At 70.2% G+C, this 109405-nt stretch carries 126 protein-coding genes and 4 tRNA genes (2 of these 130 running past the window's edge); 45 read left to right on the top strand and 85 right to left on the bottom strand.

Features of this window, described 5'->3' with window-relative positions; translation table 11 throughout:
* The 5 genes from JAO84_RS22305 to JAO84_RS22285 all read left to right on the top strand — a co-directional run.
* Nucleotides 1–1149: the 3' portion of an ABC transporter substrate-binding protein gene (locus JAO84_RS22305; protein WP_370414441.1), read on the top strand. 162 nt of this gene lie to the left of the window's left edge; 1149 of the gene's 1311 nt are visible here — the last part of the coding sequence; the start codon falls outside the window, past its left edge; its stop codon occupies nucleotides 1147–1149.
* 4 nt (nucleotides 1150–1153) lie between these two features.
* On the top strand, nucleotides 1154–2044 hold the full coding sequence (locus JAO84_RS22300) for a carbohydrate ABC transporter permease (protein ID WP_265867519.1): 891 nt from the start codon (nucleotides 1154–1156) through the stop codon (nucleotides 2042–2044).
* Nucleotides 2041–2907, top strand: coding sequence for a carbohydrate ABC transporter permease (locus JAO84_RS22295; RefSeq protein ID WP_370414440.1), 867 nt, complete (start codon nucleotides 2041–2043; stop codon nucleotides 2905–2907). Before JAO84_RS22300 ends, JAO84_RS22295 begins: the two co-directional genes overlap by 4 nt.
* A 17-nt stretch (nucleotides 2908–2924) precedes the next feature.
* Nucleotides 2925–3944, top strand: a complete 1020-nt coding sequence (locus JAO84_RS22290) for a hydroxyacid dehydrogenase (RefSeq protein WP_265867517.1) — start codon at nucleotides 2925–2927, stop codon at nucleotides 3942–3944.
* A gap of 93 nt (nucleotides 3945–4037) precedes the next feature.
* Complete coding sequence (locus tag JAO84_RS22285; protein WP_265867516.1) at nucleotides 4038–4736, top strand: ester cyclase; 699 nt, start codon at nucleotides 4038–4040, stop codon at nucleotides 4734–4736.
* A gap of 100 nt (nucleotides 4737–4836) precedes the next feature.
* Here the strand turns inward: JAO84_RS22285 and groL are convergent, their stop codons facing one another.
* The 4 genes from groL to JAO84_RS22265 all read right to left on the bottom strand — a co-directional run bounded on the left by groL (nucleotide 4837) and on the right by JAO84_RS22265 (nucleotide 8212).
* On the bottom strand, nucleotides 4837–6465 hold the full coding sequence (groL, locus tag JAO84_RS22280; protein ID WP_265867515.1) for a chaperonin GroEL: 1629 nt from the start codon (nucleotides 6463–6465) through the stop codon (nucleotides 4837–4839).
* Between the two features lie 119 nt (nucleotides 6466–6584).
* Nucleotides 6585–6893 (bottom strand): co-chaperone GroES, encoded by a 309-nt coding sequence (gene groES, locus JAO84_RS22275; protein ID WP_004955293.1) that lies wholly within the window; start codon nucleotides 6891–6893, stop codon nucleotides 6585–6587.
* Between the two features lie 174 nt (nucleotides 6894–7067).
* Nucleotides 7068–7277, bottom strand: a complete 210-nt coding sequence (locus tag JAO84_RS22270; protein ID WP_370414439.1) for a hypothetical protein — start codon at nucleotides 7275–7277, stop codon at nucleotides 7068–7070.
* On the bottom strand, nucleotides 7274–8212 hold the full coding sequence (locus tag JAO84_RS22265; RefSeq protein ID WP_370414438.1) for a polysaccharide deacetylase family protein: 939 nt from the start codon (nucleotides 8210–8212) through the stop codon (nucleotides 7274–7276). The genes JAO84_RS22270 and JAO84_RS22265 overlap by 4 nt, the downstream gene beginning before the upstream one ends.
* 133 nt (nucleotides 8213–8345) lie before the next feature.
* Between JAO84_RS22265 and JAO84_RS22260 the strand changes: the two genes are divergently transcribed.
* Nucleotides 8346–9551 carry a methyltransferase domain-containing protein gene (locus JAO84_RS22260; RefSeq protein WP_370414437.1) on the top strand — a complete coding sequence of 402 codons (1206 nt, stop codon included), beginning with the start codon at nucleotides 8346–8348 and terminating at the stop codon, nucleotides 9549–9551.
* Here the strand turns inward: JAO84_RS22260 and JAO84_RS22255 are convergent.
* Nucleotides 9496–10182 carry a hypothetical protein gene (locus JAO84_RS22255; RefSeq protein ID WP_370414436.1) on the bottom strand — a complete coding sequence of 229 codons (687 nt, stop codon included), beginning with the start codon at nucleotides 10180–10182 and terminating at the stop codon, nucleotides 9496–9498. The genes JAO84_RS22260 and JAO84_RS22255 overlap by 56 nt on opposite strands.
* A 43-nt stretch (nucleotides 10183–10225) precedes the next feature.
* Between JAO84_RS22255 and JAO84_RS22250 the strand changes: the two genes are divergently transcribed.
* Entirely contained in the window at nucleotides 10226–10930 is a 705-nt protein-coding gene (locus tag JAO84_RS22250; protein ID WP_370414435.1) for a hypothetical protein, read from the top strand.
* Here the strand turns inward: JAO84_RS22250 and JAO84_RS22245 are convergent.
* The 7 genes from JAO84_RS22245 to tsaB all read right to left on the bottom strand — a co-directional run bounded on the left by JAO84_RS22245 (nucleotide 10918) and on the right by tsaB (nucleotide 16150).
* Nucleotides 10918–12132: an RNA polymerase sigma factor gene (locus tag JAO84_RS22245; RefSeq protein ID WP_370416835.1), complete on the bottom strand. Its 1215-nt coding sequence runs from the start codon at nucleotides 12130–12132 to the stop codon at nucleotides 10918–10920. The genes JAO84_RS22250 and JAO84_RS22245 overlap by 13 nt on opposite strands.
* Nucleotides 12133–12214: 82 nt before the next feature.
* Complete coding sequence (locus JAO84_RS22240) at nucleotides 12215–12580, bottom strand: YciI family protein (RefSeq protein ID WP_370414434.1); 366 nt, start codon at nucleotides 12578–12580, stop codon at nucleotides 12215–12217.
* A gap of 136 nt (nucleotides 12581–12716) precedes the next feature.
* Nucleotides 12717–13583, bottom strand: a complete 867-nt coding sequence (locus JAO84_RS22235) for a polysaccharide deacetylase family protein (RefSeq protein WP_370414433.1) — start codon at nucleotides 13581–13583, stop codon at nucleotides 12717–12719.
* 36 nt (nucleotides 13584–13619) lie between these two features.
* Nucleotides 13620–13898, bottom strand: coding sequence for a hypothetical protein (locus JAO84_RS22230; protein WP_370414432.1), 279 nt, complete (start codon nucleotides 13896–13898; stop codon nucleotides 13620–13622).
* Nucleotides 13895–15010 (bottom strand): tRNA (adenosine(37)-N6)-threonylcarbamoyltransferase complex transferase subunit TsaD, encoded by a 1116-nt coding sequence (tsaD, locus tag JAO84_RS22225; protein ID WP_370414431.1) that lies wholly within the window; start codon nucleotides 15008–15010, stop codon nucleotides 13895–13897. The genes JAO84_RS22230 and tsaD overlap by 4 nt, the downstream gene beginning before the upstream one ends.
* Nucleotides 15000–15470, bottom strand: coding sequence for a ribosomal protein S18-alanine N-acetyltransferase (gene rimI, locus JAO84_RS22220; RefSeq protein WP_370416834.1), 471 nt, complete (start codon nucleotides 15468–15470; stop codon nucleotides 15000–15002). The genes tsaD and rimI overlap by 11 nt, the downstream gene beginning before the upstream one ends.
* 20 nt (nucleotides 15471–15490) lie before the next feature.
* Nucleotides 15491–16150 carry a tRNA (adenosine(37)-N6)-threonylcarbamoyltransferase complex dimerization subunit type 1 TsaB gene (tsaB, locus tag JAO84_RS22215; protein WP_370414430.1) on the bottom strand — a complete coding sequence of 220 codons (660 nt, stop codon included), beginning with the start codon at nucleotides 16148–16150 and terminating at the stop codon, nucleotides 15491–15493.
* Between the two features lie 118 nt (nucleotides 16151–16268).
* Between tsaB and JAO84_RS22210 the strand changes: the two genes are divergently transcribed.
* Nucleotides 16269–16838: a hypothetical protein gene (locus JAO84_RS22210; protein WP_370414429.1), complete on the top strand. Its 570-nt coding sequence runs from the start codon at nucleotides 16269–16271 to the stop codon at nucleotides 16836–16838.
* A 43-nt stretch (nucleotides 16839–16881) separates the two neighbouring features.
* On the opposite strand, the gene JAO84_RS22205 is transcribed toward JAO84_RS22210, so the two are convergent.
* The 8 genes from JAO84_RS22205 to JAO84_RS22170 form a co-directional block, all read right to left on the bottom strand.
* Entirely contained in the window at nucleotides 16882–17055 is a 174-nt protein-coding gene (locus tag JAO84_RS22205) for a hypothetical protein (protein ID WP_370414428.1), read from the bottom strand.
* A 124-nt stretch (nucleotides 17056–17179) separates the two neighbouring features.
* Nucleotides 17180–17701: a tRNA (adenosine(37)-N6)-threonylcarbamoyltransferase complex ATPase subunit type 1 TsaE gene (gene tsaE / locus JAO84_RS22200; RefSeq protein ID WP_370414427.1), complete on the bottom strand. Its 522-nt coding sequence runs from the start codon at nucleotides 17699–17701 to the stop codon at nucleotides 17180–17182.
* 14 nt (nucleotides 17702–17715) lie between these two features.
* Entirely contained in the window at nucleotides 17716–18855 is a 1140-nt protein-coding gene (locus JAO84_RS22195) for an alpha/beta fold hydrolase (RefSeq protein ID WP_370414426.1), read from the bottom strand.
* 13 nt (nucleotides 18856–18868) lie between these two features.
* A complete protein-coding gene (gene alr / locus JAO84_RS22190) occupies nucleotides 18869–20017 on the bottom strand; it encodes an alanine racemase (protein WP_370414425.1) in 1149 nt (382 codons plus the stop codon).
* Between the two features lie 231 nt (nucleotides 20018–20248).
* On the bottom strand, nucleotides 20249–21706 hold the full coding sequence (locus tag JAO84_RS22185; RefSeq protein ID WP_370414424.1) for an NAD(P)H-hydrate dehydratase: 1458 nt from the start codon (nucleotides 21704–21706) through the stop codon (nucleotides 20249–20251).
* Between the two features lie 4 nt (nucleotides 21707–21710).
* The gene (locus JAO84_RS22180) at nucleotides 21711–22079 is read right to left on the bottom strand and encodes a holo-ACP synthase (RefSeq protein ID WP_265867493.1); all 369 of its coding nucleotides are present in this window, start codon (nucleotides 22077–22079) and stop codon (nucleotides 21711–21713) included.
* A 37-nt stretch (nucleotides 22080–22116) separates the two neighbouring features.
* Nucleotides 22117–23964 (bottom strand): glutamine--fructose-6-phosphate transaminase (isomerizing), encoded by a 1848-nt coding sequence (gene glmS, locus JAO84_RS22175; protein ID WP_370414423.1) that lies wholly within the window; start codon nucleotides 23962–23964, stop codon nucleotides 22117–22119.
* Between the two features lie 88 nt (nucleotides 23965–24052).
* The gene (locus JAO84_RS22170; RefSeq protein ID WP_370414422.1) at nucleotides 24053–24808 is read right to left on the bottom strand and encodes a hypothetical protein; all 756 of its coding nucleotides are present in this window, start codon (nucleotides 24806–24808) and stop codon (nucleotides 24053–24055) included.
* Between the two features lie 297 nt (nucleotides 24809–25105).
* Here JAO84_RS22170 and JAO84_RS22165 point away from each other — a divergent pair, with 297 nt between their 5' ends.
* The 3 genes from JAO84_RS22165 to JAO84_RS22155 are packed head-to-tail and all read left to right on the top strand — an operon-like array spanning nucleotide 25106 to nucleotide 28340.
* A complete protein-coding gene (locus JAO84_RS22165) occupies nucleotides 25106–26302 on the top strand; it encodes an acyltransferase family protein (protein ID WP_370416833.1) in 1197 nt (398 codons plus the stop codon).
* 57 nt (nucleotides 26303–26359) lie between these two features.
* The gene (gene coaA / locus JAO84_RS22160) at nucleotides 26360–27355 is read left to right on the top strand and encodes a type I pantothenate kinase (protein WP_370414421.1); all 996 of its coding nucleotides are present in this window, start codon (nucleotides 26360–26362) and stop codon (nucleotides 27353–27355) included.
* 19 nt (nucleotides 27356–27374) lie between these two features.
* Entirely contained in the window at nucleotides 27375–28340 is a 966-nt protein-coding gene (locus tag JAO84_RS22155; protein WP_370414420.1) for a DUF389 domain-containing protein, read from the top strand.
* 92 nt (nucleotides 28341–28432) lie between these two features.
* On the opposite strand, the gene glmM is transcribed toward JAO84_RS22155, so the two are convergent.
* The 4 genes from glmM to JAO84_RS22135 all read right to left on the bottom strand — a co-directional run bounded on the left by glmM (nucleotide 28433) and on the right by JAO84_RS22135 (nucleotide 32848).
* The gene (glmM, locus tag JAO84_RS22150) at nucleotides 28433–29791 is read right to left on the bottom strand and encodes a phosphoglucosamine mutase (protein WP_370414419.1); all 1359 of its coding nucleotides are present in this window, start codon (nucleotides 29789–29791) and stop codon (nucleotides 28433–28435) included.
* A gap of 200 nt (nucleotides 29792–29991) precedes the next feature.
* Nucleotides 29992–30504, bottom strand: coding sequence for a 30S ribosomal protein S9 (rpsI, locus tag JAO84_RS22145; RefSeq protein ID WP_265867485.1), 513 nt, complete (start codon nucleotides 30502–30504; stop codon nucleotides 29992–29994).
* Between the two features lie 42 nt (nucleotides 30505–30546).
* Nucleotides 30547–30990: a 50S ribosomal protein L13 gene (gene rplM, locus JAO84_RS22140; protein ID WP_265867484.1), complete on the bottom strand. Its 444-nt coding sequence runs from the start codon at nucleotides 30988–30990 to the stop codon at nucleotides 30547–30549.
* 235 nt (nucleotides 30991–31225) lie between these two features.
* Nucleotides 31226–32848 carry an ABC-F family ATP-binding cassette domain-containing protein gene (locus JAO84_RS22135; protein ID WP_370414418.1) on the bottom strand — a complete coding sequence of 541 codons (1623 nt, stop codon included), beginning with the start codon at nucleotides 32846–32848 and terminating at the stop codon, nucleotides 31226–31228.
* A 56-nt stretch (nucleotides 32849–32904) separates the two neighbouring features.
* Between JAO84_RS22135 and JAO84_RS22130 the strand changes: the two genes are divergently transcribed.
* On the top strand, nucleotides 32905–33903 hold the full coding sequence (locus tag JAO84_RS22130) for a hypothetical protein (RefSeq protein WP_370414417.1): 999 nt from the start codon (nucleotides 32905–32907) through the stop codon (nucleotides 33901–33903).
* On the opposite strand, the gene truA is transcribed toward JAO84_RS22130, so the two are convergent.
* The 33 genes from truA to JAO84_RS21965 form a co-directional block, all read right to left on the bottom strand.
* Nucleotides 33874–34731, bottom strand: coding sequence for a tRNA pseudouridine(38-40) synthase TruA (gene truA, locus JAO84_RS22125; RefSeq protein ID WP_370414416.1), 858 nt, complete (start codon nucleotides 34729–34731; stop codon nucleotides 33874–33876). The genes JAO84_RS22130 and truA overlap by 30 nt on opposite strands.
* Before the next feature lie 82 nt (nucleotides 34732–34813).
* Nucleotides 34814–35284, bottom strand: a complete 471-nt coding sequence (gene rplQ, locus JAO84_RS22120; RefSeq protein ID WP_370414415.1) for a 50S ribosomal protein L17 — start codon at nucleotides 35282–35284, stop codon at nucleotides 34814–34816.
* Between the two features lie 79 nt (nucleotides 35285–35363).
* Entirely contained in the window at nucleotides 35364–36386 is a 1023-nt protein-coding gene (locus JAO84_RS22115) for a DNA-directed RNA polymerase subunit alpha (protein WP_265864056.1), read from the bottom strand.
* 142 nt (nucleotides 36387–36528) lie between these two features.
* The gene (gene rpsK, locus JAO84_RS22110; protein ID WP_003956432.1) at nucleotides 36529–36933 is read right to left on the bottom strand and encodes a 30S ribosomal protein S11; all 405 of its coding nucleotides are present in this window, start codon (nucleotides 36931–36933) and stop codon (nucleotides 36529–36531) included.
* A 66-nt stretch (nucleotides 36934–36999) separates the two neighbouring features.
* A complete protein-coding gene (gene rpsM, locus JAO84_RS22105; protein WP_015035595.1) occupies nucleotides 37000–37380 on the bottom strand; it encodes a 30S ribosomal protein S13 in 381 nt (126 codons plus the stop codon).
* A 189-nt stretch (nucleotides 37381–37569) separates the two neighbouring features.
* Nucleotides 37570–37683, bottom strand: coding sequence for a 50S ribosomal protein L36 (rpmJ, locus tag JAO84_RS22100; RefSeq protein ID WP_003956441.1), 114 nt, complete (start codon nucleotides 37681–37683; stop codon nucleotides 37570–37572).
* A gap of 63 nt (nucleotides 37684–37746) precedes the next feature.
* On the bottom strand, nucleotides 37747–37968 hold the full coding sequence (gene infA / locus JAO84_RS22095) for a translation initiation factor IF-1 (RefSeq protein ID WP_003956442.1): 222 nt from the start codon (nucleotides 37966–37968) through the stop codon (nucleotides 37747–37749).
* A gap of 167 nt (nucleotides 37969–38135) precedes the next feature.
* Nucleotides 38136–38987 (bottom strand): type I methionyl aminopeptidase, encoded by an 852-nt coding sequence (gene map / locus JAO84_RS22090; RefSeq protein ID WP_370414414.1) that lies wholly within the window; start codon nucleotides 38985–38987, stop codon nucleotides 38136–38138.
* Between the two features lie 128 nt (nucleotides 38988–39115).
* Nucleotides 39116–39763 carry an adenylate kinase gene (locus JAO84_RS22085; protein WP_265864053.1) on the bottom strand — a complete coding sequence of 216 codons (648 nt, stop codon included), beginning with the start codon at nucleotides 39761–39763 and terminating at the stop codon, nucleotides 39116–39118.
* A complete protein-coding gene (secY, locus tag JAO84_RS22080) occupies nucleotides 39763–41082 on the bottom strand; it encodes a preprotein translocase subunit SecY (protein ID WP_265864052.1) in 1320 nt (439 codons plus the stop codon). The genes JAO84_RS22085 and secY overlap by 1 nt, the downstream gene beginning before the upstream one ends.
* 167 nt (nucleotides 41083–41249) lie before the next feature.
* On the bottom strand, nucleotides 41250–41705 hold the full coding sequence (gene rplO / locus JAO84_RS22075; protein ID WP_265864051.1) for a 50S ribosomal protein L15: 456 nt from the start codon (nucleotides 41703–41705) through the stop codon (nucleotides 41250–41252).
* A 1-nt stretch (nucleotide 41706) separates the two neighbouring features.
* Nucleotides 41707–41889: a 50S ribosomal protein L30 gene (rpmD, locus tag JAO84_RS22070; protein WP_005313525.1), complete on the bottom strand. Its 183-nt coding sequence runs from the start codon at nucleotides 41887–41889 to the stop codon at nucleotides 41707–41709.
* Complete coding sequence (gene rpsE, locus JAO84_RS22065; RefSeq protein WP_030201551.1) at nucleotides 41889–42494, bottom strand: 30S ribosomal protein S5; 606 nt, start codon at nucleotides 42492–42494, stop codon at nucleotides 41889–41891. The genes rpmD and rpsE overlap by 1 nt, the downstream gene beginning before the upstream one ends.
* Nucleotides 42495–42539: 45 nt before the next feature.
* Complete coding sequence (rplR, locus tag JAO84_RS22060; protein WP_169088486.1) at nucleotides 42540–42923, bottom strand: 50S ribosomal protein L18; 384 nt, start codon at nucleotides 42921–42923, stop codon at nucleotides 42540–42542.
* 3 nt (nucleotides 42924–42926) lie between these two features.
* The gene (gene rplF, locus JAO84_RS22055; RefSeq protein ID WP_265864050.1) at nucleotides 42927–43466 is read right to left on the bottom strand and encodes a 50S ribosomal protein L6; all 540 of its coding nucleotides are present in this window, start codon (nucleotides 43464–43466) and stop codon (nucleotides 42927–42929) included.
* A gap of 20 nt (nucleotides 43467–43486) precedes the next feature.
* Nucleotides 43487–43885, bottom strand: a complete 399-nt coding sequence (rpsH, locus tag JAO84_RS22050; protein WP_041130779.1) for a 30S ribosomal protein S8 — start codon at nucleotides 43883–43885, stop codon at nucleotides 43487–43489.
* Between the two features lie 222 nt (nucleotides 43886–44107).
* Entirely contained in the window at nucleotides 44108–44293 is a 186-nt protein-coding gene (locus tag JAO84_RS22045) for a type Z 30S ribosomal protein S14 (protein WP_003956452.1), read from the bottom strand.
* A 5-nt stretch (nucleotides 44294–44298) separates the two neighbouring features.
* Nucleotides 44299–44856, bottom strand: coding sequence for a 50S ribosomal protein L5 (rplE, locus tag JAO84_RS22040; protein WP_265864084.1), 558 nt, complete (start codon nucleotides 44854–44856; stop codon nucleotides 44299–44301).
* Complete coding sequence (rplX, locus tag JAO84_RS22035; protein WP_030494259.1) at nucleotides 44853–45164, bottom strand: 50S ribosomal protein L24; 312 nt, start codon at nucleotides 45162–45164, stop codon at nucleotides 44853–44855. The genes rplE and rplX overlap by 4 nt, the downstream gene beginning before the upstream one ends.
* A 2-nt stretch (nucleotides 45165–45166) precedes the next feature.
* Nucleotides 45167–45535 carry a 50S ribosomal protein L14 gene (gene rplN, locus JAO84_RS22030; RefSeq protein WP_003956455.1) on the bottom strand — a complete coding sequence of 123 codons (369 nt, stop codon included), beginning with the start codon at nucleotides 45533–45535 and terminating at the stop codon, nucleotides 45167–45169.
* A 108-nt stretch (nucleotides 45536–45643) separates the two neighbouring features.
* Nucleotides 45644–45919, bottom strand: a complete 276-nt coding sequence (gene rpsQ / locus JAO84_RS22025) for a 30S ribosomal protein S17 (protein ID WP_265864048.1) — start codon at nucleotides 45917–45919, stop codon at nucleotides 45644–45646.
* Nucleotides 45919–46143, bottom strand: coding sequence for a 50S ribosomal protein L29 (rpmC, locus tag JAO84_RS22020; RefSeq protein ID WP_265864047.1), 225 nt, complete (start codon nucleotides 46141–46143; stop codon nucleotides 45919–45921). The genes rpsQ and rpmC overlap by 1 nt, the downstream gene beginning before the upstream one ends.
* A complete protein-coding gene (gene rplP, locus JAO84_RS22015; RefSeq protein ID WP_030494257.1) occupies nucleotides 46143–46562 on the bottom strand; it encodes a 50S ribosomal protein L16 in 420 nt (139 codons plus the stop codon). The genes rpmC and rplP overlap by 1 nt, the downstream gene beginning before the upstream one ends.
* 5 nt (nucleotides 46563–46567) lie before the next feature.
* A complete protein-coding gene (gene rpsC / locus JAO84_RS22010; RefSeq protein ID WP_362523674.1) occupies nucleotides 46568–47401 on the bottom strand; it encodes a 30S ribosomal protein S3 in 834 nt (277 codons plus the stop codon).
* Entirely contained in the window at nucleotides 47401–47748 is a 348-nt protein-coding gene (gene rplV, locus JAO84_RS22005; RefSeq protein ID WP_030359020.1) for a 50S ribosomal protein L22, read from the bottom strand. Before rplV ends, rpsC begins: the two co-directional genes overlap by 1 nt.
* A gap of 44 nt (nucleotides 47749–47792) precedes the next feature.
* Nucleotides 47793–48074, bottom strand: a complete 282-nt coding sequence (rpsS, locus tag JAO84_RS22000; protein ID WP_175407581.1) for a 30S ribosomal protein S19 — start codon at nucleotides 48072–48074, stop codon at nucleotides 47793–47795.
* 12 nt (nucleotides 48075–48086) lie between these two features.
* A complete protein-coding gene (gene rplB / locus JAO84_RS21995; RefSeq protein ID WP_030494254.1) occupies nucleotides 48087–48923 on the bottom strand; it encodes a 50S ribosomal protein L2 in 837 nt (278 codons plus the stop codon).
* Between the two features lie 39 nt (nucleotides 48924–48962).
* Nucleotides 48963–49286 (bottom strand): 50S ribosomal protein L23, encoded by a 324-nt coding sequence (gene rplW / locus JAO84_RS21990; protein WP_265864044.1) that lies wholly within the window; start codon nucleotides 49284–49286, stop codon nucleotides 48963–48965.
* A complete protein-coding gene (rplD, locus tag JAO84_RS21985; protein WP_370414413.1) occupies nucleotides 49286–49936 on the bottom strand; it encodes a 50S ribosomal protein L4 in 651 nt (216 codons plus the stop codon). Before rplD ends, rplW begins: the two co-directional genes overlap by 1 nt.
* Nucleotides 49937–49940: 4 nt before the next feature.
* The gene (gene rplC / locus JAO84_RS21980) at nucleotides 49941–50585 is read right to left on the bottom strand and encodes a 50S ribosomal protein L3 (protein WP_265864042.1); all 645 of its coding nucleotides are present in this window, start codon (nucleotides 50583–50585) and stop codon (nucleotides 49941–49943) included.
* Nucleotides 50586–50598: 13 nt separating this feature from the next.
* On the bottom strand, nucleotides 50599–50907 hold the full coding sequence (gene rpsJ, locus JAO84_RS21975; RefSeq protein WP_003948644.1) for a 30S ribosomal protein S10: 309 nt from the start codon (nucleotides 50905–50907) through the stop codon (nucleotides 50599–50601).
* Nucleotides 50908–51377: 470 nt separating this feature from the next.
* The gene (locus JAO84_RS21970) at nucleotides 51378–52331 is read right to left on the bottom strand and encodes a hypothetical protein (RefSeq protein WP_370414412.1); all 954 of its coding nucleotides are present in this window, start codon (nucleotides 52329–52331) and stop codon (nucleotides 51378–51380) included.
* Nucleotides 52332–52357: 26 nt separating this feature from the next.
* Nucleotides 52358–53512, bottom strand: a complete 1155-nt coding sequence (locus JAO84_RS21965) for a hypothetical protein (protein ID WP_370414411.1) — start codon at nucleotides 53510–53512, stop codon at nucleotides 52358–52360.
* A gap of 140 nt (nucleotides 53513–53652) precedes the next feature.
* Between JAO84_RS21965 and JAO84_RS21960 the strand changes: the two genes are divergently transcribed.
* Both JAO84_RS21960 and JAO84_RS21955 read left to right on the top strand, forming a co-directional pair.
* Nucleotides 53653–54450, top strand: a complete 798-nt coding sequence (locus JAO84_RS21960; RefSeq protein ID WP_370414410.1) for an RNA repair domain-containing protein — start codon at nucleotides 53653–53655, stop codon at nucleotides 54448–54450.
* Nucleotides 54451–54517: 67 nt separating this feature from the next.
* A complete protein-coding gene (locus JAO84_RS21955; protein ID WP_370414409.1) occupies nucleotides 54518–56518 on the top strand; it encodes a PIG-L family deacetylase in 2001 nt (666 codons plus the stop codon).
* Nucleotides 56519–56601: 83 nt separating this feature from the next.
* On the opposite strand, the gene JAO84_RS21950 is transcribed toward JAO84_RS21955, so the two are convergent.
* The 7 genes from JAO84_RS21950 to JAO84_RS21920 all read right to left on the bottom strand — a co-directional run bounded on the left by JAO84_RS21950 (nucleotide 56602) and on the right by JAO84_RS21920 (nucleotide 65599).
* Nucleotides 56602–59286, bottom strand: a complete 2685-nt coding sequence (locus JAO84_RS21950; protein ID WP_370414408.1) for a peptidoglycan recognition protein — start codon at nucleotides 59284–59286, stop codon at nucleotides 56602–56604.
* A gap of 132 nt (nucleotides 59287–59418) precedes the next feature.
* Nucleotides 59419–60222 carry an NshR/TsnR family 23S rRNA methyltransferase gene (nshR, locus tag JAO84_RS21945; protein WP_370414407.1) on the bottom strand — a complete coding sequence of 268 codons (804 nt, stop codon included), beginning with the start codon at nucleotides 60220–60222 and terminating at the stop codon, nucleotides 59419–59421.
* Between the two features lie 205 nt (nucleotides 60223–60427).
* The gene (gene tuf, locus JAO84_RS21940) at nucleotides 60428–61621 is read right to left on the bottom strand and encodes an elongation factor Tu (RefSeq protein ID WP_265864022.1); all 1194 of its coding nucleotides are present in this window, start codon (nucleotides 61619–61621) and stop codon (nucleotides 60428–60430) included.
* Between the two features lie 148 nt (nucleotides 61622–61769).
* Nucleotides 61770–63896 (bottom strand): elongation factor G, encoded by a 2127-nt coding sequence (gene fusA, locus JAO84_RS21935; RefSeq protein ID WP_265864021.1) that lies wholly within the window; start codon nucleotides 63894–63896, stop codon nucleotides 61770–61772.
* Between the two features lie 39 nt (nucleotides 63897–63935).
* A complete protein-coding gene (rpsG, locus tag JAO84_RS21930; protein ID WP_128985143.1) occupies nucleotides 63936–64406 on the bottom strand; it encodes a 30S ribosomal protein S7 in 471 nt (156 codons plus the stop codon).
* A 2-nt stretch (nucleotides 64407–64408) separates the two neighbouring features.
* Nucleotides 64409–64780, bottom strand: a complete 372-nt coding sequence (rpsL, locus tag JAO84_RS21925) for a 30S ribosomal protein S12 (protein ID WP_003948652.1) — start codon at nucleotides 64778–64780, stop codon at nucleotides 64409–64411.
* A gap of 369 nt (nucleotides 64781–65149) precedes the next feature.
* A complete protein-coding gene (locus JAO84_RS21920) occupies nucleotides 65150–65599 on the bottom strand; it encodes a helix-turn-helix transcriptional regulator (protein WP_265864020.1) in 450 nt (149 codons plus the stop codon).
* A 244-nt stretch (nucleotides 65600–65843) separates the two neighbouring features.
* Between JAO84_RS21920 and JAO84_RS21915 the strand changes: the two genes are divergently transcribed.
* Genes JAO84_RS21915 through JAO84_RS21905 form a run of 3 tightly spaced genes read left to right on the top strand, consistent with a single transcriptional unit; the run spans nucleotide 65844 to nucleotide 67160 of the window.
* Nucleotides 65844–66185 (top strand): WhiB family transcriptional regulator, encoded by a 342-nt coding sequence (locus tag JAO84_RS21915; protein WP_370414406.1) that lies wholly within the window; start codon nucleotides 65844–65846, stop codon nucleotides 66183–66185.
* Nucleotides 66178–66951: a hypothetical protein gene (locus JAO84_RS21910; RefSeq protein ID WP_370414405.1), complete on the top strand. Its 774-nt coding sequence runs from the start codon at nucleotides 66178–66180 to the stop codon at nucleotides 66949–66951. Before JAO84_RS21915 ends, JAO84_RS21910 begins: the two co-directional genes overlap by 8 nt.
* On the top strand, nucleotides 66945–67160 hold the full coding sequence (locus JAO84_RS21905) for a hypothetical protein (protein ID WP_265864017.1): 216 nt from the start codon (nucleotides 66945–66947) through the stop codon (nucleotides 67158–67160). The genes JAO84_RS21910 and JAO84_RS21905 overlap by 7 nt, the downstream gene beginning before the upstream one ends.
* A gap of 75 nt (nucleotides 67161–67235) precedes the next feature.
* On the opposite strand, the gene JAO84_RS21900 is transcribed toward JAO84_RS21905, so the two are convergent.
* Nucleotides 67236–68090 (bottom strand): hypothetical protein, encoded by an 855-nt coding sequence (locus JAO84_RS21900; protein WP_370414404.1) that lies wholly within the window; start codon nucleotides 68088–68090, stop codon nucleotides 67236–67238.
* Nucleotides 68091–68427: 337 nt separating this feature from the next.
* Here JAO84_RS21900 and JAO84_RS21895 point away from each other — a divergent pair, with 337 nt between their 5' ends.
* From JAO84_RS21895 to JAO84_RS21880, 4 genes are all read left to right on the top strand, one after another.
* On the top strand, nucleotides 68428–68838 hold the full coding sequence (locus tag JAO84_RS21895; protein WP_265864015.1) for a hypothetical protein: 411 nt from the start codon (nucleotides 68428–68430) through the stop codon (nucleotides 68836–68838).
* Nucleotides 68839–69041: 203 nt separating this feature from the next.
* Complete coding sequence (locus tag JAO84_RS21890) at nucleotides 69042–69650, top strand: phage tail protein (protein ID WP_370414403.1); 609 nt, start codon at nucleotides 69042–69044, stop codon at nucleotides 69648–69650.
* 85 nt (nucleotides 69651–69735) lie between these two features.
* Nucleotides 69736–70026, top strand: coding sequence for a hypothetical protein (locus JAO84_RS21885; protein WP_030687847.1), 291 nt, complete (start codon nucleotides 69736–69738; stop codon nucleotides 70024–70026).
* Between the two features lie 113 nt (nucleotides 70027–70139).
* Nucleotides 70140–70451, top strand: coding sequence for a hypothetical protein (locus tag JAO84_RS21880; RefSeq protein WP_370414402.1), 312 nt, complete (start codon nucleotides 70140–70142; stop codon nucleotides 70449–70451).
* Nucleotides 70452–70498: 47 nt separating this feature from the next.
* Here the strand turns inward: JAO84_RS21880 and JAO84_RS21875 are convergent, their stop codons facing one another.
* On the bottom strand, nucleotides 70499–71308 hold the full coding sequence (locus tag JAO84_RS21875) for a hypothetical protein (protein ID WP_370414401.1): 810 nt from the start codon (nucleotides 71306–71308) through the stop codon (nucleotides 70499–70501).
* 307 nt (nucleotides 71309–71615) lie between these two features.
* On the opposite strand from JAO84_RS21875, the gene JAO84_RS21870 reads away from it, so the two are divergent.
* The 14 genes from JAO84_RS21870 (at nucleotide 71616) to JAO84_RS21805 (ending at nucleotide 83790) form a co-directional block, all read left to right on the top strand.
* Nucleotides 71616–71828 (top strand): hypothetical protein, encoded by a 213-nt coding sequence (locus JAO84_RS21870; RefSeq protein ID WP_370414400.1) that lies wholly within the window; start codon nucleotides 71616–71618, stop codon nucleotides 71826–71828.
* A gap of 102 nt (nucleotides 71829–71930) precedes the next feature.
* On the top strand, nucleotides 71931–72920 hold the full coding sequence (locus JAO84_RS21865; RefSeq protein WP_370414399.1) for a hypothetical protein: 990 nt from the start codon (nucleotides 71931–71933) through the stop codon (nucleotides 72918–72920).
* Between the two features lie 30 nt (nucleotides 72921–72950).
* A complete protein-coding gene (locus JAO84_RS21860) occupies nucleotides 72951–74153 on the top strand; it encodes a phage tail protein (protein WP_370414398.1) in 1203 nt (400 codons plus the stop codon).
* Complete coding sequence (locus tag JAO84_RS21855) at nucleotides 74150–75397, top strand: tape-measure protein (RefSeq protein WP_370414397.1); 1248 nt, start codon at nucleotides 74150–74152, stop codon at nucleotides 75395–75397. The genes JAO84_RS21860 and JAO84_RS21855 overlap by 4 nt, the downstream gene beginning before the upstream one ends.
* Before the next feature lie 59 nt (nucleotides 75398–75456).
* On the top strand, nucleotides 75457–76380 hold the full coding sequence (locus tag JAO84_RS21850) for a phage tail domain-containing protein (protein WP_265864006.1): 924 nt from the start codon (nucleotides 75457–75459) through the stop codon (nucleotides 76378–76380).
* Nucleotides 76381–76457: 77 nt separating this feature from the next.
* Nucleotides 76458–77660 carry a hypothetical protein gene (locus JAO84_RS21845; RefSeq protein ID WP_370414396.1) on the top strand — a complete coding sequence of 401 codons (1203 nt, stop codon included), beginning with the start codon at nucleotides 76458–76460 and terminating at the stop codon, nucleotides 77658–77660.
* A 63-nt stretch (nucleotides 77661–77723) separates the two neighbouring features.
* Nucleotides 77724–78911, top strand: a complete 1188-nt coding sequence (locus JAO84_RS21840) for a hypothetical protein (RefSeq protein WP_370414395.1) — start codon at nucleotides 77724–77726, stop codon at nucleotides 78909–78911.
* A gap of 31 nt (nucleotides 78912–78942) precedes the next feature.
* Complete coding sequence (locus JAO84_RS21835) at nucleotides 78943–80073, top strand: hypothetical protein (protein ID WP_370414394.1); 1131 nt, start codon at nucleotides 78943–78945, stop codon at nucleotides 80071–80073.
* Nucleotides 80074–80084: 11 nt separating this feature from the next.
* Nucleotides 80085–81236 (top strand): hypothetical protein, encoded by a 1152-nt coding sequence (locus JAO84_RS21830; RefSeq protein WP_370414393.1) that lies wholly within the window; start codon nucleotides 80085–80087, stop codon nucleotides 81234–81236.
* Nucleotides 81236–81814 (top strand): hypothetical protein, encoded by a 579-nt coding sequence (locus tag JAO84_RS21825; RefSeq protein ID WP_370414392.1) that lies wholly within the window; start codon nucleotides 81236–81238, stop codon nucleotides 81812–81814. The genes JAO84_RS21830 and JAO84_RS21825 overlap by 1 nt, the downstream gene beginning before the upstream one ends.
* A 38-nt stretch (nucleotides 81815–81852) precedes the next feature.
* A complete protein-coding gene (locus JAO84_RS21820; RefSeq protein WP_370414391.1) occupies nucleotides 81853–82257 on the top strand; it encodes an ATP-binding protein in 405 nt (134 codons plus the stop codon).
* A 105-nt stretch (nucleotides 82258–82362) separates the two neighbouring features.
* Nucleotides 82363–83274, top strand: a complete 912-nt coding sequence (locus JAO84_RS21815) for a peptidoglycan-binding protein (protein WP_370414390.1) — start codon at nucleotides 82363–82365, stop codon at nucleotides 83272–83274.
* A gap of 29 nt (nucleotides 83275–83303) precedes the next feature.
* Nucleotides 83304–83540 (top strand): hypothetical protein, encoded by a 237-nt coding sequence (locus JAO84_RS21810; RefSeq protein WP_265863997.1) that lies wholly within the window; start codon nucleotides 83304–83306, stop codon nucleotides 83538–83540.
* Entirely contained in the window at nucleotides 83527–83790 is a 264-nt protein-coding gene (locus JAO84_RS21805; protein WP_265863996.1) for a hypothetical protein, read from the top strand. Before JAO84_RS21810 ends, JAO84_RS21805 begins: the two co-directional genes overlap by 14 nt.
* Nucleotides 83791–83844: 54 nt before the next feature.
* Here the strand turns inward: JAO84_RS21805 and JAO84_RS21800 are convergent, their stop codons facing one another.
* The 9 genes from JAO84_RS21800 to JAO84_RS21760 form a co-directional block, all read right to left on the bottom strand.
* The gene (locus JAO84_RS21800; RefSeq protein WP_370414389.1) at nucleotides 83845–87768 is read right to left on the bottom strand and encodes a DNA-directed RNA polymerase subunit beta'; all 3924 of its coding nucleotides are present in this window, start codon (nucleotides 87766–87768) and stop codon (nucleotides 83845–83847) included.
* 108 nt (nucleotides 87769–87876) lie between these two features.
* Nucleotides 87877–91359, bottom strand: coding sequence for a DNA-directed RNA polymerase subunit beta (gene rpoB, locus JAO84_RS21795; protein WP_370414388.1), 3483 nt, complete (start codon nucleotides 91357–91359; stop codon nucleotides 87877–87879).
* A gap of 545 nt (nucleotides 91360–91904) precedes the next feature.
* Nucleotides 91905–92288, bottom strand: a complete 384-nt coding sequence (gene rplL, locus JAO84_RS21790; RefSeq protein WP_370414387.1) for a 50S ribosomal protein L7/L12 — start codon at nucleotides 92286–92288, stop codon at nucleotides 91905–91907.
* A 119-nt stretch (nucleotides 92289–92407) separates the two neighbouring features.
* Nucleotides 92408–92938 carry a 50S ribosomal protein L10 gene (gene rplJ / locus JAO84_RS21785; protein ID WP_265863992.1) on the bottom strand — a complete coding sequence of 177 codons (531 nt, stop codon included), beginning with the start codon at nucleotides 92936–92938 and terminating at the stop codon, nucleotides 92408–92410.
* Between the two features lie 317 nt (nucleotides 92939–93255).
* Nucleotides 93256–93984 carry a 50S ribosomal protein L1 gene (gene rplA, locus JAO84_RS21780; protein WP_265863991.1) on the bottom strand — a complete coding sequence of 243 codons (729 nt, stop codon included), beginning with the start codon at nucleotides 93982–93984 and terminating at the stop codon, nucleotides 93256–93258.
* A gap of 81 nt (nucleotides 93985–94065) precedes the next feature.
* A complete protein-coding gene (gene rplK, locus JAO84_RS21775) occupies nucleotides 94066–94500 on the bottom strand; it encodes a 50S ribosomal protein L11 (protein ID WP_030494213.1) in 435 nt (144 codons plus the stop codon).
* Nucleotides 94501–94659: 159 nt separating this feature from the next.
* On the bottom strand, nucleotides 94660–95553 hold the full coding sequence (nusG, locus tag JAO84_RS21770; RefSeq protein ID WP_370414386.1) for a transcription termination/antitermination protein NusG: 894 nt from the start codon (nucleotides 95551–95553) through the stop codon (nucleotides 94660–94662).
* A gap of 44 nt (nucleotides 95554–95597) precedes the next feature.
* Entirely contained in the window at nucleotides 95598–95882 is a 285-nt protein-coding gene (gene secE, locus JAO84_RS21765) for a preprotein translocase subunit SecE (RefSeq protein ID WP_265863989.1), read from the bottom strand.
* 106 nt (nucleotides 95883–95988) lie between these two features.
* Nucleotides 95989–96061, bottom strand: a tRNA-Trp gene (locus tag JAO84_RS21760).
* A gap of 224 nt (nucleotides 96062–96285) precedes the next feature.
* On the opposite strand from JAO84_RS21760, the gene JAO84_RS21755 reads away from it, so the two are divergent.
* Together JAO84_RS21755 and JAO84_RS21750 are read left to right on the top strand one after the other, a co-directional pair.
* The gene (locus JAO84_RS21755; RefSeq protein WP_370414385.1) at nucleotides 96286–97512 is read left to right on the top strand and encodes a pyridoxal phosphate-dependent aminotransferase; all 1227 of its coding nucleotides are present in this window, start codon (nucleotides 96286–96288) and stop codon (nucleotides 97510–97512) included.
* A 126-nt stretch (nucleotides 97513–97638) separates the two neighbouring features.
* Nucleotides 97639–98673 carry an adenosine deaminase gene (locus JAO84_RS21750; RefSeq protein WP_370414384.1) on the top strand — a complete coding sequence of 345 codons (1035 nt, stop codon included), beginning with the start codon at nucleotides 97639–97641 and terminating at the stop codon, nucleotides 98671–98673.
* A gap of 44 nt (nucleotides 98674–98717) precedes the next feature.
* Here JAO84_RS21750 and JAO84_RS21745 read toward each other — a convergent pair whose 3' ends face one another.
* A complete protein-coding gene (locus JAO84_RS21745) occupies nucleotides 98718–99323 on the bottom strand; it encodes a TetR/AcrR family transcriptional regulator (RefSeq protein ID WP_370414383.1) in 606 nt (201 codons plus the stop codon).
* Between the two features lie 94 nt (nucleotides 99324–99417).
* On the opposite strand from JAO84_RS21745, the gene JAO84_RS21740 reads away from it, so the two are divergent.
* Nucleotides 99418–100056: an NAD(P)-dependent oxidoreductase gene (locus JAO84_RS21740; RefSeq protein WP_370414382.1), complete on the top strand. Its 639-nt coding sequence runs from the start codon at nucleotides 99418–99420 to the stop codon at nucleotides 100054–100056.
* A 6-nt stretch (nucleotides 100057–100062) separates the two neighbouring features.
* Here JAO84_RS21740 and JAO84_RS21735 read toward each other — a convergent pair whose 3' ends face one another.
* The 6 genes from JAO84_RS21735 to JAO84_RS21710 form a co-directional block, all read right to left on the bottom strand.
* Nucleotides 100063–101121, bottom strand: a complete 1059-nt coding sequence (locus JAO84_RS21735; RefSeq protein ID WP_370414381.1) for a UDP-N-acetylmuramate dehydrogenase — start codon at nucleotides 101119–101121, stop codon at nucleotides 100063–100065.
* Nucleotides 101122–101184: 63 nt separating this feature from the next.
* On the bottom strand, nucleotides 101185–101613 hold the full coding sequence (locus tag JAO84_RS21730; RefSeq protein ID WP_265863983.1) for a MaoC family dehydratase: 429 nt from the start codon (nucleotides 101611–101613) through the stop codon (nucleotides 101185–101187).
* 2 nt (nucleotides 101614–101615) lie between these two features.
* Nucleotides 101616–102068, bottom strand: a complete 453-nt coding sequence (locus JAO84_RS21725) for a MaoC family dehydratase N-terminal domain-containing protein (RefSeq protein WP_365754528.1) — start codon at nucleotides 102066–102068, stop codon at nucleotides 101616–101618.
* Between the two features lie 98 nt (nucleotides 102069–102166).
* Entirely contained in the window at nucleotides 102167–102331 is a 165-nt protein-coding gene (rpmG, locus tag JAO84_RS21720) for a 50S ribosomal protein L33 (protein WP_003956487.1), read from the bottom strand.
* A gap of 88 nt (nucleotides 102332–102419) precedes the next feature.
* Nucleotides 102420–102492 (bottom strand) — tRNA-Met (locus tag JAO84_RS21715).
* A 44-nt stretch (nucleotides 102493–102536) separates the two neighbouring features.
* Nucleotides 102537–102609, bottom strand: a tRNA-Thr gene (locus JAO84_RS21710).
* Nucleotides 102610–102874: 265 nt separating this feature from the next.
* Here JAO84_RS21710 and JAO84_RS21705 point away from each other — a divergent pair.
* Both JAO84_RS21705 and JAO84_RS21700 read left to right on the top strand, forming a co-directional pair.
* On the top strand, nucleotides 102875–104158 hold the full coding sequence (locus JAO84_RS21705) for an amidohydrolase family protein (RefSeq protein WP_370414380.1): 1284 nt from the start codon (nucleotides 102875–102877) through the stop codon (nucleotides 104156–104158).
* A 2-nt stretch (nucleotides 104159–104160) separates the two neighbouring features.
* The gene (locus JAO84_RS21700) at nucleotides 104161–104817 is read left to right on the top strand and encodes an SDR family oxidoreductase (RefSeq protein ID WP_370414379.1); all 657 of its coding nucleotides are present in this window, start codon (nucleotides 104161–104163) and stop codon (nucleotides 104815–104817) included.
* An 80-nt stretch (nucleotides 104818–104897) separates the two neighbouring features.
* On the opposite strand, the gene JAO84_RS21695 is transcribed toward JAO84_RS21700, so the two are convergent.
* A tRNA-Tyr gene (locus tag JAO84_RS21695) sits at nucleotides 104898–104979 on the bottom strand.
* Nucleotides 104980–105148: 169 nt separating this feature from the next.
* Between JAO84_RS21695 and JAO84_RS21690 the strand changes: the two genes are divergently transcribed.
* The 4 genes from JAO84_RS21690 to JAO84_RS21675 all read left to right on the top strand — a co-directional run bounded on the left by JAO84_RS21690 (nucleotide 105149) and on the right by JAO84_RS21675 (nucleotide 107724).
* Nucleotides 105149–105640: a YajQ family cyclic di-GMP-binding protein gene (locus JAO84_RS21690; protein WP_370414378.1), complete on the top strand. Its 492-nt coding sequence runs from the start codon at nucleotides 105149–105151 to the stop codon at nucleotides 105638–105640.
* A 111-nt stretch (nucleotides 105641–105751) separates the two neighbouring features.
* Nucleotides 105752–106516: an HNH endonuclease gene (locus JAO84_RS21685; RefSeq protein WP_370414377.1), complete on the top strand. Its 765-nt coding sequence runs from the start codon at nucleotides 105752–105754 to the stop codon at nucleotides 106514–106516.
* A 91-nt stretch (nucleotides 106517–106607) separates the two neighbouring features.
* The gene (locus JAO84_RS21680) at nucleotides 106608–107102 is read left to right on the top strand and encodes a methylated-DNA--[protein]-cysteine S-methyltransferase (RefSeq protein ID WP_370414376.1); all 495 of its coding nucleotides are present in this window, start codon (nucleotides 106608–106610) and stop codon (nucleotides 107100–107102) included.
* Nucleotides 107095–107724, top strand: a complete 630-nt coding sequence (locus JAO84_RS21675; RefSeq protein WP_370414375.1) for an alpha-ketoglutarate-dependent dioxygenase AlkB — start codon at nucleotides 107095–107097, stop codon at nucleotides 107722–107724. Before JAO84_RS21680 ends, JAO84_RS21675 begins: the two co-directional genes overlap by 8 nt.
* Here the strand turns inward: JAO84_RS21675 and JAO84_RS21670 are convergent.
* Complete coding sequence (locus tag JAO84_RS21670; protein WP_265863974.1) at nucleotides 107721–107990, bottom strand: GlsB/YeaQ/YmgE family stress response membrane protein; 270 nt, start codon at nucleotides 107988–107990, stop codon at nucleotides 107721–107723. The genes JAO84_RS21675 and JAO84_RS21670 overlap by 4 nt on opposite strands.
* 57 nt (nucleotides 107991–108047) lie before the next feature.
* On the opposite strand from JAO84_RS21670, the gene JAO84_RS21665 reads away from it, so the two are divergent.
* Nucleotides 108048–109280 carry an APC family permease gene (locus JAO84_RS21665; protein ID WP_370414374.1) on the top strand — a complete coding sequence of 411 codons (1233 nt, stop codon included), beginning with the start codon at nucleotides 108048–108050 and terminating at the stop codon, nucleotides 109278–109280.
* A gap of 4 nt (nucleotides 109281–109284) precedes the next feature.
* Here JAO84_RS21665 and JAO84_RS21660 read toward each other — a convergent pair whose 3' ends face one another.
* A protein-coding gene (locus tag JAO84_RS21660) for a YccF domain-containing protein (RefSeq protein ID WP_370414373.1) crosses the window boundary here: on the bottom strand, nucleotides 109285–109405 show its 3' end. Its footprint extends 287 nt past the window's final position; 121 of the gene's 408 nt are visible here — the last part of the coding sequence; its start codon lies beyond the right edge, outside the window; the stop codon is at nucleotides 109285–109287.

The raw sequence follows: 109405 nt of genomic DNA, 5'->3' as shown, positions 1-109405 counted from the left end.
GACGCGTTCAACGCCTCCCACAAGAACATGCAGGTCACGTTCGAGGAGATCCCCTCCGGCACCGCCGGCGGCTACGCCAAGATCTCCAACGCCGTGAAGGCGGGCAACGCCCCCGACCTCGTCTCCATCGAGTACTCCTCGCTCCCCGAGTTCGTCTCCTCCGGCGCGCTCCAGGACATCGGCGACCAGTTCACCGAGCAGGACCGCGGCAAGCTGCTGCCGCAGGCCGTGGAGCTCACCACGCTCGGCGGCAAGAGCTGGGCGGTGCCCTTCGACGCCGCCCCGCAGGCCTTCTTCTACCGCAAGGACCTGTTCGCGAAGTACCAGGTCGACGTGCCCAAGACCTGGGACGAGTTCAAGGCCGCCGCCGAGAAGGTCAAGAAGGCCGACGCCAAGGCCCGGATCGCCACCTTCTTCCCGGACGACCCCACCACCTTCGAGGCCATGGCCTGGCAGGCCGGCGCCCAGTGGTTCAAGGCCGAGAACGACACCTGGAAGATCGACACCACCGACCCGGCCACCACCAAGGTCGCCGGCTACTGGCAGGGCCTGCTCGACGCCGACCTCGTCCACAAGGACGCCTCCTTCAGCCCCGAGTGGACCGGCTCCCTCAAGAACGGCACCACCATCGGCTACCTCGGCGCCTCCTGGGGCGCCGGCGTCCTCAAGGGCACCCTGCCCGAGCAGAGCGGCAAGTGGGCCGTCGCCCCCATGCCGAACTGGGGCACCCCCGCCAGCGGCATGCTCGGCGGCACCTCCTTCGCCGTCACCAAGGACAGCAAGAAGAAGGCCGCGGCCGTCGAGTTCGCCGAGTGGATGTCCACCACCGAGGCCGGCGTGAAGGCCCGCATCGCCTCCGGCACCTCCAGCGCCTTCCCCGCCGCCACCGCACTGCGCCCGGTCGCCAAGTCGGTCTTCGACGCCGGCTACTACGGCGGCCAGGACATCTACGCCCTGTTCGAGGAGGCCGGCGCCTCCATCGACGGCACGTGGGCCTGGGGGCCGACCACCGGCACCACCAACACCACCATCAAGGACCAGTTCGGCAAGCTCGCCCCGGGCGGCCCGCGCATCACCGACGCCGTCAAGGCCGGCCACGACGCCACCGTCGCCGAGCTCACCAAGCGCGGACTGAAGGTCGAGGGCTGATCCCGTGAAGGCCCGCACCCGCGCGGCGGCGACCCTGCTGACCCCGTTCTTCCTGCTCTTCACCGCGGTGATGGTGATCCCGATCGGCTACGCGGTCTGGCTCAGCCTCTTCACCGAGAAGCAGTCGGGACTGGGCTTCGGCGGCGCCGAGACCGTCTTCAGCGGACTCGACAACTACACCGCGGCGCTGGGTGACCGGGCCTTCCGCGAGGGCTTCGGCGTGCTGCTCGGATACTGCCTGTTCTACATCCCGCTGCTGCTCGCCGGGGCCCTCGGCCTCGCCCTGCTGCTCGACTCGACGCTGGCCCGCGCCCGCCGCTTCTTCCAGCTCGCGCTGTTCCTGCCGCACGCCGTCCCCGGCATCATCGCCGCGCTGATCTGGGTCTACCTCTACACCCCGCAGCTCAGCCCGGTCGTGCGGGCCATGGAGTCCGGCGGCATCGGCTTCGACTTCTTCTCCCCCGAAGGCACCCTCCCCTCCGTCGTCAACATCGCGCTGTGGGAATGGCTCGGCTACAACATGGTGATCTTCTACGCGGCCCTGCAGGCCATCGACCGCTCCGTCCTGGAGGCCGCCACCGTCGACGGCGCCGGCGCCTGGCGGATCGCCCTCGCCATCAAACTCCCGCTGATCCGGGCCTCCCTGGTGATGGTGGCCCTGTTCACCCTCATCGGCTCGCTCCAGCTCTTCACCGAGCCGCTCATCCTCAACAAGGGCACCGGCTCCGCCGTCACCTCCACCTGGACGCCCAACATGTACGCGTACACCGCCGCCTTCGACCGCAACGACTACGGGCTCGCCGCGGCCGCCTCCGTACTCCTCGCCCTGACGGCCGCCCTGCTCTCCTTCGCCGTGACCCGGCTGACCGGACGCAAGAAGGGGAGGGCAGCATGAGCCGCACCGCCACGGGCCACCGCCGGCCCTCCGTCTGGCTGTCGAAGACCGCCGTCAACGGCGCCCTGCTGCTCGCCGTCGGCTACATGCTCTTCCCGCTGGTCTGGCTGCTGACCGCCGCCACCAAGAACACCGGCGACCTGCTCGCCGGAGACGCCTTCTCCTTCGAGGGCTTCGACCTCGGCGGCAACCTGAGCCGGCTCGCCGCGTACAACGACGGCGTCTACTTCCACTGGTACCTCAACAGCCTGCTGTACGCGGGCGTCGGCGCGCTGGCCTGCTCGCTGATCAGCGTCGCCGCGGGCTACGCCTTCGACAAGTACGACTTCCCCGGCAAGGAGAAGCTGTTCGGCGTCGTGCTACTCGGCGTGCTCGTGCCCACCACCGCGCTCGCCCTGCCCATGTATCTGCTCGCCAGCGAGATCGGCATCGTCAACACCTACTGGGCCGTGCTCGTCCCCGTCCTCGTGAACCCCTTCGGCGTCTACCTCGCCCGGGTGTTCAGCGCCGGCTACATCCCCGACGAGGCCCTCGAAGCCGCCCGTATCGACGGGGCCGGCGAACTGCGCGCCTTCTGGTCCATCGGACTGCGCATGGTCATGCCCGGCTTCGTGACCGTCTTCCTCTTCCAGTTCACCGCGATCTGGAACAACTTCTTCCTCCCCCTGGTGATGCTCTCGGACCAGAAGCTCTTCCCGCTGAGCCTCGGCCTCTACGCGTGGAACAGCAACGCCCACGCCGAACCCGACTACTACCCCCTCGTCGTCACCGGATCCCTGCTCGCCGTCGTCCCCCTCGTGGTCGCCTTCGTCTCCCTGCAGCGCCACTGGAAGGCGGGACTGACCGCCGGCAGCGTCAAGTGAGGAACACAGATCCCACGATGCACCCCACCACTGACCATCGCCCCCGGCTCCTCCTCGCCATGGGCCCCGGCGTCGCCGAACGCCTGCTCACCGAGGACCACCGGACCCGGCTCGCCGCGCTCACCCGCACCGACCCGCAGCTCGTCGCCCACGACCTCACCGCACCGGAAGGCCCGGCCGCCGAAGCCCTCGCCGAGGCCGAACTCCTGCTCACCTGCTGGGGCGCCACCCCGCTCACCCCCGAGGTGCTCGCCCGCGCCCCGCGCCTCAAGGCGGTCGTCCACGCGGCCGGCTCGGTCAAGCACCACATCACCGACGCCTGCTGGCAGCGCGGCATCACGGTCACCTCGGCCGCCGCCGCCAACGCCCTGCCGGTCGCCGAATACACCCTCGCCGCCATCCTCTTCGCCGGGAAGCGGGTGCTGCGCTCCGCCCAGCAGTACGCCGAACTCCGCACCGACCAGGCCTGGCTCGCCGAGTCCACGACCTGGGGCAACTACCGCAGGACCGTCGGCATCGTCGGCGCCTCGCGCATCGGCCGCCGGGTCCTCGACCTGCTGCGCCCCTTCGACCTCGACGTGCTGCTCCACGACCCGTACGTCACCGAGGCCCCGCCCGGAGTCGAACTCGTCGGCCTGGACGAACTGTGCGCCCGCGCCACGGTCGTCTCCGTGCACGCGCCCCAACTCCCCGCCACGTACCGCATGATCGGAGCCCGCCAGCTCGCCGCGATGCCCGACGGCGCGACCCTGATCAACACCGCCCGCGGCTCCCTCGTCGACGAGGACGCGCTCCTCCCCCACCTCGTCGCGGGCCGGCTGCACGCGGTCCTCGACGTCACCGACCCCGAGCTCCCGCCCCCGGACTCCCCGCTCTACACCCTCCCCAACGTGCTGCTCACGCCGCACGTCGCCGGCTCCCTCGGCAACGAACTGCACCGGATGGCCGACCAGGCGCTCGCGGAGGTGGCGCGGTACGCGGCCGGGGAGCCGTTCGCGGAGGAGGTACGGGCGGCGGACCTGACGCGCTCGGCGTAACAGGCGCACCGTCGGCGTAAAGGGCGCACCTGGAGGGGGCGGACCTAGACTGGAGAGGTCCTACCCCGCCCTCGGACGTCTCCGGGAGGCGTCATGAGTTTCGTACAGATCATCGACTGCAAGACCAGCCGGATCGACGACCTGAACCGGCTGATGGACCAGTGGGTCGAGCAGACCAAGGGCAAGCGGACCGCCACCCACAGCATCGTCGGCAAGGACCGCTCCGACGCCTCCCACGTGGTGGAGATCGTCGAGTTCCCCTCGTACGACGTGGCCATGCGGAACTCGCAGCTCCCCGAGACCGACCGGATCTTCCGGGAGATGGTCGCGCTCTGTGACGAGATGCCGACCTTCACCGACCTGGACGTGGTGCGCGACGAGGCGCTCTACAAGGCGAACGCCCGGCGGCTCCTGGACATGTTCGCGAACGAACCGGAGCTGGCGCTGCTCGACGAGGTCCTCGCCGAGGGCTACCACGACCACGATCCGACCAACGAGCAGGACGTCATCGGGATGGACGCGGTCCAGCGCGAGGTCGCGATGTGGCGGGGCGGCTTCGACTTCGCCTTCACCGTGGACGACCAGATCGCCGAGGGCGACCGGGTCTGCACCCGGTGGACCTGGCGGGGCAGCCACACCGGGGACTTCATGGGGCTCCAGCCGACCGGCATGGAGGTGTCGATGACCGGCACCGTCATCCACCGCTGCCGGGACGACGGCAAGATCGTGGAGGGCTGGTGGCAGTACGACCTGCTCGGTCTGATGGGGCAGCTCGGCGCCGTGGAGGCCTAGATCGGAACAGCACCGAGGCCCGGTGCTCCCGCGACGGGAGCACCGGGCCTCGGTCTTACGCGTCAGGCGTCAGGCGTCAGTGCCTCAGTGCCTCAGTGCCTCAGTGGGAGTGGCCGTGACCGTGGCCGTGACCCGCGTCCGCCGGCTCCTCCTCCTTCTTCTCCACCACGAGGGTCTCGGTGGTGAGAAGCAGGGAGGCGATCGACGCGGCGTTCTCCAGGGCGGAGCGCGTGACCTTCACCGGGTCGATGACGCCGGCCTTGACCAGGTCGCCGTACTCGCCGGTGGCGGCGTTGAAGCCCTGGCCCTTGTCGAGCTCGGCGACCTTGGAGGTGATGACGTAACCCTCGAGACCGGCGTTCTCGGCGATCCAGCGCAGCGGCTCGACCGCGGCGCGGCGGACCACGGCGACACCGGTGGCCTCGTCGCCGTCCTTGCCGAGGTTGCCCTCGAGCACCTTGACGGCGTGGACCAGAGCGGAGCCACCACCGGAGACGATGCCCTCCTCGACCGCGGCGCGGGTCGCGGAGATGGCGTCCTCCAGACGGTGCTTCTTCTCCTTCAGCTCCACCTCGGTGGCGGCGCCGACCTTGATCACGCACACGCCGCCGGCCAGCTTCGCGAGGCGCTCCTGGAGCTTCTCGCGGTCCCAGTCGGAGTCCGTGGCCTCGATCTCGGCCTTGATCTGGTTGACGCGGCCGAGGACGTCCTCGGAGGTGCCGGCGCCGTCCACGATCGTGGTGTCGTCCTTGGTGACGGTCACGCGGCGGGCGGTGCCGAGCACGTCGAGACCGGCCTGGTCGAGCTTGAGGCCGACCTCCTCGGAGATGACGGTGGCACCGGTGAGGGTGGCCATGTCCTGGAGCATCGCCTTGCGGCGGTCACCGAAGCCGGGCGCCTTGACGGCGACGGCGTTGAAGGTGCCGCGGATCTTGTTGACGACGAGGGTGGAGAGGGCCTCGCCCTCGACGTCCTCGGCGATGATCAGCAGCGGCTTGGAGCCACCGGACTGGATGACCTTCTCGAGCAGCGGCAGGAGGTCCTGGATGGAGGAGATCTTGCCCTGGTTGATCAGGATGTACGGGTCGTCGAGGACGGCCTCCATACGCTCCTGGTCGGACACCATGTACGGGGAGAGGTAGCCCTTGTCGAAGGCCATGCCCTCGGTGAAGTCGAGCTCCAGGCCGAAGGTGTTGGACTCCTCGACGGTGATGACACCGTCCTTGCCGACCTTGTCCATGGCCTCGGCGATGAGCTCGCCGACCTGCTGGTCCTGGGCGGAGAGCGCGGCGACGGCGGCGATGTCGGACTTGTCCTCGATCGGGCGCGCGGTGGCGAGCAGCTCGTCGGAGACGGCCTTGACGGCGGCGTCGATGCCCTTCTTCAGGGCGGACGGCGAGGCGCCGGCGGCGACGTTGCGCAGACCCTCGCGGACCAGGGCCTGGGCGAGCACGGTGGCGGTGGTGGTGCCGTCACCCGCGATGTCGTTGGTCTTGGTCGCCACCTCCTTCACGAGCTGGGCGCCGAGGTTCTCGTACGGGTCCTCGATCTCGACCTCGCGGGCGATCGTGACACCGTCGTTGGTGATGGTCGGCGCGCCGAACTTCTTGTCGATGACGACGTTGCGGCCCTTGGGGCCGATCGTCACCTTCACCGTGTCGGCCAGCTTGTTGACGCCGCGCTCAAGGGCGCGACGGGCGTCCTCGTCGAACTTCAGGATCTTCGCCATGGGAGCGGTTCAGCCCTCTCGGAAATCGTTGAACGAAAACTGCGCCCCTGGACGCCCACGGGGAAACCAGGGGGTCAGGGGCGCAGCTCAAAGCATCTGGCTTCAGGTGCCTTGGTGAATTACTTCTCGATGATCGCGAGCACGTCGCGAGCCGAGAGGACGAGGTACTCGTCGCCGTTGTACTTCACCTCGGTGCCGCCGTACTTGCTGTAGAGCACGACGTCGCCGACCTTCACGTCGAGCGGAAGACGCTCGCCGTTCTCGAAGCGGCCCGGGCCCACGGCGAGGACGGCGCCCTCCTGGGGCTTCTCCTTCGCGGTGTCCGGGATGACCAGGCCAGAGGCCGTGGTCTGCTCGGCGTCGAGCGGCTGGACCACGATGCGGTCCTCAAGCGGCTTGATGGCAACCTTGGAGCTGGCGGTCGTCACGATCCGACCTCCCCCTTCGGTGATCTCACGGGGTTGACTGTCTGAGGTGGCGACCAGGTGGATCCGTCGTCGCGGGTGCCGGACCTGCCCGTCGCTGTGTTGGCACTCTCCTGCGGGGAGTGCCAGAGCCGAGACTATGACCGCGATTAGCACTCGGTCAAGCGGAGTGCCAATTCACGACCCCGTGGCGTGATGCGGCGCCTCCGGGCGGGCTTCCGGACGGGCTTCCGGGCGGACCGCGCGATGGGGATGCGGGGTGACCCGCTCCGCCGCCTTGCGGCCCAGCCGCTCGAACGGGTCGACCGAGGGGGCGCAGGCCGGGAGGGCCGCGAGCAGCGCGCCGGCCAGGGCCAGGGCGGCGATCGGCCGGCGCGCCCGGCTCATACGTAGTCCTCGAGCTTCGCCACCGCGTACCCCTTGGCCGTGATCGTCTTCATCACCAGACGGATCATGTCCGGCATGGAGCCCTTCCAGTCCCCCTTGCCACGGAAGTGGGTGAGGATGATGTCGCCGGGGTGCAGGTCCCGGTCCCACTCGCGCCACTCCATGTGGTCGGCGAAGGCCTCCGACGCCCACAGCGGAACGGCCTTCACGCCGCAGGACTTGGCGGCCCGCAGCGTGTCCTCGTTGTAGTTGCCGTACGGCGGCCGGAACAGCCGGGGCCGCTGGCCGAACTGCTTCTGGATGATGTCCTGCATCCCGCAGATCTGCCGCTTCTGGTCGTCGTAGTCGAGACCGGGCAGATAGGGGTGGGTGAGCGTGTGGTTGTTCAGGGTCACGCCCTCGCCCTGCATCTTCTTGAAGTAGCCGTAGTCGTCCTTCACCAGGTAGTTGCTGAGGAAGGCGCTGTACGGGATCTTCAGCTCGCTCATCATGCGCAGCAGCGCGGGGTCCTTCTCGGCGCCGTCGTCGATCGTCAGGAAGACGATCTTCTGCTTGGTCGGCACGGTGGTGAAGACCGGCGGCAGGCCCGTCCCGTCGGTCTCGAAGCCCTTGCGGGTGGTGATCTTCGGCTTCACCTTGGGCGGTTCGGGCGCCTCGATCGGCGGCTGGGCGAGACCCCACTTCTTCGCGGCGGCGACCCGCGCGGCCCGCGCCTTGCGGACCCGCTCGACGTACGCGTTGAGCGCGCCGGCCGCGCCCTCGGCGCGCGGCTGCTGGCCGGCGGCCGGCTTGGCCGGGGCGGGCTTCTCCTCGGCGGCGGGGCTCGCGCAGGCGGAGCCCAGGGCGGCGACGAGCAGGGCGGCCCCGACCACCCGCACGGACGCCCGCACGGACCGGAATCCATGCCTCTGTTCTTTTTGTCGTACTAGCTGCATGGCGCCGCATCCTGTCAGCGCCACGCCCCTCCGGGGCCCCGACACCACCGGCGGACCCGCACCGTCCCCCGGGCGGCCCGCACCCGTACGGACCACGGCCTTGGGGCCGCCGGACCACGGCGACAATGGGAGGGTGACCGACCTCGCCGCCTTCACCGCCCTGCTCGCCCCCGAGGGGCAGGCCCTGCTCGCCGCCCTGCGCGACTACGACCCCGCCCAGGAGCTGGCGGTCGCCTCGCGGCTGCGCCGCGACCACCCGGCCGAACTGGTGTCGGCGGCGCTCGGGCAGGCCCGGCTGCGGCAGCGCGCGGTGGCGAAGTTCGGCGCCGAGGACGCGTACCGCATGTACTTCACCCCCAACGGCGTCGAGCAGTCGACGCGGGCGACGGTCGGGCGCTACCGGGCGGAGCGAATGAAGGCGCTCGGCGTGCGCAGTGTCGCGGACCTCTGCTCCGGGATCGGCGGCGACGCGATCGCGCTCGCCCGCGCCGGGATCTCCGTCCTCGCCGTCGACCGCGATCCGCTGACCGCCGAGGCGGCCCGCGCCAACGCCGCCGCGCTCGGCCTCGCGGAGCTGATCGAGGTGCGGTGCGCGGACGTGACGGAGATCGACACCAGCCCGTACGACGCGGTGTTCGTCGACCCGGCGCGGCGCGGCGGCCGGGGCCGGATCTTCGACCCCGAGGCGTACTCGCCGCCGCTGTCCTGGGCGATCGAGGCGGCCCGCAAGGCCCCGCACGCGGCCCTGAAGATCGCGCCCGGCGTCCCGCACGAGGCGGTGCCGGAGGAGGCCGAGGCCGAGTGGATCTCGGACGGCGGCGACGTGAAGGAGGCGGTGCTGTGGTTCGGCACCGAGCCGGGCGCCCGCCGCGCCACCCTGCTGCCCGGCGGCGCCACACTCACTGGGGGTACCTCCCATGCCGAAGGCCATGGGGGAGAGCGGCTGCCGGACCCGGCGGTCCGGCCCGTCGGCCGCTATCTGTACGAGCCGGACGGCGCCGTCATCCGCGCGCACCTGGTCGCCGAGGTGGCGAAGGAGCTGGACGGCGGTCTGATCGACGAGACCATCGCGTACGTCACGGCGGACGAGCTGCGCCCCACCCCGTACGCCGCCGCCTACGAGATCACCGACGAACTCCCCTTCAACCTCAAGAAGTTGAAGGCGCTGCTGCGCGAGCGCGAGGTCGGCGTGCTGACCGTGAAGAAGCGGGGCTCGGCCGTCGAACCCGAGGAGATCCGGCGGAGGGTGAAGCCGAAGGGCCCCAACTCGGCGACGGTGCTGCTCACTCGGGTCGCGGGTGCGCCGACGATGCTGATCGGGCGGCCGGCGGGGCGTTGAGCCGGACGGCCAGGCGGTAGTGCGCGACGGCCTTGTTCAGGCCGATGAGCCCGTTGATCCAGAGGATGAGGCCGATCCCCATCCCGTACGCGACCATGCCGTAGCCGTCGCCCGACCGGGTCGTCGCCGTCCCGGCGGGGACGGCGAAGCCCAGGAACAGCCCGAGCCCGCACAGCACGGCGGACAGCAGCAGCCAGCAGACGCTCAGCGCCGGGGCCCGCAGCCGCGCGTCCGTCGGCCCGTGCCGGTCCAGCGCCGCCCACAGCACGAGCCGCTCCCGCACCACCCGGTCCCGGCGCACGCTGCGCACGGTCAGCCAGACCGCCGGCCCGAGCACGCCGAGGCCGAGGCCGGCCGCGATCAGGCCGATGAGCATCGAGATCGGGTCGCTCAGCGCGCTGGACAGCGAGGTGAGCAGCACCCCGACCATCCCCCACCCGAGCTGGAGCAGCGCCAGCCAGGTCAGGAACAGCGCGAGCCGCCCGCCGCCGAGCAGCCGCCGCGAAAGGTCCCCGAGCGCGACCGCCCGGTCGGCGAGCAGCGCCTCCCGGTCCGGCCAGCTCCGCAGCTCGACGGGCGGCGGGGGCGGCGGCAGTTGGGGCAGGCGGGGCGGTGCGGTACGGCGAGACATACCGGCGAGCCTAGGCGACCGGCCGGGTCGTAGGGTTTCCCCGGTGACCGGATCCCAGGGGACGCCCACCCCGTACACCGCCTTCCACGACGAGCCCTTCCCCGAGGTGTTCGGGAACCCGACGGAGGCGGTCGTGAGCGCCGACGGGCAGTGGCTCGCGGTCAGTTCGGTCATCTCGGACCTGAGTCGGGTCGTGGTCTACCGCACCGCCGACCTGTCCTGCGCGCAGGTCCTGCACTTCGCCATGGAGACCGACACCATGGCCTTCCACCCCACGCTTCCGCTGCTCGCCATCGGCTTCGACAACGGCGACGGGTACATGCGCGAGGGCAACCTGATCCTGCTCGAGCCCGAGAGCGGCCACCGCGTCGACTTCCCCGACACCAACTGGGGTGTCGAGCTGGTCCGCTGGACGGACGCGCACACCCTCGAACTCACTCTCTGTGCCATGTACGACGGGGACACGTACGAGCGCTCCCGGGCCACCTTCGCCCGCGAGAACTGGCTCGGTCTCGCCCCCGACGACCTCAAGCCGCACCCCGTCGACGCGCCACTGATCGACCCGGACGCCCAACTCCCGTACCCCGACCGCGATCCCGCGCCGTCCGTCCTGCGAGCGCTCGCCGAGCGGGTCGGCCGGAGCTACGCATGCAACCCGACGCCGCCGGCCCCGCGCCTGCACGCGGCCCCCGACGGCACCGTCCTCGTCGGCACCTTGGCCGGACAGATCCTGCGCTACTCCTCCTGATCCCGGGCGTCCCTGGCGCGGGCAAGCAGCAGCTCACGCTCCCGTTCGTTGCGGGTGAGTTCCGCCGCCCGCTCGAACTCCGCGCGCGCCTCCGCCGTACGGCCCAGGCGGGCGAGGAGGTCGCCGCGGACGCTGGGGAGGAGGTGGTAGCGGTCGAGGCCGGGGGCGGTGGCGAGGGCGTCGACGAGGGCGAGGCCCGCCTCGGGGCCCTCGGCCATCGACACCGCGACGGCGCGGTTGAGCTCGACGACCGGGGAGGGCGCGACGGCGGCGAGCCGGGCGTAGAGGGCGGCGATGGTGGCCCAGTCGGTGTCCGCGTAGGCGGGCGCCCGGGCGTGGCAGGCGGCGATGGCGGCCTGCAGGGCGTACGGGCCGGAGGCGCCGCCCGTCTCGACGGCGCGCTCCAGGGCGGCGTAGCCGCGCCGGATCAGCAGCCGGTTCCAGCGCCGGCGGTTCTGGTCGGCGAGCAGCACCGGCGCCCCGTCCGGCCCGGTGCGGGCGGCGGTGCGCGAGGCCTGGATCTCCAGGAGGGCGGCCAAGCCGTGCACCTCGCTCTCGGCCGGCATCAGCGCGGCCAGGCCGCGGGCGAGCCGCAGCGCGTCTTCGCAGAGCCCGGGCCGCAGAAGATCGTCGCCGGCGGTCGCCGCGTACCCCTCGTTGAAGATCAGGTAGATGACTTCGAGAACCGAGCCGAGCCGGGCGGCGCGCTCCTCCCCGTACGGCACCTCGAACTCCACGCCCGCCTTCGCGAGCGTCCGCTTGGCGCGGGTGATCCGGGCGGCGACGGTCGCCTCCGGGACGAGGAAGGCCCGGGCGATCTCGTCGGTGCGCAGGCCGCCGACGAGCCGCAGGGTGAGCGCGGCGCGCGCCTCGGCGGAGAGCACCGGGTGGCAGGTGGTGAAGACAAGCCGCAGCACGTCGTCGTCGATGTCGCCGGGACCGGCGGGCTCCGGGTCGTACGACTCCTCCGCGAGGGTCCGGCCGACCTCGGCCAGCTTCCGCGCATAGGTCTCGCGGCGGCGCACCAGGTCGACGGCGCGGTGCCTGGCGGTGGCCGTCAGCCAGGCGCCCGGCCGGTCCGGGACGCCCGCCTGCGGCCACTGCTCCAGGGCGGCGACGAGCGCGTCCTGGGCGATCTCCTCGGCGATGCCGACGTCCCGGACGATCCGCGTCACCGTGGCGATGATCCGCGCCGACTCCATCCGGAAGACCGTCTCCAGCGTGCTCTGCACCGTCACGGGTCACATGACAGCACAGAGCGCTGACAACCGCCGCGAACCGGGCTCAGCCCTCCGGCATCTCCTCGACCTCGCGGACCTCCAGGCCCACCGTCCAGTGCTTGGGGTGCACCTCCAGGAAGCGCTTCCCCCACTCGATCGCCTCGGCCATGTCCTTGCACTGCATCATGGCGTATCCGCCGACGACCTCCTTGGTCTCGGTGAACGGGCCGTCCGTGTACGACAGCTTCCCGTCCGACCAGCTGATCCGGGTGGCCTCGGCGGTGGGCTTCAGACCGGCCGTGTCCAGCATGACGCCGGCCTTGGTGATCTCCTCGAACAGCGCGCCCATGCGCTCCTCGAAGCCGGGGTCCGCCGACGCCATGTCGATGGTGTTCTCCTCGATGCGGACGAGGGACAGGTAGCGGGGCATGGTGACTCCTCGGGTGCGGTGGGGCGGGGCCGTTCCCCGCCTTCCACTCATACGTCGAACGGGACACGGCCGCATCGACACCAACCCGAGGATTTTCCGGACCTGGTTTTCTCCGGAGGCTTCGGAACGAAGCCTCCTAGACGTAGTCCTCCAGGCGCGCGACCGTGAAGCCCTGCTCCTCGATGTGGCGCAGCAGATTGGCCATCATCTCGGTCATCGTGCGGCCCTTGAGCTCGGACGGGCCGCGGAAGTGGGCCAGGATGATGTCACCGGGGTGCAGCTTCTTGTCGCCGCGCTGGTACTGCATGTTCTGGATCTGCATGGACTCGCGCCACAGCACGATCGCCTCGACCCCGCACTCCTTGGCGGCGGCGCGGGTGGCCTCGTTCCAGTTGCCGTACGGCGGGCGGAAGAGCCGGGGCCGGATGCCGTACTCCTTCGCCAGCTTCTCCTGCTGGCCGCAGATCTCCCGGTGCTGGGCGTCCGGGGAGAGGGTGCGCAGGTTGGGGTGGGTGAGGGTGTGGTTGGCGAGGCCGTGGCCCTGGGCGAGCAGCGGCTCGAAGTAGCCGTAGTTCGCGCGGATGGTGGCGTCGGTGAGGAACATCGTCACCGGCACCTTGAGGTCCTTCATCATCGCGACGAACTCGGGGTCCTTCTCGGCCCCGTCGTCGATCGTGATGAAGACGACCTTCTGGTCCGTCTCGATGTCGCTGATGACCGGGACGGGACCGCCGACCGCGCGGGTGACCGGCTTCTTCGCGGGCGGGGCGGGCGGCGCGGCGAGCGGCTTGAGGCCCCACTTGCGGTACGCGGCGGCAGCGGCGGCCGCCGCGTCCGGGGCCTTCGGGGCGGCCGGAGCGGCCCCGGGGGCCTTGTTCCCGGCCGACGGGGTCGCCGTACCGGCTCCCGGGGCCGGGGCGTCGGCGTCGGCGGTGGTGCAGCCGGTCGCCGCGAACAGAGCGACGGCGGTCAGGGCCGCCCACAGCGCGATCGTCTTCTTCACGCGCTGTGGGATGCCCGAATCCGGCGAAAGGTTGCCTTAGATACGACTATCCGACTGACGGGAGACCGATTCGAAGCGCCAGCGGTGCACCGAACGGGTGATCAGCTCCCCGTCCGGTTCCGGCAGCTCGGGCAGTTCGGCGTCGAGGCCGTCCGCCGTCTCCCACCAGGTGAGGACGAGGACCCGGTCCTGCGGGGCCCGGAAGGTCTCGCGGCACAGCGGCTCCCCCGGCAGCTCCTGGGCCCGCGCCCAGGCGAGGAGTTCGTCCCCGCGTCCCTCGGCCGCCCGCGCCTCCCACATGAGAGCGACCCTCATGAGTAGAGGTTCTCCTTGCTGACCTCGTGCACGTGGTCATGGTCGTGCACGTGGTCATGAGCGTGGTTCCCCGGCACGTGCGACTCCGTCACCGGCAGCGAGGAGTCCGCCGACAGCTCCAGGTCGGAGGCGGCCCGGCCGCGCGCCACCATCTCGGCGCCGAGCGCCGCCACCATGGCGCCGTTGTCGGTGCACAGGCCGGGGCGCGGCACGCGGAGCCGGATGCCGGCCCGCTCGCAGCGCTCCTCGGCGAGGGCGCGCAGGCGCGAGTTGGCGGCCACGCCGCCGCCGATCATCAGGTGGTCGACGCCCTCGTCCCGGCAGGCCCGGACGGCCTTGCGGGTGAGCACGTCGACGACCGCCTCCTGGAAGGACGCGGCGACGTCCCGTACGGGCACGTCCTCGCCCGCGTTCCGCTTGGCCTCGATCCAGCGGGCCACGGCGGTCTTCAGACCGGAGAAGGAGAAGTCGTACGCCGGGTCCTTGGCGCCGGACAGGCCGCGCGGGAACGCGATGGCGGCCGGGTCGCCCTCCCTGGCGAGCCGGTCGATGACCGGGCCGCCCGGGAAGCCCAGATCCAGGACGCGGGCGATCTTGTCGAAGGCCTCGCCGGCGGCGTCGTCGATGGTGGCGCCCATGGGCCGCACGTCGGCGGTGATGTCGGAGGAGAGCAGCAGCGAGGAGTGGCCGCCGGAGACCAGCAGCGCCATCGTCGGCTCGGGCAGCCGGCCGTGCTCCAGCTGGTCGACGCAGATGTGCGAGGCGAGGTGGTTGACGCCGTAGAGCGGCTTGCCGAGGGCGTACGCGTACGCCTTGGCGGCCGAGACGCCGACGAGCAGCGCGCCCGCGAGGCCGGGCCCGGCGGTCACGGCGATGCCGTCGAGGTCCTTCGGGGAGACCCCGGCCTCCTTCAGGGCGCGCTCGATCGTCGGGACCATGGCCTCCAGGTGCGCGCGGGAGGCGATCTCGGGGACGACACCGCCGAACCGGGCGTGGGTGTCGACGCTGGAGGCGACGGCGTCGGCCAGCAGGGTGGTGCCGTGGACGATGCCGACGCCGGTCTCGTCGCAGGAGGTCTCGATGCCGAGTACGAGCGGTTCGTCAGCAGCCATCTGAATCAGTCTCTGTTCCTTGAACGGTCAGTCGCATCACGAGCGCGTCCACGTTTCCGGGCTGGTAGTAGCCGCGCCGGAAACCGATGGGCTCGAAGCCGAAGCGCTCGTACAGCTTCTGGGCCCGGGTGTTGTCCACGCGCACTTCGAGCAGGACCTCGTCGCACTCGAAGGCCGTGGCGTGCTGGAGCAGGTCGGTGAGGAGGCGCCCGCCGAGGCCGGTGCCCCACTGGTCGCGGGCGACGGCGATGGTCTGGACGTCGCCGAGGCCGCCGGCCGCCGCGAGGCCCGCGTACCCGACGAGCCGTCCGTCCGCCGTCTCGGCGACCACGTAGTGCCGGGTCGCGCGCGGCCCGCGGGCGTGCGCGAGCTCCGACCAGAACATCCCCTCCGACCAGGCGTCCTCGGGGAACAGCTCGGCTTCGAGCGCGAGCACCGGCGCCAGGTCCCACCAGCGCATCTCGCGCAGTCGCACGCCGCTCACTGGGGCGTGACCACCTTGTAGTTCTTCGGCACCTGGGCGTCGGGGCGGCGCAGGTACATGGGCAGCGGCTCCAGGAACGCCTCCTGGTCCCCCGCCGCCAGCCGCTCGGCCGCGAGGGCGGCGAGCGCGGCGGCCGACTGGTGCTCGGGGTCGCGGGCGTCCGGGAAGGCCTCGGGGTAGAGGCGGGCGCCGGCACCGACCACCGGGAGCCCGGCGAGCTGCTCGGCGATGTCGGCGGGACGGTCGACCGACGCCTCCGTGACGCGCGTGCGGGAGTTCTCGTACCGCGCCCAGTAGACCTCCTTGCGCCGCGCGTCGGTGGCGACGGCGAAGGGCTCCTGGATGCCGGAGGCGTACGCGAGTCCGTCGAGCGTGCACAGGCCGTGCACCGGAACGCCGAGCGCGGAGGCGAAGGCGGCGGCGGTGACCAGACCGACGCGCAGTCCGGTGTACGGGCCGGGGCCGACACCGACCACGAGTCCGGTCACCGCGTCGAGCGCGAGCCCGGCCTCCTTCATGACCCGGTCGACGGCGGGCAGCAGCAGCTCCCCGTGTCTGCGGGCGTCCACCTGGGAGGACTCGGCGACGACGGTCTCGCCGTCGTGGAGGGCGACGGTGACGGCGGGTGTGGCGGTATCCATGGCGAGCAAGAGCACGCGAACAGCCTACGGCGCCGGAGCGCCGGACATGGTGCCCCGCTCGTCGGGGGGCGGCGGTGCTACGGTCGGGGCGATCAGACACCGATACGTACGTACGACAGAAGGTGGGCGCACGGTGGCACGGAGCAGCTCGGGATTCGTGGCCGGGCTCACCGCGGCGGCGGTCGCCGTGGTCGGCTTCCTCGCCTATCAGGCCTCGGCCGCCGCGCCGTCGCCGGCCGAGCTCGCGGCGAAGCCCCGCACCCCGAGCACGGCCCCGTCGGCCGAGGCGGGCGGAAAGCCGAAGCAGCCCGCCAAGGACCCGCTGGCGCTGCCCGCCGACTCCGGCAAGGGCGCGCGCGTGGTGTACGCGCTGAAGGACCACCGGGTGTGGCTGGTGGACGCGAAGAACCAGGTGACGCAGACCTTCTCGGTGATGCCGAGCACGGTCTCGCCGCCGCCCGGGAGGTACGCGGTGACCTCGCGCTCCGGCGCGGTGCGCGGCTCGGACGGGGTGCAGATCGAGCACGTGGTGCGGTTCGCGACGGTGCAGGACGTGTCGATCGGCTTCAGCGCGGCGGTGGACGGCTCGACGCAGGAGCCGGACCCGACGAAGAAGACCGGCGGCATCCGGATGAAGCGCGCGGACGGCGACGCGATGTGGACCTTCGCGTCGATCGGCGCGAAGGTCGTGGTCGTCGCCTGACCAGCGGAGGAACGCCCGTTCGCGGCGCGGCGGCCAAGCCGGGCTAGGCGGCCTCGTCCTGTACGGCGGGGGCGTCGGGCTCCTCGTCCGCGGTCTCGCGTGCGCGCGGCGGGGTGGACACGGCGGTCGCGGCCGCGCAGGCCGCGAGCAGCACTCTCATCGGGACGGTGTCCGTGCTGACATCCGCGGTGCGGTCCTCGCGCTCGGGCGTCGCCATGCCTGCCTCCCGTAGGTTAGGTACACCTAACCAGCTCGTGCATCCATGTGACCACGCCCGCGCGCACCGGCGCAACATTTTCCCGACACGTTGTCGGAACGTACGTACGTTCAGCCGCGTACGTTCAGCCCAGCCGCAGGTCCTCGGCCGCCCAGCGGGCGCCGATGCCGTTGAGGACGACGGTCCGCCGGTCGTCGTCGGTGTCGCCGACGACCCGGTGGATCAGCACGTGCAGCCGGTCGTCGGTCAGCTCCTCGACCTTGCCGTCGCCCCACTCGACCACGACGACGGAGTCGGGCAGCGAGACGTCGAGGTCCAGGTCCTCCATCTCGTCGAGACCGCCGCCGAGCCGGTACGCGTCGACGTGCACCAGCGGCGGGCCCGCCACCAGCGAGGGGTGGACGCGGGCGATCACGAAGGTCGGCGAGGTGACCGCGCCCCGCACCCCCAGGCCCTCGCCGAGCCCGCGGGTCAGGGTGGTCTTGCCGGCGCCGAGCTCGCCGGTGAGCATCACGAGGTCGCCGGCGCGCAGCAGCTTCGCGAGCCGGCGGCCGAGCTCCTGCATCCGCTCGGGCGAGTCGACCTCGACGGTGGCCCGGTTGGCGGTGGCCTGGTTGACAGTGGCCTGGTCGTGCGGTGTGTCCATACGGCCCAACCTACCTAGCCCGGTACGGGGACGGCTCCGGCCCGTACCAGCAGGTCGGCGATCCGGTCGGTGACCGCCTCGGGGTGTTCCAGCATCACCAGGTGTCCCGCGTCGGGCACGATCACCAGCTCCACGTCCGGCAGCAGGTCGGCGATGACCTCGGTGTGCGAGCTGGGGGTGACCAGGTCGCGGTCGCCGGCGAGGGCGAGCACCGGGAGCTCGCGGAAGGCGGCGAGCGCGGCGGTGCCGTCGTGGTCGGCGAAGGCCGGGTAGAACGCGGCGACCACGTCGATCGGGGTCGACTCGATCATCCGCTCGGCGAACCGGGCCACCGCCGGGTCCACGTCCTTCGAGGAGAACGAGTACTTCTTGATCAGCCCGGCGAACAGGTCGGCGGTGGCCCGCCGGCCCCGCTCCACCAGCTCGGCCTGCGAACCGAGCGCCCGCAGCACGCCCGGCAGCACCCGGCGCACCGCGTTGACGCCGGCCACCGGCAGGCCGTAACTGACCTCATTGAGCCGCCCCGACGAGGTGCCGACGAAGCCGACGCCGACCACCCGCTCGCGCACGAGCTCCGGGTACTGCTCGGCGAGCGCCATGATCGTCATGCCGCCCATCGAGTGCCCGACGAGCACCAGCGGGCCCTCGGGCGCGGCAGCGTCGAGCACCGCCTTCAGGTCGCGGCCGAGCTGGGCGATGGAGACCGGCACGCCGTCCGGGCCCTCCTGGGCGAGCCCGGGCCCGGAGCGCCCGTGGCTGCGCTGGTCCCAGTGGACGGTGCGGACCAGGCCGCGCAGCGCTGCCCGCTGAAAGTGCCAGGAGTCCTGGTTGAGGCAGTATCCGTGGCTGAAGACGACGGTGACGGGGGTGGGGGCCTTGCGTCCGAAGAGCCGGCGCCGGCGGGGTGCGGAGGGGTCGGGCTCGACCTCGTCGACCTCGTAGTAGAGCGCGGTGCCGTCGTCGGCGACCGCCTTGCCGGGGGTGCCGCGCAGGGCGCCGTACGGACCCTCGGCGTCGAGCGCGAGCCGCGCCTTCTGCCGTACCGAACGCCCCACGGTGAGCCGCTCGATCGCGACCCCGGCCGCCGCGCCGGCGGCGAGCACGCCTATCGCGGCCCCGGCCCAGCCGGCCCTCCGCCAGGTCTCGTCACCCACGCCCGAGCCCCTTTCAGTCCCCCACGTAGACGCGCGGGACGCGCGCGCCGATCCGGGTGACGATCTCGTACGCGATGGTGTCGGCGGCCTCCGCCCAGTCCTGGGCCGTCGGCTCGCCCCGGTCGCCGGGCCCGAAAAGCACGGCCTCGGTGCCGGGCTCGGGCGCGTCGCCGCCGAGGTCGACCACGAACTGGTCCATCGCGACCCGTCCGGCCACCGTCCGCACCCGGTCGCCGACCAGGACCGGGCCGCGGCCGGAGGCGTGCCGGGGGATGCCGTCCGCGTAGCCGAGGGGGATCAGGCCGAGGGTGGTCTCGTCCGGGGTGACGTAGTGGTGCCCGTACGAGACGCCGTGGCCGGCCGGCACCTGCTTCACCAGGGCGACGCTCGCCTTGAGCGACATCACCGGGCGCAGGCCGAGCTCGGCGGAGGTGCCGAGGGCCGGGTCGGGCGACACGCCGTACATCGCGATGCCGGGCCGGACGAGGTCGAAGTGCGCCTCGGGGAGCGTCAGGGTGGCGGGCGAGTTGGCGATGTGCCGGACCTCGGGCTCGACACCGGCCTTCTCGGCGTAGTCGAGCATCGAGCGGAAGACGTCCAGCTGGGCGGGGATGGAGGGGTGCCCGGGTTCGTCGGCGCAGGCGAAGTGCGACCACAGTCCGGTGATCCGTACGAGCCCCTGGGCCTGGGCCTTCAGGGCCTCGCCGACGAGTTCGGGCCAGTCGGCGGGCTGGCAGCCGTTGCGGCCGAGGCCGGTGTCGGCCTTGAGCTGGATCCGCGCCGGGCGCCCGACCGTCTGCGCGGCCTCCGTCACCTCGCGCAGCGCCCACATCCCGCTGACGGACATGTCGAGCCCGGCCTCGACGCCCTCCGCCCACGGGTCCCCGGGCGTCCACAGCCAGCACATGATCCGCGCCTCGGTCAGCCCCGCCGCCCGCAGCGCCAGCGCCTCCTGCGGCGTCGCCGTCCCCAGCCACGTCGCCCCGGCGTCGAGCGCGGCCCGCGCACACCGCACGGCCCCGTGTCCGTACGCGTCCGCCTTCACCACGCCCATCACCTGAACGTGTGGCGCGACCCGGGCGCGCAGCGTGCGGACGTTCGCACGCAGCGCCCCGAGGTCGATCTCGGCGCGGGCTCGGCGGGGCGGCTGTGTCTGAGTCATCGGCCCCAGTCTCTCAGGTGCGGACGGTGCGACCGCGCCTGCCCGCCCCGGGCGGTTCGCCCACCGTTGCGGGCGCGCCCCGCACCCGGGCCTACCCGCACCACCAGCGCGGCGCACCCGTGGTGCGGGCACAGGCCCGGAAGCCTAGGCCCGGCAACGGGCGCCGTCCGTTGTGCCCACCCGTTCCGCCCCTGCGGAACGTATGCCCACAACGGAATCGCCAGGGCCCCCTCAACCCACCACGTCCCGCCACGCCCCCGGCAGCCCCTCCGCCACGTCGCTCGCCGCGATCGGCGCCCCGCCACCCGACGCGCGGCGGGCCGCCAGGCCGTGGAGGTACGCAGCCACCGACAGCGCGTCCAGAGGCGGCAGGCCGGAGGCCAGGAGGGCGCCGGAGAGGCCGGAGAGGACGTCGCCGCTGCCGGCGGTGGCGAGCCAGGAGGTGCCGGTCGGGTTCACGCGGATCGGGGTCGCGAGGTCCGGGGCGCAGACGAGGGTCGTCGAGCCCTTGAGGAGGACCGTGGCGCCGTAGCGGGCGGCCAGTTCACGGACCGCGGCCAGGCGGGCCGACTCGACCTGCTCGCGGGGGACGCCGAGGAGGGCCGCCGCCTCGCCCGCGTGGGGGGTGAGGAGGGTGGGGGCGGAGCGGGCGCGGACGGCGGCCGGGGTCAGGGCGCGCAGGCCGTCCGCGTCGATGAGGACGGGGACGTCGGTGGCGAGGACCTGGTCGAGGGCGACGGACACGCCTGGACCCTCGCCGAGGCCCGGTCCGGCGACCCAGGCCTGGACGCGGCCCGCCTGCTCCGGCGGGCCGGAGTGGACCAGGGTCTCGGGGTGCGCCGCGATGACCGCGTCGCCCGCCGGCCCGACGTACCGCACCGCGCCCGCCCCGCCGCGCAGCGCGCCGGAGACGGCGAGCACCGCGGCGCCGGGGTAGCGGGCGGAGCCGGCGACGATGCCGACGACACCGCGCCGGTACTTGTCGGACTCCGCGCCCGGCACCGGCAGCCGCCGCGCCACGTCCTCGTGCTGCAGCGCCTCCAGGTCGGGCACGGACGGCAGGGTGGCGCCGAGGCCGATGTCGACGAGCCGCAGCGCGCCCGCGTACTCCCGGGCCGGGTCGACGAGCAGACCCGGCTTGTACGTGCCGAAGGTGATCGTCGCGTCGGCGCGCAGCGCCTCCCCCGCGACCTCGCCGGTGTCGGCGTCCACGCCGCTCGGCAGGTCCACGGCCACGACGACCGCGTCGGAGCCGCGCGCGGCGCGGGCGACGGGCACGGCGTCGGGCCGCAGCCCGCCCCGCCCGCCGATCCCCGTGATGCCGTCGAGCACCAGGTCGGCGGCGGCCAGCGCGCCGTACGGATCGTCGTGCGGGCCGGTCACCCGTCCGCCGGCCCGCCGCAGCGCCGCGAGCCCGCCCTCGTGCGCCCGCTCGCCGAGCAGCACCGCCGTCACCCCGGCGCCGCGCCGGGCGAGCCGGGCGCCCGCGTACAGCGCGTCGCCTCCGTTGTCGCCGCTGCCGACGAGCAGGACGACCCGCGCCCCGTACACCTGCCCCTTGCCGAGCAGCGAGCAGCAGGCGGCGGCGAGTCCGGCGGCGGCGCGCTGCATCAGCGTGCCCTCCGGCAGCCGGGCCATCAGTTCGGCCTCGGCGGCCCGTACGGTCTCCACGCGGTAAGCGGTACGCATGGGATCAACCCTCCGCGATCACCACGGCCGACGCCACTCCCGCGTCATGGCTGAGAGACACGTGCCAGTGCTTCACGCCGAGTTCGGCGGCCCGCGCGGCGACGGTGCCGCGCACCCGGAGGCGGGGCTGCCCGCTGTCCTCGACGTACACCTCGGCGTCCGTCCAGTGCAGGTTCCCCGGCGCGCCGAGCGCCTTGGCCAGGGCCTCCTTCGCGGCGAACCGCACCGCGAGCGAGGCCGGTCCGCGCCGCTCGCCGCTCGGGAGCAGCAGCTCGGCGTCGACGAAGAGGCGCCCGAGCAGCCCCGGTGTGCGTTCGAGCGACGCGGCGAACCGGTCGATCTCCGCCACGTCGATCCCCACCCCGATGATCATGTCCTTCTTCTTTCACTCCACGGTCATGGACTTGGATTCACTCCACGGTCACGGACTTGGCCAGATTGCGCGGCTGGTCGACCTCGTTGCCCCGGGCCGTGGCCAGTTCGCAGGCGAAGACCTGCAGCGGCACGGTGGAGACCAGCGGCTGCAGCAGCGTAGGCGTCGCGGGGATCCGGATGAGGTGGTCGGCGTACGGGGCGACGGCCTCGTCGCCCTCCTCCGCGATCACGATGGTGCGGGCGCCCCTGGCCCGGATCTCCTGGATGTTGGAGACGATCTTGTCGTGGAGGACGGACCGGCCGCGCGGCGAGGGGACGACCACGACGACCGGCAGGTCCTCCTCGATGAGGGCGATCGGGCCGTGCTTGAGCTCGCCGGCGGCGAAGCCCTCGGCGTGCATGTACGCGAGCTCCTTGAGCTTCAGCGCGCCTTCGAGTGCCACCGGGTAGCCGACGTGCCGGCCGAGGAAGAGCACGGTGTTCTTGCCGGCGAGGGAGCGGGCGAGCGCGCGGACCGGCTCCATGGTCTCCAGGACCCGCTCCACCTCGTCGGCGATCCGCGCCAGCTCGCGCACGACGGCGTGGATCTCGTCGCCCCACTTGGTGCCGCGGACCTGCCCGAGGTAGAGCGCGAGGAGGTAGCAGGCGACGAGCTGGGTGAGGAACGCCTTGGTGGACGCGACGGCGACCTCGGGCCCGGCGTGGGTGTAGAGGACGGCGTCCGACTCCCGGGGGATCGTCGACCCGTTGGTGTTGCAGACGGCGAGCACCTTGGCGCCCTGTTCGCGGGCGTGCCGCAGCGCCATCAGGGTGTCCATGGTCTCGCCGGACTGGGAGATGGCGATGACGAGGGTGCGCTGTCCGAGGATCGGGTCGCGGTAGCGGAACTCGCTGGCGAGCTCGACCTCGCAGGGAATGCGGGTCCAGTGCTCGATGGCGTACTTGGCGATGAGTCCGGCGTGGAAGGCGGTGCCGCACGCGATGATGACGATCTTGTCGGCCTCGCGGAGCACGGCGTCCGGGATGCGCACCTCGTCGAGGCGCAGCCGCCCGTCGGCGCCGATCCGGCCGAGGAGGGTGTCGGCGACCGCCTTGGGCTGCTCGGCGATCTCCTTGAGCATGAAGTAGTCGTAGCCACCCTTCTCGGCGGCGGAGGCGTCCCAGTCGATGTGGAAGGCGCGTACGTCGGCGGGGGCGCCGTCGAAGTCGGTGACGGTGACGCCCTCGCGGGTGAGCTCCACGACCTGGTCCTGGCCGAGTTCGATGGCGGAGCGGGTGTGCGCGATGAAGGCGGAGACGTCGGAGGCGAGGAAGTTCTCGCCCTCGCCGACGCCGACGACGAGCGGGGAGTTGCGGCGGGCGCCGACGACGACGTCGGGCTGGTCGGCGTGCACGGCGACCAGCGTGAACGCCCCGTCGAGCCGCCGGCACACCAGGCGCATGGCCTCGGCGAGGTCGCCGACGGAGGAGAACTCCTCGGCGAGCAGATGGGCCACGACCTCGGTGTCCGTCTCGGACGCCAGGTCGTGGCCCCGCTCCGCCAGCTCCGCGCGGAGGGCGGCGAAGTTCTCGATGATGCCGTTGTGGACGACGGCGACCCGGCCCGCGTTGTCGAGGTGCGGATGCGCGTTGACGTCGGTGGGACCGCCGTGGGTGGCCCACCGGGTGTGTCCGATGCCGGTGGAGCCGCTCGACAGCGGGCGGTCCACCAGCTCCTTCTCCAGGTTGACGAGCTTGCCGGCCTTCTTGGCGGCGGCGAGCCCTCCGTCGGAGAGCACGGCGACTCCGGCCGAGTCGTAGCCGCGGTATTCGAGCCGCTTGAGCCCTGCGATCACCACTTCGAGCGCCGACTGCCCGCCGACGTAACCCACGATTCCGCACATAGCGGCAGCCTAAGGCTCAGCGGCCCGGAGCGGCCGGATCCGGGCCGGACGGGCTGGATCCGGGCCGGACGGGCCGGCTGGGCCCGACTCAGCGCAGCTTGGCGGCCTGGGCGTCGATGACGGTCTTGGGCTGCTCCTTGACCTCGCCGCCGAGGCTCATCGTCGCGAAGCCGGCGAGGGTGTTGCCCTTGCGGAGCACGGCGAGCTTGGTGACCATCGGGGTGCCGTCGAGATCGCTGGTGATCGTCCAGGCCAGCGTCTCGTCGCCGCCGGCCGCGGTGTCCGCGGCGACCTTGGTGACCTTGACCTTCTCGCCGCTCGCCGTGGCGGTGAAGCCGCCGGCGCAGTCGGTACCCGCGGTCTTGAGCGAGGCGAAGGCCTGCTCGGCGCCCTGACCGGCGTACGAGCCGAGGGTCACCGTGGTCATGGGCGTGGCGAGGGCGCCGAGGGCCTTCTCCGGATCGGCGGCCGCGTCCTGGGCGGGGACCTGGATGGCCTTGCGGACCACCTTGGCGCCGGGGGTGCCGGGCGCGATCCAGGACATGGCCTCGGCGAGCGGCTCGCAGGCGGGCTTGTCGGCGCTGACGTCGCCGGGGTTCAGCACCTCGTCGCTCTTGGCCTTCTTCACCTGGTAGCCCTTGAGGTCGGCCTGGCCGACGACGAGCTTCTCGAGCTCCGCCGCCGACAGCGCCTTCACGTCGGGCTTCGCCGCGGCGGACGCGGAGGCGTCCGCCTTGCCGGTGTCCTCCTGCTTCTTCTCCTCGCCGCCGCAGGCGGTGAGGGCGAGCGCGAGGGTGGTGACCGCGGCGACGGCACCGGCGTGACGAAGGGCACGTGCTCTCATGGATCGGACTCTCTCTTCGGCTTTGCGTTGTCTTGGCGAACCCTATGTGCGCAGGTCACGCGCGAACAGCGGCGACCCCCAGGTCGGTCAGGTCGGTCGGGTCGGTGCACGGGATCCGGAGCGACGACCGGCTCTTCGATATTCCGACATCGGGCCGAATCACCCGATCCATACGGGCATAAGCAGCGCGGGCCGTCTTCGCAATTCTCCGGCCCCGGGTGTTACGTTGCGGGACCGGCCGAAGCAATTCGCGGCTCTTTTTCGCCTGCCGTCGGGATCCCTTAGGAGTGGGCCACCATTTCCTCGATCACGAAGAATTCCACCACCCCCACACAGCATGTTCACACCCCATCGCGCGACGCCCCCGCCCGCCGGCCCCCCGCAGCCTCCTGGACCCTGCCGCTCGGCGGCACCCGCGTCGACTCGCTGACCGGATTGCGCTGGTTCGCCGCGTTCAGCGTCTTCCTTTTCCACGCCAAGGGCTATCTCGGGGAAAGCCGGGCCCTCACCGACCTGGCCGCCCTCGGGTACGAAGGCGTCCCGTTCTTCTTCGTTCTGTCCGGTTTCGTCATGACCTGGGTGGCCCGCCCCACGGACACCGTTCCGCATTACTACTGGCGGCGCTTCGCCCGTATCTGGCCACTGCTCGTGGTGACCACACTGGCGACGGCCGCATTGACGAAATGGTGGTGGCATGCGCCGATTTCGAAACCGAACATCCTGTGGACCCTCACATTTTCCCAGGCATGGACCACCGATCACTTCATGACGCTGAACATCGTCACCTGGACGCTGTCCGTCGAGGCCTTCTTCTATCTCTCTTTTCCGCTCGTCCTGCGGATTCTGCTGCGCCGGTCGTCGGGCACCCTCGCGCTCGTGGCCGCGGCCGCCGTCGCGACCACCGCGGCCACCCGGGTCGCCGCACAGCTGCTCGACCACCCGGCCGCCTCCGAGCGGCTGCTCGTGGCCTCGCCGCTCGCGCTGAGCCCGATGTTCGTCCTGGGCGTCTGCACCGGCCTGCTTGTCCGCCGCGGCCGGCGGCCCCCCTTCGGCACCGGCACCGCCGCCGCGCTGACCGGCGGCACGATCCTGCTCTGCTGGGCCTGGGAGCAGCGCCCCGACCTGCTGCACCCCTTCCCCTTCCGGGGCGAGATCGGCTTCTTCGACGCCGTCCTGATGCCCGTGTTCGCGCTGCTCATCGCCTGCGCCGCGCTCTCCGACGTCCGCGCCGGCCAGGGCACCCGCTCGGTGCTGCGCTCCCGCACCCTGGTGAAGCTCGGCGAGTGGTCGTTCGCGTACTACCTCTGCCACGCGGTCGTCCTGAAGGTCTTCGCCCACGCCGGCTTCCGCCCGGGCCCGGGCCTGCTCCGCGACGCCGCCGAGATGGGCGCGGCCGCCCTCGGCGCCCTCGTGGTCGCCGCCCTCCTGCACGAGCTGGTGGAGCAGCCCGCCGAGCGCCGGCTCCGCAGACTGCTGCCCGCCCGCCGAGCGTGACCCACCCCACGGGCCCCCGGTCCCCCACAACCAAGTCTCAGCCACGACAATGGCCGGGTGATCACTTCGCCGCCACGAAGCAACGGCACGGGCAGCGGCTCGCGCCGCGTCGCCGAGCCGACGCCGTACGTCGACCTCACGCGGGCCGAGTGGAGCGCGCTGCGGGACAAGACGCCGCTGCCGCTGACCGCCGACGAGGTCGAGCGGCTGCAGGGGCTCGGCGACGTCATCGACCTCGACGAGGTACGGGACGTCTATCTGCCGCTGTCCCGGCTGCTCAACCTGTACGTGCAGGCCACCAGCGGGCTGCGCGGGGCGCTCAACACCTTCCTCGGCGAGAAGGCCGAGCAGCGCGGCACGCCCTTCGTCATAGGGGTGGCCGGATCCGTGGCCGTCGGCAAGTCGACCGTCGCCCGGCTCCTCCAGGCACTGCTCGCGCGCTGGCCCGAGCACCCGCGGGTGGAGCGGATCACCACCGACGGCTTCCTCTACCCGATGGAGGAGCTGAAGGCGCGCGGCCTGATGTCCCGCAAGGGCTTCCCCGAGTCGTACGACCGGCGCGCCCTCACCCGCTTCGTCGCCGACGTGAAGGCGGGCAAGGACGAGGTCACCGCGCCCGTCTACTCGCACCTCATCTACGACCGGGTGCCGGACGAGAAGCTCGTGGTGCGCCGCCCCGACATCCTCATCGTCGAGGGCCTCAACGTCCTCCAGCCGGCCCTGCCCGGCAAGGACGGGCGGACCCGGGTCGGGCTCGCCGACTACTTCGACTTCTCGGTGTACGTGGACGCGCGCGCCGAGGACATCGAGGGCTGGTACCTCAACCGCTTCCGCAAGCTGCGCGAGACCGCCTTCCAGGACCCGTCCTCGTACTTCCGGCGCTGGACCCAGGTCTCCGAGGAGGAGGCCCTGGAGTACGCCCGCACGATGTGGCGGACCGTCAACAAGGTCAATCTCCTGGAGAACGTGGCCCCGACCCGCGGCCGGGCGACCCTGGTCGTCCGCAAGGGCGCGGACCACAAGGTGCAGCGCCTTTCGCTCCGCAAGCTCTGAGCCTCCGTAAGCTCGGGCCATGCTGCACCTGCGCCTGATCGTTCCGCCGGACCGCACGGACGCGGCCGTCTCGCTCATCGAGCGGACCGTCGGCACCGCCCACCTGGTGGTCCTGCCGGGCGCCGCCCGCGACCCGGCCGGCGATCTCGTGCTGTGCGACGTGGCCCGCGAGGCCGGGCAGGAACTCATCCACGGCATGCGGGAGTTGAAGGTCGACGAGGACGGCTCGATCGCCGTCGAGAACATCGACCTGTCACTGTCGACCCGGGCCACCGCCGCCGAGGAGGAGGCGCCCGGCGAGGCCGCGGACGCGGTCATCTGGGAGCAGCTGACCGACGCCACCCACGAGGAGTCGACGCTCACCATCACCTACAGCGCCTTCATGATCCTCGCGACGATGATCGCGGCCTGCGGTGTGGTCCTCGACAACGCGATCCTGATCGTGGGCGCGATGGCGGTCGGCCCGGAGTTCGGCCCGCTGGCCGGCATCTGTACGGGGATCGTGCGGCGCGCGCCGAAGCTGGTGCTCCGCTCCTCGTACGCGCTGATCATCGGCTTCGCGGCGGCGATCGTCGCGACGACCGTGTTCAGCCTGGGGATGGACGCGCTCGGCCTGTTCAGCGTGGAGCAGCTGGACGCGCCGCGCGCCAACACCAGCTTCATCTGGAAGCCGGACCCGTTCTCGTTCGTCGTCGCCCTGCTCGCGGGCGCGGCCGGCACGCTCTCGCTCACTTCGACGAAGTCGGGGGCGCTGATCGGGGTCGCGATCTCCGTGACGACGGTGCCGGCCGGGGCCAACGCGGCCGTGGCGCTGAGCTATGGGCAGTACGCCCAGATGTGGGGCTCGATCGAGCAGTTGCTGCTCAACCTGACCGGCATCATCGCGGCCGGCACGCTCACGCTCTTCGGGCAGGTGCTGCTGTGGCGCACCCAGCGCGGCCACTGGACCCGTAAGCCCCGCCCGTCCCGTAACGGCAAGAGCTGAGAACGCCGACGGCCCCCACCGGAGCGGGGGCCGTCGGAAAAGCCTTCAGTGCGTCACATGCCTGACCGTCACACGCCTGACCGTCACATGCCTTATCCGAGCGCGGACTTCACCACATCGGCGAGCCGTCCCGCGACCGAGCGGGCCTGCTCGATGTCCGCGGCCTCGACCATGACCCGTACCAGCGGCTCGGTGCCGGAGGGGCGGAGCAGCACGCGGCCGGTGGTGCCGAGCTCGCGCTCGGCCTCGGCGACGGCGTGGGCGAGCTCGGCGGAGGTCTGCACCCGGGACTTGTCGACGTTCGGGACGTTGACGAGGACCTGCGGGAGGCGCTCCATGACGCCGGCCAGGTCGGCGAGCGAACGGCCGGTGGCGGCGACGCGGGCCGCGAGCATCAGACCGGTGAGGGTGCCGTCGCCGGTGGTGGCGTGGTCCAGGACGATGACGTGCCCGGACTGCTCGCCGCCGAGGGCGTAGCCGTGCTCCTTCATCGACTCCAGGACGTAGCGGTCGCCGACCGCGGTCTGCACGAGGGACAGGCCCTCGCGCTCCATCGCCAGCTTGAAGCCGAGGTTGGACATGACCGTGCCGACGACGGTGTCGCCGCGCAGGGTGCCGGCCTCGCGCATGGCGAGGGCGAGGATCGCGAGGATCTGGTCGCCGTCGACCTCGGCGCCGGTGTGGTCCACGGCCAGGCAGCGGTCGGCGTCGCCGTCGTGGGCGATGCCGAAGGCGGCGCCGTGCTCGACCACGGCGGCCTTGAGCAGGCCGAGGTGGGTGGAGCCGCAGCCGTCGTTGATGTTGAGGCCGTCCGGCTCGGCGCCGATGGTGACGACGGTGGCGCCGGCCCGGGAGAAGGCCTCGGGCGAGACGCGGGCGGCGGCGCCGTGCGCCTCGTCGAGGACGATCTTCAGACCGTCGAGGCGGTTGGGCAGTACGGCGATGAGGTGGGCGACGTACTTGTCGAAGCCCTCGTCGTAGTCGCGCACCCGGCCGACGCCGGAGCCGGTGGGACGGGTCCAGGGGGCGCCGGTGCGGTGCTCCTCGTAGACGGACTCGATGCGGTCCTCGAGGTCGTCGGCGAGCTTGTGGCCGCCGCGGGCGAAGAACTTGATGCCGTTGTCGGGCATGGCGTTGTGCGAGGCGGACAGCATCACGCCGAGGTCGGCGCCGAGCGCGCCGGTCAGATACGCCACGGCCGGGGTGGGCAGCACGCCGACGCGCAGCACGTCGACGCCCGCGCTCGCCAGGCCGGCCACGACGGCGGCCTCCAGGAACTCTCCCGAGGCGCGCGGGTCGCGCCCCACCACGGCGGTCGGCCGATGGCCCTCAAAGGTGCCCGTCTCGGCGAGCACATGCGCGGCCGCGACCGACAGGCCGAGCGCCAGCTCCGCCGTCAGGTCGGCGTTGGCCACGCCGCGTACCCCGTCCGTGCCGAAGAGTCGTCCCACAGCTGTCCTCCGAAAGTGCTCCGAAATGCGATCCCCCATGCGTCCCCTGACCGGCTGGTGCCCGCTTTTGGCTCAGGGAAGTCAGGGAAGTGCCCGGGTTCGTGCCCAAGATTATGAAACCAGGGTCCGGAAAAGCCGGACGCCCCGGCAGCACGGGCAGTGCCACCGGGGCGTCCGGGCCAAGCAGACCGAGCAGGCGATTAGCGCTTGCTGTACTGCGGGGCCTTACGGGCCTTCTTGAGACCGGCCTTCTTGCGCTCGACCGCACGGTCGTCGCGGGAGAGGAAGCCGGCCTTCTTCAGCGCCGGGCGGTTGTTCTCGACGTCCGCCTCGTTCAGGGCGCGGGCCACGCCGAGGCGCAGGGCGCCGGCCTGGCCGGAGACGCCGCCACCCGAGATGCGGGCGATGACGTCGTAGCGGTTGTCAAGCTCGAGCACCTTGAAGGGCTCGTTGACTTCCTGCTGGTGCACCTTGTTCGGGAAGTAGTTGTCGAGCGTGCGCCCGTTGATCTTCCACTTGCCGGTGCCCGGAACGATCCGGACGCGGGCGATGGCGTTCTTGCGACGGCCCAGGCCGGCAGCCGGCTGCGGGTCGCCGAAGCGGGAGGCGAGGGACTCGGAGGTGTAGTCACCCTCGACGATCTCGGTCTCGGTGGTGTACTCCTCGACGCCCTCGAACTCGTCGACGGGGGTCTCGGGGGTGGTCTCGGCCACGATGCTCCTCAGATTTCTTTCGTTCTTAGGGGGTGGCCGGAACTACTGCGCGACCTGGGTGATCTCGAACGGGACCGGCTGCTGGGCAGCGTGCGGGTGGTTCTCGCCCGCGTAGACCTTCAGCTTCGAGAGCATCTGACGGCCCAGGGAGTTCTTGGGGATCATGCCCTTGATGGCCTTCTCGACGGCCTTCTCCGGGCTCTTCTCGAGGAGCTCGTCGTAGCGGATCGAGCGCAGACCACCCGGGTAGCCGGAGTGGCGGTACGCCATCTTCTGGGTCTTCTTGTTGCCCGACAGGTGGACCTTGTCAGCGTTGATGATGATGACGAAGTCGCCCATGTCCATGTGGGGCGCGTAGACGGGCTTGTGCTTGCCTCGCAGGAGGTTCGCAGCCGTCGTCGCCAGGCGGCCCAGGACGATGTCCTGCGCGTCGATGATGTGCCACTGGCGAGTCACATCGCCGGGCTTGGGGCTGTACGTACGCACTTCGTAGCCTTCGCTTCTTCAGTGGATGGAGTCCAGACACACCTGAAGCGATCATGCAGCTGGGGCCTGCACTGCCGGGACACCGCCCGTATGCGAGCCACTGGTAACTGCTCCAGGGAACTTGCGTAAGGCTCCTCGCGTGAGCACGACGAAGCCAATACGCATAACAAACCGCAACAGTACCCGCGCCACCCCGGACGGGTCAAAACGTGCCCCGACCCCTACCGGGCCCGCCCTACCGCGCCCGCTCCACCCGCCGCTCGTCCCACACCGGCTCCGTCGTCTCCCGCACCACGCCGTCCGAGCCGAAGACCAGATAGCGGTCGAAGGAGCGGGCGAACCAGCGGTCGTGGGTGACGGCCAGGACCGTGCCCTCGTAGGACTCCAGGCCGTCCTGGAGGGCCTCCGCGGACTCCAGGTCCAGGTTGTCCGTCGGCTCGTCGAGGAGCAGGGCGGTGGTGCCCGCCAGCTCCAGGAGGAGGATCTGGAAGCGGGCCTGCTGGCCGCCGGAGAGCTTGTCGAAGGGCTGGTCGCCCTGGCGCTCCAGCTCGTACCGCCGCAGCATCGACATCGCCGCGCCGCGGTCCTTGGCGTGCTCCGTCCACAGGATGTCGACGAGCGGGCGGCCCTGGAGCTCGGGGTGGGCGTGGGTCTGGGCGAAGTGGCCGGGGACGACCCGGGCGCCGAGCTTCCACAGACCCGTGTGGGCCACCGACGGGTCGCCCGCGAGCAGCCGCAGGAAGTGCGACTTGCCGGAGCCGTTCGAGCCGAGGACGGCGACCCGCTCCCCGTAGAAGATCTCCAGGGAGAAGGGCTTCATCAGCCCGGTCAGCTCCAGGTTCTCCGCCGTCACCGCCCGCACGCCGGTCCGGCCGCCGCGCAGCCGCATCCGGATGTCCTGCTCGCGCGGCGGCTCCGGCGGCGGGCCCGCCTCCTCGAACTTCCTCAGCCGGGTCTGCGCCGCCGCGTACCGCGAGGCCATCTCGTGGCTGACCGCGGCCGCCTGCCGCAGGTTGACCACCAGCTTCTTCAGCTGCGCGTGCTTCTCCTCCCAGCGCCGCTTCAGCTCCTCGAAGCGCGCGAAGCGCTCCCGCCGCGCGTCGTGGAAGGTGTCGAAGCCGCCGCCGTGCACCCACACGTCGGAGCCGGCCGGACCGGGCTCCACGGCGACGATCTTCTGCGCGGCCCGGGAGAGCAGCTCCCGGTCGTGGGAGATGAAGAGCACGGTCTTACGGGTCTCCCGCAGCCGCTCCTCCAGCCAGCGCTTGCCCGGCACGTCCAGATAGTTGTCCGGCTCGTCGAGCAGCAGCACCTCGTCGCCGCCCCGCAGCAGGTACTCCAGGACCAGCCGCTTCTGCTCGCCGCCGCTGAGCGTGCGCACCTGCCGGAACTGCGCCTTGTCGTACGGCACGCCCATCGCGGCCATGGTGCAGATGTCCCACAGGGTCTCGAACTCGTACCCCTGCACCTCGGCCCAGTCGCTGAGCGCCTGCGCGTACGCCATCTGCGCGGCCTCGTCGTCGACCGTCATGATCCGGTGCTCGGCCTCGTCGACCGCCTTCGCGGCCGTACGGATCCGGGCGGGCGCCACCGAGACCAGCAGGTCACGGACGGTGGACTCGTCCCGCACGGAGCCCACGAACTGCGGCATCACGCCGAGCCCGCCGCTGACGGTGACGGTGCCGCCGTGCGGCTGCAGCTCCCCGGAGATCAGCCGGAGCAGGGTCGTCTTCCCCGCGCCGTTGGCGCCGACCAGGGCGACGACGCTGCCCTCGCCGACCCGGAAGGAGACATCCCCGAGGAGGACCCTCCCGTCGGGCAGGTAGTACTCAAGATGCGCGGCTTCGACGTGTCCCATGAGGGGCATTGTCACCGCCGCACCCCCCGTATCCCAAGCGGATTAGGATGCGCGGCATGAGCTTTGGGGGACCGCAGCCGGGCGGCGAGCAGCCGGGACAGCAGCACGGACAGCAGGGTTACGGGTACGGGTACCCGCAGCAGCCGCAGGGTCAGCCGGGGTACGGGTACCCGCAGCCGCCGGTCCAGGGCGGGCAGGGGTACGGCTATCCGCAGCCCGCGCAGCCCAACCCCTTCCCCGGCGCCCAGGACACCGGCACCCCCGACTGGGGCGCCCTCGCCGACGCCTCCGCCGCCCGCAGCAAGCGCAAGCGCTGGCTGGTGATCGGCGGCGGCGCGGTCGCCGCGCTCGCCGTGGGCGCGGTGGTCGCCACCGCGATCGTCTCCACCAACAAGGACAACGAGCAGGCGAAGAACGGCGGCGGCACGCCGACCGGCTCGGCGGCCCCCACGGACACCGCGAGCCCGGCCCCGACCTTCTCCTCGGTGGCCCCGCCGCCCCCGCCGAACCCGAAGGACTACATCTCCGACCCGAAGAAGGACAAGGCCCCGCTGACCCCCGAGGGCCTCTTCCCGGGCAAGAAGCTGACCATGAGCGGCCGGGTGTACGCCAAGGGCGCCACGTCCTCCACCACGAACTGCGCGGCCCCCACCGAGAACGGCCTCGGCACCGTCCTCAAGGCGCAGGGCTGCCAGCGGGTGCTGCGCGCCACCTACGTCAAGGACGGCGTGGCGATCACCGTCGGCGTGGCGGTCTTCCCGTCCGAGCCGGCCGCGATCAAGGCCAAGAACCAGGCCCAGGGCAACATCGCCCCGCTGGCCGGCGCCGGAGTGAAGGACTTCTGCCACGGCAAGACGGTCTGTCTGCGCCGCACCAATTCGATCGGCCGGTACGTGTACTTCACCTACGCCGGCTTCACCAACGGCAAGAAGGTCACCACGTCCGACCAGCCCGTCTTCAAGGCCTCCGACGACCTGGGAACCTTCGCCTTCAACCAGATCTACGCCCGCGGCCGCACCCAGGCCTCAGCAGCAGCCGCCGCTCCCCGGGAGTGACCGCTTGTTGCGGGCCTCGCGGCTGCGGGCGGCGAGCTGGGCGTCGGCCGGGTAGCCGACCTCTTCCAGGGTGAGGCCGTGCGGCCGTACGACGTGTACGGCCGAGTCCCGCACGCCGGCGGCGAGCACCTTGCCGGGCCACTCGACCGGGCGGTGCCCGTCGCCGACGAACAGCAGGGCGCCGACCAGCGAGCGCACCATGTTGTGGCAGAAGGCGTCGGCCTTGACGGTGGCCTCCAGGATCCCGTCGGGGCGGCGCTCCCAGCGCAGCTCCTGCAGGGTCCGGATGGTCGTCGCGCCCTCGCGCTTCTTGCAGTACGCGGCGAAGTCGTGCTCGCCGACGAGCCGCTCGGCGGCGGCGTTCATGGCGTCCATGTCGAGCGTCCAGTCGTGCCACAGGACGTGGCCGCGCAGCAGCGGGTCGACGCCGCCGGGGTGGTCGGTGACCCGGTAGGCGTAGCGGCGCCAGATCGCCGAGAAGCGCGCGTTGAAGCCGGCCGGGGCCTCCGCGACCTTCCAGATCCGCACGTCGTGCGAGAGGCGCCCGGCGAGCCGCCTGAGCAGCTTCTCGCGGTGCTCCTCCCACAGCGCGACCGGCAGGTCGACGTGCGCCACCTGGCCGCGCGCGTGCACGCCGGCGTCGGTGCGGCCGGCGACGGTCAGCTCGTACGTCTCCGAGGACCGGGTCACGGTCTTCAGCGCGTCCTCGATCTCGCCCTGCACGGTCCGCTGCCCGCGGGCCTGCTTGGCCCAGCCGGAGAAGTCCTTGCCGTCGTACGAAAGGTCGAGCCGTACCCGTACGAACCCGGGCTGCACGTCATCACTCACCTGGAAATCCTCTCAGACACACGGGAGCGGGCCCGCACCCCAGGGGGTACGGGCCCGCTCTCGAGAAACGTCGGCAGAACGCTTACGCGTCCTTCGCCTCGTCCTCGGTCGCCTCGACCGCGGCGGCCTCGTCGGCCTCCTTGACGGCGCGCTTGGTGGCGGCCTCGGCCTCGGCAACGGTCGCCTTCTTGGCGATCTCGCCCTCGACCAGCTCGATCACGGCCATCGGGGCGTTGTCGCCACGACGGTTGCCGATCTTGGTGATACGGGTGTAACCACCCGGACGCTCCGCGTAGCGCGGGGCGATCTCGGTGAAGAGGGTGTGGACGACGCCCTTGTCGGTGATCGTCTGCAGCACCAGGCGACGGTTGTGGATGTCGCCCTTCTTCGCCTTGGTGATCAGGCGCTCGGCGACCGGACGCAGGCGGCGGGCCTTGGCCTCGGTCGTCGTGATGCGGCCGTGCTCGAAGAGCGACTTCGCCAGGTTGGCGAGGAGCAGCTTCTCGTGCGCGGCGGAGCCGCCGAGGCGGGCGCCCTTGGTGGGACGCGGCATGGTGTTTCTCCTTGGATCTGCACCGGCCGTATCAGGTACCGGTGTCAGGGCCCCGCAGGCGGATGCCTACGGGCAGCTATCAGTACTGCTCGGTCTCGACGAAGCCGGCGTCGGCGTCGTCGTCCGCGCCGAACGCGTCGGCGGCAGCGGTCGGGTCGAATCCGGGCGGGCTGTCCTTGAGGGCCAGGCCCATGCCGGCCAGCTTCGCCTTGACCTCGTCGATCGACTTCGCACCGAAGTTGCGGATGTCGAGCAGGTCCGCCTCGGAGCGGGCGACGAGCTCACCCACGGAGTGGATGCCCTCGCGCTTGAGGCAGTTGTACGACCGAACGGTGAGCTCGAGCTCCTCGATCGGCAGCGCCAGGTCGGCGGCCAGGGCGGCGTCCGTCGGGGACGGGCCCATGTCGATGCCCTCGGCGTCGATGTTGAGCTCGCGGGCCAGACCGAACAGCTCGACCAGGGTCTTGCCGGCGGACGCCATGGCGTCACGCGGGCGCATGGCCTGCTTGGTCTCGACGTCGACGATGAGCTTGTCGAAGTCGGTGCGCTGCTCGACTCGGGTCGCCTCGACCTTGTAGGTGACCTTCAGCACGGGGCTGTAGATGGAGTCGACCGGGATACGGCCGATCTCCTGGCCCACCTGCTTGTTCTGGACGGCGGAGACGTAGCCGCGACCGCGCTCGACGGTCAGCTCCATCTCCAGCTTGCCCTTGCCGTTGAGCGTGGCGAGGACCAGGTCGGGGTTGTGCACCTCGACACCGGCCGGCGGCGCGATGTCGGCGGCGGTGACGACACCCGGGCCCTGCTTGCGCAGGTACATCACGACCGGCTCGTCGTGCTCCGAGGAGACGACCAGCTGCTTGATGTTCAGGATGAGGTCGGTGACGTCCTCCTTGACGCCCGGCACGGTGGTGAACTCGTGCAGGACACCGTCGATGCGGATGCTGGTGACAGCAGCGCCGGGGATCGACGAGAGGAGGGTGCGGCGGAGCGAGTTGCCGAGGGTGTAGCCGAAGCCCGGCTCCAGCGGCTCGATGACGAACCGGGAGCGGAACTCGTCGACGACCTCTTCGGTCAGCGAAGGACGCTGAGCGATAAGCATGTCTTCGTTTCCTTCGTTTGTGGACGCCCACTATTTGACGTCCGACAGGTACTGCGAGGTACTGCCAAGGGTACGGGCGGTACGTCCCTTTGCAGGGTCGTACCGCCCGGACACTCAAAGACGCACAGGTGCGCCCGCTGCGTCAGACGCGGCGGCGCTTCGGCGGACGGCAGCCGTTGTGCGGGGTGGGGGTGACGTCCTGGATCGAGCCGACCTCGAGGCCGGTGGCCTGGAGGGAGCGGATCGCGGTCTCACGGCCGGAGCCGGGACCCTTGACGAAGACGTCGACCTTGCGCATGCCGTGCTCCTGCGCGCGGCGGGCGGCCGACTCGGCGGCCATCTGCGCGGCGAAGGGGGTGGACTTGCGCGAGCCCTTGAAGCCGACGTGGCCGGCGGAGGCCCAGGAGATCACGTTGCCGGACGGGTCCGTGATCGAGACGATCGTGTTGTTGAACGTGCTCTTGATGTGCGCGTGGCCGTGAGCGACGTTCTTCTTTTCCTTGCGGCGCACCTTCTTGGCAGCGCCCTGACGACCCTTGGGGGGCATCTATAACTCCTACGGGAGGTGGTCGGTCCTACAGCGAAGACCGTGTGGTCAAGCGTCCGCTGAGGACTACTTCTTGCCCGGCTTCTTCTTACCGGCGATGGCGCGACGCGGGCCCTTGCGGGTACGAGCGTTCGTGCTGGTGCGCTGACCGCGGACGGGCAGGCCACGACGGTGGCGCAGACCCTGGTAGCAGCCGATCTCGACCTTGCGGCGGATGTCGGCGGCGATCTCGCGGCGGAGGTCACCCTCGGTCTGGAGGTTGGCGTCCACGTACTCGCGGATCTTGACGAGGTCTTCCTCGGCAAGGTCGCGGACACGGGTGGACGGGTTCACGCCGGTCGCGGCGAGGATCTCCTCGGACCGGGTACGCCCGATGCCGAAGACGTAGGTGAGTGCGACCACCACACGCTTTTCGCGCGGGATGTCAACACCGGAAACGCGTGCCATTCAATGGCTCCTGTGTTCTCGGGGGTCTGCTGCAGAACCGCTCCCGGCTGCCGTATGAGGTACAGGTCGGGTCCCCGGCCCCCGCCGGAGGTGCCGTCAGCCGTGGATCACGACCGGACGGGCTCTGCGTATGTACGTATTGCTATGCGTCGCGCGAAGAACTGCGAAATGCAGGTCGGTCGGCGTGCGTCAGCCCTGGCGCTGCTTGTGGCGCAGGTTGTCGCAGATGACCATGACCCGACCGTGGCGGCGGATCACCTTGCACTTGTCGCAGATCTTCTTGACGCTCGGCTTGACCTTCATGGGATGTGAGGTTCTCCGGGTCAGTGCCACCACCCGCGCGGAGTGCGGGGGTGCAGGCAAGATCTACTTGTACCGGTAGACGATCCGGCCACGCGTCAGGTCGTACGGAGACAGCTCCACGACGACCCGGTCGTCCGGGAGGATCCGGATGTAGTGCATCCGCATCTTGCCGGAGATGTGCGCGAGGACCTTGTGACCGTTCTGGAGCTCCACCTTGAACATGGCGTTCGGCAGGGACTCGATCACGGTGCCCTCGATTTCGATGGCACCTTGCTTCTTGGCCACGCTTCGCCCTTCGAATCGGCTACCTTGATCGACTCTCGCCTCCGGGTGCGGACACACGGGTACACGAGAGCCGACGCATCAGTCTACGTCAGGCCCCTGGAAAAGACGAATCCGGGGAGTTTGCCCAACGTGGGCTGTATCTAATCTGCCGCTGCCGCGGCGTGGCATTACGCCAGCGGGTCCGGCGCCGTCGTCACGCCCATCTCCGCAAGCTTCGCCTTTCCACCGTCGACCGCCGTGAGGACCAGCGGGCCCTCCTCCGTCAGGGCGACGCTGTGCTCCCAGTGGGAGGACCAGGTGCCGTCCGTCGTGATGACGGTCCAGTCGTCGGCGAGGACCTCCGTCTTCGGCGTACCGAGGGAGACCATGGGCTCGATGGCCAGGCAGAAGCCGGGGACCAGCTTCGGGCCCTTGCCGCGCTTGCGGGAGACGTAGTTCAGGAGGTGCGGGTCCATGTGCATCTCGGTGCCGATGCCGTGGCCGCCGTAGTCCTCGATGATGCCGTAGCGGCCCAGGCTGTGGTCGCCCACGGCCGGCCGCGGCTGGCGCTTGATGTACGTCTCGATCGCCTTGGAGATGTCGACGAGCCGCGCGCCGAGCTTCATGGCCGCGATGCCGGCCCACATCGACTCCTCGGTCACCCGGGAGAGCTCGATCAGCTCCGGCGCGTGGCCGGTGCCCACGAAGCAGGTGTACGCGGCGTCGCCGTGCCAGCCGTCGACGATCGCGCCCGCGTCGATCGAGATGATGTCGCCGTCCTTGAGGACCGTCTTCTCGTCGGGGATGCCGTGGACCACGACCTCGTTGGCCGAGGTGCAGATGGTCGCGGGGAAGCCGCCGTACCCGAGGAAGTTCGACTTCGCGCCGTGGTCGGCGATCACCTTGCGGGCGACCTCGTCCAGGTCCCGCGTCGTGGCGCCCGGCACGGCCGCCTCACGGGTGGCCGCGTGGATGGCCGCGACGACCAGCCCCGCCTCACGCATCTTCGCGATCTGCTCGGGGGTCTTGAGCTGCACCATCGTGGTCGGGGCCTTTCCTCTACGCGTACCGGGGACAGAACAACGATACGGCCGCGGCGCCCTCACCGGGCACCGCGGCCGTGTCGTACGAACCGTGGTTACTGCTTCGACTGCTTCGACTGCTTCGGTTACTTCTTCAGCGCGGCCATGGCCTTCGCCGTGACCTCGTCCACCTTGCCGAGCGCCGAGATCGTCTCCACCAGGTTCTGCGCCCGGTAGTAGTCGATGATCGGCTCGGTCTCCGCGTGGTAGACCGCCAGACGCTTGCGGACGGTCTCCTCGTTGTCGTCCTCGCGCTGGTACAGCTCGCCGCCGCAGGCGTCGCAGACGCCCTCGGTCTTCGGGGCGTTGTACGTCACGTGGAAGACGTGCGCGGAGTCATTGCGGCAGATGCGGCGACCCGCGATCCGCTTCACGACCTCGTCCTCGGGGACCTCGAGGTCCAGGACCGCGTCCAGCTTGATGTCCTCGCCCTTGAGGAAGGCGTCCAGGGCCTCGGCCTGGGCCACGTTCCGCGGGAACCCGTCGAGCAGGAAGCCGCCCTCGGCGTCCGCCTGGCGCATGCGGTCCTCGGCCATCCCGATCGTCACGGAGTCCGGCACCAGCTGGCCGGCCTTCATGTACGACTGCGCCTCCACACCCAGCGGCGTTCCCTGCGAGATGTTGGCACGGAACAGGTCGCCGGTGGAGATGTGCGGGATACCCAGGTTCTTGGCGAGGTACGCGGCCTGCGTGCCCTTGCCCGCACCGGGCGGTCCGACGAGGACGATTCGCATCAGCGGAGGAACCCTTCGTAATTGCGCTGCTGGAGCTGGCTCTCGATCTGCTTCACGGTCTCGAGACCGACACCCACGATGATGAGGATGCTGGTGCCGCCGAACGGGAAGTTCGCGTTCGCACCACCGAAGCCCGCCAACGCCATCGTCGGCACAAGAGCGATCAGACCCAGATACAGCGAGCCCGGCCAAGTGATCCGGTTGAGCACGTAGCTCAGGTACTCGGCAGTAGGTCGACCAGCCCGGATACCCGGGATGAAGCCACCATACTTCTTCATGTTGTCGGCGACTTCCTCGGGGTTGAACGAGATCGCCACGTAGAAGAAGGCGAAGAACACGATCAGAAGGAAGTACGCGGCGATGTAATACGGGTGGTCACCCTTGACGAAGTGGGCTTCGATCCAGGTCTTCCAGCCGGCCGTGGAGTTCGAGAACTGCGCGACGAGCGCCGGGATGTAGAGCAGCGACGAGGCGAAGATGACAGGAATCACACCTGCCTGGTTCACCTTCAAAGGGATGTAAGTGGACGTACCGCCGTACGACCGCCGGCCGATCATCCGCTTCGCGTACTGCACCGGAATGCGGCGCTGGGCCTGCTCGACGAAGACGACGAGGCCGACCATCACGAAGCCGATGAGGATGACGGTGCCGAACTCGATCCAGCCCCCGGCGAGGTCGCCGCTCTTCTTGATGGCCCAGAGGGCGCCCGGGAAGCCGGCGGCGATCGAGATGAACATGAGGATCGACATGCCGTTGCCGATGCCGCGGTCGGTGATGAGCTCGCCGAGCCACATCACGACGCCGGTGCCCGCGGTCATGGTGATGACCATGGTGGCGGTGGTGAAGATCGACTGGTCGGGAACGACCTGGCTCGCGACGGTGCAGCCGCTGAACAGCGCGCCGGTACGGGCGGTGGCGACGAGGCCGGTGCCCTGGAGGATGGCGAGGGCGACCGTCAGATAACGCGTGTACTGCGTGATCTTCGTGGTGCCCGACTGTCCCTCCTTCTTGAGGGCTTCCAGGCGCGGGATCACCACGGTCAGCAGCTGCAGGATGATGCTCGCCGTGATGTACGGCATGATGCCGAGCGCGAAGATGGTGATCTGCAGCAGCGCCCCGCCACTGAACATGTTGACCAGGCCGAACAGGCTGTTGTTGCCCTGACTCGCCTGATCCACACACTGCTGGACGGCCTCGTAGCTGACGCCGGGGACGGGGATGTGTGCCCCGAGCCGGTACAGCACGATGATGCCGAGCGTGAAGAGCAGCTTCTTGCGCAGGTCGGGCGTCTTGAACGCCCGGGCGAACGCGGTGAGCACGGTGCCTCCTGCGACCCCCGCGCACGTGCGTCAGAGGTGACGGTCTTGAGGTAAAGGACAGAGTTGCAGGCCACCTTACCGGCGAGCATGCCCCCCTAGGAACGACCAACCGGGGATGCCCCTTTTGAGAGGCATCCCCGGTCGGATGTTCAGGCCATCGAGTCGTCTCAGACGAGCTCGGTGACGGTGCCGCCGGCGGCGGCGATCTTCTCCTTGGCGGAGCCGGAGACGGCGTCGACCGTCACCTGCAGCGCCACGGAGACCTCGCCGGTGCCGAGCACCTTGACGAGCTGGTTCTTGCGAACCGCACCCTTGGCGACCAGGTCGGCCACCGTGACCTCGCCACCCTGCGGGTAGAGCGCGGCCAGCTTGTCCAGGTTCACGACCTGGAACTCGGTGCGGAAGGGGTTTTTGAAGCCCTTCAGCTTCGGGAGGCGCATGTGGAGGGGCATCTGGCCACCCTCGAAGCGCTCCGGAACCTGGTAACGGGCCTTCGTGCCCTTCGTACCACGACCGGCCGTCTTACCCTTCGACGCCTCACCACGACCCACACGGGTCTTGGCGGTCTTGGCGCCCGGGGCGGGACGGAGGTTGTGGACCTTCAGCGGGTTGGTCTCCGCCATGTCAGTCGACCTCCTCGACCGTCACGAGGTGGCGGACGGTGTGCACCATGCCGCGGAACTCGGGGCGGTCCTCCTTGACGACCACGTCGTTCAGGCGCTTGAGCCCGAGCGAACGCAGGGTGTCGCGGTGGTTCTGCTTGCTGCCGATGTACGACTTCGTCTGCGTGATCTTGAGGCGAGCCATTACGCACCCGCCCCGGCACGCGCACGAAGCAGAGCCGCGGGGGCGACGTCCTCGAGGGGCAGACCGCGGCGGGCCGCGATCTCCTCGGGACGCTGCAGGCCCTTCAGGGCCTCCACGGTCGCGTGCACGATGTTGATCGCGTTGTCGGAGCCGAGGGACTTCGACAGGATGTCGTGAACGCCGGCGCACTCGAGCACGGCGCGCACCGGGCCACCGGCGATAACACCGGTACCGGGGGAAGCCGGCTTGAGCAGGACGACGCCCGCGGCCTTCTCACCCTGGATCGGGTGCGGGATGGTGCCCTGGATACGGGGGACCTTGAAGAAGTGCTTCTTGGCCTCCTCAACACCCTTGGCGATGGCGGCCGGCACCTCCTTGGCCTTGCCGTAACCGACACCCACGGTGCCGTCACCGTCGCCCACCACGACCAGCGCGGTGAAGCTGAAGCGACGACCACCCTTGACAACCTTGGCGACGCGGTTGATCGCGACTACGCGCTCAACGTACGCGGTCTTCTCGGCGGCGGCAGCGCCACCGTCGCGGCCCTTCCGGTCCCGCCGCTCGCCGCCACCGGCACCGCTTCCGCGGCGCTGGGGTCCAGCCATTGGAATACCTCTCTCTGTTACGTCCGTTAGTCCCGGAACCGGGGCTTAGAACTTCAGCCCGGCTTCGCGGGCGGCGTCAGCCAGAGCGGCAATGCGCCCGGCGTACCTGTTGCCACCACGGTCGAACACGACGGCCTCGACACCGGCGGCCTTGGCGCGCTCGGCGACCAGGGCGCCGACCTGCTGGGCCTGCGAGGACTTCGAGCCCTCGCCACCGCGGACGGAGGCGTCCAGGTGGGACGCCGACGCCAGGGTGTGACCCTTGAGGTCGTCGATGACCTGCGCGGTGATGCCGCGGTTCGAACGCGTCACGACGAGGCGCGGACGCTCCGCCGTACCCGACACGTTCTTGCGGATGCGCAGGTGACGGCGCGCCTTCGCAGCGCGCTTGTAAGCGTCGCCCTTGGCGATCTTGACACCGTATGCCATGGCTTACTTACCAGCCTTTCCGACCTTGCGGCGGATGACCTCGCCCGCGTACTTGACACCCTTGGCCTTGTACGGGTCGGGCTTGCGCAGCTTGCGGATGTTGGCGGCGACCTCGCCGACCTTCTGCTTGTCGATGCCCTCGACCGAGAACTTGGTCGGCGACTCGACCTTGAAGGAGATGCCCTCGGGGGCCTCCACCAGGATCGGGTGGCTGTAGCCGAGCTGGAACTCCAGGTTGGAGCCCTTCGCGGCAACGCGGTAACCGACACCGCTGATCTCGAGCGCCTTCGTGTACCCCTGGGTCACACCGGTGATCATGTTGGCCACCAGCGTGCGGGACAGGCCGTGCAGGGCCTTGTTCTGACGCTCGTCGTTCGGACGGGTGACGTTGAGAACGCCGTCCTCGCCCTTAACGATCTCGATCGGAGCGGCGACGGTGTGCGTCAGGGAGCCCTTGGAGCCCTTGACGGTGACCGTGCGGCCCTCGATGGTGACGTCCACGCCGGCGGGAACCGGGATGGGGAGCTTGCCAATGCGAGACATAGCTTTTCCTCCGTTCCCGACTACCAGACGTAGGCGAGGACTTCCCCACCCACGCCCTTCTTCTGCGCCTGCTGGCCGGTCAGGAGACCGTGGGACGTGGAGATGATCGCCACGCCCAGGCCGCCGAGGACCTTCGGCAGGTTGGTGGACTTCGCGTAAACCCGGAGGCCCGGCTTCGAGATCCGCTTGATGCCCGCGATGGAGCGCTCACGGTTCGGACCGAACTTGAGGTCGAGCACGAGGTTCTTGCCGACCTCGGCGTCCTCGACCTTCCAGCCGGTGATGAAGCCCTCCTGCTGGAGGATTTCCGCGATGTGCGACTTGATCTTGCTGTGCGGCATCGTCACGGAGTCGTGGTACGCCGAGTTCGCGTTACGCAGACGCGTGAGCATGTCTGCGATCGGATCAGTCATGGTCATGAATTGGCCTTCGGCCTCTCTCGCCGGGGTTTCCTGGTGCACCATCCCTCTCCCCGATCCGAGACGGGGCGGGTGCGGTGCGGTGGACCTACGGCGTAGTAAGTCGTACGGGCGGCGGACGCCCAACCCTTCAAGCCTACGGCATGAAGAGAAGGGCCTCCGCCAGCCCAATGCTTACCGAGAGACTCCGGTGTTCTCCAACGCCCAGTGGGCGAAGGGGAATTACCAGGAGCTCTTGGTCACGCCCGGCAGCTCGCCACGGTGAGCCATCTCACGAAGGCACACGCGGCAGAGGCCGAACTTGCGGTACACGGAGTGAGGGCGGCCGCAGCGCTGGCAGCGGGTGTACGCACGCACACCGAACTTGGGCTTGCGGGCAGCCTTCGCGATGAGAGCCTTCTTCGCCATCTCGCTTACGCCTCCTTGAACGGGAAGCCGAGGTGACGCAGAAGGGCACGGCCCTCGTCGTCGTTGGTCGCCGTGGTGACCACGGTGATGTCCATACCCCGGACGCGGTCGATCTTGTCCTGGTCGATCTCGTGGAACATGACCTGCTCCGTGAGACCGAAGGTGTAGTTGCCACGGCCGTCGAACTGCTTCGGGGACAGGCCGCGGAAGTCGCGGATGCGCGGCAGCGCGAGCGACAGGGTGCGGTCCAGGAACTCCCACATGCGGTCGCCACGGAGCGTGACGTGGGCACCGATGGGCTGGCCCTCACGCAGCTTGAACTGCGCGATGGACTTGCGGGCCTTGGTGACGGCCGGCTTCTGGCCGGTGATCGTGGTGAGGTCGCGGATCGCGCCCTCGATCAGCTTCGAGTCACGGGCGGCGTCACCGACACCCATGTTGACCACGATCTTCACGAGGCCGGGGATCTGCATGACGTTCTCGTACTTGAACTCGTCACGCAGCTTGCCCGCGATCTCCTCGCGGTACTTCGTCTTGAGACGCGGAGTGGTGGTAGCCATCAGATGTCCTCACCCGTCCGCTTGGCAACGCGGATCTTGTTGCCCTCGTCGTCGAAGCGGTAACCGACACGCGTGACGACCTTCTTGCCGTCCTTCTCCACGACCAGCTGGACGTTGGAGACGTGGACCGGGGCCTCGGTGGTCACGATGCCGCCGGCCTGGTTCGGGCCGGCCTTGGTGTGCTTCTTGACCCGGTTGACACCCTCGACCAGGACACGGTTCTCAGCCGGCATGGCCGCGATGACCTTGCCCTGCTTGCCCTTGTCCTTGCCGGTGATGACCTGAACCAGGTCGCCCTTCTTGATCTTCATGCTTACAGCACCTCCGGCGCGAGCGAGATGATCTTCATGAACTTCTTCTCGCGCAGCTCACGGCCGACCGGGCCGAAGATACGGGTGCCGCGAGGGTCGCCGTCGTTCTTCAGAATGACAGCGGCGTTCTCGTCGAAGCGGATGTACGAGCCGTCCTGGCGGCGGCGCTCCTTGACGGTGCGAACGATGACCGCCTTGACGACGTCACCCTTCTTCACGTTGCCACCGGGGATCGCGTCCTTGACGGTGGCGACGATGACGTCACCGATGCCCGCGTAGCGGCGACCCGAACCACCGAGAACACGGATGCAAAGGATCTCCTTGGCACCAGTGTTGTCGGCGACGCGAAGTCGCGACTCCTGCTGGATCACGTCTATCTCCTGATTTGTCTGCCGGTTCCCGGTGGGGCTCCGCTAGTGACTAGCGGTGCCCCACCGAGCCTGGCGGAACGAACCCGAGGGGGAAGCCCCTCGGATTAATTACTTGGCCTTCTCGAGGATCTCGACGACGCGCCAGTGCTTCGTGGCGGACAGCTTGCGCGTCTCCATGAGGAGGACGCGGTCGCCGACGCCGGCCTGGTTCTGCTCGTCGTGAGCCTTGAGCTTGTTGGTACGGCGGATGATCTTGCCGTACAGCGCGTGCTTGACGCGGTCCTCGACAGCGACGACGACGGTCTTGTCCATCTTGTCGCTGACGACGAGGCCCTCACGGACCTTGCGGGCGTTGCGCTCTTCAGTCACGTTGTTCTCGCTCATCAGGCGTTCTCCACCGTCTCGATGCCCAGCTCGCGCTCACGCATCAGGGTGTAGATCCGGGCGATGTCCTTACGGACGGACTTGAGCCGACCGTGGTTCTCGAGCTGGCCCGTCGCCGCCTGGAAGCGGAGGTTGAACAGCTCTTCCTTGGCCTCGCGGAGCTTGCCAACAAGCTCCTCGTTGCCCAGCTCGCGCAGCTCGGACGCCTTGGTACCGGCCGACATCACAGCTCACCTGCCTCGCGCTTAACGATCTTGCACTTCATCGGCAGCTTGTGAGCCGCACGAGTCAGAGCCTCACGCGCGATCTTCTCGTTCGGGTAGGACAGCTCGAACATCACCCGACCGGGCTTGACGTTCGCGATCCACCACTCCGGGGAACCCTTACCGGAACCCATGCGGGTCTCGGCAGGCTTCTTCGTGAGCGGACGGTCCGGGTAGATGTTGATCCAGACCTTGCCGCCACGCTTGATGTGGCGGGTCATCGCGATACGCGCGGCCTCGATCTGGCGGTTGGTCACGTAGGCCGGGGTGAGGGCCTGAATGCCGTACTCGCCGAACGCAACCTGCGTGCCACCCTTGGACATACCGTTGCGCTTCGGGTGGTGCTGCTTGCGGTGCTTGACCCTACGGGGGATCAGCATTTCGGTCAGGCCTCCGTTCCGGTGCTCTCAGCAGCCGGAGCGGCGGCGGGAGCCTCGGCCTTGGGGGCCTCGGCAGCCTGAGCCTGCTGCGGCTTGCGACCGCGACCGCCACGCTCGCCACCGCGGCCACCACGGCCGGCCGGGCGGTCAGCGCCACCACGGGCCGGGCGGTTGCCGGCGCGGGCAGCGGCGTTCTCGGCGCGGACCTCGGCGATGTTCTTGACGTCGCCCTTGTAGATCCAGACCTTCACGCCGATGCGGCCGAAGGTCGTCTTGGCCTCGAAGAAGCCGTACTCGACGTTCGCGCGCAGCGTGTGCAGCGGCACACGACCCTCGCGGTAGAACTCCGAGCGGGACATCTCGGCGCCGCCGAGACGGCCACCACACTGGATCTTGATGCCCTTGGCGCCGGCCTTCATGGCGGACTGCATGCTCTTGCGCATGGCCCGACGGAAGGAGACGCGGGAGGACAGCTGCTCGGCGACGGCCTGGGCCACCAGCTGAGCGTCGACCTCGGGGTTCTTGACCTCGAGGATGTTCAGCTGAACCTGCTTGCCGGTCAGCTTCTCCAGCTGGCCGCGGATCTTGTCGGCCTCGGCGCCACGGCGACCGATGACAATGCCCGGGCGAGCGGTGTGGATGTCCACGCGGACACGGTCACGGGTGCGCTCGATCTCAACCTTCGAGATGCCGGCGCGCTCCATGCCGGACGTCAGCATCCGACGGATGGCGACGTCTTCCTTGACGTAGTCCTTGTACAGCTTGTCGGCGTACCAGCGGGACTTGAAGTCCGTGGTGATGCCGAGCCGGAACCCATGCGGGTTAACCTTCTGGCCCATTACCGGGTTCCTTCCTTGCTGCTGACGACCACGGTGATGTGGCTGGTCCGCTTGCGGATCCGGTAGGCACGGCCCTGGGCACGCGGACGGAACCGCTTCAGGGTCGGACCCTCGTCGACGAACGCCTCGCTGATGAACAGCGAAGAGGCGTCCGTGTGGTCGTAGTTGTGCGCGGCGTTGGCGATGGCGCTGTCGAGCACCTTGCCGACCGGCACGGAGGCTGCCTGCGGAGCGAATCGCAGAACAGCCTGAGCCTCCGTGGCGTCCATGCCACGGATAAGGTCCACCACGCGGCGGGCCTTCATGGGCGTAACGCGGATGTACCGCGCCTGGGCCCTGGCTTCCATGGTTGTCCCTCTCAGTTACTTACGTGTCTGAATGCGATCCGCTACTAGCGGCGCTTCGACTTCCGGTCTTCCTTGACGTGACCCCGGAAGGTGCGCGTCGGCGAGAACTCGCCGAGCTTGTGCCCGACCATCGACTCGGTGACGAACACCGGGACGTGGGTCTTGCCGTTGTGCACCGCGATCGTGTGGCCGAGCATGGCCGGGACGATCATCGAGCGACGGGACCAGGTCTTGATGACGTTCTTGGTGCCGGCTTCGTTCTGGACATCCACCTTCTTGATGAGGTGGTCGTCGACGAAGGGCCCCTTCTTGAGACTGCGCGGCATCTAAACCCGCTCCTAGCGCTTCTTGTTCGTCTTGCGGCGGCGGACGATGTACTTGTTCGAAGCCTTCTTCGGCGAACGAGTACGACCCTCCTTCTGACCCCACGGGGAGACCGGGTGACGACCACCGGAGGTCTTGCCCTCACCACCACCGTGCGGGTGGTCAACCGGGTTCATCGCCACACCGCGAACGGTCGGGCGGACGCCCAGCCAGCGCTTGCGGCCGGCCTTGCCCCAGTTGATGTTCGACTGCTCGGCGTTGCCGACCTCACCGATGGTGGCGCGGCAGCGGGCGTCGACCAGACGGATCTCGCCGGACGGCATGCGGAGGTGGGCCATGGTGCCCTCCTTCGCAAGCAGCTGCACGGAGGCACCGGCGGACCGGGCGAACTTGGCGCCGCCACCGGGACGGAGCTCGATCGCGTGGATCGTGGTACCGACCGGGATGTTGCGGAGCGCCAGGTTGTTGCCGGGCTTGATGTCCGCGCCCGGGCCGTTCTCGACGCGGTCACCCTGCGTCAGGCCCTTGGGAGCGATGATGTAGCGCTTCTCGCCGTCCGCGTAGTGGAGCAGCGCGATGCGCGCGGTGCGGTTGGGGTCGTACTCGATGTGAGCGACCTTGGCCGGCACGCCGTCCTTGTCGTGGCGACGGAAGTCGATCACACGGTAGGCGCGCTTGTGGCCACCGCCCTGGTGACGGACGGTCACACGACCGGTGTTGTTACGGCCGCCCTTGCTGTGCAGGGGGCGGACCAGCGACTTCTCCGGCGTGGACCGCGTGATCTCGACGAAGTCGGCTACGGAGGAGCCACGACGGCCCGGCGTAGTCGGCTTGTACTTGCGGATACCCATTTCTCAGTCCTCGTCCGATATCGGACGACTCGACCGCCGTCAGGCGGTCGGGCCGCCGAAGATGTCGATTCGGTTGCCCTCAGCGAGGGTCACGATGGCGCGCTTGGTGTTCGCACGCTTGCCGAAACCGGTGCGGGTGCGCTTGCGCTTGCCCTGGCGGTTGATCGTGTTGACCCCGGTGACCTTGACCGAGAAGACCGCCTCGACGGCCTGCTTGATCTGGGTCTTGTTGGCGCCGGGCGCGACGATGAACGTGTACTTGTTCTCGTCGAGCAGCGCGTAGCTCTTCTCGGAGACAACCGGCTTGACGAGGACGTCGCGCGGGTCCGTGAAGGTCTTGCTGGTGATCGTGGCCTCGGACATCAGGCCTCGCTCCCTTCGGTCTCAACGGCCTTGGGGCCAGACACGAAGGACTCGAGGGCGGCCTGGGTGAAGACCACGTCGTCGGATCGCATCACGTCGTACGTGTTCAGCTGGCCCGGCTCCAGGATGTGCACCTGGGGCAGGTTGCGGGCGGACAGCCACGCGGCCTCGTCGGAGCGCTCGACGACCAGGAGCAGGTTCTTGCGCTCCGAGATCTTGCCGAACAGCGTCTTGGCGGCCTTGGTGGAGATGCCACCCTCGACCACGCCGGAGACGACGTGGATGCGGGAGTGGTTCGCCCGGTCGGAGAGGGCACCGCGGAGGGCGGCGGCCTTCATCTTCTTCGGGGTCCGCTGCGAGTAGTCACGCGGCACGGGACCGTGCACGACGCCACCACCGGCGAACTGCGGGGCGCGGGTCGAACCCTGACGGGCGCGGCCGGTGCCCTTCTGGCGGTAAGGCTTCTTGCCACCACCACGGACCTCGCCACGCGTCTTGGTCTTGTGCGTGCCCTGACGGGCCGCGGCCAGCTGCGCGACGACGACCTGGTGGATCAGCGGGATGCTGATCTTGGCGTCGAAGATCTCGGCCGGGAGCTCGACGGTCCCGGTCTTGTCGCCGGAGGGCGACAGAATGTCAATGGTGCTCATATCCTCAGGCCCCCTTGGCCGCGGTGCGGACCAGGACGAGGCCGCCGTTCGGACCAGGAACCGCGCCCTTGATGAGCAGCAGGCCCTTCTCCGCGTCAACGGCGTGAACGGTCAGGTTCTGGGTGGTCACGCGCTCGTTGCCCATGCGGCCGGCCATGCGCATGCCCTTGAAGACGCGGCCCGGGGTGGCGCAGCCACCGATCGAACCCGGCTTGCGGTGCACACGGTGGGCACCGTGGGACGCCTTGCCACCACGGAAGTTGTGGCGCTTCATGGCACCGGCGAAGCCCTTGCCCTTGCTCTTGCCGGTCACGTCGACCTTGATGCCCGCCTCGAAGACCTCGGCGGTGATCTCCTGGCCGAGGCTGTACTCGCTGGCGTCAGCGGTACGGATCTCGACGAGGTGACGGCGCGGGGTGACGTCGGCCTTGGCGAAGTGGCCCTTGAGGGGCTTGTTCACCTTGCGCGGGTCGATCTCGCCGAAGGCGATCTGGACCGACTCGTAGCCGTCGACGTCGTTCGTACGCACCTGGGTCACGACATTCGGGCCGGCCTTGACGACGGTCACCGGGACGACCCGGTTGTTCTCGTCCCAGACCTGCGTCATGCCGAGCTTCTCGCCCAGGATGCCCTTGATGTTCTTAGCCATCTCGCGCGTCACCTCAGAGCTTGATCTCGATGTCGACGCCAGCCGGCAGGTCGAGACGCATCAGCGAGTCAACCGTCTTCGGCGTGGGGTCGAGGATGTCGATGAGGCGCTTGTGCGTGCGCATCTCGAAGTGCTCGCGCGAGTCCTTGTACTTGTGCGGCGACTTGATGACGCAGTACACGTTCTTCTCAGTGGGCAGCGGCACCGGGCCCGCGACCGACGCACCAGTGCGGGTCACCGTCTCGACGATCTTCTTCGCCGAGGAGTCGATGACCTCGTGGTCGTAGGCCTTGAGCCGGATGCGGATCTTCTGTCCCGCCATGGCTACTCAGTAGTCCTTTGTCGTAGTAACGCTCTGGAACCCGGCGGTCCAGCGCTCTGTCTCCGACCCACGCGGTCGGGCGTGTCGCGCTCCCTCTACGAAGATCTCCCATAGGGATTTCCCAACCAAGGGGGTGCGGGCCATACCGCGTGGCGGGTGCAGAACACCACCGGGCGCCTGGCTGAGGCCCCGCCCACGCTTCCCGGAAGATTCCCGTACGTCCGACCCGCAGGGGGTCGACGAGTACTGTGGGACTCGCTTCCGGTCCTCCCGGCGGGAGGCGCGCAGCATCGGTACTCAACCGAGCAACCCCGACAGTCTGCCATACGGGGCCTTCCGGCCGCCAATCGGGGCGAAGACTGTACCCCGGACGTGACGCAGATCAAACCCGGGGCCGGGCGCGCCGCCGCGTCTGTGCCAGGGTGGCGCGGTGATCGACTCCGGGGACTGCGGCGGCTTGCCCCGGCGGGTCAGGTGCGGGAGACCGTGCCGCATTCCTGGGAGGCTTCGCCCAGGTCCTTGCTGCGGTCGTACGGGTCCTGCTCCGGGCCCGACGGAGTCGCGTCCGGGTCGGCCGCGAGGTCCGACTCGAACTGGGGGTGCAGGAAGCCGTCGAACACGTCGCAGGCGCTGTTGGCGAGGCCGGCGTTCCACTCCCGGAGCGACAGCCTGCCCGGGGTCGCCTCGAACTTCTCCGGGTCCGGCAGCGCCACGACCAGGGTGCGGCGCACGATCGTGCGGGCCACCTCGTCGGAGCCCGGCGCGGTCTTCACCACCGGGTAGACGAAGGTGTAGTCGGTGCGGACGATCACGTTCCCGGCGTCCTTGCCCTTGCCCGCCTCGACGGTCATCCGGCCCCGGGTCTTCACGACCGTGCCGACCGGACGGACCTCGCCGGGGCCGAAGCGGGTGAAGAGCGAGGTCGGGTCGTTCGTCTCGGTCGGCGCCGTCAGCGACTTCTCCAGCTCGGCCCGGACGTCCGGCTGCTTCGGGTCGATCAGCCGCAGCGCCACGGCCGGCTTGCCGCCCTTGAGGACGGCGGGGTCCAGGTTGGCGGCGACCAGGAACTCCTTGGTCCGCAGCAGCGCGGCCTCGACCTGCGCCTTCGACATCCAGCCGGTGGCCCTGGCGGCCGGCGGCTGGATCCCCGCGGCCCCGTCCGCCCACCGCACCGCCGGGGAGCCCCTGAACGGCTCCCGCAGCGTCGGCAGGTCCGGGAACACCTCCGCGGAGGGCGCGGCGCTCGGCCGGCCGGTCTCGGCGGCCAGCGGAGTCGTGTCCTCCGCGTCCCGCCACGGCATCAGCTCGGGCCGCAGCACCAGCACGACGAGGCCGGCGGCCACGACGATGCCGACGGCGCCGGAGGCGATGCGGGCGGCGGGGCTCTGGCTGCCGCCGTTGTGCCCGTCGTAGTCCCATCCCATGTTTCCCACCCCTGTGTCGTCGTGTGTCAGCTGCGTGTGACGGTCCCGCACCCGTCGGGGAGGTCCGCGACGGACGTGCTGCGGTCGTAAGGGTCGACCGCCGGGCCCGTGGCGGTGGGCGCGGGCCAGGCCTGCAGATCCTCGCGGAAGGCCGGGTGGAAGAAGCCGTCGACGGCGCCGCCGCAGGAGCTGTTGCCCGCGTTGTACGTGAAGTCATGGAGGACGAGCCGTCCCTGGGTCACGGCGTATCCGACGGGGTAGAAGGCGAACACCACCTCGCGGCGCAGGATCGTGCGGGCTACGTCATCGGCTCCCGGACGGCTCTTCACCAGCGGGTAGACGAAGGTGTAATCGGTGCGGACGAGGACCGCGTCCGCCGTCTCGCCCCTGCCCTTCTCCACGGTCATCCGGCCCCGGGTCTTCACGACGGTTCCGACCAGGTGGACCTCGGACGGCTTGAAGCGGCTGAACAGCCTCTTGGGGTCGTTCTTCTCGGTCGGCGCGACCAGACCGCGCTCCAGCTCCTCATGGAGATCCGACTGCTTCGGGTCGGTCAGCTTCAGCGCCGCGGCCGGCCTGCCACCCTGGAGCACCTTCGGGTCCAGGTTCGCCGCGACCAGGAACTCCCTGGACTTCTTCAGGGCCGCCTCGACCTGCGCCTTCGACATCCAGCCCGTCGCCTTCGCCGGCGGAAGCTCGATGCCCGCGGCCCCGTCCGCCCACCTCACCGCCGGGGAGCCCTTGAAGGGCTCCTTCAGGGTCGGGCGGTGCGGGTCGACCGGCTCCGGGGGTGCGGTCGGGGCCGCCGTCTCCGCCGCCAGTGGTGTCGTGTCCTCCGGGTGGTCCGTCCAGGAGGACGGCAGGGCGGAGGTGACGCCGTCCGGGAGGAGGGCGGTGACCAGCTGGGGGCGGACGGCGACGAGGGCGAGGGCTGCCACCAGGGTGACGCCGAGGACGGCCTTGGCCTTGCGCTTGCGGGCGGCGCGGCCGTTCATCTCCTGCCAGGCCGGGCCGGTGCGCCAGCCCGCCGGCTCCTGGCGCTTCGGGCGCTTCGGCGGCTTCGCCTTGCGCAGGGCCCGGACGTCGGCCTTCGTACCGATGCCCTGTTCCTTCGCGGCCTCCACGAAGGAGGCCCATTCCTCGTCCGAGACCGACGGTCTGTCCGACGGCTTGTCGCTCATGTTCTGTTCCCCACCCCTGTACTGCGTGACGCGTGACGCGTGATGCGATCCGGACGTTCTCACGCCGCCCGACGGGCGGAACAGGCAGGTCAGACCTCTTGATCAGTTCGTGACCGGCGGAATCCGGGCAGAGGCGGAGTATGCGCACCAGTGACGACGTCTACCACCGGGTGGTGTGGGACCCGCGGCTCGACGCCGAGCGGTTCGTCATGGGGATCGCCGAGCGGGGCGCGGGCCCGAAGCGCATGGACCTGGTGGACTTCGTGCCCGGCGGGGAGATCCCGTGGCACCGGGTGGTGTTCTTCGAGGCGGACGGGGAGCTCGTCTGGGACCGGGCGACCGGGCTCGACCGGCTCGGCACGTCCGCGGCGGGCCGGGTCCACGCCGAGGTGCTGGCCGTGCCGCCCACGTACCGGACGGCCGTGGCCTGGCTGCCGCCGCACGGGCTGTGGGAGCCGATCCAGAGCATCCGGCGCGTCCACGACCGGCAGATCGGGCGCTGGCCGCCGCACGTCAACGTCGTGTACGGATTCGTGCCCGAGTCCGACTTCCTGCGGGCGATCCCGCTGGTCGCGGCGGCCCTGCGGACCGTCCCGCCGTTCCGGGCCCGGCTCCAGGGGGTGCGGTGGTTCCGGCACCGTACGGACGCCACCGTGTGGCTCGACCCGGCCGCGCGCGGCGCGGAGCCGTGGCTGCGGCTGCGGGAGGCCCTGGAGGAGCGCTTCCCGCGGTGCGTCGACTCCCGCCCGTACACCCCGCACCTGTCCCTCGGCCGCAGCCGCGACCCCGCCGCCCTCGCCACGAGCTGCGAGGAGCTGCTCGGGACGATGAGCGTCCGGATCACCGAGCTCGTGCTGCTCGCCCGGCGCGGCGACGGGCCGATGGAGGTACGGGCGACCGTGCCCCTCGGCGCCGGCGAATCCACCGGCTCGCACTGAACCCCCGCGCTCGAAAACCCGTCTAGTCGCACGACACACGCGCACACGCACGGGGGATGCACGACCGGTGGACGACAACCACAGACCGACCCGGCGCAGGGTGCTCGCCGGAGCCGGAGCCGCCTCGGCGGCGGCCCTCGCCGGCTGCTCCGTACCCGCCCCGCCCGGCCACACCGCCGCGGCCGATCCGGCGCCGGGCCGGCCGATCGCCACCGGCCGGCGCGCGCTGCTCATGCAGTTCGCCGCGCACCCGGACGACGACCTGTACTTCATGAACCCGGACACCCAGCGGCTGCTCGACGCCGGGGTGCCGCTGGTCTGCGTGTACGTGACGGCGGGCGAGCACAACGGCAAGAACCTGATCAAGGGCATGCCCAAGACCCCGCCCGACCGGGCCGCCTACTCCTCCGCCCGCCACCAGGGCCTGCGCCAGGCGTACGCGGAGCTGCTCGGCGCGGACCGGTTCACGGCCTGGCAGAAGGGGACCGCCGAGCTCGCGGGCGGCCGGCACGCCGAGCGCGACGTCCTCGAACACGGCGGCCGCCGGGTCGAGCTGATCTTCCTCAATCTGCCGATGCACACCCCGCGCCGCTACATGGCGCTGCCCGCGCTGTGGCAGGACCGGGCCCTGGAGCTCACCACCCATCTGTCCGCCGGCTCGCCGGTCACCCGCTCCGACACCTACGACCACGGGCAGTTGATCGAGGTCCTGGCCGGGCTGCTCGCCACCTACCGGCCCACCGTCGTGCACACCCTCGACCCGGACCCGGACATCCAGCACAGCCCCGAGGCCACCCGGCAGCGGGACAGCGAGCAGCCGGGCTACTCCGACCACGGCGACCACACCGCGGTGGCCTGCTTCACCTGGGCGGCGCTGCTGCGCCGGGTCGCCGACGCCACGGCGGACGGCGGGCCGGTGCCGGCCTTCACCACGACCGCCTTCCGCGGCTACTACAACCGGCACTGGCCGAAGAACCTGCCGCCGCGGGTGCTCGCCGAGAAGGCCGCCCACCTCGTCCCGTACGGCGGCGATCCGTCCTGGGACTGCGGCAACCCCTCCGGCTGCGGCGACTACGGCGTCGGCGGGGACCGCCCGCTGACCAACTGGAAGGGCTGGGTGCGCGCCACCCACTACCGCTGGCCGGCCGCCGGTCCGGCCGTCGCCGAGGAGACGGACGGGCGGCTCGCCGCGTACGGGGTGCTCGGCCTGCGCGCGGTCCGCTGGCGCGAGGACGCGCGCGGCAGCGGGGTGTTCGGGGAGCCGGAGGACCTGGGCGGCGGCCCGCTGGCCCCGGCGCTCGCCCCGGCGACGCTCCCCGACGGGCGGCTGCTGCTGTTCGGCGTACGGCTCGCCGCGCTCAGCGGGCGCGGCGGCGCGAACCGGCGCGAGGTGGTGCTCCTGGAGCAGCGCTCCCCCGGCGGCCCGTTCCTCGCCTGGCGGGGCCTGGGGAATCCGGAGCGCGGGGACGACCGGGGCCGCCGGATCGGCGCGCCGGTGGCGGTCGCCGCTCCCGACGGCCGGGTGCATCTCTTCGTGCGGAACGCGGACAAGGGCGTGTCCACGCGGGTACGGGCCGCGGACGGCTCCTGGGGCCCGTGGCGCCCGCTTCCACACCAGGAGGAGGTGCAGGACGGGCTGACCGCGCTCGTCGACACCGCGGGCCGGGTGCATCTGCTCGCGGCGGGGCGCACGCACGTACGGCACTGGGTCGACGGCTCCCCCGCCGCGCCGCTCCCGCTGTCCGGCGACCCGGTCGCCGCCGTCCCCGCGCCCGGCCCGGCCGGCGTCGAGGTCTTCTACCGCGCCCCCGCCGACGGCCGGCTGCGCTCCTCGGCCGGCCCGGCGCCGCGCTTCGAGGGGTACGGGCCGCTGGCCGCCGCACCGGGTCCGCGCGGCCCCGTGCTGCTCGGCCGCGACCCGCGCGGCCGGGTCCAGCTGCTGCGCGACGGCCGCCTCGCGGTCCGGGACCGCGGCACCGCCCCGGCCGGCGCCGCGCCCGTCCTGCACGGCCCCGGCACGGTCGTCGGCCTCGGCGCGGACGCCCGGCCGTGGGTGTGGCGTCCGTAGAAAGGCTTCCGCAGGGCTCCCGCAGAAGCCGAAGGGCCCGCCTCCCGGGAGGGAGACGGGCCCGAACGCGGCCTGGAATCAGGTCACTTGACGAAGTAGCCGGTGACGTCGGCGAGCAGGTCCACCGAACCGGACTTGTTGTAGAAGCTGACCTTGCCGTCCGCGCCGACCGGCACGACGACGAGGTTCGGGATGGTCAGCCCGGCGGTGAAGTTGAGGTTCGACGCGCTCGCGCGGGTCGTACCGCTCGGGTAGACGGACACGAAGCTGGTGGCCGTCGGGGCGGTCGCGGTCACGTTCAGGACCACGGCCGTCACACCGCTCGCCGGCACCCCGTTGGCGCCGGTGATCTGCAGCGACACCACGCCGTCGGGGCCGACCTTGGTCTTCGGCACGCCGAGGCCGGAGCGGGTGTCCATCAGCCGCAGCGGACCGAGGTTGATGTGCGAGGCACCCGCGGTGTCGGCGCTGAAGTAGCCGGTGATGTCGGCGAGCAGGTCCACCGAGCCGGACTTGTTGTAGAAGTTCACCTTGCCGTCCGCGCCCACCGGGACGATCACGAGGTTCGGGATCGTCTGGCCGGCGAGGAAGTTCAGGTTCGACGCGCTCGCCCGGGTCGTACCGCTCGGGTAGACGGACACGAAGCTGGCCGCCGTCGGGGCGGTCGCGGTCACGTTCAGGACCACGGCCGTCACACCGGTGGCCGGGACGCCCTGGACGCCGGTCACCTGGAGCGACGCGACGCCACCGGGGCCGACCTTGGCCTTCGGCACGCCGAGACCGGAACGGGTGTCCATCAGCCGCAGCGGACCCAGGTTCTGGTGGGTCGAGCCGGTGGTGTCCTTGACGTAGTAGCCGGTGATGTCGGCGAGCAGGTCGACGGAACCGTTCTTGTTGTAGAAGCGGACCTTGCCGTCGACGACGGGGACGGTCACCAGGTTCGGGATGGTGACGCCGGCCGCGAAGTTGAGGTTCGAGGCGCTCGACCGGTTGGTGCCGTTCGGGTAGACCGAGACGAAGCTGGGCTCGGTCGGGTTGGTCGCGGTCACGTTGAGCACGACCGCGCCCACGCCGGTGGCGGGGATGCCGTTCGTGCCGGCGACCTGGAGGACGACCTCCTGGCCGGGACCGACCTTGGCCTTGGGCACGCCGAGACCGGCGCGGGTGTCCATCAGGCGGGTCGGGGCGACCGGCTTGAAGGTCTTCGGCCCGGGCACGGTCACGGTGACCGCCGGCGAGGTCGTGACCTTGCCGGAGGTGTGGGTGCCGCGCACGGCGAGGGTGTGGTCGCCGTAGCCGGTGAGCGTGGTGGACCAGCTGCGGGCGGACCCGGCGGTGGTGGCGGCCGGCTGCCCGTCGACCAGCAGCTCGAACTTGTCGATGAACGTGTTCGCGGTGCTCGTCGTCCAGTTCAGCGCGACCGGGCCGGGCGTCTCGTACCCGGTGCCGGCCTTCGTCGCGCCGCCGGCCACCGAGGTGATCGACAGACCGCTGACGGAACCGGTCGCGTAGCTGCGGATGGTGGGCAGCTGCGGGTAGAGCATGTTGCCCGGGCACTGGGTGTTGAAGCCGTTGCGGTGGCCGGAGACCGCGTCGAACGTGTAGGTCTGCGTGGCCGTGAACGACTGCCCGAAGAAGTTGGTCTGCGTGGCGCCGGCGGTCAGCGTGGCCTTGCCGGCCGGGTTCACCCCGTACTGGCCGAGCTTGTACGCGATGACCTTGGAGGCCGAGGCCAGCGCGGCGTCCGGCGCGGCCTGGTTGGTGAAGTCACCGAGGAAGGCGACGCTGGTCGACTCCGCGTTCCAGCCGTAGGTGTGCGCGCCGTACACCGGCTGGTCGATGCCGCCCTTGCGGCCCTCGAAGACGGTGCCGCACTTGTCGACGAGGAAGTTGTAGCCGATGTCGCGCCACTTCTCGACGTCCACGTGGTAGTCGAGGATGCTGCGCACCACGGTCGCCGACTGGGCGCAGGTGTAGTCCGCGCTCGTCGTGTGGTGGACGAAGGCGGCCTTGATCGCGCCGCCGGGCAGGTACTGCGGCGGCTCGGGCGTCTTGTCCTCGATCGCCTGGCCGCCCCACTCGGCGCGGGTGACGATCTTCGGCTGTGGCGCGGTGGACGGCGGGCCGGGCACGCTCGGCGGCGTGGTCGGCGGGTCCTCGACGGCGAAGGCGGCCGGGGCCGCGTCCAGGTCGCCGCTCTTCTTGGCGACCGCGCCGGCTCCGCCGGGGTCGACCATGTTCAGCTTGAGGCCCGCGGGCAGGGTGCCGCGGGCGGCGCCGTCGCTGATCCGGACCTCGGCGCCGTCGGAGGCGCCGACCCAGACCGGCTCGGTGGAGCCGGGGGCGCCGGCGCGGTGGCCGTCCATGCCCGCCGGGTGCTGCTCCAGCTCGATCCAGTCGGACCATTCACCGGTCTCGATGCTGCGGGTACGGGCCTCGATGGTGCCCTTGATCTTCGCGCTCTGGTTCGTCCAGGACACACCGAGCAGACCGAACGGCTCGGTGGAGCGCTGCGAGAGCACGGCTTCGCCGCTGCCCTTGTCGGTGAGCGCGAGCTTGTGGAGTTCGCTCGCGCGTGCGGCGCCCTTGGCAGCCGCGTTGCTGTACAGACCGGGGGCCGCGGCCCCCTCGTCGTTCCCGGCACCGGCTCCGGCGCCGTTCGCCGCCGCCTGGAAGGCGAGGACCGTGGCGCCCGCGAGGGCGGCGCCGATCGCCGTACGGCGTATTCGAGTCCCCGTCTTACTACGTGCTCGACGTCCCGATCTCAAGTTGTCCCCACCCCTAGTCCGTGGTCATGACACCTGACCGACCGCACAGTACCCGAGGGGTCGGACAGGCGTTCGCACGGGGGGTGGGGATGGGAAAACGCTTGCTACGGCGTGGAGTTGACGATCCGTCGATCAGGCGCCGAGATTGCGGCGGGCCCGCGCGTGCAGCGCGATGCCGGCCGAGACGGAGACGTTGAGCGACTCCGCAGCCGGGTTCATGGGGATCGACACCGATTCGGCCGCGATGTCCGTGAGCGCCCCGGAAGGTCCGGTCTTCTCGCTGCCGAACATCAGGACGATCCGCTCGTCGATGGCGCCGAGGTCGCCGACCGTGTGGTCGCCGTCGGCCTCGAAGACCATCGGGCGCAGTCCGCTCTCCCGCAGGTGCTGCAGCGCCTCGTCGCGGGAGGCGAGGACGATCGGCAGGGAGAACACGTAACCCCGGCTGGCCCGGATCAGGCGCCGGTCGGCGATGGTCGGCAGGTCGCTGTCGACGAGCACGATGCCGGCGGCGCCGAGCGCGAAGGCGGTGCGGACGATGGCACCGATGTTGCCGACGATCTTCACGCCGTCGAGCAGGATGACGTCGCCGGTCCGGTCGGCCAGGTCCTTGAAGCGGCTGGGCCGCGGCACCTTGGCGATGCCGAAGAGCTTGGGCTTCTTCTCGGCCTTGAAGACCTGGTTGGCGAGCGCGGAGGCGAGCAGCCGGACCCGGATGCCGCGCTTCTCGCAGGCTTCGAGGAGCTCGGCCGGCGGCGGCGCGGTGTCCAGGCCGTAGACCTCGGCGAACTCGACTCCGGCGCGGATGCTCTGCAGAAGGGGTTCGATGTCCTCGATCAGCACCGTCTTGACGACGGACCTCGAGTGCTTGGTGACATCGATGATCCGCTGGACCGCGGGATCGGAACGTTCTTCGATGATGTCGAGACTGGCCACGGCGGAGACGTTAGCACGGGCGGACCGCCCGAAATCGGGCAGGACGGCACACGCCGACTGCCGGCGGCGACCCGTACGACGGTACCGGCGACCCGTACGACGGTACGACGAAGGGCCCGTACGACTCGCGTCGTACGGGCCCTTCGCTTCGTGCTAGGTGCCCTGTGTCAGGGCGACCGGGTCAGCCCGGATCTACCAAGTGGAATTACTTGGTGATCTTGACGACCTGGCCGGCGCCGACGGTCCGGCCACCCTCACGGATGGCGAACTTGAGGCCCTCCTCCATGGCGACGGGCTGGATCAGCGCGACGCTCATGGAGGTGTTGTCGCCCGGCATGACCATCTCGGTGCCCTCGGGGAGGGTCACGACGCCGGTCACGTCCGTGGTACGGAAGTAGAACTGCGGGCGGTAGTTGTTGAAGAACGGGGTGTGACGGCCACCCTCGTCCTTCGACAGGATGTAGGCCTGGGCCTCGAACTCGGTGTGCGGCGTGACCGAACCGGGCTTGATGATGACCTGGCCGCGCTCGACGTCCTCGCGCTTGATGCCACGGAGGAGCAGACCGACGTTCTCACCGGCCTGGCCCTCGTCGAGCAGCTTGCGGAACATCTCGATGCCGGTGACCGTGGTGGTGGTCTTCTCGGTCTTGATGCCGATGATGTCGACGGTCTCGTTGACCTTGAGGACACCACGCTCGATACGACCGGTGACGACGGTGCCACGACCGGTGATCGTGAAGACGTCCTCGATCGGCATCAGGAACGGCTTGTCGACGTCACGCTCGGGCTGCGGGATGGACTCGTCCACGGCCTTCATGAGGCCGAGGAGCTTCTCGCCCCACTCCTTGTCGCCCTCGAGCGCCTTGAGCGCCGAGACGCGGACGACCGGCAGGTCGTCGCCCGGGAACTCGTACTCGGTGAGGAGCTCACGGACCTCGAGCTCGACGAGCTCCAGGATCTCCTCGTCGTCCACCATGTCGGCCTTGTTCAGGGCGACGACGATGTACGGAACGCCGACCTGGCGGGCCAGGAGCACGTGCTCCTTGGTCTGCGGCATCGGGCCGTCGGTGGCGGCGACCACGAGGATGGCGCCGTCCATCTGCGCGGCACCGGTGATCATGTTCTTGATGTAGTCCGCGTGACCCGGGCAGTCGACGTGGGCGTAGTGACGCTGCTCGGTCTGGTACTCGACGTGCGCGATCGAGATCGTGATACCGCGCTGGCGCTCCTCGGGAGCCTTGTCGATCTGGTCGAAGGCCGAGGCCTCGTTCAGGTCCGGGTACGCGTCGTGCAGCACCTTGGTAATGGCGGCCGTGAGGGTCGTCTTACCGTGGTCGATGTGACCGATGGTGCCGATGTTGACGTGCGGCTTAGTCCGCTCGAACTTCGCCTTCGCCACTGGGGTCCTCCTGTGGAGTGGTTCTGTACGCCTTGGTTCATCGGCGCCAGGTGATCTTTGCTGGGGTGCCGTCCGCCGGGGGTCATTCCCTTGTCGGGTCCGACCCCCGGTGGTCGGTGTCAAGCCTAAAGCGTGTGAACGCGGTGCGTTACTCGCCCTTGGCCTTCGCGATGATCTCCTCGGCGACGTTCCGCGGAACCTCGGCGTAGGAGTCGAACTGCATCGAGTAGCTTGCGCGACCCGAGGTCTTGCTGCGGAGGTCGCCGACGTAGCCGAACATCTCCGACAGGGGCACGAGGCCCTTCACGATGCGGGCACCGTGACGCTCCTCCATGGCCTGGATCTGGCCACGGCGGGAGTTGATGTCGCCGACGACCTCACCCATGTAGTCCTCGGGCGTGGTGACCTCGACGGCCATCATCGGCTCGAGGAGCACGGGCGAAGCCTTGCGCGCGGCCTCCTTGAAGGCCTGCGAGCCGGCGATCTTGAAGGCGAGCTCGGAGGAGTCGACCTCGTGGTAGGCACCGTCGTGCAGGATCACACGGACGCCGGTCATCTCGTAGCCGGCGAGGATGCCGAACTGCATGGCCTCCTGCGCACCCGCGTCGACCGAGGGGATGTACTCGCGCGGGATGCGGCCACCGGTGACCTTGTTCACGAACTCGTACGAGGCCTCGCCGCCCTCGATCGGCTCGATGCCGATCTGGACCTTGGCGAACTGACCCGTACCACCGGTCTGCTTCTTGTGCGTGTAGTCCACGCGCTCGACGGCCTTGCGGATCGTCTCGCGGTAGGCCACCTGCGGCTTGCCGACGTTGGCCTCGACCTTGAACTCACGGCGCATGCGGTCGACCAGCACCTCGAGGTGCAGCTCGCCCATACCGCCGATGATGGTCTGGCCGGTCTCCTCGTCCGAGTGGACCTGGAAGGAGGGGTCCTCCTCCGCGAGACGCTGGATGGCGACACCCAGCTTCTCCTGGTCGCCCTTGGACTTCGGCTCGATGGCGACCTGGATGACCGGGGCCGGGAAGTCCATGGACTCCAGGATGACCGGGGCCTTGTCGTCACAGAGCGTCTCACCGGTGGTGGTCTGCTTGAGACCCATCACGGCGATGATGTCGCCGGCGCCCACCGACGCGATCTCCTCACGCTTGTTCGCGTGCATGCGGTAGATCTTGCCGATGCGCTCCTTCTTGCCCTTAACGGAGTTGAGGACAGAGGAACCGGACTCGAGGCGGCCGGAGTACACGCGGACGAAGGTGAGCTTGCCCAGGTGCGGGTCGCTCATGATCTTGAACGCGAGCGCCGACAGCGGCTCTTCGTCGGACGGCTTGCGCTTGACGACCTCCTCCGGGTTGCCGACCGCGTGGCCCTCGATGGCCTCGATGTCGAGCGGGGAGGGGAGGTAGCGCACGACCGCGTCGAGCAGGGGCTGGACGCCCTTGTTCTTGAACGCGGTGCCGCAGAACACCGGGGTGACCGTGGTGTTCTCCGGGTTGCCGGACTTGAGCGTGATGCGGCGGATGGCCTCGTACAGCTGCTCCTCGGTGGGCTCGGTGCCCTCGAGGAAGAGTTCCATCATCGCGTCGTCGTTCTCCGCGACGACCTCGACCAGCTTGCCGCGGTACTCCTCGGCGAGCTCGGTGTGGGTGTCGGGGATGTCGACGACGTCGTACATCTCACCCTTGCTGGCCTCGGCGGACCAGACGAGGGCCTTCATGCGGACGAGGTCGACGACGCCCTGGAAGTCGGCCTCGGCACCGATCGGGAGCTGCATCACGATCGGGACGGCGCCGAGGCGCTCCTCGATCATGTTGACGCAGCGGAAGAACTCGGCGCCGGTGCGGTCGAGCTTGTTGACGAAGCAGATGCGCGGAACGCCGTAGCGGTCCGCCTGACGCCAGACGGTCTCGGACTGCGGCTCGACGCCGGCCACGCCGTCGAACACCGTCACAGCACCGTCGAGCACGCGCAGCGAACGCTCCACCTCGACGGTGAAGTCGACGTGACCCGGCGTGTCGATGATGTTGATCGTGTGATCGACGTCCTCGAGCGGCCAGTGGCAGGTCGTCGCGGCGGACGTGATGGTGATGCCGCGCTCCTGCTCCTGCTCCATCCAGTCCATCGTGGCAGCGCCGTCGTGGACTTCACCGATCTTGTACGAGACACCGGTGTAGAACAGGATCCGCTCGGTGGTGGTCGTCTTGCCCGCGTCGATGTGGGCCATGATGCCGATGTTGCGCACCTTGGCCAGGTCAAGCGAAGTGGTAGCCATAAGGCTTCAGTCTTCTCTCGGTCTCGATGTGGGTTGCGACTACCAGCGGTAGTGCGCGAAGGCCTTGTTGGACTCGGCCATCTTGTGCGTGTCCTCGCGCTTCTTGACCGAAGCACCGAGGCCGTTCGAGGCGTCGAGGAGCTCGTTCATGAGGCGCTCGGTCATGGTCTTCTCGCGACGGGCGCGGGAGTAGCCGACCAGCCAGCGCAGCGCCAGGGTGGACGCGCGACCGGGCTTGACCTCGATCGGCACCTGGTAGGTGGCGCCACCGACACGGCGGGACTTGACCTCGAGGGACGGCTTGACGTTCTCCAGCGCGCGCTTCAGCGTGACGACCGGGTCAGCACCGGTCTTCTCGCGGAGGCCTTCCATGGCGCCGTAGACGATGCGCTCGGCGGTGGAGCGCTTGCCGTCCAGCAGGATCTTGTTGATCAGCGAGGTGACAAGAGGAGAGTTGTAGACCGGGTCGATGATGACCGGGCGCTTCGGGGCGGGGCCCTTACGAGGCATTCTTACTTCTCCTTCTTGGCGCCGTAGCGGCTGCGAGCCTGCTTGCGGTTCTTGACACCCTGGGTGTCAAGCGAACCGCGGATGATCTTGTAACGAACACCCGGCAGGTCCTTCACACGGCCACCACGCACGAGCACGATGGAGTGCTCCTGCAGGTTGTGTCCCTCACCCGGAATGTAGGCCGTGACCTCGATGCCGCTGGTCAGACGCACACGCGCGACCTTACGGAGGGCCGAGTTCGGCTTCTTCGGGGTGGTCGTGAACACACGCGTGCAGACGCCGCGGCGCTGAGGCGAACCCTCGAGTGCGGGCGTCTTGTTCTTCTCGACCTTGTCCTGCCGGCCCTTGCGGACCAGCTGCTGGATCGTAGGCACTACTTCTCCGGTTTCTGTGTGCCGTTCGGTACAACTAACCTGGAACGTCGCCGACCCACGCGGTCGGGTGTGTCGAATCGCGCGGACCCCCGCCGTGGGCGGAAAGGGGCGCTGATTGCGGTGGCCGGTCTCGGATCCGGTGCGGTTGAGGACACGCACACGACTCCGGGCACACCCCAGGCACAAGGCTTGAGCGTACCTATCGCATGGACTCCGGTCAAAACAAATGCCCACGCGCGGAGCCGCCCGGCGGTCGCGGGTGCGACCGGCACGGGCGGTGCGGGCGGTGCGGGCAGCGCCGGCGGCGCGGGCGGAGGGTGCGATCGGAGTCGGGGTCGGCGGGCGGGACCGCGACCGCACCCGGCCGGTTCAGTCCTGGGCGGCGCGGCGGGCCTCGCCCGCGGGCCGGGTCTCGCCGGTCTCGGGCTCGGGCTCCAGGAACTGGTGGACGACCTTGACGAAGACGTCCATCCGCTCGTCGGGGACGCCGAGCCAGCGCGCGAAGTCCTCCATGGTCGGCTGCCAGTCGCCCGGCGGCAGCAGGTCCGCCGCGAGCGGCAGCTCCTCCGGGGTCACCCGGCCGGACCGGATGAGCATGTCGCGGACGGAGACCCCGAGGAGCGGGGCGATCCTGCGCATGGTCTCCAGGTCGGGCATGCTCTGGCGCTGCAGCAGCCGGGTCACGGCCGCGCGATGGACGCCGGCCTCGTCGGCGATCCGGGACTTCCCGCCGCCGCGGGGGCTGTCGATGTCGTAGCCGCGCGCCCGCATCAGGCCCTCGACCCAGCCCGCGAACTCGTCGAGCCCTTGAGTGCTCATGTGTACCGCTCTCCCTTTTACTCCCCCACCCTTCGGGCCCCTCACTTTAGCGTGCTTGCGCGCACGGAATTACGTGCTTTCGGGCGCGCAATCGTGTCGAAACGGTAAAGGGATCTCCACATAGGTAGTTGCGAGCTCGCACGCAACATGTCTATGTTGCTGAGCGCCGCACTCGTCGGCCTCACGAGTCCCAAGGGCCCCACCGGCCCCAGGGGCAGCGGGGCCCGGAACGTGGAGACCACCCTTGCACCAGCCCGACACCACCCCATGGCAGGCCGCCGCCGCGTGCGCCGGCCTCTCCCCGTCCGTCGTCTTCTCCCGGCGCGGCAAGGAGGCGGCCCCGGCCCTGCGCGCCTGCGCCGTCTGCCCCGTCAGCCGGGAGTGCGAGGCCGCGGTCGCCCCCGCCGAGAGCTGGTTCGACGGCGTCTGCGCGGGCCGGCTGTGGCGCAACGGACGCCCGGTGAAGCCGCGCCGGTCCCGCCGGGGCGCGGCGGCCGAGTTCGCCACGGCCGATGCCCTGGACGAGGCCGCGTCCACCCTGACCCCCGCGCTCGCCGGCTCCGCCGCCGGAGGCACCCGTGGCTGAGCAGTCGCCCGCGGGAAACGCGGAGGACGCCGGGGACGCGACCGCCGGCGCCGACGAGCGGGTGCTGCGCGACATCGTGCTCTGGGCCGCCTCCCTCGTACGCCAGTTCCCCGAGCTCGCCGAGGAGCTCGCGCCCGGCCGCAGGGCCCCCGCCGGCAGTGCGCCGCGCGCGCCCCACGCGGGTCGGGACGAGCTGATCCGCACCGAGCGGCGCGAGGCGCTGCTCCTCGAACAGCGGCACGGGCTGGCCGTCCCCGGCCACGGCGCCGCGCCGATCCGGCTGCACATCTCCGACGCGATCCGCGACATCACCGACGGCGTGGTGGAGCTGGAGGAGGCGGTGTGCGCCCGGCTCGCCCAGCCGCGCCCGCGCCGGGCCGGCGTGGTGGAGCGGCTTCGCCGGGTCGTGGGCCTGCTCGACGAGATCGCCGCCCACCCCGTGCTCGCCCGGCACGTACGGGACGAGGTCCGCCGGATGGCCCGCCGCTGCGCCCGCACGCTCGGCGAGGCGGAGACGGTGGTCCGGGTGTCCGGCCGCTGCCCCTGGTGCGACTCTGTCTCGCTGCGCGCCTTCCCTGACCGGCGCGCGGTGCTGTGCGTGAACCCGGCCTGCGTGTGCACGGACCCGGCCTGCGGCTGCCAGGACGACCCGGCCTACCGGCATCTGTGGCCGGAGGCGGAGTGGGACGAGCTCGCGGACGCCTCCGGGGCGCGCCCGGAGGAGATCGAGGCGGCGATGGACGACACCAAGGAGACCGCATGCTGAGCGCGACCGCCCTGTCCCTCCCCCTCCCCGCCCTGATCCCGGGCCCGCTCGCCGCCGAGGAGGCGGGCGTCGCCCCGGCGACCATCCGCAAGTGGGTCCAGCTGGGCCACCTGCGCGCCGCGGGCAAAGCGGGCCGCGCCCAGCTGTTCCGCCTGGAGGACGTCTTCGCGGCGGAACGCGCGGCCCGGCGGAAGCCCCGTACGGCCTGACGCACATCATTCAGGTACAGGGCCCCGTGTCTCACCGAGACACGGGGCCCTTCGTCATGCCTCGCTATGCCTCGCTCATGCCTTCAGGAAGGCGTCGAGCGAGTCGGCCATCGCGTCGACGAAGCGGTCCCGGACGTCCTCGGACACCCGGTCGAGGGAGAGATACGGGTTGAGGTCCTCCAGCTCGACGAGGAGCAGCCCGCCGTCGGGGGCGCGGCAGGCGTCGACGCGCTGGATGCCGTGGTCGAGGGTGTTCCAGGCGATGAAGCGGCGCGCGAAGTCGAGGTCGGCGGCCGTGGGCTCGTACGGCTCAAGGACCCAGCGCTGCTCGGGGTCCGGGGCGTGGAGGGCGTACTGGAAGCGGTCGTCCACGAAGTAGAAGGAGACCTCGTAGCGGAAGTCGATCCGCGGCTGGACGAGGAGCCCGGCGCCCTCGGTGTAGTCGAGTCCGGCGAGTTCCTCGTACGGGAGGAAGCGCAGGCCTATGGAGTCGGCGCCGGCCTTGGGCTTGACGGCGTAGCGCGCCGCCTCGGGGAGCCGGTCGAGGTCGGCGGGGCGGTCGACGGTGGGGATGACGGGGAGTCCGGCGGCGGTGAGGTCGAGCAGGTACTGCTTGCCGGCCATGTCGCCGCGTCCGTGCAGCGGGTTGTAGACGCGGGTGCCGAGCGCGCGGGCCCGGGCGCGGAAGGCGTCGTACGCCTCCTGGTAGTGCAGCACGGGTCCGCTGTTGCGGACGACGACCGCGTCGAACGGCTCCATGAGCGCGGCGGCGTCGCGCGGGTGGCAGAGCGCGATGTCGAAGCGCTCGCGCAGCCGGGCGGTGAGGGCGATGTCCTCGTCGCAGTAGCGGCGGCCGCGGGCCGGATAGGCGAGGTCGGTGACGTAGAGGAGACGGGGACGGGCGGCGGGCGCGGCGGGGGCGGCGGACACGGGCGGCTCCTCCTCGGGTTCGGGGAGCCCAACCTATCGGGCGGCGCCCGCTCCCGGAAGAGCGTTCTCCCAGGTCAGGACGGGTGTGCCGGATCCTCCACCGACCGACCCGGAAATCGATCACCGAACTAGTTGCGTGCGCGCACGCTCGTCTGTCACAGTTGGTGCAGCGGCGGAGCTGTGCCCGCGAGACGGGCCGCAGCTCCGCCGTCCGCCGTCCGGGTGCGCTCCGCGCCCCCGCCCCCTTCCCCGCGTCGAGCGCCCCGGGCGGCCCCCGTACCACCCGCACCACCCGCACCACCCGCCACCACGCCCCCGTCTCCTGAGGAGCACCGTCATGACCACTCCCCCGAGTGCGTTCCCGGACGTCGAGAAGCTGGTCGTCGACGTCCTCAAGGCCGACCCGGCGCTGGCCGGCGTCACGGTCGCCGCCCAGGCCCCCGCCGGCTTCGACGGCACGCAGAGCGCCGTCCTGGTCAACCGCCGCGGCGGCGCCTGGATCGGCGATCTGCACCTGGACAAGCCGCTGGTCGAGTTCGAGGTGTACGCGGCGACGAAGCCCGCCGCGCACCTCCTCGCCAACGCCGCCCGCAAGGCGCTGCTCGACAAGATCGGCAAGCCGCTCGGCAACAGCCTCGTCCAGGACGTGGAGGAGATGGACGGGCCGCGCTGGATGCCCGACTACCTCTACCGCGGCGCCAACCGCTACCTGGTCGTCATCCAGGTCTCCCTGACCGTCAACCCGTAGAAGAACCAGGTGCGTCGGGGCGACCCGCGTCAGGGTCGCCCGCGCAAGGGCCACCCGCACAGCGGTCGCCCGCGCCCACCGCGCGCACCCCACAGACCAGGCCTCGCCGGACCGTCCGGCGGGGCCTTTGCCGTACCCGGCCCCCGGAAGCCCTCCGGACCGGGGCGGCGCCCCCACCCCTCTCATCAAGGAGAAGACCCACCATGGCAGGAAACAACTCCGCCGAGATCCGCGTCGCCGGTACCGGCAAGCTCTACATCGGTGCCGTCGGCGCCACCGCCCCGGTCTTCGGCACCGCCGAGCCGGCCGACACCGACTGGGGCACCGGCTGGACGAACCTGGGCTACACGACCGGTGACGGCGTCACCTTCTCCAAGAAGGACAAGCTGGAGCCCATCGACTCGTGGCAGTCGGTCTCCCCGGTGCACTACATCTACTCGGCCCGTGACCTCTCGCTGAAGTTCTCCCTGCTCCAGTTCAACGAGGACACCCTGAAGCTCTTCATGGGCGGCGGCAAGGTCGAGGCCGACGGCACGCCGGCGGACTCCTACAAGTACGAGATCTCCGAGCGTCCGTTCGCGGACGTGCGCGCCCTCGGCCTGGAGTTCACCGACGCCAAGGCCGGCGCCACCGGCAACGTCGCGGTCACGTACCGCTTCATCATCCCGCGCGGCCAGGTGACCGCCACCGACGACATCAAGCTGGCCCGCAAGGCGGCGTCCACCCTGGGCATCACCTTCACGGCCATGTCGAACGGCGCCGGCCAGCCGCTGGCCACCTTCCACATGAAGGACACCAGCTACGCGGCCTGATCCACCCCCGGGGCGGGACGGCACACCGCCGTCCCGCCCCACCCCCTCCTCTCTTCACCCCTTCGAACACAGGAGTACGCACACCATGGCCCGTTTCGACGTCAACGCCGCTCGCGCCCAGCGACTGGAGGCCCACGGCCGCACCTGGTCCTTCGAGCTGGACGGCGAGTCCTACACGCTCCCGACCGAGCTGTCCCGCAAGACCGCCAAGGCCCTGCGCAAGCTCGACGACAACGACGTGGACGGTCTGCTCGAACTCCTGATGGGTGAGGAGCAGTACGTCCGCTTCGAGGAGCACGACCTCACGATGCAGGACATCGCCGCGATCCTGGAGGCCTACGGCAAGGAGACCGGGCTCGGCCTGGGGGAAGACTGAGCCTCGTCGAGTTCGTCGACGAACACGCCGAGGCCCTTGAGGCGGACCTGCTCCGCTACTACCGGGTCGATCTCCTCGACTGGTATCGCGGGGAGCTGTCCAGCCGGCGCCTGATGGTGCTGGTCAAGAACCTTCCGCACGACTGTGCCGTGCAGCGCGAGCTGCACGGGGAGGCGGCGGAGTGGTCTCTCTCCGATCATCTGCTCGCCGCGGCGGTGGACCATCTGGCCGTCGCCAACTGGATGTTCCAGTGCGTCAACTCCGGCGAGGACGACGATCAGCCCGATTTCCCCAAGCCGGTTCCGCGTCCGGGCGTCAAGGACGAGGACGCGGACGCGGACGGCGAGGGGTCGGGCGGTTCCGCGGCGGACGGGGGCGCCGAGGAGGCGATCTCGCCGCTCGCGCTCGCCCGTTTCTTCGGCTGACACCGCCCTGGCGTCACGCCCCCCACGGCCCCCGGAGCCCGTTCCCGTCAGGGAGCGGGCTCCGGGGGCGCTTCCCGTGCTCGCTCGGCGGCCAGTTCCTCCTCCAGGGCCCTGGCCCGCTCGGAGAGCCGGCGCCCCCGCGCGCCCGCGCGCGCGTCCTGCGCGGGCACGTTGTCGAGCGGCGGCACGATGGGCCGCCCGCCCTTGCCCCGTACGACCTTGCGGACGGGCTGGGCGTTCCGCCGGGTGCGGCCCTGGTCCGCCTCGGGCCCGGGCTCGGGCTCGGGCTCGGTGCCGGTGTCGGGCTCGGTTTCGGGATCCGGTTCCGCGTCCGGTACGGGTACGGGCGGGGGTACGGCTACGAGGTCCGGCCCCGGCTCCAGCCCTGGCCCCGCCTCCGGCCCGGGCTCGGACCGCTGCTCGAACAGCTCGCGCTCCCGGCGTACCCGTTCCTCGGCCTGCACCACCGCGGCCGGCGGTTCGAGCAGCCGGGCGAAGGGCAGCGGGATGACCCGGGCCCCGGCCCCGTCCGGCGCGTGCGCGTCGGTACGGCGCTGGGGCCGGCGGATGCCGCGCGCGTCGCCCTGCCCCTGGGCGTACGCGTCGGCCACGCGCTTCTCGTACTCCCGCCGTATGCGCGGGAGTTCGTCGGAGACGGCCTCGGCCCACCCTGCGGTGAACGCGGCGGTCTCGCGGCGGTCCACCTCGGCGCGGGGCAGCACGACCAGGTCCTCGGGGGCGTAGCCGGCGACGTGGACGAGCTCGGCGAGCCGCGCGAAGAGATGAGGCAGATCCGGATGGGATTCGAGCCAGTCGATGACCCGCTCCCGCCGGTTACCGCCCGGCTCCGTGTCCATGCGTCAACACTGCCTTCCAACCCCCTGGGGTTCCCCCGCGCGCCCCTCGCGCCCCGTCGCACCCCTGAACTGTGTCAGGTCCGGGGAGCGCGCCCTCCAGAGTACCCGGTCGAACACCAGCCCCTATCAAGGACCAACCCCAGGGGGGACCGGGCGAGAAGACACGCCGTCAGGGGTTTACGGCTCGACAAACCTCGAACAGGTGTTCCACAATCTGTTCGCACAGTAGTTCGAAAACGTGGTGCCCCCGCCTCACTCCGCGGCGCCGCCACGCACGCACGGGCAAGCAACCGGAAGGCAGGCGTCCATGACCCAGCAGGCCGAGGCATCGCGACCGCACATCCCGCTCCAGGACCGCCTCGCCCAGCTCCTGAACGGACCCGCCGCGCTCGACAAGAGAGCGCTGCTCGGCACGCTCTACGCCGAGGTCAACCGCCGCGAGGCGGTCGCCTACGCGGCCGGCTGGAACGACGCGCTCGCGACCACGCGCCGCGGCGCCCGCCGGGACGACGACGCCTAGCCGCCCGACCGCCTTTGCCCCTACGCACGAGCCCCTGCCGAGATCCCTCGCGGCAGGGGCTTTTCGGCGCTTGGCCCTGACGGGCCGGAAGCGGAGCAGTCCATGGCAGACGAACCCTCGCACGAAGTACTCGCCACACGCATCGCCGAGATCAAGACGCTGATCGCCCAGGCCCAGATCGGCAAGAGCGTGTCGGCCGTCCTGGTCAACACAAAGATGGACTCCATCGAGACGACGCTGACCTCGATGAAGTCAGACATCGCCGACATCCACAAGGAGGTGACGAAGGCTCCCGTCGTGGAGTGGCTGGAGGCCGCCGGATTCAACGGCTTCGCCGCCGGGCTCGAGAAGCTCATCAACGAGAAGGAGGGCTTCTGGACGTACATCCCGTACTTCGCCTCGGCGGCCGTAGGCCTCATCATCCCGGCGATCGGCGTCATCCTGACCAACAGGATCGTGAAGCTCCAGCGGGACCTCCAGCAGTTCGACTTCAGCACCCGGAGCATCGATCCCAACCGCCAGATCCGGGCCACCTCAGCCGACGGCATGAGCATCACCCGGCAGAACCGGACCGACGTCGAGAACCGCGAGGACGCCGCCGGCGGTGGTCTGGCCGCCCTCCCGCAGAATGCGAACTTCGACAACCTGCGCAGCCAGCTCAGCCAGCTGAACCCGCACCTCGAGACGTTCAACCGGCACGCCCCCGACTTCACCACCAACTTCCGCAAGCTGCCGAGCGAGCGCGCGGCCAAGAAGGCGGGAGAGGGCATCAAGCGCGTCGCCGAGGCCATCGTCGGCGTCGACCACACGAACATGACCCCGATCGCCAAGGGCATCCAGAAGATCAAGGACGCCATGGACGGCCTCAAGCCCCGGGAAGTCGAGAAGGTCGCCAAGGCCACCGGCAAGCTCAAGGACGCCATGGAGGGCTTCGACCCGAAGAACCTCCCCAAGGCGAACAAGGTCGACGGCCTGGCCACAAAGATGGGCGAACTCGCCACGGCGACCGGCACTCTCCGCACGAAGTTCGAGTCGCTCAGGGGCACGATCCAGTCCCTCGACCAGGAGATCGGCGCCGCGTCCTCCGCCTGACCCCACCCCACCCCGAAAGGAGGTAAACCCATGTCTCTCGTCAAGTCCCTCAAGGGCGCGTCCGACGGTCTGCGCAACCTCAAGACCCAGGCATCCGGCGCCGGCACCTCGGTCAAGAAGGTCGGCGACGCCGGAAAGTCCGCCTCCGGGCAGCTCAAGACCCTCAAGACCAACGCCCAGGGCTCCAACACCCAGCTGAAGAACCTCAAGACGGCCTCGGACAACGCCGAGAAGGCCATGTCGAAGGCCGGCAAGACCGCCGAGTCCGCCGGAAAGAAGCTCGGCAAGTACGAGTCCGGCGCCGGCAAGGCGTCCAAGGGCCAGGACAAGCTCAACAAGTCGATGAAGGGCAATTTCCTCGCTCGGCTCATCGACCTCTTCATGCCGCTGATCGAGAAGATCGTCGACATGGCCCTGCAGTCGAAGACGATGCAGAAGATCCTGAAGAAGGCCTTCGACGCCATCAAGACCGTGATCAGCTCGGTCATGAAGGCCATCGGCCCGATCATGAAGAAGGCCGGCGCCCTGATCAAGACGGTGTGGAACGGCATCAAGAAGGCCGTCTCCACCGTCGTCAAGGCGGTCGCCACCGTCATCAAGACCTACGTGAAGATCTGGAAGACGGTCATCACCACGGTCATGAACGCGATCAAGACGGTGATCCGCACCGTCTGGAACGGCATCAAGGCCGTCATCACCCCGGTGGTCAACTGGATCAAGACGGCGATCCCGAACGCCTTCCGGGCCGTCAAGGACAAGATGTCGTCCATCTGGAACGGCCTCAAGGACATCGCGACCCGGGCGTTCAACGGCATCAAGAGCGGTGTGTCCGGCCCGATCAACGCCGTCATCGGCCTGATCAACCGGATGATCCGCGCCGTCAACGGCGTCAAGGTCAGCGTCCCCGGCTGGGTGCCGATCGTCGGCGGCAAGACCTTCGGCGTGAACATCCCGACCATCCCGATGCTCGCCACCGGTGGTGTCGTCATGCCGCGCTCCGGCGGTGTCCCGGCGATCCTCGCCGAGGCCGGCGAGGCCGAGGCCGTCCTGCCGCTCTCCAAGCTGGACCGGCTGCTCGCCCTCACCGCCCGCCGCGCCCGCATGTCGGCGCAGATGCAGGGCGGCCGGGGCACCGGCGCCGGACTGCACATCGAGCACTACCACGCGGCCCGGGGCAGTGACCCGCAGTCCACGGCGGACGCGCTGATGTACCTGGCGAAGGCACGCGGATGAGTGCCGCCGCCATCCGCATGCCGGCGTTCGGGCGCGTCACTCCGGTGATGGGCTCGCTCAGGCGGGGCGCGGACGGTGCCGGCGGCACACTCCAGCGGCTCAAGGGTGACGTCCAGAAGGCGGCCGGGAACATGGCGAAGCTCGCCACCGGCATCCGCACCGCCGGCACCTCCGTCCGCACCCTCGGCTCCACCGCCTCCGGCACCGCCGGCGCCGTCCGGAAGATCCAGCGGTCCAAGGCCGGCGCCGGTGTCAAGAAGCTGGGCACCGCCGCCGGCAAGGCCCGTACGGCCGCGGGGAAGTTCGGGCCCGCGATCGGCGGGATCCTGGCGATCCTCGCGCCGCTGATCCCGATCACCGACACCATCACCAAGCTGATGGACACGTACGGCACGATCATGACCGTCGCCTCCGTCGCCATGACCGGCGTCAACCTCGCGATGCGCGCCAACCCGATCGGCTTCCTCGTCGGCATCCTCGTGCCCGTCGCCGCCTGGCTCATCGAGTACGCGATGCAGACCGAGACCGGCCAGAAGATCATGAAGCAGGTCTTCCAGGCGGTGCTGAAGGGCTTCCAGTCCGTCTGGAAGTTCCTGCAGCCGATCATCAAGCTCATCGGCACGGCCGTCGGGGCGTACGTCAAGGCGTACCTCGCCCTGTTCAAGGCCGCGCTCAAGGGCATCGGCTCGGCGATCGACGGCATCAGGAAGATCGGCAGTGCCGTCTCCTCCGCCGCCGGTGCCATGCGCGGGATCGCGTCGCGCACCATGGGCGCGATCAAGAGCGCGGTGAAGCCGGTCCTGAGCTTCATCACGGACAAGATCCCGGGCTTCTTCCGGCATGCGAAGGACGCCGTCGGCAAGGCGCTGCGCGGTATGGGCGACCTCATCAAGGGCGCCCTGAGCGCGGTGCTCGGCGTCGTCAAGGGACCGATCAACGGTCTCATCGCCTTCGCCAACTGGATCATCGACGGCCTCAACAAGCTGAGCATCAACATCCTCGGCAAGAAGTTCGGCGTCGACATCGACAAGATCCCGATGCTCGCCGAGGGCGGTGTCGTCTTCCCCGGCGCCGACTCCGCGCCGCGCATCGACCCGCTCACCGTCCTGGAGGCCCGCCGGGTCCCGGCGGTCACCGAGGCGCCGCGGCCGCCGCACCGCATCCGGGACTTCCACGAGGACCCGGGGGCCGGCCCCCGTTCGACCGCCGAGGACCTGCTGTTCCTCGCCGGCGCCCACTGCTGAGCCCGCTGCAGAAGCCCAGCACACCAACACCCGCCCCGCAGAAGTGAGGTGACGGCCCCATGGCCGAGACCACCACCGCATATGCCGGAAACACCTTCACCGCCGACCTCGCGCCCGGCTCGCTGATCACCCAGGACGGGCAGATCCAGTGGGCCGGGCTGCTCATCGGGCCCGGTACGCCGTTCGCCGTCGACCGGACCGGGCTCCAGGGCTGGGAGGACCTGCCCGAGTACGACTCCTCCGACGCCGAGCGGCCCACCTCGCACGGCGCCTGGCCGGGCTCCCGCTACGCCAAGCCGCGCAAGGTCGGCGGCACCATCGTGCTGGCGCCGGAGTATGACGGCCTGCCCGAGGCGCTGCGCGCGCTGCGCCAGGCCCTCGCGCTGCTCGACGAGGAGCGCTGGCTCACCGTCCGGCTGCACGGCGAACTCCTCGCCGTACGCGCCCGGATCGCCCAGCGGGTCGTCCCGGCCGACCAGGGCTTCGCCACTCAGGGCAGCTCCCGGATGTCCATCCAGTGGCTGGCCTCCGACCCGCGCCGCTACGCCGTCAACGAGCAGTCCGTCTCCACCGGCGCCCCGCAGCCCGAGAGCGGGCTGACCTGGCCGCTGACCTGGCCGCTCGACTGGGGGCAGGCCACCTCCACCGGCGACGCCGTCGCCGAGAACACCGGCTCGGCGGCCACCCACCCGGTGATCGTCTTCCGCGGCCCCTGCTCGATGCCGAGCATCACGGACCGCACCAGCCGGCGCCGGCTGCGGTACGCGATCGACCTGGCCGCCGGCGACCAGCTGACCGTCGACACCGCCAACGGCACGGTGACGCTCAACAACACCGCCTCCCGCCGGCACACCGCGATGGCCGACTCCAGCCCGGAGGAGCTGTTCACGCTCGAACCCGGGCGCAGCGAGCTGTCCTTCCGCCCCGACTCGGCGGCCCCGGAGGCCGTGATGAGCGTCCACTGGCGCAGCGCCGAGTGGTGACCCGGACCCAGCGACAGACCCAGCAGCAGACCCCGTAACTCCCGTCCCCTTCCCCCTCCCACCGAGAGGCAAGAACCATGACCGTACGGGCCGCCTGGCTCCAGTCGACGGGCCAGACCCGCGAGGACACCCGGCTCACTCTCGCCGCCCTGCTCACCCCCAGTGGCCAGAGCGAGGCGGAGACCCCGTTGCGCTCCCGCCCGGGCATCCTGCCGGGCGGCTTCGTGCTCACCGGGTCGGCGCCGATGCAGTGCACGATCGGCACCGGCCGCGCGATCGTCCAGGGCAAGGACACCAACCAGGGCGCCTATCTGGTCGCCGCCGTCACGCCCGAGACCCTGACCTTCGAGGACGGCAACGCGCAGTACGACCGGATCGACCTGATCGAACTGGTCGTCCTGGACGACCAGTACGACAAGACCGGCGTCACCGAGGCCACGATCCGCCTGGTCAAGGGCGAGCCGGCGGCCGTCCCGGTCGCGCCCGCCAGCCCCAACGGCAGCGCCCTGCCGCTCTACACCGTCACGGTGAAGAAGGGCACCTCCGCCGGCACCGGCGGCATCACCTGGACCGGCACCGGCACCCAGGTGACCACCCAGCACTGGCCGGTCGTCGCGCTCGGCGGCATCCTGCCCACCAGCGGCTTCAAGGGCGCGTACACCGGCCAGTACCGCGACGCCGGCGGCATGCTGCAGCGCTGGGACGGCACCACCTGGGTCTCGTACCCGAAGGCGCTCGGCGGCGTCGCCCCCAGCGGCACCGCCACCGGCGGCTACACCGGCCAGTACCGCGACACCGCCACGGGCCTGCAGCGCTGGGACGGCGCGGCCTGGCAGTACGCCGAGGGCACTGCCAAGATCCTGTTCGGCGCCACCCAGTACCTGTCCACCCAGCAGCAGAGCGTGTCGCCCAACACCTGGACCGTGATCACCCTGCCGACCGTCGAGGTCGACGACACCGGCAGCTGGAACGGCACGAACACGTACACCGTCCCGCGCACCGGCTGGTGGCGCCTCGGCGGCCATGTGACCTGGCAGAACGACGGCCAGACCGGCATGCGCGGCGCCCGCATCCTGGTCAGCGGCTCCGGCCAGCCCCGGCTGACCTGGCTCGGTCCGGCCGGCAACGGCGCCATCACCATCGGCGGCCAGGGCCTGATCCGGCTCACCGCCGGCAACACCGTCCAGCTCCAGGGCTACCAGTCGCACACCTCCGCCGTGAAGACGCTCGGCGGCTCGGGGTACGGCTGCACGCTGCACGCCGAGTGGATCAAGGCCTGACCCGCCCCTCCCGTAGACCCGTAGCCCCGTAGCCCCCTCCCGTACTCCCGAACGGAGAACCCCGTGAACCTGCGCAGCAGCTGGGTCGCCGAGACCGGCCAGACCCGCGAGGACACCCGCCTCAACCAGATCGGCGCGACCACCCCCGTCAACCCCGTCCAGGTCCGCTCCGGCGTCCTGCCCGGCTCGTACGACGGCAAGTACCGGCTCTCCGGCTTCTGGACCGAGGGCACCGCCGCCATGGCGGTCACCGTCCACGAGGGCCGCGCCGTCGTCCAGGGCGACATCTCCCAGGGCGTCTACCCGGTGGCCCTCACCACCCCCGAGGTGCTCACCTTCGCCCCGGGCACCGACCAGGCCCGCATCGACCTGATCGTCATCCGGATCTACGACAGCCTCTACGACGGCCAGCTCCGCCAGGAGGCGAAGGTCGAGATCATCCAGGGCGCCCCGGGCAGCCCGGACCGTCCGGTGGTCCCGGCGCGTTCCCTCCCGCTGTACGAGGTCACCGTCCCGGCCAACGCCAGTGCCGGAACCGGCGGCATCAACTGGGCGAACGCCCTGAAGGACCTGCGCACCCCGGTCGTGTCGATCGGCGGCATCCTGCCCGTGGAGGGCGCGGTGCTGCCGGGCGGCTACCCGGGCCAGTACCAGGACACCGCCAACAACCAGCTGCAGCGCTGGGACGGCGGCGCGTGGGTGTCGTACCCGGAGGCGATCGGCGGCGTCGTCCCGGCCAGCGCCGGCAATGTGACGGGCAGTTACGTCGGCCAGTACCGCGACACCGCGGGCGGCTGGCTGCAGCGCTGGGACGGCGCGACGTGGAAGACGGCCGTGTACCCGGGGCCGTACTTCAACGACAGCAGCGACTTCGGCGACACCGCGTCGAGCACGTACACCTCGACGCTCGGCGGGCGCACCACCAACCCGTTCTCCCTCACCTTCACCGCCCCGCCGTCGAAGAACGTCCTCGTCACCTTCGGCGCCCGGATCAAGTCGCGCAGCGACCTGTACGCGTTCATGGCGCTCAAGCTCACCCAGGGCAACACCCTGATCCAGGACCTCGACGACGAGTGGGCCGCGATCTGCGCGAGCGACAACTCGGTCTCGACCTCCACCACGCGACGCCTGTCCGGGCTGACCCCGGGGCTGAGCTACACGCTCACCGCCTTCTTCCGGGTCGTCGCCAACACCGCCGGCGTCAAGGGCGGGTTCGACAACACCTTCATCCGCGTCGACCCGCAGTTCTGACCGGCCGCCCACCCCACTGAGAGGAGACATCATGGCCCTGCGCAGCGGCTGGCTCCAGCCCACCGGCCAGACCCGGGTGACCACCCGGCTCACCGCCCTCGGCGCCACCACCCCGGTCGACCCGGTCACCTCCCGCTCCGGCATCCTGCCGGGCTCGCCGAACGGCACGTATCGGGTGAGCGGCTACTCGCTGACCCCGGTCGGTCCGATGACCGCGAACCTGTCCTACGGCCGCGCCGTCGTCCAGGGCCCGGGCGCCCAGGGTGCGTACCCCGTGAGCCTCGACGCGGACCTGCCCCTCACCTTCGCCGACGGCGACGCGTTCAACCCGCGCATCGACCTGGTCCTGCTGCGCGTGTACGACGCGGAGTTCGACGGCCAGACGCGCAGCGAGGCCGCGGTCGAGATCGTCCAGGGGCAGCCGAAGGCCGTACCCGAGCCGCCGCAGGCGCCGGCCACCTCGCTGGTCCTGTTCCGCGTCCTCGTGCCGGCCGGGGCGTCCGCCGGCAGCGGCGGCATCCCGTGGACGACCTCCCTCACCGATCTGCGCACCACGCTCGTCAGCGTCGGCGGCATCCTGCCGGTCTACAACAACGGCTCCGTGCCCGGCTCGTACCCCGGCCAGTACCAGGACGCCAACAACGCGCGCCAGCTCCAGCGCTGGGACGGCACCGCCTGGGTCGCGTACCCCAAGGACGTCGGCGGCATCGCCCCCAGCGGCTCCCTCTCCACCGGCAGCTACACCGGCCAGTACCGGGACAACAACGGGGTCCTCCAGCGCTGGAACGGCACGTCCTGGGCCGACTACCAGCCGCCCGTGAAGGTGGAGAGCACCACCACCGGGGCCACCCCGCTCGCCAACTGGACCATGGTGAGCTTCGAGGCCCGACGCACCCACGGCATCGCCACCGTCTCGGTCACCCTCACCCGCACCAGCCAGGTCGACGCCAACAGCGCGGGCAACGTCAACGACGACCCGATGTGCGTGCTTCCCACCGGCTGGCGCCCGGCGATCTACGTGGAGGCACCGGCCTGCGACGGCTTCGGGGACGGCGGCGCGTACATCTCGACCGGCGGCCAGGTCACCCTGCGCACCTGGTCCTCGAACGGCTCCCTGGTCCCCGGCCGGAACGTCCGCGTCTCCGCCACCTACGTGCTCTGAGGAGGCCCCGCATGGCCATCGACACGCCTTACCGGGCGATCTTCTGCGATCTGCTCACCGACCAGACCCTCGACATCCTGCCGCTGCGGGACGTCTCCATCGACGACTACATCGGCAAGGCCGGCTCGCTCTCCGGCACCATCCCGATCCCCAACAAGGAGATCGCCGACCGGGTCAAGAAGGTCCGCGAGGGCCGCACCGCGGTCTATCTGGAGCGCGGCGGCGACCTGTGGTGGGGCGGCATCGTGTGGACCACCACGCTGCAGTCCAGCGGCCGCGGGGTGCTGACCCTCGGCGTCCAGGCCGCGACCTTCGACTCGTACGCGAGCCGGCGCCGCATCCGTACCGACGCCATCTCCTTCACGACCCCGACCGACCAGCTGGACATCGCGCGCCGGCTGTGGGCGGAGCTCGACCTCCAGGACGACCCGTCCGTCCCGCCGGAGGAGGGCAAGGAGCCGCGCCGCCTCGGGATCACCTTCGGCAACGAGAAGTCGCCGCCGGACTACCCCCTGCGGACCGCCTCCTGGCGCAACGGCGACGAGACCGTCTACCTGGACGCCCTCGAACAGCTCGCCTCGCTGGAGAAGGGCTTCGAGCACCAGATCCTGGTCTACCGCGACCCGAACGACGGGCGCCGGGTCCGGCAGCTCCGGCTCGGCTCACCCAAGATCAACAACGGTGCGGCCGACCTGGTCTTCGACCGGCCCGGCTCGATCCTTTCGTACTCGTTCCCGTACGACGCGACCCGCGGCGGCACCACCGCGCTGGCCCGCGGCGCGTCCACCAACGCCAACGCGGGCACCGAGTCCCGGCCGATCTACCCCGCCAAGCAGCAGCTCGCCACCGACCTGCTCGCGGACGGCTGGCCGCTGCTCGACCTGTCCTCGGACCACAACGAGGTCACCGACACCCTCACCCTCGACTCGCTGGCCTTCCGGGAACTCGACGACGCCCGCGGCACGGTCGTGATCCCGGCGATCAGCATCCACCTCGGCGGGATCGTCCCGCCGGCGCTCCTCGGCCGGATGGCCCGCGTCCGGATCACCGACGAATGGTTCTCCGAGGGCCTCGACACCCGTTACCGCATCATCGGCGTCAAGGTCACTCCCCCGGAGCGCGGCCGACCCGACACCGCCGAGCTCTACCTTGAGGAGGCCTGATGCCCAAGCTGCCCGAGGACATCATCGACCGGCTCAACGACATGGAACGCCGGCTGAAGGCCCTGTCCACCGCGGTCAACACCCGGCCGGCCGTCAACGAGATCCGCCCGCCCACGCAGAGCGGCAGCGTCACGATCAACCGGCCGCTGTTCCGGATCTTCGACGGCTACAACCACGAGATCTTCGCCGACGACATCATGACCGGCGGCCTCGCCCGGCCGTGGCTGCAGCTGATGCCGCCGCTGGCGAGCGACCCGGCCAAGTGGCCGTCCACCACCAGCACCGCCTTCACCACCATCGCCCGGTGCTCCAACCCGATCTGGCAGCCGAAGCTGCGGCTCGCCGTCAACACGGCGGCCTCGTCGGGCGCGAGCGGCCAGGTGCGGGTCCTCGTCGACGGCGTCGCGTTCGGCCCCACGGTCACCGCCGGCACCACCTACGACCACACCGGTCTGCTCCCCGGCGACATGAAGACCCGCTTCGGCCAGACGATGACCATCGAGATCCAGGCCGTCGTCACCACCACCAGCGGCACGGTCTACGCCCAGCCGGCCCTCATCCACGGCATGCAGACCTGATCCCCGCTCCGAGCCCAGATCCGTACGAGGAGTACGCCATGAACATCGATCCCACCCAGCCGTGGGGCGTGGCCATCGACTACGCGGGCCGCGCCGTCGTCGCCGAGGACGGCCACACCCTCACCATCCGCGTCCACGACAACAGCCTCGGCTACACCCTGGAGCGCGACCCGGTGACCGGGCAGTACCCGCCGGTGTACGTCTCCGCCGAGCTGACCGAGAGGGGCACGGCCGACGTCACGCTGCGCGGCTCCGGCCTCGTCACCGTCCTGGGCGAGGGCGGTCTGCCGGTCGTGCCCGATCCGACGGCCGTGCAGCGCGCGGTGGCCGCCGCGCTCGCCGACTTCGAGACCCGCCGCGTCGCGTACGCCGCGCTGTGCGCCGTCTGGGCCCCGGCCCCGCCGGAGCCGACCGAGCCGACGGAGCCGGCCCCCGCGCCGTAAAGCCTCCCCCCACCCCGTACGCCCCGTGCCGACCGACCGGCCGGGGTTTTTCCATGCCCGGAAACCCGGGAACCCCGCCCGGAAACTCTGCCCCGGAGGTCACAGATGGCAGCCCCCCTCTCCGCGGACCGGTTCGTCGCCGCGCTCCGCGCCGAAGGCGTCACCGTCGTCGAGCACGACGGCTGGCGCAACCACAACCGCAACCAGGTCGGCACCTGGGGCCCGGTGGTCGGCGTGATGATCCACCACACCGTCTCCAGCGGCACCGCGAACAGCGTGTCCCTCTGCTACGACGGCTACGCCGGCCTGCCCGGCCCGCTGTGCCACGGCGTCATCGCCAAGGACGGCAGCGTGCACCTGGTCGGCTCCGGCCGCGCCAACCACGCCGGCGGCGGCGACCCGTCCGTGCTCAAGGCCGTGATCAGCGAGACGTACGGGGCGCGGCCGCCGGTGCCGCGCGAGCACCAGGGCAGCGCGGGCGCCGTCGACGGCAACTCCCGCTTCTACGGCTTCGAGTGCGTCAACCTCGGCAACGGCAGCGACCCGTGGCCGGCCGCCCAGCTCGACGCCATCGAGCGGGTGTCGGCGGCGCTCTGCCGCGCCCACGGCTGGGGCGCCAAGTCCGTGATCGGCCACTCCGAGTGGTCCGACTGGAAGAACGACCCGCGCGGCTTCGGCATGCCGGGCATGCGCGACCGGGTCCAGGGCCGCCTCGGCAAGGCCCCGGCGCCCCGCCCGACCGCCCCGGCGAAGCCGGCCAAGCCGCGCTACCAGCCCTTCCCGGGCACCGCCTTCTTCAAGACCACCCCGAGCTCCCCCATCATCACCGCGATGGGCCGCCGCCTGGTCGCCGAGGGCTGCGCCCGCTACCAGGTCGGCCCCAGCCCCCGCTGGTCCGAGGCCGACCGCCAGTCCTACGCCGCCTGGCAGCGCAAGCTCGGCTTCTCGGGCTCCGACGCCGACGGCTGGCCGGGCGCCACCTCCTGGAACGCGCTCAAGGTCCCGTACACCGCGTAACCCCGCCCCCCACGCAAGGAGAACCACCCATGTCCGAAGCCGCCAAGCGCACGGTCCGCACCGTGCTGCAGACCGCGGTCGGGATCGCCGTCGTGCTGCCGGCGATCGTCGACGCCGCCGGGCTGCCCGAGACGCTGCCCTGGGTCGCCGGGGCGCTCGCCGTCGCCGGCGCGCTCAGCCGGGTCATGGCCGTGCCCGCCGTACAGAACCTGCTGCCCTCCTGGCTGCGCACCACCCAGGAGGCGGCGGCCGATGACCGAGTCTGATCCGAACGACCCGGTCGCCGTCGCCCTGGAACTGGAGCGGCTGCGCGGCACCCTGGAGGCCGGCTTCGCGCGGGTCGACGGCTCGCTCGCCCTGCTCGTGCAGCGCAGCGACCAGACCGACAAGCAGCTCGCCGACCACGAGGCCCGGCTCGACGCCCTGGAGCGGTCCCGCTGGCCGCTCGCCAGCATCGGCGCCCTCGCCGCGGTGGCCACGGTCGCTGTCGCCGCCTGGGAGCTGACCGCCAGGTGAAACGCCGAAGGGCGGCACCCCATGATCGGGGTGCCGCCCTTCGGTTCGCACTACTTACTGGTTGTACGGACCGTAGTCGTAGTCCTCCAGCGGAACGGCCTGGCCGGAGCCGGTGCCGAACGGCGAGTAGTCGATGTCGTCGTAGCCGACGGCCGAGTACATCGCGGCCTTGGCCTCCTCGGTCGGCTCGACCCGGATGTTGCGGTAGCGGGACAGACCCGTACCGGCCGGGATGAGCTTACCGATGATGACGTTCTCCTTGAGGCCGATGAGGCTGTCGGACTTGGCGTTGATCGCCGCATCCGTCAGGACTCGGGTCGTCTCCTGGAAGGAGGCGGCCGACAGCCAGGACTCCGTCGCCAGCGAGGCCTTGGTGATACCCATCAGCTGCGGACGGCCGGAGGCCGGGTGGCCGCCTTCCTGCACCACACGACGGTTCTCGGTCTCGAACTTCGAGCGCTCGACGAGCTCGCCCGGCAGCAGCTCCGCGTCGCCGGACTCGATGATCGTCACACGGCGCAGCATCTGCCGGATGATGATCTCGATGTGCTTGTCGTGGATCGACACGCCCTGCGAGTTGTAGACCTTCTGGACCTCGCCGACCAGGTGGACCTGAACGGCGCGCTGGCCGAGGATGCGCAGCACGTCGTGCGGGTTGGTGGCACCCACGGTGAGCTTCTGGCCCACCTCGACGTGGTCGCCCTCGCCCACGAGCAGACGGGCACGCTTCGAGATCGGGAACGCCGTCTCGTCGGTGCCGTCGTCCGGGGTGACGACGATCTTCTTGGTCTTCTCGGTCTCCTCGATGCGGACGCGACCGGCCGCCTCGGAGATCGGGGCGACACCCTTGGGCTGACGCGCCTCGAAGAGCTCGACGACACGCGGCAGACCCTGGGTGATGTCGTCACCGGCCACACCACCGGTGTGGAAGGTACGCATCGTCAGCTGGGTACCGGGCTCACCGATGGACTGGGCGGCGATGATGCCGACCGCCTCACCGATGTCGACCAGCTTGCCGGTGGCCAGCGAGCGGCCGTAGCAGAAGGCACAGGTGCCGACGGCGGACTCACAGGTCAGGACCGAACGGGTCTTGACCTCCTCCACGCCCGCCTTGACCAGGGCGTCGATGAGCACATCACCCAGGTCGACGTTGGCCGGCGCGATGACCTTGCCGTCCACGACGACGTCCTCGGCGAGCATCCGCGCGTACACGGAGGTCTCGACGTCGTCGGCCTTCCGCAGCACGCCGGCCTCGTCCTTGGCCGCGATCCGCAGCTTCAGACCGCGCTCGGTGCCACAGTCCTCCTCGCGGATGATGACGTCCTGCGAGACGTCCACCAGACGACGGGTCAGGTAACCCGAGTCGGCGGTACGCAGGGCGGTGTCGGCGAGACCCTTACGGGCACCGTGGGTCGAGATGAAGTACTCGAGCACGGAGAGGCCCTCGCGGAACGAGGCCTTGATCGGACGCGGGATGGTCTCGTTCTTCGCGTTCGACACCAGACCACGCATACCGGCGATCTGCCGCATCTGCATCATGTTTCCTCGGGCACCCGAGTCAACCATCATGAAGATGGGGTTCGTCTTGGGGAAGTTCGCGTTCATCGCCTCGGCGACCTCGTTGGTCGCCTTGGTCCAGATCGCGATGAGCTCCTGCGTGCGCTCTTCCTTGGTGATCAGACCGCGCTCGTACTGCTTCTGGACCTTCTCGTCCTGAGCCTCGTACCCGGCGACGATCTCCTTCTTCGCCTCCGGGACGACGACGTCCGAGATGGCGACGGTGACGCCGGAACGGGTGGCCCAGAAGAAGCCGGCCGCCTTCAGGTTGTCGAGCGTCGCCGCCACGATGACCTTGGGGTAGCGCTCGGCGAGGTCGTTGACGATCTCGGAGAGCTGCTTCTTGCCGACCGAGTAGTCGACGAACGGGTAGTCCTCGGGCAGCAGCTCGTTGAAGAGCGCACGGCCCAGCGTGGTCTTCAGCCGGAAGCTGTCACCAAGCTGCCACGACCCCGCGGCGGAGCCGCTGTCGGACTCGGTGCCCTCCTCGGCGACCGGGGGAACCCAGCCGCGCGGCGGAACGGTGCCGATCGGGAAGCGGATGTCGATCTGCGACTGCAGCGACAGCTCGCCGGCGTCGAAGGCCATGATCGCCTCGGCCGTGGAGCCGAACGCGCGGCCCTCGCCCTTGACGTTCCGCAGCTCGCCGTCGGTGGTGAGGAAGAACAGACCGAGGACCATGTCCTGGGTCGGCATCGTCACCGGGCGGCCGTCGGCCGGCTTGAGGATGTTGTTCGAGGACAGCATCAGGATGCGGGCCTCGGCCTGCGCCTCCGCGGAGAGCGGCAGGTGGACGGCCATCTGGTCACCGTCGAAGTCCGCGTTGAACGCGGTGCAGACGAGCGGGTGGATCTGGATGGCCTTGCCCTCGACCAGCTGCGGCTCGAAGGCCTGGATGCCGAGGCGGTGCAGCGTGGGCGCACGGTTCAGCAGAACCGGGTGCTCGGCGATGACCTCTTCGAGGACGTCGTACACGACCGTGCGGCCGCGCTCGACCATCCGCTTCGCCGACTTGATGTTCTGCGCGTGGTTCAGGTCGACCAGGCGCTTCATCACGAACGGCTTGAAGAGCTCGAGCGCCATGGCCTTCGGCAGACCGCACTGGTGCAGCTTGAGCTGCGGGCCGACGACGATGACGGAACGCGCCGAGTAGTCGACTCGCTTGCCGAGCAGGTTCTGACGGAAACGACCCTGCTTGCCCTTCAGCATGTCGCTGAGGGACTTCAGCGGACGGTTGCCGGGGCCCGTCACCGGGCGACCACGACGGCCGTTGTCGAAGAGGGCGTCGACCGCCTCCTGGAGCATCCGCTTCTCGTTGTTCACGATGATCTCGGGGGCACCGAGGTCGAGCAGACGCTTCAGACGGTTGTTGCGGTTGATCACACGGCGGTACAGGTCGTTCAGGTCGGAGGTCGCGAAGCGGCCACCGTCCAGCTGCACCATCGGACGCAGGTCCGGCGGGATGACCGGCACGCAGTCGAGAACCATGCCCTTGGGGCTGTTCGCGGTCTGCAGGAACGCGGAGACGACCTTGAGGCGCTTGAGCGCACGGGTCTTCTTCTGGCCCTTGCCGGTACGGATGATCTCGCGGAGCTTCTCGGCCTCCTCCTCGAGGTCGAAGGACTCCAGGCGCTTCTGCAGCGCCGCGGCACCCATCGAGCCGTCGAAGTACGTGCCGAAGCGGTCACGCAGCTCGCGGTAGAGCAGCTCGTCGCCCTCCAGGTCCTGGACCTTGAGGTTCTTGAAGCGGTTCCACACCTCGTCGAGGCGGTCGATCTCGCGCTGCGCGCGGTCGCGGAGCTGCTTCATCTCGCGCTCGGCGCCCTCGCGCACCTTGCGGCGCACATCGGCCTTGGCGCCCTCGGCCTCGAGCTCGGCCAGGTCGGACTCGAGCTTCTTGGCGCGGTTCTCGAGGTCGGAGTCGCGGCGGTTCTCGATCTGCTGACGCTCCACGGAGACGTGCGCCTCCAGGGAGGGCAGGTCGCGGGTGCGGCGCTCCTCGTCGACGAACGTGATCATGTACGCCGCGAAGTAGATGACCTTCTCCAGGTCCTTCGGGGCGAGGTCGAGCAGGTAGCCAAGGCGCGACGGAACGCCCTTGAAGTACCAGATGTGGGTGACGGGGGCGGCCAGCTCGATGTGGCCCATCCGCTCACGGCGCACCTTGGCGCGGGTGACCTCGACGCCACACCGCTCACAGATGATGCCCTTGAAGCGGACACGCTTGTACTTGCCGCAGTAGCACTCCCAGTCCCGGGTCGGACCGAAGATCTTCTCGCAGAAGAGTCCGTCCTTCTCGGGCTTCAGGGTGCGGTAGTTGATGGTCTCCGGCTTCTTGACCTCGCCGTGGCTCCACTGGCGGATGTCGTCAGCGGTGGCCAGACCGATCCGGAGCTCGTCGAAGAAGTTGACGTCGAGCACTATGCGTCAATCCCTCTCAGGGTTGTTAAGGCTGTGGGTCTGATTCGGGGGTCCTGGGGCCGGCCGGGGGCTCAGTGGTTCGCACCGAGCCCCCGTACCGGACTCCCGTCAGACCTCTTCGACGCTGCTCGGCTCGCGCCGGGACAGGTCGATGCCGAGCTCCTCCGCTGCGCGGAAGACGTCCTCGTCGGTGTCGCGCATCTCGATGGACATGCCGTCCGAGGACAGCACCTCCACGTTGAGGCACAGGGACTGCATCTCCTTGATGAGCACCTTGAAGGACTCGGGGATGCCGGGCTCAGGGATGTTCTCGCCCTTGACGATGGCCTCGTAGACCTTCACGCGGCCGGTCACGTCGTCGGACTTGATCGTCAGCAGCTCCTGGAGGGCGTACGCGGCGCCGTAAGCCTCCAGCGCCCACACCTCCATCTCACCGAAGCGCTGGCCACCGAACTGGGCCTTACCACCCAGCGGCTGCTGGGTGATCATCGAGTACGGGCCGGTCGACCGGGCGTGCAGCTTGTCGTCGACCAGGTGGTGGAGCTTGAGGATGTACATGTACCCGACGGAGATCGGGTCCGGGAACGGCTCGCCGGAGCGGCCGTCGAACAGGCGCGCCTTTCCGGACGGGAGCACCATGCGCTCGCCGTCGCGGTTCGGGATGGTGTGCTGCAGCAGACCCGCGAGCTCGTCCTCACGCGCACCGTCGAAGACCGGGGTGGCGACGTTGGTGCCGGCGGCGACCTGGTCGGCGCCGATGGCCTGCAGGCGCTGCGCCCACTCGTCGGCGAGACCGGAGACGTCCCAGCCGCGGCTGGCGAGCCAGCCGAGGTGGATCTCCAGGACCTGTCCCGGGTTCATTCGGGACGGGACGCCGAGCGGGTTGAGGATGATGTCGACCGGGGTGCCGTCCTCGAGGAAGGGCATGTCCTCGATCGGGAGGATCTTGGAGATGACACCCTTGTTGCCGTGACGGCCGGCGAGCTTGTCACCGTCGGTGATCTTGCGCTTCTGGGCGACGTAGACGCGGACCAGCTGGTTCACGCCCGGGGGAAGCTCGTCGCCCTCCTCGCGGTCGAAGACGCGGACACCGATGATCTTGCCGGTCTCGCCGTGCGGCACCTTCAGGGAGGTGTCGCGGACCTCGCGCGCCTTCTCGCCGAAGATCGCGCGGAGCAGGCGCTCCTCCGGGGTCAGCTCGGTCTCGCCCTTCGGGGTGACCTTGCCGACCAGGATGTCGCCGGCCGTGACCTCGGCACCGATGCGGATGATGCCGCGCTCGTCGAGGTCGGCCAGGACCTCCTCGGAGACGTTCGGGATGTCCCGGGTGATCTCCTCGGGGCCGAGCTTCGTGTCACGGGCGTCGACCTCGTGCTCCTCGATGTGGATCGAGGAGAGGACGTCGTCCTGCACGAGGCGCTGCGACAGGATGATCGCGTCCTCGTAGTTGTGGCCCTCCCACGGCATGAACGCCACGAGCAGGTTCTTGCCGAGCGCCATCTCACCGTTCTCGGTGGCGGGGCCGTCGGCGAGGACCTGGCCCTCGATGACGCGGTCGCCCTCGTCCACGACGACCTTCTGGTTCACAGAGGTGCCCTGGTTGGAGCGGGAGAACTTGTGCAGGCGGTACGTGATGTACGTGCCGTCGTCGTTGGCCACGGTGATGTAGTCCGCGGACAGCTCCTGGACGACACCGTCCTTCTCGGCCTTGAGCACGTCGCCGGCGTCGGTGGCGCAGCGGTACTCCATGCCGGTGCCGACGAGCGGGGCCTCCGACTTAATCAGCGGAACGGCCTGACGCATCATGTTCGCGCCCATGAGGGCACGGTTGGCGTCGTCGTGCTCGAGGAAGGGGATCATGGCGGTCGCGACCGACACCATCTGGCGCGGCGAGACGTCCATGTAGTCGACCTCGGACGGCTGGACGTAGTCGACCTCGCCGCCACGCTTACGGACCAGGACGCGGGGCTCGGTGAAGCGGAGCTCGTCGTTCAGGGTCGCGTTCGCCTGGGCGATGACGAACCGGTCCTCCTCGTCGGCGGTGACGTAGTCGACCTCGTCGGTGACCTGGCCGTCGACGACCTTGCGGTACGGCGTCTCGATGAAGCCGAAGGGGTTGATCCGGCCGTACGAGGCGAGCGAACCGATCAGACCGATGTTCGGGCCTTCGGGGGTCTCGATCGGGCACATGCGTCCGTAGTGGGACGGGTGCACGTCTCGGACCTCGAAGCCGGCCCGCTCACGGGACAGACCACCCGGGCCGAGCGCGGACAGACGACGCTTGTGCGTCAGCCCGGACAGCGGGTTGTTCTGGTCCATGAACTGCGACAGCTGGCTGGTGCCGAAGAACTCCTTGATGGAGGCGACGACCGGCCGGATGTTGATCAGGGTCTGCGGCGTGATCGCCTCGACGTCCTGGGTGGTCATGCGCTCGCGGACGACGCGCTCCATACGAGCCAGACCCGTGCGGACCTGGTTCTGGATGAGCTCGCCGACGTTGCGCAGACGCCGGTTGCCGAAGTGGTCGATGTCGTCGGGCTCGACGACGATCGAGTTGCCGTTGGCGCCGACCGTCTCGGTCTCGCCGGCGTGCAGCTGCACCAGGTACTTGATGGTCGCGATGATGTCGTCGGTGGTGAGGACACCCGCGTCCAGCGGCTCGTCGGCGCCGAGCTTCTTGTTCACCTTGTAGCGGCCGACCTTCGCGAGGTCGTAGCGCTTCGGGTTGAAGTACAGGTTCTCGAGCAGCGTCTGGGCGGCCTCGCGCGTCGGCGGCTCGCCCGGACGGAGCTTGCGGTAGATGTCGAGCAGCGCGTCGTCCTGGCCCTGGGTGTGGTCCTTCTCCAGGGTGGCGCGCATGGACTCGTACTCGCCGAACTCCTGCAGGATCTGCTCGGTGCTCCAGCCGAGGGCCTTCAGGAGGACGGTCACGGACTGCTTGCGCTTGCGGTCGATACGCACGCCGACCATGTCGCGCTTGTCGATCTCCATCTCCAGCCAGGCACCCCGGGACGGGATGATCTTGGCGGAGAAGATGTCCTTGTCGGACGTCTTGTCGATGGAGGAGTCGAAGTAGACACCGGGAGAACGCACGAGCTGCGACACGACGACACGCTCGGTGCCGTTGATGACGAAGGTGCCCTTGTTGGTCATGAGCGGGAAGTCGCCCATGAAGACCGTCTGGGACTTGATCTCGCCGGTCTCGTTGTTCGTGAACTCGGCAGTCACGAAGAGCGGGGCGCCGTACGTGAAGTCACGGTCCTTGCACTCGTCGATCGAGTTCTTCGGCGGCTCGAAGCGGTGGTCGCGGAAGGTCAGCGACATCGACCCGGAGAAGTCCTCGATCGGGGAGATCTCCTCGAAGATCTCCTCCAGACCGGACTTCGTGGGGACGTCGTAGCCCGACTCGAGGGCGGCCTCGACGCGAGCCTTCCACGCGGCGTTGCCGAGCAGCCAGTCGAAGCTCTCGGTCTGGAGCGCGAGGAGGTTCGGAACCTCGAGGGGCTCCTTGATCTTTGCAAAGGAGATGCGCAGCGGGGCGGTGCTGGCACCGGTGTTCATATTGGTCGAGGCGTTGCGCGAGGCGGCCAAGAGGGGGTCCTTCCGAGGGCTCGGACTCACTGCGCGCGTACCGGTCCCTAGCGGAGCTCCTTGGAAGACGATTACCCGATTGGTCAAAAGACCAGGTCAGAGTGGGTCGACCAGCGAAGCGGTTGCGAGGGTATGCCCCTGGTGACGGGCAGGGGACAGCTAACAGGCAGCGCAAAGGGTCAGTGTAGCCACTTGGCCCACTGATGTCCAGGGCGAGTTCTTCGCGACCCTCGTTGCTCTCAACTCCGCGATGCCTCGCGCCGTCCGGCGCACCTCGATACTGCCCGTTCGGTCGTCGATCCATGCCTCGGAATCGGATCGATGTGACGACGCGTCCTGAGAATTGCGCGGTCCGTGCTGTTCGTCAAGGCCCCCGCCTCTGACCGGCGCACGGCGAAGATCACCTTACTCCGCTTCCGCAGGCCCGTACGACCGCCGCCACGCCGTCTCAGGGAACGCCGAAGGGCGACCACCCAGATGGATGATCGCCCTTCACGCTGCGAGCGTTACACGCTCAACAAACGAGTCGCTGACGCGACGAGGTGTTACTTGACCTCGACAGCGGCACCGGCGCCCTTGAGGGCCTCGGCGGCCTTGTCAGCGGCCTCCTTGTTGACCTTCTCGAGGACCGGCTTCGGGGTGCCGTCGACGAGGTCCTTGGCCTCCTTCAGACCCAGGGAGGTCAGCTCGCGCACGACCTTGATGACCTGGATCTTCTTGTCGCCGGCGCCGGTGAGGATGACGTCGAACTCGTCCTTCTCCTCAGCGGCCTCGACCGGGGCACCCGGGGCGCCCGGGGCGGCAACGGCGACGGCCGCGGCGGCGGTGACGTCGAACTTCTCCTCGAAGGCCTTCACGAACTCGGAGAGCTCGATGAGGGTCATGCCTTCGAACTGCTCGAGGAGCTCGTCCTGGGTGAGCTTCGCCATGATGGGCGATCCTTCCACTAATTCGGCAGGTGCCGGATGTTCATGTGAGGCGGGCGTACTGTCGGCCCGCTGTGACCCGTTCCGCCCAGACGGCGGTACGGATCAATGCGCGAGCCGAATTACTCGGCACCGCCCTGCTCGGCCTGCTTGGCGCGCAGCGCGTCCACGGTGCGGACGAGCTTCGACGGCAGAGCCTGGAAGAGCTGAGCAGCCTGAGACTGCTTGCCCTTGAAGGCGCCGGCCAGCTTGCTGAGCAGAACCTCGCGGGACTCGAGGTCCGCAAGCTTCTTGATGTCGTCGGCGGAGAGAGCCTTACCGTCAAGGACACCAGCCTTGATGATGAGGTTCGGGTTCTCCTTGGCGAAGTCACGCAGAGCCTTCGCCGACTCCACCGGGTCACCGGTGACGAAGGCGACCGCCGTCGGACCAGCGAAGTGGTCGTCGAGCGCGGTGATCCCAGCCTGGTTGGCCGCAATCTTGGTCAGCGTGTTCTTCACCACGGCGTACTGGGCGTTCTCACCGAGCGAACGACGCAGCGTCTTGAGCTGCGCCACGGTGAGACCCCGGTACTCGGTCAGCACGGCGGCGGTGGAGCTCTGGAACGCGTCCGCGAGCTCGGCCACCGATGCAGCCTTGTTGGGCGTCGGCATAATGCGTCAGCCTCCTTCCGGGTGATGAGGACCGCTCAGAAGGGGCTGAACAAACGAAAACGCCCCGGGCGCAGGCGCACGGGGCTCAGCTCGACCGAACCGGAGTGAACCGGACCGGGAACTCTTCCACTGTCACCTGCGCGGGTCGCTCGCATCTCTCAGCGAATCCTTCGGCCACCGCACCCTTGCAGGCACAGTGACGACCAGCGGTCTTTGGCTTCCTCGGAAGAGTACGTGAAGGTGTCGAGGAAAGGCAAATCGGGCCCCGCACCTTGGAAGGTGCGGGGCCCGATGACCGCCTAGCGAGCTTCAGAAGCTCAGACCGCGGCCGGGTCCTCCTCGACGAGGAGGTTGCGGGTGCGGTTCGAGTCGACCGGAATGCCGGGGCCCATCGTGGTGGCGATGGCGGCCTTCTTGATGTAGCGACCCTTGGCGGCGGACGGCTTCAGACGGAGGATCTCCTCCAGGGCCGCCGCGTAGTTCTCCACCAGCTTGGTGTCGTCGAAGGACACCTTGCCGATGATGAAGTGCAGGTTCGAGTGCTTGTCGACGCGGAACTCGATCTTGCCGCCCTTGATGTCGTTGACAGCCTTGGCGACGTCCATGGTCACGGTGCCGGTCTTGGGGTTCGGCATGAGACCACGCGGACCGAGCACGCGGCCGAGGCGGCCGACCTTGCCCATGAGGTCCGGGGTGGCGACGACGGCGTCGAACTCGTTCAGGCGCTGGCCCTTGGCGATCTCGTCGATGAGCTCGTCGGAGCCGACGATGTCGGCGCCCGCGGCAGTCGCGGCCTCGGCACGGTCACCGGTCGCGAAGACCAGGACCCGGGCGGTCTTACCGGTGCCGTGCGGAAGGTTCACGGTGCCACGGACCATCTGGTCGGCCTTGCGCGGGTCGACGCCCAGACGGAAGGCCACCTCGACGGTGCCGTCGAACTTGGTGGAGGAGGTCTCCTTGGCCAGACGCACGGCCTCGAGCGGGGCGTACAGCTTCTCCCGGTCGATCTTGGCGTCGGCAGCCCGGAGGGACTTGCTGCGCTTCACTTCTGCTCCTGTGGGTTCAGGTATGGAGTCGTGGTGCGGGCCAGCGCCGGCCCTACCACTGGGGACTGCAAGGGGGGCTGATCAGCCCTCGACCGTGATGCCCATGGAACGGGCGGTGCCGGCGATGATCTTGGACGCGGCGTCCAGGTCATTGGCGTTGAGGTCGGGCATCTTGGTGGTGGCGATCTCGCGGACCTGCGCCTCGGTAATCTTGGCGACCTTGGTCTTGTGCGGCTCGCCGGAGCCCTTCTCCACGCCCGCGGCCTTGAGGATCATCTTCGCGGCCGGCGGGGTCTTCGTGATGAAGGTGAAGGAACGGTCCTCGTAGACCGTGATCTCCACCGGGATGACCCAACCGCGCTGCGACTCGGTCGCGGCGTTGTAGGCCTTGCAGAACTCCATGATGTTGACGCCGTGCTGGCCGAGCGCGGGGCCGACCGGCGGGGCCGGGTTGGCCGCACCGGCGTTGATCTGGAGCTTGATAAGCCCCGTGACCTTCTTCTTCTTGGGAGGCATAGCTCTCTCCGGGTCCTAGTGAGAGTTTTCAGCCGATCCATCCGGTCATCCGGATGGAGGCATACCGCACAACGATAACGGGTATCCTCGCGCGTCCAAAAACCGAGCAGGTCAGAGCGGCTGTGGCAGCCCCTCTGACCTGTCCGGAAACTTGAGTCGTCAGTTCTTCTGGATCTGGTCGAAGCTGAGCTCGACCGGGGTCTCGCGACCGAAGATCTCGACGAGGCCCTTGACCTTCTTCGAGTCGGCGTTGATCTCGTTGATCGTGGCCTGGAGGGTGGCGAAGGGGCCGTCGGTGACGGTGACCGAGTCGCCGACCTCGAAGTCGAGCACCTGGACCTCGACCTTGCGGGCCGGAGCCGGCTTGCCCTCGGCCTCGGCGGCCTCGCGGGCGGCCTTCTCCTCGGCCTCCGGGGCGAGCATCTTGACGATCTCGTCCAGGGTCAGCGGGTACGGGTCGTAGGCGTTGCCGACGAAGCCGGTGACACCGGGGGTGTTGCGGACGACGCCCCAGGACTCGTTCGTCAGGTCCATGCGGACGAGCACGTAACCGGGCAGCTTGTTCTGCCGGACGTTCTTGCGCTCGCCGTTCTTGATCTGGACGATCTCTTCCTCGGGGACCTCGGCCTGGTAGATGAAGTCCTCGACGTTCAGCGAGACGGCGCGCTGCTCCAGGTTGGCCTTCACACGCTTCTCGTAGCCCGCGTAGGTGTGGATCACGTACCACTCGCCGGGCAGACCGCGCAGCTCGTCGCGGAGGGCGGCGATCGGGTCGACCGGGGCGGCGGGCTCGGCCTCAGCCGCGTCCTCGACCTCGGCGGCCTCCTCGGCCTCTTCCTCGGCGGCCTCGATCTCGGCGACCTCGGTGCCGTCCTCGTCCTCGACGTCCGCGGCCTCGGCGGCGACCTCGTCGACCGCTTCGGTCTCGGTGTCGGTCTCGCCGGCCTCGGCGTCCGCAGCTTCGGCCTGCTCCTCGTCGGCCGCCTCGACGATGTCCTTCTCGTCCTCGACGGACTCGGACTCGAAGGCGTCGTTCAGGTTCGCGTCAGACACGGTGGCTGCTTCTTCCTGCGCTACAGATGGGGTGGAACAAAAAGTCAGCCGAAGACGTACTTGACTGCTTCCTGGAAGCCATAGTCAATCACGGTCACAAGACCGATCATGATGACAACGAAGACAATCACCACAGTGGTGTACGTCGTCAGCTGGCTACGAGTGGGCCAGACAACCTTGCGGAGTTCCGCGATGACCTGGCGGTAGAACAGCGCGAGACGGCCGAGAGGGCCCTTCTTTCCGCGCTTGCCGCCCTTCCGGGTCTTCTTGGACTCCGGCGCGGCATCTTCGGCATCAGGCATGTCGATGGAGCCTACGGCATCCGTCACGATGTCTCACCTGATTCCGGGTCGTGGCCGTGCCGCGCCCGGAATTGGAGCCGCACGGCGGTGCAAGGAGTACGTACATGCGCACACAACCTGGCGGTGTGTGTAGCAGGGCCGGAGGGACTTGAACCCCCAACCGCCGGTTTTGGAGACCGGTGCTCTACCAATTGAGCTACGACCCTTCGTGGCTCCCCAACCTACCGCATCGTGAGATGTGGTCGGTGCGGGCCAACGAGCAGTGAGTGTACGTGGTCATGGGCCCCTACGTCGAACAGGAACCGCGCCGACCTGCCGCGGCACCCCGCGCGGGGCGCCGCGCACCGTGCGTACGACCGGGATTGACCGTTCCTGTCCGCTCCGTGAAACCTGTGTGCCGGGCCGGAACGGGGTCTGGGACGATGGCCGCATGAGCGCTGCTACCCCTCCCACCGAGCGCCGGGTCTCCGCCCGGATCGGTGCGATCTCCGAGTCCGCCACCCTCGCCGTCGACGCCAAGGCCAAGGCTCTCAAGGCCGCCGGGCGCCCGGTCATCGGCTTCGGCGCGGGTGAGCCCGACTTCCCGACGCCGGACTACATCGTCGAGGCGGCCGTCGAGGCCTGCAAGAACCCCAAGTACCACCGCTACACGCCGGCCGGCGGTCTGCCCGAGCTCAAGGCCGCGATCGCCGCGAAGACGCTGCGCGACTCCGGCTACGAGGTCGACGCCTCCCAGGTGCTCGTGACCAACGGCGGCAAGCAGGCCATCTACGAGGCGTTCGCCGCGATCCTCGACCCGGGCGACGAGGTCATCGTCCCCGCCCCGTACTGGACGACCTACCCCGAGTCGATCCGCCTCGCCGGCGGTGTCCCGGTGGAGGTCGTGGCCGACGAGACCACCGGCTACCGGGTGAGCGTGGAGCAGCTGGAGGCCGCGCGCACGGAGAGGACCAAGGTCGTCCTCTTCGTCTCCCCCTCCAACCCGACCGGCGCCGTCTACAGCGAGGTCGAGACCGAGGCGATCGGCCGCTGGGCCGTCGAGCACGGTCTGTGGGTCCTCACCGACGAGATCTACGAGCACCTGGTCTACGGCGGCGCGTCGGCGGTCTCCCTGCCGTCGGTCATGCCGGAGCTGCGCGACAAGTGCATCGTCGTCAACGGCGTCGCCAAGACGTACGCGATGACCGGCTGGCGCGTGGGGTGGATCATCGGCCCGAAGGACGTCGTGAAGGCCGCCACCAACCTGCAGTCGCACGCCACCTCCAACGTGAGCAACGTGGCGCAGGTCGCCGCGCTCGCCGCCGTCTCGGGCGACCTGGAGGCGGTGGCCGAGATGGGCCGCGCCTTCGACCGGCGCCGCCAGACGATCGTGCGGATGCTCAACGAGATCGAGGGCGTCTACTGCCCGACCCCGGAGGGCGCGTTCTACGTGTACCCGTCGGTGAAGGCGCTGCTCGGCAAGGAGATCCGCGGCAAGCGCCCGCAGAGCTCGGTCGAGCTGGCCGCGCTGATCCTGGACGAGGCCGAGGTCGCGGTCGTCCCGGGCGAGGCCTTCGGCACCCCGGGCTACCTGCGTCTGTCGTACGCGCTGGGCGACGAGGACCTGGTGGAGGGCGTGTCCCGGATCCAGAAGCTGCTCGCCGAGGCCCGCGACTGAATCACCTGCGGATCTCCGTATCCGGCCCCCGCTTCTTCGGAAGCGGGGGCCGTTTTTACGTTCTAGCAAGGTCCCGATCGGGGAAACGGACTGTATTCGTCCATTCGGGTGCGGCAGGATCAGCCGATGGAGCACCTTCCTCATCGCGACCTCAGCCTGCTGCCCAAGGCCCATCTGCACCTGCACTTCACGGGTTCGATGCGGCCCTCGACCCTGATCGAACTGGCCGACAAGTACGGGGTGCACCTCCCCGAGGCCCTCAAGAGCGGCACGCCGCCGAAGCTGCGGGCCACGGACGAGCGCGGCTGGTTCCGCTTCCAGCGCCTGTACGACATGGCCCGCTCGTGTCTGCGCGAGCCGGAGGACATCCAGCGTCTGGTGCGGGAGGCCGCGCAGGAGGACGTCCGGGACGGCTCGGGCTGGCTGGAGCTCCAGGTCGACCCCACCTCGTACGCGCCGCTGCTCGGCGGTCTGATCCCGGCCCTGGAGATCATCCTGGACGCGGTCGACACGGCCTCCCGGGAGACCGGGCTCGGGATGCGGGTCCTGGTCGCCGCCAATCGGATGAAGCACCCCCTTGAGGCGCGCACCCTGGCCCGGCTCGCGGTGCGCTACGCCGACCGGGGCGTGGTGGGCTTCGGGCTCTCCAACGACGAGCGGCGCGGCATGGCCCGCGACTTCGACCGGGCCTTCGCCATCGCCCGCGAGGGCGGACTGCTCGCGGCCCCGCACGGCGGCGAGCTGACCGGCCCCTCCTCCGTACGGGACTGCCTGGACGATCTGCGGGCGGCCCGGGTCGGCCACGGCGTCCGCGCGGCGGAGGACCCGCGGCTGCTGCGCAAGCTCGCCGAGCGCGGGGTCACCTGCGAGGTGTGCCCGGCGTCCAATGTGGCCCTCGGCGTCTACGACAAGCACGAGGACGTCCCCCTGCGCACCCTCTTCGAGGCCGGCGTCCCGATGGCGCTCGGCGCGGACGATCCGCTGCTCTTCGGCTCGCGGCTTGCCGCGCAGTACGAGATCGCCCGCCGGCACCACGCCTTCACGGACACCGAGCTGGCCGAACTGGCCCGGCAGTCGGTGCGGGGCTCGGCGGCCTCGGAGGACGTCCGGCAGAAGCTGCTGTCCGGGATCGACGACTGGCTGGCGGCCCCGGTCGGCTGATCCCCCGATCAGCTCCGTCAGCTCCGTCAGCTCCGTCAGCTCCGTCAGCTCAGCCCGGCCATCAGGGTGCGGGCGATCGAGCGCGCGAAGGCGTCCAGGTCCTGCGGGGGCTTCCCGCCCGGGGTCATCTCCCAGGCGAAGGCCCGGTGGACGCAGGCGCCGAGCAGAAGGGAGGCGGCGGCGAGCGGGTCGGCGTCCGCCGCGATCCGGCCGTGCTGCTGCTCGGCGCGCAGATACTCGGCGAGGCCCTCGATCGGCATGTGGGGGCCGCGGCCGAGGCCCCGCATGATCTCCTCGTGGCGCGCCTTGAGCTGCGGCTCGGCGTAGAGCGAGGCGGCCATCGGGAAGGTCTGCTCGTAGAAGAGCGCGGCACGGCGGGCGATCTCGACCAGGTTCTCCTCGACCGTGCGGCCCTTGGGATCGACGGCGAGGGTGCCGAGGAGGTCGCCGAGCCGGGGCAGCCGTTCGTTGAGGACGGTGACGAACAGCTCCTCCTTGCTCGAGAAGTACTTGTAGAGCGCCGCCTCGGAGCAGCCGGCCGCCCGGGCGATCTCCTTGGTGGTGGTCCGGGCCAGGCCCGCCGTGTGCATGAGGTCGCGGGCGGCGTCGACGATCCGGGTCCGGGTCGGCTTCTGCGGCTTCTGGTCCACGACGACTCCCGAGAACGGCTTGACGAGTGAGTGAGTGCTTACCCACTCTAGAGGTGAGTGAACACTTACCCACCCCCATCCAGAAGGGTGCGCCATGAAGCTCACCGTCTTCGGTGCCACCGGTGGCATCGGCCAGGAAATCGTCCGCCAGGCCCTCGGCGCGGGCCACGAGGTGACCGCGGTGGTCCGCGACCCGGCCCGCTTCACGGTCACCGGCCCCCGGCTCACCGTCTTCCGCTCCGACCTGTCCGACCCGGCGGCCCTGCACGCCGCCGTCGACGGCCGCGACGCGGTGCTCTCCGGCCTCGGCGCCCGCAACCGCGCCGACGCGGGCACCGGCATCGCCGCCCGGCTGACCCGCGCCGTCCTGCGCGCCATGGAGCCGACCTCGACCCGCCGTCTGGTCGTGGTCAGCGCCGCGCCCGTGGGCCCGGTCCCGGAGGGTCAGGGCGTCGCCGACAAGGCGATGCTCGCGATCATCAACTCCGTGCTCAAGGACGTCTACACCGATCTGCGCGCCATGGAGGCCGAGCTCGCGGCGAGCGCGACCGACTGGACCGCCGTCCGCCCGCCCAAGCTGACCGACAAGCCGGTCACCGGCCGCTACCGCCGCGTCATCGGCGGCAACCCGCCCCGCGGCCGCACCCTCGCGCGCGCCGACGTGGCGCACGCGATGCTGGCGACGGTCGACGACCCGGCGACGGTGAAGCAGGGCGTGGGCGTCGCGTACTGAGAGGAGCTAGAGCTCCACGCCCACCGTCACGGGCTCGTTCACCAGCGTGATCCCGAACGCGTCCCGGACCCCGGCGACGACCTCGCGGGCGAGCGCCAGCAGGTCCTCGGTGGTCGCCTCGCCGCGGTTGGTCAGGGCGAGCGTGTGCTTGGTGGAGATCCGGGCGGGCCCGGAGCCGTAGCCCTTGGTGAAGCCGGCCTTGTCGATCAGCCAGGCCGCGGAGGTCTTCATCCGGCCCTCCTCGCCCGCCGGGTACGCGGGCGCGGCGACGTCCGGGCCGAGCCGCTCGGCGACGCGGCCGAGGAAGTCCTCGTACTCCCCCGCCGTGAGGATCGGGTTGGTGAAGAAGGAGCCCGCCGACCACGTGTCGTGGTCCTCCGGGTCCAGGACCATGCCCTTGCCGGAGCGCAGCCGCAGCACGGTCTCCCGGGCGACGGCCAGCGGCACCCGGTCGCCGGCCTCGACCCCGAGGGCGCGCGCCGTCTCCGGGTACGCGATCGGCGCGGACATCCCGTCGGCGTCGGCGAGCTCGAAGCGGACCCGCAGCACGACATAGCGGTCGGGCTGGTCCTTGAAGACGCTGTGCCGGTACGAGAAGGCGCACTCGGCGTTGCTGAGGGTGACCGTCTCCTCGGCCCTGCGGTCGTACGCGACGACCTCGGTGATGGTGGCGGAGACGTCCTGGCCGTAGGCGCCGACGTTCTGGATCGGGGTGGCACCGGCCGAGCCGGGGATGCCGGCCAGACACTCGATCCCGGCGACCCCGGCCTCGACGGTCCGCGCGACGGCGTCCGTCCAGACCTCTCCGGCGGCGAGCTCCAGGCGGGTCCCGTCGAGGGAGAAGCCCTTGGTGGCGATGTGCAGGGCGGTGCCGTCGAAGCCCTTGTCGCCGATGACCAGGTTGGAGCCGCCGCCGATAATCAGCAGCGGGTCCCCGGCGAGGTCGGCCTCGCGGATCGCGGCGATCACCTCGTCGTCGGTGGTCGCCGTGACGAGCCGGGCGGCGGGCCCGCCGAGCCGGAAGGTGGTCAGGGGCGCGAGGGGGGCGTCGTTGAGGAGCTGCACGGCACAAGGGTACGGGCCCCTCCCGCCGGGGAGGGGCCCGTGTCGCTCGTCACACGGCGGCCGTCAGGCGAGCCGGACCACGGCCCGGCTCATCCCGAGCACCTTCTGACCGGCGGAGGTCGCGGTGAGGTCCACCCGCACCTGACCGTCGTCCAGCTTGGCCGCCACCTTGGCGGAGACCTCGATCACGGCGCCCTGGTCGTCGTTGGGGACGACGACGGGTTTGGTGAAGCGGACGCCGTACTCGACGACGGCGGCCGGGTCGCCGGCCCAGTCGGTCACGACGCGGATCGCCTCGGCCATGGTGAACATGCCGTGGGCGATGACGTCGGGCAGGCCGACCTCCTTGGCGAACTTCTCGTTCCAGTGGATCGGGTTGAAGTCACCGGAGGCGCCGGCGTACTGAACCAGCGTGGCGCGGGTCACGGGGAAGGTCTGCGCGGGCAGCTCGGTGCCGACCTCGACCTCGTCGTAGGCGATCTTCGCGGTCACGGTCAGGCCTCCTCGGGGGCGCGGGACACGAGCTTGATCCAGGCGGTCACGACGTGCTCGCCGCTCTCGTCGTGGACCTCGCCTCGGATGTCCATGATGTCGTTGCCGGCGAGCGACTTGATCGCCTCGATGGTGGTGGTCACCGTGAGGCGGTCACCGGCGCGCACCGGCCGGGTGTAGACGAACTTCTGGTCGCCGTGCACCACGCGGCTGTAGTCCAGGCCCAGCTGCGGGTCCTCGATGACCTGGCCCGCGGCCTTGAAGGTGATCGCGAAGGGGAAGGTCGGCGGGGCGACGACATCCGGGTGGCCGAGGGCCTTGGCGGCCTCCGGGTCGGTGTACGCGGGATTGGCGTCCCCGATCGCCTCGGCGAATTCGCGGATCTTCTCGCGGCCGACCTCGTACGGCGCGGTGGGCGGATAGGTCCGGCCCACGAAGGACTGGTCGAGCGCCATGGCCTCGATACCTCCTGCTGGATCTGGTGCGATGAACGAGTTGCGATAAACGACACGAGGCCGCCCCCTGGTGGGGGCGGCCTCGTGTACGAGCCTGATTAGCGCGTCTCGCGGTGCGCGGTGTGCGAGTTGCAGCGAGGGCAGTGCTTCTTCATCTCAAGACGGTCCGGGTTGTTACGCCGGTTCTTCTTGGTGATGTAGTTCCGCTCCTTGCACTCCACGCAGGCCAGCGTGATCTTCGGGCGGACGTCGGTGGCAGCCACGTGAGTGCTCCTTGACGGACGGATGGATGGATGAACGCATAGCAGAGTAGCCGATCGCAGGACCGACCCCACAATCGGCTACCGTGTGTAGCGGTGACCGGACTTGAACCGGTGACACAGCGATTATGAGCCGCTTGCTCTACCGACTGAGCTACACCGCTTTGATGATCCGGACCCCGCCCGAAGGCGGGATCCCTCTCACCAGAGCCCCAATACGGAATCGAACCGTAGACCTTCTCCTTACCATGGAGACGCTCTACCGACTGAGCTATTGGGGCGAGCGAGGAAGACATTACACGGTCTCCGGCCCATCCCCCAAATCCGTTTCCCGCACCCTTTCCCGCGCCCTGCGCACAGCCTCCGCGCAGTCTCCGCACAGCGCCTTCCCGGCCGCTCACCTGCCGCCTCGTAGGCCACACGAGCAGTCATCAGTACGACTATTGCGCTCCTCCTCGAAGGCGGCCCGGACCGCCCCTAGGCTCGGGCCCACGCTGCGTGATCTTGATCTTGGCGAGCCGTGTGCCCGGACCCCGAGGAGCCCGATTGTCAGCCGACAGCCAGCAGCCCCAGCCGTCGCCCGACGACCGGGCCCCGGCCACCGCCGCCGACGCCACGTCGCTGCTGCTCTCGAACGCCCGGCTCACCGACGGCCGGACCGTCGACGTACGCCTCGGCCGCGGCCGGATCGAGGCCGTCGGCACCGCCGGCAGCCTGGCCGCCGTGGGCGCCCGCGTCGACCTGGCCGGCCATCTGCTGCTCTCCGCGCCCGCCGAACCCCACGCCCACCTCGACACCGCCCTCACCGCCGACGCGGCGGGCCCCGTCTCGTACGCCCCCGACGAGGTCCAGCGGCGGGTCACCGAGGCCGCCCTGCTCCAGCTCGGGCACGGCGCCACTGCGCTGCGCGCGCACGTACGGATCGGGGACGTGCACGGCCTCGGGCCGCTGGAGGCCGCCCTGCAGGCCCGGCGCTCGCTGCGCGGGCTCGCCGAACTGACGACGGTGGCCACGCCCCGGCTGCTCACCGGCGCGGCCGGCGCCGACGGGCTCGCGATGCTGCGGGACGCGGTGAAGATGGGCGCCGGGGTGGTCGGCGGCTGCCCCGACCTGGACCCGGACCCCACCGGCTACGTGGAGGCGCTCCTGGAGGTCGCGGCCGAGCACGGCTGCCCCGTGGACCTGCACACCGACGGCGACGACCCGGCGCGCCTGGCCCGGCTCGCCGCGATGGCCGGCGGGCTGCGGCCCGGGGTGACGATCGGCCCGTGCGCGGGACTCGCCCGGCTCCCCGCCGACCAGGCCCGCCGGGCGGCGGACCAGCTGGCGGCGGCCGGCGTCACGGTGGTCGCCCTGCCCCAGGGCGGCTGCGGCGCGACCGGACCGCGCGGCACGGCCCCCGTACGGCTCCTGCGGGCGGCCGGCGTCCGGGTCGCGGCGGGCGGCGGGGCGCTGCGGGACGTGTCCAACCCGGTGGGGCGCGGCGATCCGCTGGAGATCGCCTATCTGCTCGCCTCGCTCGGCGGCCTGCCCGCCCCCGAGGCGTACGCGGCGGTCAGCGCGGACGCGCGGGCGGCGATGGGCCTGCCGGAGGTACGGGTCGAGGCGGGCTTCCCCGCCGAGCTCCTGGCGGTGCGGGGCGAGCGGCTGACGGGCGTGCTCTCCCTCGCGTACAGCCGGATCGTGGTGCACCGCGGGCGGGTGGTGGCGCGGACCAGCGCGGTGCGCGAGTACTGCGACTCGGCGGCCGCCCTCGACCTGCCGCGACAGGCCCGGCCGACGCGGCCGGATTCGGGAGGCCCGGGCGGACCCGGCGTCGTACGGTCGTGAGTATGCGCGTAGTCATCGCTGGAGGACACGGACAGATCGCCCTGCGTCTGGAGCGGCTGCTCGCCGCGGGCGGACACCATCCGGTGGGCATCATCCGCCGCCCCGAACAGGCCGAGGACCTGCGCTCGGCCGGCGCCGAACCGGTCGTCCTGGACCTGGAGTCGGCCTCCCCCGGCGAGGTCGTCGCCGTCCTGCGCGGCGCCGACGCGGCCGTCTTCGCCGCCGGCGCGGGCCCCGGCAGCGGCACCGCCCGCAAGGACACCGTCGACCGCGGCGCGGCCGTCCTCTTCGCCGACGCGGCGGAGGCGGCGGGCGTACGGCGCTTCCTCATCGTCTCGTCCATGGGCGCCGACTCCGCCCACCCGGGCGACGAGACCTTCGACGCCTACCTCCGCGCCAAGGGCGCCGCCGACGACGACATCCGCTCCCGCCCCGCCCTCGACTGGACCGTCCTGCGCCCCGGCTCCCTCACGAACGACGCGGGCACCGGCCAGGTCCGCCTGGAGGCCCGCACGGGCCGCGGCCCCGTCCCCCGCGACGACGTGGCGGCCACCCTCGCCGAACTCCTCGACACCCCGGCCACCGCCGGCCTGACCCTGGAACTCATCTCGGGCGGCACCCCGCTGTCGGTCGCGGTGAAGGACATCGCGGGCAACTGACCGCCCGAATGACCGCCCGAACGGGCCCCGGACATGCGAGAAGGTCCCCGGTGCGAACACCGGGGACCTTCTGCATCGCGTGGCGGCGCCAGGATTCGAACCTGGGTAGGCTAAGCCGACGGATTTACAGTCCGCTCCCATTGGCCACTCGGGCACACCGCCATGGGATCGCTGCCTCGGAGCCGCTTTTCGGCTGCGCTCCCTGGCAACGACGTAAACAATACCTGATCCCTGGGGGTGCTCCGCCACTGGATTGATCACGGGTCGGCGGCGGGGCCGGTGGCTACGCTTTGCGTTGTACCGAACGCATCCGAGCAAGGAGCCTCACCTCATGGCCGACTCCAGTTTCGACATCGTCTCCAAGGTCGAGCGGCAGGAGGTCGACAACGCCCTCAACCAGGCCGCGAAGGAGATCACGCAGCGCTACGACTTCAAGGGCACCAACGCCAAGATCGAGTGGTCGGGCGAGAAGATCCTGATGCAGGCGAACGGCGAGGAGCGGGTCAAGGCGATCCTCGACATCCTGCAGTCCAAGCTGATCAAGCGGGGCATCTCGCTGAAGTCGCTGGAGGTCGAGGGCGAGCCGCAGCTGTCCGGCAAGGAGTACAAGCTCTTCGCGTCCATCCAGGAGGGCATCTCCCAGGAGAACGCGAAGAAGGTCGCCAAGGTCATCCGCGACGAGGGCCCGAAGGGCGTCAAGGCGCAGGTGCAGGGCGACGAGCTGCGGGTCAGCTCCAAGAGCCGGGACGACCTGCAGACCATCATCGCGCTGCTCAAGGGCAAGGACTTCGACTTCGCCCTGCAGTTCGTGAACTACCGCTGACGCGAGCCGCGAACCGCCCCTCCCCGTTCATCGGCCGGAGGGGTGGGTCGGGCCGCGAAATGCCGGCCCGCGTCGGCCCGCGATGTCAGAACCGCCGCCTAGGCTTTCCGCATGACCACGAAGCGCACGAAGCGCAGCGCGGTGCCTCGCCCGTTAGCCCGGCAGCTTTTCGTCGAGGCCGGACACCGGTGTGCGATACCGACGTGCCGCGCGACCCCTCTGGAGATCGCGCACATCGTGCCGTGGGCCCGTGTCCGCAGGCACGAGTTCCACAACATGATCGTCCTGTGCCCGAACTGCCACACCCGCTTCGACCGCGGAGACATCGACCGGCAGGCCATGTTCCGGTACAAGGAGCTGCTGCGGCTGTCGGACCCCAACCACGTGGCACCCGACGACCCTTCGCCGCGGGCCGGTCTCATCCGGGCCTATCGGCACTTCCAGACGCAGATCGACGGATGGCGCAAGTCCATCTCCGATCTGAGCGCGGCGATCGCGCTGGGCTCCACCGGTTTCCCGGTCGGCAACGTGAAGAGGTGCGCCGGATTGGCGTCGATCGCCCGCGCGGCCACCGACAAGCTGGGCGAGCTGGGAGGCGAGGGCACCGCCGAGGCGGCGGACCACGTCTTCGACTGGCACCGGCAGTGGGCCGACGACGTCGTCGATCTGAAGCTCTCCGCCTTCAACAGGAGCCGGGCCGAGTACGAGCTGTGGGCGGAGGAGAGGTTCATGAGCTTCGTCGCCCTTCACGAGGAGGTCTGCGAGTCGCTGGACCTCGATCCCACGGAGCTGGACTTCTTCGAGTCCGAGAGACGTGAGCGGGATCTCCCCGAGGTCTCCCTCGGCACCCTGGGCCTGTGGCCGACGGACGCGTGACCGCACGAGCGGCGCGTGCCGCCCGGGACCTCCAGGGCCGCGTCCGAAAACCGCCAGCTCCTCGCCCCGGCGGCCGCGCACACTGGAAAACATGAACAGCACTCTTTACACCTGGGCCGACGGTCCCCTCGGCGCGATGCTCCTGGTGGGGCGGGTTGCCGACGGGGGGCGGGTCGTGTTGCGGTCGGTGTCGTTGGAGGGGCAGAAGGGGGCCGTGGAGGGCTGGGTGCACGAGCCTGCCGCCTTCGAGGAGGTCGCCGGGCAGCTCGACGCGTACTTCGCCGGGCGGCGGGACGGGTTCGATCTGGTCTTCGAGGAGGCCGGGACGGAGTTCCAGCGGAAGGTGTGGCGGGCGCTTGAGGGGATTCCGTACGGGACGACCGTGTCGTACGGGGAGATCGCGCGGCGCGTCGGGGCGGAGGGGGCCGGGGTGCGGGCGGTGGGGACCGCGATCGGGCGGAATCCGCTGCTGGTGGTGCGGCCGTGTCACCGGGTGATCGGGGCCGACGGGAGCCTGCGCGGTTACGCGGCGGGGCTCGACCGCAAAGAGCGGTTGCTGGCCCTGGAGAGCGGGAGCGGTGGCTGAGGGGCTGTTTCCGCGGGAACGGAGCGCGCCGGCGCCGGGGGCGGTGCATGTGCCCGGGTGGCTGCCGTTCGCGCGGCAGCGGGAACTGGTGGCGGCGTGCCGGGAGTTCGGGCGGGGGCCGCTCTCGTACGAGGCGACGGTGCTGCCCGGCGGCGGGGTGATGTCGGTGCGCTCGCTCTGTCTGGGGCGGCGCTGGGAGCCGTACCGCTACCTGGGGAAGGAAGAGAGCCTGGTCGAACTGCCGGGCTGGCTGGTGGACTTGGGGCGCGACGCGCTCGTGGAGGCGTACGGGGAACACGGCGAATTCGCGCCGGACACCGCGCTGGTCAACTTCTACGGCGACGGCGCCCGGATGGGCATGCATCAGGACCGGGAGGAGCGCTCGCCCGCCCCGGTCGTGTCGCTGAGCCTCGGCGACACGTGCGTGTTCCGGCTGGGGAACACCGAGGACCGTGGACGGCCCTACACGGATGTGGAGTTGGTGTCCGGGGACCTGTTCGTCTTCGGCGGGCCGTCGCGTTTCGCGTACCACGGAGTGCCGAAGGTGTACGCCGGGACCGCCGCCCCCGGCCTGGGGCTCAGGGGGCGGCTGAACATCACGCTCAGGGAGACGGGCCTCTAACGCTCGCGCGAGTGGCCGAAAAGAATGCGGTACGCGATCAGCAGCACCAGAGAGCCGCCGATCGCCGACAGCCAGGTCGCCCCGTCGTAGAAGTCCTGCGTGATCGGGCGGTCCAGGAAGCGGGCGGAGAGCCAGCCGCCGAGGAAGGCGCCGACGACGCCGATGAGGGTCGTGCCGATCAGGCCGCCCGGGTCGCGGCCCGGCAGCAGGACCTTGGCGATGACGCCGGCGAGCAGTCCGAGAACTATCCAGCTGATGATGCTCATGCCCTTGAGGACGCCCGCTGGTCCCGGGCGGTTGCCGGACCCCCTAATGTGCGGGGCATGACACAGGAATTGCGCCGCACCCTCGGGGTGTTCGACGCCGTCGTCATCGGCCTCGGCTCGATGGTCGGCGCCGGAATCTTCGCGGCGCTCGGGCCGGCGGCCCGTGCGGCGGGCCCCGGGCTGCTCCCGGCGCTCGGCGTCGCCGCCGTCGTGGCCTACTGCAACGCCATGGCCTCGGCCCGGCTGGCCGCCCGCTACCCGGCCTCCGGCGGCACCTATGTCTACGGGCGGGAGCGGCTCGGCGCGTTCTGGGGCTATCTGGCCGGCTGGGCGTTCGTCGTGGGCAAGACGGCCTCGTGCGCGGCGATGGCGCTGACGGTCGGCTCGTATCTGTGGCCGGAGCAGGCGCACGCGGTGGCCGTGGCCTCCGTCGTCCTGCTGACCGCCGTCAACTACCGCGGCATGCAGAAGTCCGCGCTGCTCACCCGGATCATCGTGGCGGTCGTCCTGGCCGTCCTGGCGGCCGCCGTCGCGGCGATCGCCGGGGCCGGGGAGGCCGGGCGGCTCGCGCTCGCCGGGGACGTGCCGGCCGGCGGGGTGCTGCAGGCGGCCGGGCTGCTCTTCTTCGCCTTCGCCGGGTACGCGCGGATCACCACGCTCGGCGAGGAGGTGCGTGACCCGGAGCGGACCATTCCGCGGGCCGTGCCGCTCGCCCTCGGCATCACCCTCGTCGTCTACGCGGCCGTCGCCGTCTCCGTGCTCGCCGTCCTCGGCCCGCGCGCCCTGGCCGCCTCCCCCGCCCCGCTCGCGGACGCGGCACGGGCGGCGGGAGCCGGCTGGCTGGTGCCCGTGGTCACCGTGGGCGCGGCGGTCGCCGCGCTCGGCTCGCTGCTCTCGCTGATCCTCGGGGTGTCCCGTACCACCCTCGCCATGGCCAGGGACGGGCATCTGCCCGCCACGCTCGCGGCCGTCCACCCGCGCTTCCGGGTGCCGCACCACGCGGAGCTCGCGGTCGGCGCGGTGGTGGCCGTGGTGGCGGCGACGGTGGACGTACGGGGCGCGATCGGCTTCTCGTCCTTCGGGGTCCTGGTCTACTACGCGATCGCCAACGCCTCCGCCTGGACCCTGGGCCGCCGGGACCGGCCGCTGGCCGTGCTCGGCCTGGCGGGCTGCGCGGCCCTCGCCTTCTCGCTGCCGCCGACCTCCGTGCTCGCCGGGCTCGGGGTGCTCGCGGTCGGCGTCGTGGCCCACGCCGTCAGGCGAGGACGACCCGAACCCCCGCGGACCTGAGCCGCTACCGGCCCGGGTAGCTGTAGCCGGGGTAGGGCTGGTCGGTGGGGACGATCTCCTTGCCCAGCGGGAGCAGCGACAGCGGGATCATCTTGAAGTTGGCGATGCCCAGCGGGATGCCGATG

It is taken from the genome of Streptomyces fradiae, from assembly GCF_041270065.1.
In the GTDB taxonomy this organism is placed as follows: domain Bacteria; phylum Actinomycetota; class Actinomycetes; order Streptomycetales; family Streptomycetaceae; genus Streptomyces.
The sequence above is the reverse complement of the archived record's forward strand: the minus strand, read 5'-3'. Positions and strand labels throughout refer to the sequence as shown.

Coding starts and splice junctions, on each gene's coding strand:
- rpsC (WP_362523674.1), bottom strand. CDS start 47,401: ATGGGCCAGAAGGTTAACCCGCATGGGTTCCGGCTCGGCATCACCACG.
- tsaD (WP_370414431.1), bottom strand. CDS start 15,010: ATGGCTGCTGACGAACCGCTCGTACTCGGCATCGAGACCTCCTGCGAC.
- fusA (WP_265864021.1), bottom strand. CDS start 63,896: ATGGCTACCACTTCGCTTGACCTGGCCAAGGTGCGCAACATCGGCATC.
- JAO84_RS21880 (WP_370414402.1), top strand. CDS start 70,140: ATGGTGCTGGTCAAGAACCTTCCGCACGACTGTGCCGTGCAGCGCGAG.
- alr (WP_370414425.1), bottom strand. CDS start 20,017: ATGACTCAGACACAGCCGCCCCGCCGAGCCCGCGCCGAGATCGACCTC.
- JAO84_RS21890 (WP_370414403.1), top strand. CDS start 69,042: ATGGCAGGAAACAACTCCGCCGAGATCCGCGTCGCCGGTACCGGCAAG.
- rimI (WP_370416834.1), bottom strand. CDS start 15,470: ATGCGCTGGTGGGACCTGGCGCCGGTGCTCGCGCTCGAAGCCGAGCTG.
- JAO84_RS21875 (WP_370414401.1), bottom strand. CDS start 71,308: ATGGACACGGAGCCGGGCGGTAACCGGCGGGAGCGGGTCATCGACTGG.
- groL (WP_265867515.1), bottom strand. CDS start 6,465: ATGGCGAAGATCCTGAAGTTCGACGAGGACGCCCGTCGCGCCCTTGAG.
- rpsG (WP_128985143.1), bottom strand. CDS start 64,406: ATGCCTCGTAAGGGCCCCGCCCCGAAGCGCCCGGTCATCATCGACCCG.
- JAO84_RS21740 (WP_370414382.1), top strand. CDS start 99,418: ATGAAGCTCACCGTCTTCGGTGCCACCGGTGGCATCGGCCAGGAAATC.
- JAO84_RS21685 (WP_370414377.1), top strand. CDS start 105,752: ATGACCACGAAGCGCACGAAGCGCAGCGCGGTGCCTCGCCCGTTAGCC.
- JAO84_RS21750 (WP_370414384.1), top strand. CDS start 97,639: ATGGAGCACCTTCCTCATCGCGACCTCAGCCTGCTGCCCAAGGCCCAT.
- JAO84_RS21835 (WP_370414394.1), top strand. CDS start 78,943: ATGGCCCTGCGCAGCGGCTGGCTCCAGCCCACCGGCCAGACCCGGGTG.
- JAO84_RS22285 (WP_265867516.1), top strand. CDS start 4,038: ATGAGTTTCGTACAGATCATCGACTGCAAGACCAGCCGGATCGACGAC.
- JAO84_RS21960 (WP_370414410.1), top strand. CDS start 53,653: ATGCGCACCAGTGACGACGTCTACCACCGGGTGGTGTGGGACCCGCGG.
- rpsJ (WP_003948644.1), bottom strand. CDS start 50,907: ATGGCGGGACAGAAGATCCGCATCCGGCTCAAGGCCTACGACCACGAG.
- JAO84_RS21725 (WP_365754528.1), bottom strand. CDS start 102,068: ATGGCGCTCGACCAGTCCTTCGTGGGCCGGACCTATCCGCCCACCGCG.
- rpsQ (WP_265864048.1), bottom strand. CDS start 45,919: ATGAGCGAGAACAACGTGACTGAAGAGCGCAACGCCCGCAAGGTCCGT.
- rplK (WP_030494213.1), bottom strand. CDS start 94,500: ATGCCTCCCAAGAAGAAGAAGGTCACGGGGCTTATCAAGCTCCAGATC.
- JAO84_RS22295 (WP_370414440.1), top strand. CDS start 2,041: ATGAGCCGCACCGCCACGGGCCACCGCCGGCCCTCCGTCTGGCTGTCG.
- JAO84_RS22155 (WP_370414420.1), top strand. CDS start 27,375: ATGCTGCACCTGCGCCTGATCGTTCCGCCGGACCGCACGGACGCGGCC.
- JAO84_RS22270 (WP_370414439.1), bottom strand. CDS start 7,277: ATGAGCCGGGCGCGCCGGCCGATCGCCGCCCTGGCCCTGGCCGGCGCG.
- JAO84_RS21865 (WP_370414399.1), top strand. CDS start 71,931: ATGGCAGACGAACCCTCGCACGAAGTACTCGCCACACGCATCGCCGAG.
- JAO84_RS21830 (WP_370414393.1), top strand. CDS start 80,085: ATGGCCATCGACACGCCTTACCGGGCGATCTTCTGCGATCTGCTCACC.
- JAO84_RS21970 (WP_370414412.1), bottom strand. CDS start 52,331: ATGGGATGGGACTACGACGGGCACAACGGCGGCAGCCAGAGCCCCGCC.
- map (WP_370414414.1), bottom strand. CDS start 38,987: ATGGTGCAGCTCAAGACCCCCGAGCAGATCGCGAAGATGCGTGAGGCG.
- JAO84_RS21825 (WP_370414392.1), top strand. CDS start 81,236: ATGCCCAAGCTGCCCGAGGACATCATCGACCGGCTCAACGACATGGAA.
- rplR (WP_169088486.1), bottom strand. CDS start 42,923: ATGGCATACGGTGTCAAGATCGCCAAGGGCGACGCTTACAAGCGCGCT.
- JAO84_RS21845 (WP_370414396.1), top strand. CDS start 76,458: ATGACCGTACGGGCCGCCTGGCTCCAGTCGACGGGCCAGACCCGCGAG.
- JAO84_RS22045 (WP_003956452.1), bottom strand. CDS start 44,293: ATGGCGAAGAAGGCTCTCATCGCGAAGGCTGCCCGCAAGCCCAAGTTC.
- JAO84_RS21905 (WP_265864017.1), top strand. CDS start 66,945: ATGCTGAGCGCGACCGCCCTGTCCCTCCCCCTCCCCGCCCTGATCCCG.
- rpsE (WP_030201551.1), bottom strand. CDS start 42,494: ATGGCTGGACCCCAGCGCCGCGGAAGCGGTGCCGGTGGCGGCGAGCGG.
- rplB (WP_030494254.1), bottom strand. CDS start 48,923: ATGGGTATCCGCAAGTACAAGCCGACTACGCCGGGCCGTCGTGGCTCC.
- rpmC (WP_265864047.1), bottom strand. CDS start 46,143: ATGTCGGCCGGTACCAAGGCGTCCGAGCTGCGCGAGCTGGGCAACGAG.
- JAO84_RS21680 (WP_370414376.1), top strand. CDS start 106,608: ATGAACAGCACTCTTTACACCTGGGCCGACGGTCCCCTCGGCGCGATG.
- JAO84_RS21755 (WP_370414385.1), top strand. CDS start 96,286: ATGAGCGCTGCTACCCCTCCCACCGAGCGCCGGGTCTCCGCCCGGATC.
- JAO84_RS21920 (WP_265864020.1), bottom strand. CDS start 65,599: ATGAGCACTCAAGGGCTCGACGAGTTCGCGGGCTGGGTCGAGGGCCTG.
- JAO84_RS21855 (WP_370414397.1), top strand. CDS start 74,150: ATGAGTGCCGCCGCCATCCGCATGCCGGCGTTCGGGCGCGTCACTCCG.
- JAO84_RS21895 (WP_265864015.1), top strand. CDS start 68,428: ATGACCACTCCCCCGAGTGCGTTCCCGGACGTCGAGAAGCTGGTCGTC.
- rpsS (WP_175407581.1), bottom strand. CDS start 48,074: ATGCCGCGCAGTCTCAAGAAGGGGCCCTTCGTCGACGACCACCTCATC.
- JAO84_RS22205 (WP_370414428.1), bottom strand. CDS start 17,055: ATGGCGACGCCCGAGCGCGAGGACCGCACCGCGGATGTCAGCACGGAC.
- rplQ (WP_370414415.1), bottom strand. CDS start 35,284: ATGCCGCGTCCCACCAAGGGCGCCCGCCTCGGCGGCTCCGCCGCGCAC.
- JAO84_RS22290 (WP_265867517.1), top strand. CDS start 2,925: ATGCACCCCACCACTGACCATCGCCCCCGGCTCCTCCTCGCCATGGGC.
- JAO84_RS22185 (WP_370414424.1), bottom strand. CDS start 21,706: ATGCGTACCGCTTACCGCGTGGAGACCGTACGGGCCGCCGAGGCCGAA.
- JAO84_RS21870 (WP_370414400.1), top strand. CDS start 71,616: ATGACCCAGCAGGCCGAGGCATCGCGACCGCACATCCCGCTCCAGGAC.
- rpsH (WP_041130779.1), bottom strand. CDS start 43,885: ATGACCATGACTGATCCGATCGCAGACATGCTCACGCGTCTGCGTAAC.
- JAO84_RS21850 (WP_265864006.1), top strand. CDS start 75,457: ATGGCCGAGACCACCACCGCATATGCCGGAAACACCTTCACCGCCGAC.
- rpsM (WP_015035595.1), bottom strand. CDS start 37,380: ATGGCACGCGTTTCCGGTGTTGACATCCCGCGCGAAAAGCGTGTGGTG.
- rplD (WP_370414413.1), bottom strand. CDS start 49,936: ATGAGCACCATTGACATTCTGTCGCCCTCCGGCGACAAGACCGGGACC.
- JAO84_RS21810 (WP_265863997.1), top strand. CDS start 83,304: ATGTCCGAAGCCGCCAAGCGCACGGTCCGCACCGTGCTGCAGACCGCG.
- JAO84_RS21805 (WP_265863996.1), top strand. CDS start 83,527: ATGACCGAGTCTGATCCGAACGACCCGGTCGCCGTCGCCCTGGAACTG.
- JAO84_RS21665 (WP_370414374.1), top strand. CDS start 108,048: ATGACACAGGAATTGCGCCGCACCCTCGGGGTGTTCGACGCCGTCGTC.
- JAO84_RS21820 (WP_370414391.1), top strand. CDS start 81,853: ATGAACATCGATCCCACCCAGCCGTGGGGCGTGGCCATCGACTACGCG.
- JAO84_RS22130 (WP_370414417.1), top strand. CDS start 32,905: ATGAGCTTTGGGGGACCGCAGCCGGGCGGCGAGCAGCCGGGACAGCAG.
- JAO84_RS22170 (WP_370414422.1), bottom strand. CDS start 24,808: ATGAGAGCACGTGCCCTTCGTCACGCCGGTGCCGTCGCCGCGGTCACC.
- JAO84_RS22255 (WP_370414436.1), bottom strand. CDS start 10,182: ATGTCTCGCCGTACCGCACCGCCCCGCCTGCCCCAACTGCCGCCGCCC.
- JAO84_RS21700 (WP_370414379.1), top strand. CDS start 104,161: ATGCGCGTAGTCATCGCTGGAGGACACGGACAGATCGCCCTGCGTCTG.
- rplO (WP_265864051.1), bottom strand. CDS start 41,705: ATGGCGGAGACCAACCCGCTGAAGGTCCACAACCTCCGTCCCGCCCCG.
- JAO84_RS22085 (WP_265864053.1), bottom strand. CDS start 39,763: ATGCGAATCGTCCTCGTCGGACCGCCCGGTGCGGGCAAGGGCACGCAG.
- rplJ (WP_265863992.1), bottom strand. CDS start 92,938: ATGCCGACGCCCAACAAGGCTGCATCGGTGGCCGAGCTCGCGGACGCG.
- rplV (WP_030359020.1), bottom strand. CDS start 47,748: ATGGAAGCCAGGGCCCAGGCGCGGTACATCCGCGTTACGCCCATGAAG.
- JAO84_RS22245 (WP_370416835.1), bottom strand. CDS start 12,132: ATGGAGTCGGCGCGGATCATCGCCACGGTGACGCGGATCGTCCGGGAC.
- glmS (WP_370414423.1), bottom strand. CDS start 23,964: ATGTGCGGAATCGTGGGTTACGTCGGCGGGCAGTCGGCGCTCGAAGTG.
- JAO84_RS21670 (WP_265863974.1), bottom strand. CDS start 107,990: ATGAGCATCATCAGCTGGATAGTTCTCGGACTGCTCGCCGGCGTCATC.
- JAO84_RS22265 (WP_370414438.1), bottom strand. CDS start 8,212: ATGCAGCTAGTACGACAAAAAGAACAGAGGCATGGATTCCGGTCCGTG.
- tsaE (WP_370414427.1), bottom strand. CDS start 17,701: ATGGACACACCGCACGACCAGGCCACTGTCAACCAGGCCACCGCCAAC.
- JAO84_RS21965 (WP_370414411.1), bottom strand. CDS start 53,512: ATGAGCGACAAGCCGTCGGACAGACCGTCGGTCTCGGACGAGGAATGG.
- rplC (WP_265864042.1), bottom strand. CDS start 50,585: ATGGCTAAGAACATCAAGGGCATCCTGGGCGAGAAGCTCGGCATGACG.
- rplX (WP_030494259.1), bottom strand. CDS start 45,164: ATGAAGATCAAGAAGGGCGACCTGGTTCAGGTCATCACCGGCAAGGAC.
- rpmJ (WP_003956441.1), bottom strand. CDS start 37,683: ATGAAGGTCAAGCCGAGCGTCAAGAAGATCTGCGACAAGTGCAAGGTG.
- JAO84_RS21885 (WP_030687847.1), top strand. CDS start 69,736: ATGGCCCGTTTCGACGTCAACGCCGCTCGCGCCCAGCGACTGGAGGCC.
- rpsK (WP_003956432.1), bottom strand. CDS start 36,933: ATGCCCCCCAAGGGTCGTCAGGGCGCTGCCAAGAAGGTGCGCCGCAAG.
- rplW (WP_265864044.1), bottom strand. CDS start 49,286: ATGTCCGAGGCCACGATCACCAGCAAGACCTTCACGGACCCGCGCGAC.
- JAO84_RS22135 (WP_370414418.1), bottom strand. CDS start 32,848: ATGGGACACGTCGAAGCCGCGCATCTTGAGTACTACCTGCCCGACGGG.
- JAO84_RS21690 (WP_370414378.1), top strand. CDS start 105,149: ATGGCCGACTCCAGTTTCGACATCGTCTCCAAGGTCGAGCGGCAGGAG.
- JAO84_RS21815 (WP_370414390.1), top strand. CDS start 82,363: ATGGCAGCCCCCCTCTCCGCGGACCGGTTCGTCGCCGCGCTCCGCGCC.
- rplF (WP_265864050.1), bottom strand. CDS start 43,466: ATGTCTCGCATTGGCAAGCTCCCCATCCCGGTTCCCGCCGGCGTGGAC.
- rpmD (WP_005313525.1), bottom strand. CDS start 41,889: ATGGCTCGCCTCAAGATCACGCAGACGAAGTCGTACATCGGCAGCAAG.
- JAO84_RS22230 (WP_370414432.1), bottom strand. CDS start 13,898: ATGAGGGTCGCTCTCATGTGGGAGGCGCGGGCGGCCGAGGGACGCGGG.
- JAO84_RS21860 (WP_370414398.1), top strand. CDS start 72,951: ATGTCTCTCGTCAAGTCCCTCAAGGGCGCGTCCGACGGTCTGCGCAAC.
- JAO84_RS22180 (WP_265867493.1), bottom strand. CDS start 22,079: ATGATCATCGGGGTGGGGATCGACGTGGCGGAGATCGACCGGTTCGCC.
- JAO84_RS22115 (WP_265864056.1), bottom strand. CDS start 36,386: ATGCTTATCGCTCAGCGTCCTTCGCTGACCGAAGAGGTCGTCGACGAG.
- rplL (WP_370414387.1), bottom strand. CDS start 92,288: ATGGCGAAGCTCACCCAGGACGAGCTCCTCGAGCAGTTCGAAGGCATG.
- JAO84_RS22240 (WP_370414434.1), bottom strand. CDS start 12,580: ATGCCCCGCTACCTGTCCCTCGTCCGCATCGAGGAGAACACCATCGAC.
- rplP (WP_030494257.1), bottom strand. CDS start 46,562: ATGCTGATCCCCCGTAGGGTCAAGCACCGCAAGCAGCACCACCCGAAG.